Source organism: Arthrobacter sp. PGP41, from assembly GCF_002953935.1.
In the GTDB taxonomy this organism is placed as follows: Bacteria; Actinomycetota; Actinomycetes; order Actinomycetales; family Micrococcaceae; genus Arthrobacter.
Window position 1 is genome coordinate 1,304,842 of the sequence record NZ_CP026514.1, and the last position, 115,343, is coordinate 1,420,184.

The following is a 115,343-nucleotide window of genomic DNA, read 5'->3' on the forward strand; positions in this document are numbered from 1 at the left end:
GCACCCCGGCCTTTGGAGCCGTGGAGTATAGGTTCGAATCCTATGGGCGGAACTGCTGTGCGAGGAGCGTTCAGTAGGATGACATACGGTGCCGCCCGCAATGTGGCCGGACACCGTAAGCGCCAGCGTAAACAAGCAAGGAGAGCCCGTACGTGATCCCCGAGAATACCGGCCCGGCCGCAGTAATCGTCCTGGCGGCAGGCGCCGGTACGCGGATGAAATCGCGTACCCCCAAGATCCTGCATGAGATCGGCGGCAGGTCCATGGTGGGCCACGCACTGCTGGCTGCCCGCAGCGTCAAGCCCAGGCAGCTGGCCATCGTGGTCCGTCACGAACGTGACCTGGTGGCACGCCACGTCGAGGAATTGGATCCTGCTGCCCTGATCGTGGACCAGGACGACATCCCCGGCACGGGCCGTGCAGTGGAAGTAGCCCTCCAGGCCCTGGACGCAGAAGAGGACCTTACCGGCACAGTGGTGGTGACCTACGGCGACGTGCCGCTGTTGTCCGGACAACTGCTGGCCGAGCTTGTGGCCACGCACGAGCGTGAAGCCAATGCCGTAACCGTGCTGACCGCCGATCTTGACGATGCCACCGGATACGGGCGGATCCTTCGCGGCGAGGACGGCACGGTGACCGGCATCCGCGAACACAAGGACGCGTCGGACGCCGAACGCCTGATCCGTGAGGTCAACTCCGGCATCTACGCCTTTGACGCAGCCGTCCTTCGGGACGCACTCGCCCACGTCACCACCGATAACTCGCAGGGCGAAAAATACCTCACTGATGTGCTCGGACTCGCGCGGAAGGCAGGCGGCCGCGTTGCCGCCGTCGTCACCGCTGACCGCTGGCAGGTGGAAGGGGCCAATGACCGCGTTCAGCTCTCCGCACTGGGCGCAGAACTGAACCGCCGCATCGTGGAGGCCTGGATGCGCGCCGGCGTCACCGTAGTGGACCCCGCCACCACCTGGATCGACTCGTCCGTAACCCTTGACGAGGACGTCCGGATCCTTCCCAACACCCAGCTCCACGGCGACACCACCGTAGCGCGGGACGCCGTCGTCGGCCCCGACACCACCCTGACGGATGTCACCATCGGCGAGGGCGCAAAGGTAACCCGCACCCACGGTTCAGGCGCCGTCATCGGTGCGGGCGCCGCCGTCGGCCCCTTCACCTACCTTCGTCCGGGAACTGTCCTGGGGGACACCGGCAAGATCGGCGCGTTCTACGAAACCAAGAACGTGACTATCGGGCGCGGTTCCAAGCTGTCACACCTCGGTTATGCCGGGGACGCCGAAATCGGCGAGGACACCAACATCGGGTGCGGAAACATCACGGCAAACTACGACGGCGAAAAGAAGCACCGCACGGTCATCGGCTCGGGCGTCCGGACAGGTTCCAACACTGTGTTCGTTGCCCCGGTCACCGTGGGGGACGGCGCCTACAGCGGCGCAGGCGCCGTGATCCGAAAAGACGTGCCGGCGGGAGCGCTTGCAGTGACTGTTGCCGCCCAACGCAATGCCGAGGGATGGGTCGCGGCCAACCGCCCGGGAACCCGCTCCGCTGAACTGGCCCGGGCGGCCACCACAGATTCCTCAAGTACCCCGGCATCTACAGAAGAGGGCAAGTAACCATGAGCGAAATTACGGCGCGCGGCGAGAAGAAACTGGTGCTCGCAACCGGCCGGGCCCATCCGGAGCTGGCCAAGGAGATCGCCAAGGAGCTCGGTACCGACCTGCTGCCGGTGGATGCCTATGACTTCGCCAACGGTGAGATCTATGTCCGTGCCGGTGAAAGCGTCCGCGGCACGGATGCTTTTGTCATCCAGGCCCACCCCGCGCCGCTGAACAACTGGCTGATGGAACAGCTGATCATGATCGATTCGCTGAAGCGTGCCTCTGCCAAGCGCATCACGGTGGTGTCCCCGTTCTACCCTTACGCCCGCCAGGACAAGAAGGGCCGGGGCAGGGAGCCCATCTCCGCCCGCCTTGTGGCGGACCTGTACAAGACCGCCGGCGCGGACCGCATCATGAGCGTGGACCTGCACACCTCGCAGATCCAGGGCTTCTTCGACGGCCCGGTGGACCACCTCATGGCCATCCCGCTGCTCGCTGACTACATCCGCACCCGGGTGGCCGCCGAAAACGTTACCGTCGTTTCCCCGGACACCGGACGCGTCAGGGTCGCGGAGCAGTGGGCCGAGCGCCTGGGCGGCGCGCCGCTCGCCTTTGTGCACAAGAGCCGCGACCTTACTGTGCCGAACCAGGCCGTGTCCAAGACCGTGGTGGGCCAGATCGAGGGGCGCACCTGCGTCCTGATCGACGACATGATCGACACCGGCGGAACCATCTCCGGCGCCGTGCAGGTGCTGAAGAACGCCGGCGCCAAGGATGTCATCATCGCGGCCACCCACGCGGTCTTCTCCGATCCCGCCGCCCAGCGCCTCTCCGAGTCCGGCGCCCGGGAAGTGGTTGTCACCAACACCCTGCCGCTCACGGCATCCCAGCGGTTCCCCCAGCTGACGGTGCTTTCCATCGCCCCGCTGATCGCGCGCGCGGTCCGTGAAGTGTTCGACGACGGTTCAGTCACCAGCCTTTTCGACGGCAACGCCTGAGGGCGCCGCCTGCACCGGCGCCGGTCCCGTTTTCAATAAACGGGCCCGGCGCTGGTAAGCTGTACAGCGATACCTTGGCGAGGGAGAGCACCGGTAACCGCATGTGCGGGAAGCCGTTGCAGGTCTCCGTTATCGACTGGGTCTGAATCTCCCTTCTAGGAAGGGCCGGCTCCGGCCGCCCGGCGTTGAAGGTCGCAACAGACCTCCGCCCTTGCTGAACACCGTTTAGGATTCAAGGAGATTTCCATGTCTGAGCAGAAGCTCGCAGCAGAACTGCGCACCGAATTCGGCAAGGGCTACGCCCGCCGCGCCCGGATGGCCAACCTCATCCCCGCCGTCATCTACGGTCACGGCGCAGAGCCCATCCACGTCACGCTTCCGGCCAAGGCCACCACCCTGGCAGTCCGCACGCCCAACGCACTGCTGTCCTTGGACATCAACGGCGAAGGCCACCTGGCCCTGGTGAAGGACGTCCAGCGCGACCCCATCAAGCAGATCATCGAGCACATCGACCTCCTCACCGTCCGCAAGGGCGAAAAGGTCACGGTTGACGTTCCCGTGCACGTTGCCGGCGAAACCGCCCCCGGCACCGTGCACAACCTGGAACTGACCGTGGTGTCCCTCGAGGCCGAGGCCACCCACCTGCCCGAGGCCGTTGAGGTGAGCATCGAAGGCCGTGGCGCCGGCGAGCACATCCACGCTTCCGATCTGGTCCTGCCCAAGGGCTCGGTCCTGCTGACCGACCCCGAGGCGCTCGTGGTGAACATCTCCGAGGCCATTGAGGTTGCAGAGGAAACCGGCGAAGAGGGCGAAGCTGCCTCCGAGGCCGCTCCCGCGGCCACCGAGGAAGCCGCAGCCGAGTAATCAGCCGCACTCCCTGCCAATGGCCGGACTCCTGCGGGGTCCGGCCATTGGCATGTCTGCCGCCCGCCGCCGCACCAGGCCCGGCGGGCCCCCACCCTAGGATTGATCCATGACTGATAGTTGGCTGATTGTCGGCCTCGGAAACCCCGGAGCCCAGTACCAGGGCAACCGGCACAACGTCGGCCAGATGGTCCTTGACGAGCTTGCAAGCCGGATAGGTGCCGGCTTCAAAAGCCACAAGGCCCGCGCCCAGGTTCTGGAAGGCCGCCTCGGCATCGGGGGCCCCCGCGTCGTGCTGGCAAAACCGATGAGTTACATGAACGTCTCCGGCGGGCCCGTTGCGGCGCTGGCGAACTTTTACGGCATCGCACCGGACCATGTAGTGGCGGTCCACGACGAGATCGACATTCCCTTTAATACGGTCAAGCTCAAGATCGGCGGGGGAGAAGGCGGCCACAACGGGCTGCGGGACATCTCCAGGGCCTTGGCCACCAAGGACTACTTCCGCGTCAGGGTGGGGGTAGGCAGGCCGCCGGGACGCATGGAGACCGCCGATTACGTGCTCCGCGACTTCAGCTCGGCCGAGCTAAGGGAACTGCCCTTCCTCCTGGACGATGCAGCTGACGCTGTGGAAGCGCTGCTGCGTGACGGCCTCACAGCGGCGCAGCAGAAGTTCCATCCAGCGAAGTCCGAGCGACAGTAACCAATCACTCCAGCCACTTAGTTACTCCAGCAACTTGAATGCTCCAATAACTTTGAAACTTAAGTGCCTTTGGCTCTGTCTCCTTGTCTCTGGTGCGGGGTAGTCTTCTACCTATGCGGGGGAGCGATGGGGCTACATCCCGCTATCGCGGGATGTAGGGGAAAGTTCATGTCAATCGAGCCACTTAGCTGGGGACGTGGGTCAACACCTCACCACGCCGGGCTGAACACAGACACCTCCGAGAGGCGGGAGGGTCAGCTTTGGTCTGCCCCCGCACGCGGCGCCAACCTTGAGTCAGTCCGCACCGCCCTGACCAGCGCAGACTCCCTTGGGGTAGTGATCACCGGCGGCCGCGGCGTGGGAAAGTCCTCCTTGGCGCGCGCTGCCGTGATGGACCTCGGCCCCGACATCTGGTCACTCCAGCTCCGCAGCGGACCTGCAGGCTCCACCACGCCCTATGGTTGCCTTTCTTTCCTCCTGGCCAGGCTTCCGCAGGCGTACATGGGCTCGCCCACGGCAATCCTCCGCGGCATTACTTCCCTGATCCGCAGTGACGCGGCAGGACGCCCCTGTGTCATCACCCTTGACACCTCCGCCAGCATTGACGACATGAGCGCCGGAGTGCTGCTCAACGTCCTGCTGACCGGCACCGCCAGAATCATCGCAGTAGCCCCGAAAATCAGCGATCTTCCTGCCGATTTCCACTGGCTGCTCACGGACCACCGGCTGACCGAAGTCCGGCTGAACAACCTCAACGAACTGCAGACCCGCCAGGTCCTGTTGTCCCTGTTGGGGCACCGCGTCTCGGCATCCCTGGTCAGCACCTATCACCACATGGTGGGCGGCAACCCGCTGCTCCTGAAGGCGCTCGTCACCGAACAGCAGCTGTCCGGAAACCTTGTGCTCTCCGATTCAGTCTGGACCCTGCGGGACAAAGTGGTGCTCGACGGCGCGGCCAGCCTTGACGACATCGTCCGGTCCAGATGGTCCAGGGAAACGCCCGAAACCCGGGAAGTCATCGAGATGCTTTCCTGCGCCCGCAGGGTTGAGCTGTCCAGGCTGACGGCCATCTACCGTGCCGAAGTGGTGGCCGACATGGAAGACGGCGGCCTGCTCGAGATCGACCAGTCCGACCATCGCTGGGTTTCGTTGCGCGAAAAGTACATCGGTGACGTGGTGCGCACCTGGCTGAGCATTGCCCGGCGCAGGGAACTGCGCAGCGTGCTCCTGGCCGGTGCGGAACCTGATCCTGCCGCCATGACCGTCGAGGAGCTGATGGCTTTCGCGGCGTGGACGCATGAATGCGAGGCGGACCTGAGTCCCGCCCTGGCGCTGGCGGCGGCGGAAGCGGCAGTCCAGCTCTTCGATCCGCGGTTTGCGCTGACCTACGCCGAAATGCTTCAGCGGACGGACCGGGAGTGGACAGCCGGCCAGCGGCAGAAAGCCGCCGCGTATCTTCAGCTGGACATGCCGGTCCAGGCCATGGCCGCACTTGACGACATTTCGCAGCCGGAACTTGAAAGCCTTGATGTCGGGGAATATGCGGATGTCATAGCCGCCAAATCCCAGGTAATGATGTGGCTCCCGGAGGCGGCAGGCAAGGTGCCGGATCTGCTCAGTGAAGCCCGGCAGAGGCTGGAGCGGGCCCCGAACTTTACTGCGTGGCCCGAGCCTGCGGCCGCGGCGGCGAACCGGGTGGCCTTGAGCGGGTTCGAGTATCGCGCCTTCGTGGGTGATTACGCTGCCATCATCCCGGACCTTGAAAGGGCTGCGGACCCTGCCCTGAACCCGGATACCGGCTACCGCATGAATGCGGCCATCCTGCTGATGACCGCATTGGCCATGACCGGCCGCGAGATGGATGCGCTCGGCCTCATGCGCCAGCTGGGCGGCCAACTCAGCGATGCCTCCCATATTGTCGGCCTGCGGGAACGGTACACCCGGGAGGCCTACCTTGTGCTGCTGACGGCCGGGCAGTGGCGGCGGTGCATCGACCTCCTGGGTCCGCAGGCGGCCACGGAGGAGCCGCACAGCCTTCCCTTCCGCAGTGCCGCTACCGAACTGGCGGCCGGCATCGCCTACGTCTATTCGGGGCGCGGCATGGCTGCCCTCGACCCCCTGATCTCCGCCGCGGCCCAGCTGGAGCTGCAGCCGGTCCAGGCCGCCCTCCGCTGCGCGTACGCGGCCATTGCACTGGCCCACGCCCAAACCGGCAACGCAGCCCAGTCGCGCAAGTACCTGGCGAAACTGCAAAGGACGTCAGGAAAGTCCAGCTTCATCACCGACAGCATCGTTGAGTTCTGCTCGCTCGTGGCGGGCCGTTGGCTGGGCGATCCCGACGCCGTGACCGGCCTCAAGCGGTGCTCCCGGCAGGACCTCGAGGCCGGTCGCTTCACCTTGGCCGGGATCAACCTGCTCGCTGCGACCGTCAATGGCAGTGATGCCGACTTCCGCCTCCTGGAGGAGATTGCGGGCCACCGCCAGGGCCCGCTCGCCGAGGTTTCCCGCCTGATCGCTGTGGGAAGCAGGACAAAGGACGCCAGGACCCTCCTCGCCGGTGGCGAACTGGCCGCCACCCTCGAACTGGATGCCGTGGAGGCACGGTGCATGGCCCTGGCCGTGGATTTCGCACGCCAGGATGGCGATTCCCTGACCGCGCGGACCGCGCAGGCCCGGCTGGACATCCTCGCCGCGACCGTCTCGAACCTTCCCATCGTGCCCAGCAGCGGAAGCCCGTTGCTGACCAGCAGGGAACGCCAGATTGCCCGGCTGGCGGGCCGGGGTGCCTCCAACCGTGACATCGCCCTGGAGATGGGCGTGTCCGTCCGCACCGTGGAAGGCCACTTGTACCAGGTCTTCACGAAACTCGGCGTCACTTCCAGGGGTGATCTGACTGGACTCGTATAACGGCCACAAGCCTCCCACGGCGCACCGGCTCCTCACCGGACGGCGGGAGCCGCTTGAACGGATCTGCACCATTGTCCGGAACCATGCGAGCCAAGCGGTTTTTGTCATGGCAGGGCCGGGCATCGGAAAATCCTCCTTGACGGAGGGGATCGCGGAACGCCTGGGCAAGGACCTGAATGTCTTGCAGCTGCATGGCAGTTCTGCCCTTACAGCCGTGCCGTTCGGCGTCCTAACTCCCTACACCGGGGAGCTGACCGCCGAGGAGTCTGTTTCTCCGGTTGCCGTCCTGCGGTCCATGTGGAGCTATTTCGAAAGGCTGAAGGCAGGAAACGGGCTCCCTGTCCTGCTCCTCATTGATGACGCACACTACCTGGACGAGGCTTCGGCCGGCGTGGTGGCGGACCTGATCTCCGCAGGATGGGCAACAGTGGTTGCGGCTGCCAGGCCGCGGCCGGGCCTTCCCCAGCCATTGGACCAGCTCTGGTACGACGGCCTGGCCGAACGGGTGGACCTGCGTCCGCTTAACCGTGAACAGGTCGAGGAAATCCTGGACCACGTTCTTGACGGAACAGTTCCGGACGCCACTGTTGACGCCGTCTGGAGCGCCTCCGGGGGCAACCCCCGGATCCTGGACGCCCTGCTCCACGATGCTGCAGAGGCCGGGATACTGGCCAAGCGGAACGGAATCTGGGTCCTGCTGGGTTCTTTGCCGACGGATGGGGTCCGGCTCACCGCAGTTGTCACCAAGGATCATCTCCGGCGCCGGCCGGAGGAACAGGAAGCCCTGAAATTCATTGCGCTTGCCGGGCCGGTGGGCCGGAAAGTGATCGAAGACATTTGCGGGGCGCCCATAGTCCGCTCCCTGCTGGATCAGCAGATGGTGGTCGAAAATTCGGGTGTCCCCGCGGAACTGACCGTCTGGAACGGCCTGTTCGCGGAAGCCATCAGGAACACCATCTCGGTCTCCCGCAGCCTGCAGCTCCTGGAGAAGATCCGGGAATACAAGGACCCCGCCACATTGCGCGGCGAAGGCCGGCTGAGGTCCGTGGAGTGGTCCCTTGAATGCGGCCTGCGCGTGTCCGACGCCGAGATGCTGGACGCCGCACGCGAGGCACTGAACCGCTTCCGGAACCACAGCGCCCGCACCATCGCCGCCAAGGTGCATGACCCGGAGCTCATTCCCCTGGCCCACGCCATCCAGGCGCGCGCCCTGTACAACGAGGGCTCATACCCGGACGCCGCCGCGCTGCTTGACTCCTGCTGGTTCCAGTTGGCAGACCATCCCGAAGGTCCCTCCGTCCTGCTGCTGAGGGCTGCGGCCCATCAGGCAACAGGCCGTCCCGTGGCGGCCATGGCAGCAGAGACGGGGGAACAACACGCCGGGATGGCGGAGGCAACGGCGGGGCGGCTAAAGGAGCTCTTGCAGCTGCTCCAGCTCGGCGCGGAAATGGACGCATCGGCACTGCGCGGCCGCGTGGCGGACATCAGGAACCGCAGTTCCGCTGAAGAAGAAGCGCCGGTCAGGGCAGTCGGCGGGGCAGTGCTGGCACATGCCCTGGCTGCAGCCGGCAATGCCGCCGAAGGACTCGAGGCCTCGCTTTTGGCGGCCTCTGAACTGCGCGCGCTGGAAGGAGAGCTGTTTTTCTTTTCCGAGTTCGTCCTGGGGCGGCTGGTGGCAGATTACCTTGCCATGGGGGAGTGGGACTCCGCCGAGCGCGAGCTCGAAAGCTACGCCGCAGGGCACATGCCCTCGGCAGCGACCTTCAACGGCAGCCTGCAGGTGCTGCGCGGCTACTCCATGCTGCGGCAGGGCCGGATGGAACGGGCCTACCAGCTGCTGCTGCCGGCGGTGGAAGCGCTGCGGCTCAACGATCCGCTCCAGCTGTTCCGCTTCGGCTCGGCGCTGGGCTTCTATGTCGCAGCGCGGCTGGGAGACTCTGCCCAAGGTAAGCGGCTGGAACAGGACTACAAAGATGCTTTGGCGGGCGCTCCTGCCCATGACTTCCTTGCCCGCGCCTACGCTGCCGCCGCATCAGAGTACCTGTCCCGGGACGGTAAGGGGCTGGCTGCACTGCACACGCTGATGACCACCACTGAGGCCTCTGCAAGGGCGGGTACCCTGCTGGAACTGCTGGGACTCGGCTGGGACCTGGGGGACCCCTCCGTGATCCCCATGGTGCAGAGAGCGGCGCAGGGCGTGGAAGGCCGTTGGGCAGCCGCCCTGCTGAAACTGGCCACGGACTGGGAAGCCGCTGACGGGGATGCGTTGATGGATACCGCGGCCTCGCTGGAGGAATCAGGTTTCGTCAACCTCGCACGTGAGGCCTACGCCCGCGCCAGCACCGTGCTGGAGCAGTCAGGGGAGCGCCGCCGCTCCAGGCAGGCCGTGGCCCAGCGCGAAAAGTGTGACCACGAACTGGGCGAGCGGTTCCGGGAGGGCCGTTTCATTGCCGCCACCCCTGCCGTGCAGCTCACCCGCCGGGAGCAGGACATCGTGGAGCTTGCCGTGCAGGGCCTTACGGACCGCGAGATTGCCCAGCGGCTCATGGTGTCTGTCCGCACGGTCGAGGGACACCTGTACCGCACCTACGTGAAACTCGGTGTGCGCAGCCGGGATGAGCTCGACGCAGCGCTCCCCAAGTAGTCCTGGCAGCCGGTAACGGAAATACACCCACCCCCGCTGCGCCCAGGCGGCGCAGCCGCTTTTGCCTGCCTCCTTCCGCTTGATGGCTGTGGTGGGCACCCGCCGTCGCAAATCACCCTCCCGGGTATCTGCCGGGTGGTCCCGGTAGTACTGGGTCGCCGAATTCGAGTACTGCCTACTCGTGTACCTCCTGCCGCCGCAGTATTTACTTAAGGAAGCAAGGACGCGGCGGACACAAAGCCGCAGAGCATGCTGAAAGCAGTACAAGGCTCCTCAAGTTTCCGGTCCCCGTGACCGGGCCAAACGGGGCCGGCGACGTCAGAGTCTTCTGAGACCGAGACTCTCCCCCCAGCCGTCGCCGGCCCTCCGTTCCGCGGGCTGAAGCCCGGAGCGGCTGTGGCGGCTGCCCTTCCCGGGCGGCCGCCACAGCCGTGTTGTGGGACAATTGAGTGTCATCCGTTGGCATCTCAAGGAGTTAGTCTTGGCCGTAGTATCAACGCCAGCCACACTGGAACGCGCCTTGCCGGCCATGGACGACGCAGAGGTACTCCGCATCCGCAACGACTTTCCGGTCCTGAACCAGCTGGTCAACGGCAGGCCGCTCGTCTACCTCGACTCCGGCGCCACCTCACAGAACCCGCTGAGCGTCATTGAATCCGAACAGGAATTCTACGAACAGCGCAATGCAGCCGTGCACCGGGGTGCCCACCACCTTGCCGTCGAAGCCACCGAGGCCTTCGAGGATGCCAGGCAAACCGTCGCGGACTTCATCGGCGCTGATTACGCGGAGACCGTCTGGACGTCAAACGCCACTGAGGGCCTCAACCTGCTCAGCTACGCGTTGTCCAACGCAGGGTTGTGGACGGCGCAGGGCCGGGGCGACGCCAGGCTCAAGGAGCTCGCCCTCAATCCGGGTGATGAAATCGTTGTCACCGAAATGGAGCACCACGCCAACCTGATCCCGTGGCAGGAACTTGCTTTCCGGACCGGCGCAACCCTGCGCTACATCCCCATCGACGACTCCGGCCACCTCCGCATGGAAGCAGCCGCGGAGATCATCGGCGCCCGGACCCGGGTGCTTGCGTTCACCCACGCGTCGAACGTCCTGGGCACCATCAACCCTGTCGCCGACCTTGTGGCCCTCGCCCGGCGGGCCGGCGCCCTGGCGGTCCTGGACGCCTGCCAGTCCGCGCCGCACCTGGCCCTGGACGTCAAGGACCTTGACGTCGACTTCGCCGTGTTCTCCGGCCATAAAATGCTGGCCCCCACCGGAATCGGGGTGCTGTACGGGAAGCAGGAGCTGCTTGATGTCCTGCCGCCCTTCCTGACCGGCGGCTCCATGATCACCACTGTCACCATGGAACGCGCCGAGTATCTGCCGGCACCACAGCGCTTCGAAGCCGGAACGCAGCGGATTTCCCAGGCCGTGGCGCTGGCGGCTGCAGCCAACTACCTGACCGAAACGGGGCTGGACCGGATCCACCAGTGGGAAGCCGGGCTCGGCCAGCGCATGGTCACCGGGCTGGAGTCCCTTCCCGGAATCCGGGTCCTGGGTCCCGCCGCGGGCCAGGAACGCATCGGACTGGCTGCCTTCGACGTCGAGGGGGTCCATGCCCATGACGTCGGGCAGTTCCTGGATTCGCGGGGGATCGCCGTGCGCGTCGGCCACCACTGTGCGCAGCCCCTGCACCGCAGGCTGGGCCTTACTGCCACTACCAGGGCCAGCGCCTACCTGTACAACACGACGGACGACGTCGACCAATTCCTGGACGCCGTAGCCGGCGTGCGGGCCTATTTCCGCGCATAGCGGCGAAGACCGAAGGACGCCATGAGCCTTGACCAGCTGTACCAGCAAATCATCCTGGACCATTCGAAGGCCCGGCACGGCAGCGGACTGGCGGGGACAGCGGCCCCCGAGGGCGCTTCCACGGGCCAGTCCCACCAGCTCAACCCGGTGTGCGGGGACGAGGTCACCCTGAGGCTCGCTGTCGCTGGCGGAAAAGTGGCCCAGGTTTCGTGGGACGGGGCGGGTTGTTCCATCTCCATGGCCTCCGCGTCCGTGCTCAGCGAACTGGCAGAGGGAATGACCGTGGCCGAGTTGCACGAAGTAATCGACAGCTTCCGGGAGGTCCTGCGCTCCCGGGGGAAGGTCCCGGCGGATCCGGCGCTGCTCGGCGATGCGGCGGCGTTTGAGGGTGTGGCCCGCTATGCGGCGCGGGTCAAGTGCGCCATGATTTCCTGGGTTGCGGCGGAGGATGCGCTAAATCAGGCCGCCTGACCCGGGTCCTTCCGGCACAGGTTCCCGCCTAATACGGAGAAGGCCCTCGTCCCAGCGGGACGAGGGCCTTCCTTTTGCAGTCCGTTAGCCGGCCAGCGCCATGATGCCGATAACGGCAGTGGCCGCGCCAAGCACCATGGAGACGCCCACCAGCACCACATGGACGGTGAGGAACTTTGTGGCCTTGCCGGCGGAGTCCCTGGCGCGCGGATCCTTCATGACCCGGCGCAGGAACTGGGGCCAGACCACAAGGGACCATACTCCAGCAATGATCAGGACCAGTGAAGCGAAGACGGGCAGCTCCATGAACTAGTGGCTTTCCAGCCAGGCCTGCGCCTGCTTGGCCTGGAGGTTCAGGGCCTTGGATACCATCGGCTCCGCCGCATCAGCGATCTTTCCGCCGAGGAACGGAACGGACGACTTCACGGCACCCTCAAGCTCCACACGGGTTCCGCCGGCGTCTGCCACCAGCCGCTGAACGGCGGTGACGTCCACGGGGGCGCCGGCAATCTTCAGCGAGATGTTGCTCTGGCGTGAGCCGTCCGCGGCGGGAGCGTCCCAGTTCTCCACCTGGGTGACCTTGAGGTGCTCGCCCACGAATTTCCGGGCAATCTCGGGGAGGCGGGTGGTGGGAAGGGTCCGCACGGACGTGGCGCTGAATGCTCCGGCGACGTCTCCGTCCACGGTGAATGACTCCAGCGAGCCGCCCACCAGCTGGCTGACGTGGCGCTGGAAATCCTCGTTCACCAGCACAGCTGCGACGCTGTCGACGGAGTGGGGAAGGGTGGTGGTTGCACTCAAGGCCATGGGTCCTCCTGGGACGTGGGGTCGGATTAGGCTCCAAACATCCTACGGTGTCCTTGCCGTACGCTCCGCATCCGCGATCTCCCGTGCGGCGCTGGTGATGTTCCTGGCCATGGCGGGAAAGATCAGGCTGTGGAACGGAAGGACGGCCAGCCAGTACAGCCGGCCGCTGAGTCCTTTAGGAAAGAAGACAGCCCGCTGCCGGTAGCGGCTGCCGTTCCCGTCGGGCTCCACGGAGAGTTCCAGCCAGGCGCGGCCCGGGGCGCGCATTTCCGCGCGGAGCCGCAGCAGCCTGCCGCGGTCAATCCGTTCAACACGCCACCAGTCCACCACCTCGCCGGCCGCAAGCGTGTGGGGATGCCGCCTGCCGCGGAGGAGCCCGGCGCCCCCGGTCAGCTTGTCCAGCCAGCCGCGCACCTGCCATGCCAGCGGCAGGGAGTACCAGCCGTTCCGGCCGCCGATCCCCTCTATGACCGTCCACACCTTCGCGGGCTCCACGTCGCCGTGGAACGTCCGCTCATCGATGTACACCTTGTGGCCGGCCCACTCGGGGTCGCTGGGCAGGGGATCGGACGCAGCGCCGGCGTTTGCCCAGGTGGTTTCCACCTGTCCGTCACGTTCCTTGCCGAGCGCCAGGGCGACGGCGGTGCGATAGCCGGTCAGGCCGCCGTCGGGCTGCGGGATGTACTGGTCGATGTCGTGCTCGTCGGAGACGGCATCGTGCTGCAGGGACTGGACCAGCGGCATGGCCATGGACAAGGGGATGGGCGTGGTGAGGGCAACCCACATGCCGGCCAGCTTGGGCGCCGGGATCGGCAGTGCCAGCACCGGGCGGTAGGGCAGGCCGGCCTCGGCGGCGTACTCCTGCATCATCCCGGCGTAGGTGAGGACCTGCCGGCAGCCGACGTCGAACGCACGGTTGAGCGGGCCGGCCAGCGAGGCGGCGGCGACCAGGTAGTAGAGGACATCGCGCACGGCGATGGCCTCGATCCGGTTCCGGACCCAGCTGGGCGCCGGCATCAAGGGGAGGGTTTCGGCGAGGTGGCGGATCATCTCGAAGGACGCCGATCCGGAGCCGATGACCACCCCTGCCTGGAGCACGATGGCGTCCACGGGGCTGTCGAGGAACACCTTGCCCACTGCCTCCCTGGACCGCATGTGGGTGGACAGCTCCACGCCTGCGGGATGGAGCCCGCCCAGGTAGACAATCCTGCCAACGCCGGCCGCGGCTGCGGCGTCCGCGGCCGTGCGTGCCATCGCCTGCTCTTTCGCTTCAAAGCCGGCACCTGCTGCCATCGAGTGGACCAGGTAATACAGGACGTCGACGCCGGCCAGCGCCTGGCGGAGGGCGTCGCCGTCGTCGAGGCTGCTTTCCACGACCTCCACCCGGTCCCGCCACGGCACCCCGGCGATCTTGTCCGGTGAGCGCACCAGGACCTTTACCGTATGGCCGGCCTCGAGGAGCTTGGGCACCAGCCGGCCGCCGATATAGCCGGTAGCCCCGGTAACCAGGACCGTCCTGGAGGCGCGGGCGGTGTTGCTGGGATCGGTCATGCTGACTCCTTAGTGTCCACAGGCCATTCGGAGCGGCCTGCCGATTGGACGGCCCGTTCTTTGGGGCCGTTGTGCCAATGGGCCCCGCCCTGCCAGCCTATCCCCGGGCCGGCTCCCATTGTCGCTGCTGCGCGGTAGGCTGGGTTTACCCGGGATTCGAAGAGAATTTCGGGTTTTCGCGTTGCCTGCCTTCCGTTGCACACCACAGGAGCTTTCTGCCATGAGCCTTCCAGGCCCGTCCAACGCCGGCCACTCCAGCACAGGCCCGTCGCTGGACGGACTGCGCCGCGCCCTCGCCGCGGACCAGACCTTCGCACGCGTCCGCGCCGAGGCCGCCCGCGGGTTCGAGGTCCGGGGCCAGGACTACCAGATCAGCGCACCCGCCGGGCTTCGCCCGCTGCTTCTTGCCGAGATGGCGGACGGCGTGGCAGCCGCCGCAGGTGAAGGGCACGACGACGGCAGGCCGGGCGTCGTTCTTGCCGTCACCGCAACAGGCCGCGAGGCCGAGGACCTGACGGCGGCGCTGCGGGCGTACCTTCCCGCGGACTGCATAGCCGAATTCCCCAGCTGGGAAACCCTCCCGCACGAACGCCTCTCGCCGCGTTCGGACACCGTAGGCCGCCGCCTCTCCGTCCTGCGCCGCCTGGCGCATCCGGAAACCTCCGCGTCGGGTCCGCTGCGGGTGGTGGTGGCACCCGTCCGCGCCGTGGTCCAGCCGGTGGTGGCCGGCCTGGGCGAGCTGGTCCCGGTCACACTGAAAGTGGGCCAGGAGAAACCCTTCACCGAGGTGGTGCGGAGCCTCGCGGACGCCGCCTACGCCCGGGTGGACATGGTGACGCACCGCGGGGAGTTCGCCGTCCGCGGCGGCATTATCGACGTTTTCCCGCCCACCGAGGACCACCCCATCCGCGTCGAGTTCTTCGGCGACGAAGTGGACCAGATGCGCTGGTTCGCGGTAGCAGACCAGCGCTCGCTGTCCTCGCCCGGCCTGCACCACCCCACCGAACTGCATGCCCCGCCGTGCCGGGAGATCCTCATCACCCCGTCCGTAATGTCCCGGGCAGCAACCCTCAAGGCGCAGCTCCCGGCAGCCGCCGACATGCTGGAAAAGATCGCCGGCGGCATCACCGTGGAGGGCATGGAATCCCTGGCACCCGTGCTGGTGGACTCCATGGTCCCGTTCGTGGAGCAGCTGCCAGCAGGCTCCATTTCGGTCATCATTGAACCAGAGAAGGTCCGCACCCGGGCCCACGACCTCGCCGCCACCAACGAGGAATTCCTCGAGGCCGCCTGGTCCACCGCCTCGGACGGCGGGACGGCGCCGCTGGATCTCAGCTCGCAGGCAAGCGCCGCACTCCACTCCGCCAGCTTCCGTTCCCTCACGGAAACGCGCACTTCATCACTGGACCACGGGGTGTCCTGGTGGTCCATCACGTCGCTGGCGCAGGACGAGGAACTTCTCCCGGACATCGACGTCCTGAACCTGCATGCCCGGGAACCCCGCGGCTACCAGGGCGATGTGGCCGAGATGATGGACTTCATCGGCTCACATGTCCGCGACCAGTGGCGGATCGTTGTCGCCACCGAAGGCCCCGGACCTGCCCAGCGCCTGGCGGAGCTGTTCCACGAGAACGACATCCCCTGCGCCCGGGTGGACAGCCTGGACCACGAGCCCCAGGCGGGCATCATCGAGGTGACCACTGCCGCCGTCGGACGCGGTTTTGTCCTGGACGGGCTCAAGCTGGGCCTTCTCACGGAAGCCGACCTGCTGGGCAGGACCTCCGCCGGGTCCACCAAGGACATGCGACGGATGCCGTCCAAGCGGCGCAACGCCGTGGACCCGCTGCAGCTCGTGGCCGGGGACCATGTGGTCCACGAGCAGCACGGCATCGGCAAGTTCGTGGAGCTGATCCAAAGGAAGGTTGCCGGCGGCGGTGACGGGGTGCGCGAGTACCTGGTCCTCGAGTACGCGCCGTCCAAGCGCGGCGCGCCGGGGGACAGGCTCTTCGTTCCCACGGACCAGCTGGACCAGGTGACGCGCTACGTGGGCGGCGACACCCCGGTCCTGAGCAAGATGGGCGGCGCTGACTGGGCCAGCACCAAGTCCAAGGCCCGGAAAGCCGTCAAGGAGATCGCCGGCGAGCTGATCCGGCTGTACTCGGCCCGGATGGCGTCCCGCGGGCATGCCTTCGGCCCGGACACTCCTTGGCAGCGCGAGCTTGAGGAAGCCTTCCCCTACGTGGAGACGCCGGACCAGCTCACCACCATCAACGAGGTGAAGGCGGACATGGAGCGCGAGATCCCCATGGACCGGCTGGTTTCCGGGGACGTGGGCTACGGAAAGACCGAGATCGCCGTGCGCGCCGTGTTCAAGGCGGTGCAGGACGGCAAGCAGGTGGCCGTGCTGGTGCCCACCACGCTGCTGGCCCAGCAGCACTACGAGACGTTTACCGAGCGGTTCTCCGGATTCCCCTTGCGGGTCAAGGCACTGTCGCGGTTCCAGGGGACAAAGGAAACCAAGGAGACCGTGGAGGGCGTCAAGAGCGGCTCGGTGGACGTCGTCATCGGCACGCACCGGTTGCTGTCCAAGGACTTTGCCTTCAAGGACCTGGGCCTGGTGATCGTGGACGAGGAACAGCGCTTCGGCGTGGAGCACAAGGAAGCGCTCAAGAAGATGCGCACCAATGTGGACGTGCTGGCCATGAGCGCAACTCCTATCCCGCGCACCCTGGAGATGTCCCTGACGGGGATCCGCGAGACGTCCACCCTTGCCACCCCGCCGGAGGAACGGCACCCGGTCCTGACCTACGTGGGTCCCTACACGGACAAGCAGACCTCCGCGGCCATCCGCCGGGAGCTGATGCGCGAGGGCCAGGTCTTCTTCGTCCACAACCGGGTGTCCACCATCGAACGGACGGCAGCCAAGATCCGCGAGCTGGTTCCGGAGGCGCGCGTGGAGGTGGCGCACGGCAAGATGTCCGAAAGCCGCCTCGAGCAGATCATCGTGGACTTCTGGGAGAAGCGCTTTGACGTCCTGGTGTGCACCACCATCATCGAAACCGGGCTGGATATCTCCAACGCCAACACCCTGATCGTGGACGGCGCGGACAAGTACGGCCTGTCCCAGCTCCACCAGCTCCGCGGCCGCGTGGGCCGCGGCCGGGAACGCGCCTACGCCTATTTCCTCTACCCGTCCGAGAAGCCTTTGGGTGAGGTGGCGCTGGAACGGCTCAAGGCCGTGGCCACCCACAACGAGCTCGGTGCCGGCATGCAACTCGCCATGAAGGACCTGGAAATCCGCGGCGCCGGAAACCTGCTTGGCGGCGAGCAGTCCGGGCACATCCAGGGCGTGGGCTTCGACCTGTACATCCGCCTGGTGGGCGAGGCCGTGGCTGACTTCCGCGGCGAGGCCGAGGAGAAGGCCGCCGAGATGAAGATTGAACTGCCGGTCAACGCCCACCTCCCGCACGACTACGTGCCAGGGGAGCGGCTCCGCCTGGAGGCGTACCGCAAGCTGGCGGCAGCCCTCACGAATGAGGCGATCGACGAAGTCCTCGCCGAACTTGTTGACAGGTACGGCGAGCCGCCGCTGCCGGCCCGGAACCTGGTGGCCGTGGCCCGCTTCCGGGTGGGCGCCCGCGAGGCGGGGCTGTCCGATGTTGCCCTCCAGGGCAATTTCATCAAGTTCTCCCCGGCCGCCCTTCCCGAATCCAAGGTCATGCGCCTGAACCGGATGTACCCGGGATCCCAGTCCAAGCCCGCTCTTGATGCCGTGCTGATCCCCAAGCCCAAGACCGCAAGGATCGGGGGCAGGGACCTGCAGGATGCGGAAATCCTGGAATGGGCCAACGGCGTGATCCGGAACATCTTCACGGACCAACCGGTCTCTGTCTCGCCGACCGGGAGTTAGCACTTGATGGGAGGACACCACGCCGCGTCGGGAGCCGCGGCGTGGGTGGCTATTGCCTCGACGGGGCCGTACACGCTTGGCTGGTACCCGCTGGACGCCACGGGCATCCTGATCGGCGGGATGGCGACGGCGGGAACCGCCCTGGTGTGCGACTGGGACCACCGGCACAGCACGGTAGCGAATTCCCTGCCGCCGCTGTCCAATGTGATCGCCGTCGGGATTGAAAACGCCAGCGGCGGGCACCGCCAGGGCACGCACTCCGTCCTCGGGGCGGCCTTCTTTGTCCTTCTCGCCACCCTTGCAGGGCAATTCCAGCTGCAGACGGACTGGGGACTGCTGTCCGTCGGGGCGGGGCTGCTGTGCATGTTCATGATCAACATTGCGGCCAAGGCACTGAAGCTTTTTCCGAAGGCGGGCTTCATCAGCAACTGGATCTTCGCGCTGACCATGGCGGGCCTGGTCACCTGGTTCGCCCCGGACCAGTGGACCTGGCTCCCGGTTTCGATGCTGACCGGCGTTGTGGTCCATATCGTGGGTGACCTGGTCACCACGGGAGGCGTGCCGCTGCTGTGGCCGCTGGTGGTCAGGCCGCCCAAACCCCTGCGGCGGGTGCCGCTGCTGCGCCAGGTCTGGCGGCCCAACGGTGCGTTGTCCCTCCCGCTGCTGGGCCGGGCGGGGTCAAAACGCGAGTGGCTTGTCTTGATCCCGGTGAGCGCCTACGCCATGGTGGGGATGTGCATGGCCGGCTGGTCCATAGCGCACAGCCACTGGGGCCGCGCGGCGGACACAGCGCTGGCGTGGGCCCGGCTGTGGCTGTAGGGACCCGAGCGTAGCGGCGGGCAAATAACGAAACCCCCGGACGGTGTGAACTGTCCAGGGGTTCGTGGTGGGGTGGGCTAGTGCTCGCCGGCGGAGTCGGAACGTCCCAGGACGGTCTGCGGAATCCAGAAGGCCAGGGCGAACAGCAAGATGCAGACAGCCATCGGCCAGGGGTTGTCCAGCGTGAGGAAGGAAAGCGAGTACACGGCACCAAAGAACAGCGCGATCATGACCACAAAAAGGAGGACGCTGGTTCCCAGCTTGTTTTCGTTCTGCGGGGTCTGCAGCGTACCCTGCTGTGCCTCGCGGCCGGAATCCGTGCCGTCGTTGGACGCCATAATCTTGCTGGACATTCGTTCCTCCTCGGCCCCGCGGGGCTCAATCTGTGGCGGCGTCCGGTTGCCGTCAGTAGCCGGATGAACCCTGTTCACCCTTGACGATGGCAATTCCGGAGCTGGCACCAATACGTGTTGCACCTGCTGCAATCATAGCCTGCGCGTCTGCAAGGGACCGCACCCCGCCGGAGGCCTTGACCCCCAGGCCGGGCCCCACAGTCCTGCGCATCAGTGCGATGTCCTCCACCGTTGCGCCGCCGCCATTGAACCCCGTTGAGGTCTTCACGAAGTCTGCGCCTGCCTCCACTGCTGCTTGGCAGGCGAGGACTTTCTGGCTGTCGGTGAGGAGCGCGGTTTCGATGATGACTTTCAGGATGGCCCCGCTGGCGTGCACGGCATCCGCCACCGAGGCGATGTCCTCGACAAGCGCCCCTTTGTCCCCGGCCCTGGCGGCTGCGATGTTGATGACCATGTCCACTTCGTCCGCCCCGTCCAGCACCGCTCCGCGGGCTTCGAAGGTCTTGACGTCGGTGGGGGTGGCGCCCAGCGGGAACCCTGCCACCGAGCAGGTCAGGACGCCGGATCCCTTGAGGGCCTTCTTCACGGTCTTGACCCAGATGGGGTTGACGCATACGGACTTGAAGTTGTACTCGGCTGCTTCCGCGCAGACCTTGAGGACGTCAGCCTCGCTGGCCTCCGGCTTCAGCAGCGTGTGGTCGATGAAGGACGCTATGCTGCCGGAGCCTGCGGCGCCAGTGGCTGCAGCCTGAACGGAAGGGGTGGCTTCGTTGCTCATGATGGTCCTCTCCAAGGGCCTGTGGGCCGGGCGTTGTAACGCCCGCGACTCGTTTCGGAACCATCTTGCCACAGCCGGACCAACGGCAACGCGGGGTCACTTTCCGCCCGGTACGGGGTGATTATCGGGCCGGGAGTGACCCCGCGTTGCTGTTCAGGCGGCGGCCTGCAGCGGAACTGGAGCGGAGGCAGCCGTCAGCAGCTGGGTGGCACAGGCGCCCGCAGCGGAAGCGGCGGCCACCAGCAGGCCCAGCCGGACGCCGTCGAACGCTGCGGCATCTCCGAGGGCCCAGATGCCCGGCACGGACGTCCGGAAGTCATGGCTGATCACGATCCCTCCGGAGGCCGCCGTCTCCAGGCCCGCGCTGGCGGCGAGGTCGTCCCGGGATTCACGTTCCTCGGCCAGGACCACCAGGTCGCCGTACATGCTGCTGCCGTCCTCGAAAACCACGCCGGAGGCTGCAAAGCCCGAGGTTGATGGGGCAGGGATCACGGAGACCGGCCGGGCCGTGGTGCGGATGGGCCGCACGCCGCGGGCCCGGAGGACCGCCTCCGCCTGGCCGGCCGCGGCGCCGGTGCCCACCAGGATTCCCAGCGGACGCCGGCCCAGCTCCCTGGCCACCTGGCTCACGGCCTCGCCGACGCGGGCGGCGTCGTCGATGGTGGAGTAGCTCAGGCACTGGCCCGCTCCCTCGACGGGGCTGGCCACGGGCGCCGAGCCAGTGGCGATGACCAGCTGGTCGTAGGCGAATTCCATGCCGTCCGCCGTGGCCACCGTGCGGTTCACGGCGTCGATGTGGCTGGCCGGCTGTCCGAACCGCACGGAAACCTGGGGCAGCATCGCCAGCTCCAGCAGTTCCGCCGGGGTGTCGTCCCGGTTGCTCAGGACTGTGATGGTGCCGGTGAAGCGGGCCCGGTCAAGCTGGCTGACCAGTGCCCGGGCAGCCGGCCCTGCGCCGGCGATGACGATGCGGGTGGCGGGCGCGGTGGTGGTGGAGGGTGCCGGAGCGGACATGTGCTGGCCCTTTCGCTGGCGGCCGGGAACGGCCGTAACTTCGTGATGGAACCAGCGTAGGCCCGCGCCTTTTCCGGGGTGTTTCCCCGCAGTTGCTGTTTATCAGGGCTGTGTTCGCCAGTATTTACCGGCCGGTAACAGAACCCGTGACCTGCCTCTCATCCATGCGTGCGGCTGACACATTAGGGCCCGGCTCCGGCCCGGCTAGACGCGGATCCGGTAGCCGCGCTTTACCACGGTCTCCACCAGCCGCCCGTCAGGCAGGGACGAACGGAGCCGGCTCACCGTCATGTCCAGCGCATGGACGGAACCGCGCAGTTCCAGCAGGTCGGACAGCGATTCACGGGACAGGACGGCGCCGCCCGCCCCGAGCAAGGCCCGCAGGAGCAGCAGGGGAGCGGGCGCCAGTTCCACGACCTGGCCGTTGATGCGGAGGCTTCGGCCGCGCAGCTCGATGTTGCCTGACCGGGTGTCGAGGCGGCGCACGTGGTTCAGGGCAAGGTGTTCGCACACCAGGCGGATAAGGGCGCCCATCCGGAAGCGCTCCGGGATCAGCGGGGTTACTCCGGCATCCAGCAGCGGCTGCGCGGTGACCGGACCCACCACGGCCGTGGTGACGTTTGTCTTCAGGCTCTCGATCAGCTGCTTGTACACGCCCATCTCGTGGGCGGTGCTCCACAGGGCATCGACGGCGGGCGCGCTGGTGAAGGTGAGGACATCCAGGTTTCCGCTGCACGCAGCCTCAATGAGCCGCGGAAGCCGGTCCTCGCCGTCGGGCTTTACCCAGCGGTACGGCGTGACTGTCAGGACTGTGGCGCCGGACATCCGCAGGCGCTCCAGCTGCCGAACGTCCGTGTAGCCGTGCAGCTGCACGGCGACCGTCTTGCCCCGGACGCCCTCGTTGAGCAGCATGTCCACCAATGTTGCGGTGGTTTCGTCACTGCTGATTCCGACGTCGGCAAGGCCGGCCGCGCGCACGGCGCCGCGGGCTTTGGGTCCACGGACGAACATCCGGCAGGCGCCAAGGGTGTCCAGCAGCTGCTCGCCGATCCCGAAGGAATCCGCTGCCTCGCACCAGCGGCGCATGCCGTAGGCGGTGGTGGCGATGCAGAGGTCCGGCCTGGCGGCGATGATGGCCTTGGTGTCCTCGATGAGGCGCATGTCCTCCTGCACGGGGGCGATCTTCAGCGCGGGGGCGTGCAGCACGTCGGCGCCGCGGCGCTCCAGGGCCTCAATGAGGTCGCTGGAGCGGCGATCCGAGGTCACGCCGATGCGGAAGCCCTCCAGGGGCGACTCGGCGGTGTCCGGTGCTTCGCCAGCCCTTTGTTCGACCTGCGGTGCTTCGGCCGGTGCAAGTGCAGTCATGGGGGTCAATCCTTTCATGAACCCAGCAGCGAGGCCGCCAGCCTGTCCAGGTCGGCGGCGGCCTCGGCATGCCCGCGGTTGGCCTCAGCCACCCGAACCACCTCGCCGATGACCAGCACGGCAGGGTTGCTGCATCCGGCAGCGGCCGAGGTGATCGTGCCAAGGTCCGCGATGGTGGTGCGCTGGCCGGGGCGGTAGCCGCGTTCGACGACGGCCATGGGCATGTCAGCGCGCATCCCCGCCCTGCGCAGTCCAGCGGCCAGCTGGTGAAGGGTTCCGATGCCCATCAGCACCACGATGGTCCCGCCCAGCCCGGCCAGGTGCTTGTGCTCCTTTTCGGTCAGCGGCGCGTGGCCGGAGACCACGGTGAACATGTGGCTGACTTCGCGGTGGGTCACCGGGATCCCGGCGGCGGCCGGGACGGAGATCGCGCTGGTGACCCCGGAGATGACGCGGACCTTGACGCCGGCGGCGACGCAGGCGGCAACTTCCTCGCCGCCGCGGCCGAACACGTAGGGGTCCCCGCCCTTGAGGCGGACCACGTTGTTGCCGGCCAGGGCACTTTCCACCATGAGCTTCTCGATGTCCCCCTGGCTCACCTTGTGGTGGCCGGGCTTCTTCCCGACGTCCACAAGTTCGGCCGAGGTCATGGACGGCAGCTCCTGGTACGGGGCCAGCCGGTCATAAAAGACGACGTCGGCATCACGCAGGGCCTTGATCGCAGCGACCGTGAGGAGTTCGGTGGTTCCGGGTCCGCCGCCCACCAGCGTGACATGGCCAGCTGGGCCGGCTGCCGGTTCGGCTGCCACCGGAATGCCGGTGGTGCGGCACCGCTCCAGCAGGGCCTCCCAGCCGGGCTGTCCGTCGTCGACTGCCGCCACCAGGAAGGGGCGTTCGGGCAGCGGACCGTCATGGCTTGCCCCTTGGGGGGTGCTGAGGCGGTAGACGACGGCGCCTGCCGCTTCGTAGCGGCGGACGGCCTGGCGGGCAGCGTAGTCGGAGCCGGTGACCAGGACTTCCCGGCCGGTCAGATCAATGCTGAGCTGCATGCCTATACCTCGTTCTCGTTGCTGGGCCGGACGGGGATGGAGGCCCCGATCAGGACTGGCTGCTGGGCGGCTGCCGCCTTTTCCTCCGCGGTTGCGGGGCGCATCTGGCCGCGTTCGTCCGGGACGAAGGTGATGGAGTCGTCCTTCTGGTCGGGGGCGTTGACGAAGGAGCGGAACCGGCGCAGGCGCTCGGGGTCCTTGAGGGTGTCTGCCCATTCGTCAACGTAGGTGTCCACGTGCTTGGCCATGGCGGCTTCCAGGTCCGCGGCGATGCCCAGGGTGTCCTTGACCACCACGTCTTCAACGTGCTTGATGCCGCCGTCGAGCTCTTCCTGCCAGCGCGCCGTGCGCTGCAGGCGGTCCGCGGTGCGGATGTAGTACATGAAGTAGCGGTCGATGTACTTGATCAGGGTCTCGTCGTCCAGGTCCTTGGCCAGCAGCTGGGCGTGGGCCGGAGTGGCGCCGCCGTTGCCGCCGACGTACAGGTTCCAGCCGTCCGCGGTGGCGATCACGCCGACGTCCTTGCCCCGCGCTTCGGCGCATTCGCGGGCACAGCCGGAGACGCCCATCTTGAGCTTGTGCGGGCTGCGGAGGCCGCGGTAGCGGAGTTCGAGCTGGATGGCCATGGCCACCGAGTCCTGGACGCCGAACCGGCACCAGGTGGATCCGACGCAGGACTTCACCGTACGCAGGCTCTTCCCGTACGCCTGGCCGGATTCGAAGCCGGCGTCCACGAGTTCCTTCCAGATCTCCGGCAGCTGCTCGAGCCGGGCGCCGAACATGTCGATCCGCTGGCCGCCGGTGATCTTGGTGTACAGGTTGTACTTCTCGGCTACGGCAGCGATGACACCGAGCTTCTTGGGGGTGATTTCGCCGCCGGCGATGCGGGGGACCACCGAGTAGGTGCCGTCCTTCTGCATGTTGGCCAGGGCGCGGTCGTTGGTGTCCTGCAGGGTGCCGCGGCCGGCGTCCAGGACATAGGCACTGTTCTGGCTGGCCAGGATGTTGGCGATGGTGGGCTTGCAGATGTCGCAGCCGGCGCCGGTACCGTACTTGGCCATGATCTCTTCGAAGGAGGTCAGCCCCAGGACGCGGATGGCGTCGAACAGTTCCTGGCGGGACAGTTCGATGTGCTCGCAGAGTGCTTTGGAAACCTCGACGCCGGACTTGGTCAGTTCGGTTTCCAGGAGTTTCTTCAGCATCGGCACGCAGGAACCGCACTGGGTTCCGGCGCGGGTGCAGCCCTTCAGCTCACCCAGTTCCTGGACGGGGGCGTTGCCCTCGCAGGCGCCGCAGCCGTTGATGGCGTCGCGGATGCTTCCGGCGGTGACGTTGTTGCAGGAACACAGGGTGGCGTCGTCGGGCAGTTCGGTTTCTGGAGCGTCGCCGCCGCCGGCGGCGCTGAGGAAGGCGCCCGGCTCGGCGGGAAGCTCGCGGCCCAGCAGCGGCCGCAGGCTCATGTACGGTGTGGCGTCGCCGACGAAGATGCCGCCCAGCAGGGTCTTGGCGTCGTCGGTGGTGACGATCTTCTGGTACACGCCGCGGGCCGGGTCGGCATAAACGATTTCAAGGGCGTGCTCGGTCTTGGCGAACGCGTCACCGAAGCTGGCCACGTCCACGCCGGAGAGCTTGAGCTTGGTGGCGGTGTCGAAGCCCGGGAACGTGGCGTCCCCGCCGTGCAGGCGGTCGGCCACAATCTCCGCCATGGTGTTTGCGGGGGCAACCAGGCCCAGGCACATGCCGCCGTAATTGGCCACTTCACCGATGGCCCAGATGCCCGGCACTTCGGTTTCGCAGTAGTCGTTGATGACCACGCCGCCGCGGGGACCCAGGCTGAACACCTGTTCCTCGCCCTCGGCGGCGCGGAAGAGTTCGTCGCGGGGCCGGACGCCGATGGCCACAATGACCATGTCCGCGTCGATGATGCGGCCGTCAGCCATGAGGACACCGGTGACCTGGCCGTCGTCGTCCGAAAGCACCTCGGACGGGAACACGCCGCCGTGGACCTCGAAGCCCTTGGCCTTGATGAGCCGCCCCATTGCCTGCCCCGCGCCTTCGTCCAGCTGGGTGGCCATCAGCCACTGGGAGCCGTCGATGACGATCGGGTTGGCGCCGAGCTGCTCGGTGCCGGCTGCCGATTCGAGTCCCAGGAGCCCGCCGCCGATGGTGACGGCGTTGACCTTGCGGCCCAGCTTCTCCTTCAGCCCGGCGATGGCCTCGTTGATGGCCCATACGTCTTCGAGCGTGCGGTAGACGTGCGTGTGCTCGGCGCCGGGGATGGGCAGGCGTGCGGCGTTCGAGCCGGTGGCCACCACCAGTTCGTCATACTCGAAGACGTTGCCGGCAGCGGTTTCCACGCTCTTGGCTTCGGCGTTGATCTTGACGACACGCTCGCCGGTCTTGAGCTCCAGGGAAGGATGCTCCCACATGGACGCGGTCCCCAGCGTCAGGTCGACATCTTTGTCTGTGAGCGCCTTGGACAGGGCCACCCGGTCGTAGGGGAGATGGGCTTCCTCAGTGAGGACAGTGACATGCCAGCCATCGAGGCCACGGGCATGCATTGCGTCCGCAAAACGGTGGGCCGCGGGGCCGCCGCCGGCGACGACGATGCGGCGCGGAGTCTCTGTGCTTGAAGTCTGTTCGGTCACTGATGGGCCTTTCGCATGGGCCGCAGGCAGTTTTCCTGCAGCCTTCTCTGACGAGCTGTCCATTCAGAATAGGGAGGCGCAGTTTCGCTTCAGTTTCCCGATTGTTTCGTCAACTTAACTTCTGCATCACGAACGCATTTCCGGCCGCGTGAGGTGTCTTTTACGTTGTGGACACATTCACTGCATCCCTTTGAAACACCGCGGGCCTAGCGTGGATCACGGCCGCAGAGGTGGCCATTGAGAAGGATTACACGCACAGGGAGAGGAGCCGGACATGACGGCAACACTGGAACTCGGGGGACTGGAAGCCGGCATGGATGAGGCTGTCTCCGGCATCGCCGGCTGGCACGCCGTCTGCCGGCTGGACGACTTGGAGGTTGCCTGGGGCGAAGCCGCCCTGATCGCGGGACGCCAGGTTGCACTCTTCCGTACCGGCGCCAACGAGGTTTTCGCGGTGGCCCATGAGGACCCTGCAACGGGCGCCCATGTCATGGCACGCGGAATCCTGGGCTCACGAGGCGAGCGTCCCACCATCGCTTCGCCGCTGCACAAAGAGGTTTACGACCTTGAAACCGGTGAATGCTTCAGCACCCCTGGCCTGAGCCTTGCCACGTTCCCGACCCGGATCGCAGGCGGAGTCGTGGAGATCGAGCTGTAGCAGGGGCTAGAGGCCCAGGGCTTCGCTGACGTCGCGGAGCACCTCGTCCAGCGCCGCCCGCGCCGCCTGCCGGGCGGCGGGCAGTTCGGCCGCGGAGCCCACGTGGTGGATAACCTCGAGGTAACACTTGAGCTTGGGCTCGGTGCCGCTGGGCCGGATGATCACCCTGGTGAGGTCCCGGGTCACGTACAGCAGGCCGTCAGTGGACGGAAGCCCGTCGCTGCCCTCGGCCAGATCGGCATAAACCTCAACTGCGGATGACCCGAACGTTTCCGGCGGGGAAACCCTCAGCCGGTTCATCATGGCGTCCAGCAGCCCCAGGTCCGCAACCCTGATGCTGAGCTGGTCGCTGGCGTGCAGGCCGTGCTGCAGGTAGAGCTCGTCCAGGGTGTCAAAGACGGATTTGCCGTCAGCCTTGGCGGCCGCGGCAAGTTCGGCAATCAGGAGGGCAGCCGAGATGCCGTCCTTGTCCCGCACCAGGTCCGGCGCCACGCAGTATCCCAGCGCTTCCTCGTAGCCGTACACCAGCCCGGGAACCCGGGAAATCCACTTGAACCCGGTGAGGGTCTCCTGGTGCGCGTATCCGGCTGCCGCAGCGATGCGGGCCAGCAGCCTGGAGGACACGATCGAATTCGCGAACACTCCCTTGGCGCCCTCGTCCGCGCCGCCGTCGTCCTTCCCCCGTCCTGCGGCCAGCCGGGCGGCTATGTGCGCGCCAAGCAGCGCGCCCACTTCGTCCCCGCGGAGCATCCGCCAGGCCCCGGTGTCCGGATCCTTGGCCGCAACGGCGGCCCGGTCGGCGTCCGGATCATTGGCGATCACGATGTCCGCGGCCTGCCGCTCAGCGGCCTCCAGCGCCAGGTCAAGGGCCCCGGGTTCTTCCGGATTCGGAAAGCTGACAGTGGGAAAGTCCGGGTCCGGCTCGGCCTGTTCGGCCACCAGCGTGATGTCCCTGAAACCTGCCGCGTTCAGAACGGCCAGTGCGGTCCCGCCGCCCACGCCGTGCAGGGGGGTCAGGACAATGCGCAGGTCGCGGGCCGGGAAGTGGTCCGGCAGGGCAAGCCCGGCGGTTGCCCGTTCGTAGTCCGACGCAATGGAGCTGTCCAGGACGGTCCAGCCGGCAGGGGCCAGGGTGATGGATTCCAGCGCCCCCACGGCGTTGATCCGGGCTGCGATCTCAGCATCGTAGGGGGCCACGATCTGGGCGCCGTTGCCGCTGTCCGCCACGGCGTGGCGGCCCAGGTACACCTTGTAGCCGTTGTCCTGCGGAGGGTTGTGGCTGGCAGTCACCATGACCCCGCCGTCGCACTCCAGCGCCCGGACCGCGTAGGCCAGCAGCGGAGTGGGCAGCGCCGCGGGCATCAGGAAGGTCTCGATTCCGGCGGCCGTGAAAATGGCTGCGGTTTCTTCCGCGAAGATGTCGGAGTTGTACCGGGCGTCATAGCCGACGACGGCGCGCGGCCGCGTGCCCGGCGAGGCGTCGGCTACCGCCGAGAGCAGGAAGTCCGCGAGGCCGGCAGCGGCCCGCCGCACCACCACCCGGTTCATCCGGTTCGGGCCCGGACCGAGGGCGGCCCGGAGCCCCGCCGTTCCGAACTCCAGTGTGCCGCGGAAGCTGTCCGCCAGCTCCTGGCGTGCGGCGGGAACGCCGTTGTCGACGAGCTGGACGAGTTCCAGGAGGGAAGCCGATGTGGCGGGATCCGGGTCTTGGGCAGCCCATTCGCGGGCTTCATTGAGCAGGCGGAAATCGGCATCGGAAGACGTCATGGGCATAACGCTATCGTCATTGGCCGCCGAAGCTGTGCCGCCTCCCTCGGAAAGCGGAAATTCACTGCAGCGCTGTCCCGCGTCAGAGCCGGGCGATGATTTCGGCAAGCAGCCTGGAAATCCGCGGCCCCGCCGCCTGTCCGGACTCGATGACTTCCTGGTGGCTCAGGGGCCGGGGGCTGATGCCGGCGGCAAGGTTGGTGACCAGCGAGATGCCGAACACTTCCATCCCTGCGTGCCGCCCTGCGATAGCCTCCAGCGCCGTCGACATGCCCACCAGGTCCGCGCCGATGCGCTTTGCGTACTGCACCTCGGCCGGCGTCTCGTAGTGCGGGCCGGGGAACTGCGCATACACGCCCTCCTCAAGGGAGGCGTCGACCTCGCGGGCCAGGCCCCGGATGCGCGCCGAGTAAAGGTCCGTGAGGTCCACGAAGGTGGCGCCTTCCAGCGGGGAGGCGGCGGTGAGATTGATGTGGTCGCTGATCAGCACAGGGGTTCCCGGGGTCCAGTTTTCCTGGAGGCCGCCGCAGCCGTTGGTGAGCACCAGGGTCTTGCAGCCGGCCGCCGCGGCCGCGCGGATGCCGTGCACTACCGCGCGCACGCCCTTGCCCTCGTAGTAGTGCGTCCTTGCGCCCAGGACCAGGGCCCTCTTGCCGCCCTTGGTCAGCACCGAGCGGATGGTGCCCACGTGGCCTTCCACCGCGGGCGCATGGAAGCCGGGAACCTCTTCCGCGGACAGGGTCGCGGTGGTCTCGCCGATCAGGTCGGCCGCCTCAGCCCAACCGGAGCCGAGCACCAGGGCGACGTCGTGGCTGTCCACGCCTGTTTCCTCGGCGATGTAGTCGGCGGCGGCATGTGCGGCCGCGAAGGGATCGGTGTTCAGGAAGTCAGTTGTACTCACTGGTACAAGCTATCCTGCCGCCTGCGCTGGCGCCCACCCTGGCCGCCTGTCCTGGCCGCCTGCCCCGCTGCCGGTTTCTGAGAGACCGTTTTCTTTGGCGGTGCGGGGCAGTTGCAGGGAGAATGGTTGATTGTGACTACGCATCCAGATTTCAGTTCGCCCCGGATCGCAATCCTCGGAGGTGGTCCAGGGGGGTACGAAGCCGCCATGGTGGCCGCCTCGCTGGGGGCGCAGGTCACCATCATCGAGCGGGCCGGGCTGGGCGGATCAGCCGTGCTGACCGACGTCGTCCCGTCCAAGACCCTGATCGCCACCGCGGACCTCATGACGCGCGTCGGCGAGGCGGGCGAGCTGGGAGTGAAATTCGACGTCGACGGCGGCGACTTTGTCCCGGTGATGCGCGCCGACCTCAAGCACATCAACGACCGCCTGCTCAACCTGGCGCGCAGCCAGTCCAAGGACATCCATGACGGGCTGGAGCACCAGGGAGTTCGGATCCTTGCAGGGTCCGGCCGCCTGGTGGACGACCACACCATCGAGGTCCTCACGGCGGAGGGCACCGAAACAGTTGAAGCGGACACCATCCTGCTCGCCGTGGGTGCCCATCCGCGCGAGCTTGCCACGGCCAGGCCGGACGGCGAGCGGATCCTCAACTGGACTCAGATCTACGACCTCGATGAACTGCCCGAGGAACTGATTGTGGTGGGTTCCGGTGTCACCGGCGCCGAATTCGCCTCCGCGTACAACGGCCTGGGGTCCAAGGTGACGCTGATTTCCAGCCGTGACCGCGTGCTTCCCGGGTCCGATGTGGATGCTGCAGTGGTGCTGGAGGAAGTGTTCGAGCGCCGCGGCGTCCGCGTCCTGTCCCGTTCCCGGGCCGAGAGCGTGGAACGGACGGACGACGGCGTGCTGGTCACCCTCAGCGACGGGTCCAAGGTCACCGGCAGCCACTGCCTGCTGTGCCTGGGCTCCATCCCCAACACGGCCGGAATCGGCCTCGAGGAGGCCGGAGTGGCGCTCAGCGAGAGCGGCCATATTAAGGTCGACGGCGTTTCGCGCACCTCCGCGCCCAACATCTACGCCGCGGGCGACTGCACCGGCGTGCTCCCGCTGGCCTCCGTGGCGGCGATGCAGGGACGCATTGCGGTGGCCCACTTCATGGGCGACACCGTTACCCCGCTCAAGCTGCACCAGGTGGCGTCCAACATCTTCACCTCGCCGGAAATTGCCAATGTCGGGGTTTCCGAGGCCGAGATCGACTCCGGCAAATACCAGGGCGACATCATCAAGCTCTCGCTGCGCAGCAACGCCCGCGCCAAGATGCGCAACCACCGGGACGGCTTCGTGAAAATCTTCGCCCGCAAGGGCTCGGGCACCGTCATTGGCGGTGTGGTGGTGGGACCGAACGCGTCCGAATTGATCTTCCCGATCTCCATCGCGGTGAAGCAGAAGCTGCACGTCGACGACGTCGCCAGCACCTTTACCGTCTACCCTTCCTTGAGCGGATCGATCTCGGAGGCGGCGCGGCGCCTGCACGTGCATATGTAAGGGCCCGTTTGTACGGGCAGAAAGTCGCCTGCGGGGTTGCGCTGGAATCCGCGCAGCCCTGCTGTTCTACGAGGTAAAACTGCTATCTTCAAGACACCAGGCTGGTACTGACTTATCGGGGTGTCCTGCTTGGGCCGGGCTCCGGGGAGTGTATCCCGTGGTAGCCGGTTTCCGGGGCCCTTGACCGTACGCCCATATTCGGCAGTAATGAATCAACGGTACGAAAGGTTAGGTACAAGCGATGACAACAGCACTAATGAGGCCGCGCCGCGGCAAGATCATTGGCGGCGTCTGCGCAGCCCTGGCGGCCCGCTTTGGACTCCCGAAATTCCTGGTCCGGCTGGGCTTCGTCATCTTTGGGCTTGTCGGGGTAGGCGAACTTGCGTACATCGTGCTGTGGATCATCATTCCCAAGGAGCCGGCGTAACCACAGATGGTGGCCGGGGCGGCAGACCCCTCCCGGGGCGTCTGGAGAGCCTCAACCACCAGGCCCGGGTTCAGGCGGCCGGAACCGCCTGGAAGTGTTTTTCTATGAGCCCCTTGATGTCCTCGTGGCAGCCGCCGCAGCCGGTGCCGGCACGGGTTGCCTTGGACACCTCTGCCACCGTGGAGCAGCCTTCCTCAACTGCGCCCTGGATGGCCGTTCCGCTGACGCCCGCGCACCGGCATACGGTGCCGGCCGGATCGGCGGGACCCGTACCGGGCAGCTGGTCCGGGCCGTCAAGGCGCAGCAGCAGGGACCTGTCAGCCGGCAATTCGGCGCTTCGTTCGAACAGCCCCACAAGCTCGGCGGCGGTGCGTGGCATTCCTACAGCCACGAGGCCTTCAAGAACGCCGCCGCGGGTGGTCATCTTCACGTAGCGGCCGTGTTCCGGATCCGCCCACTGGGCAACCTGGAGGCGCGGGCGCCCGTTCACCGCGCCGGCGGACAGTGCTTCCTCATCCCACGGCTCGGCAGAGTTGTCCCCCGCCACGGCCATGTTCATGCCGCGTGCCTTCAGGACAATGACGCCCGCCTGCTCCGCAGGCAGTTCCGCCAGAACTTCGGCTTCCTCCGGCGTGCCAGCGGCCAGGAGGGTCAGGTATTCGGCCAGCCACTCGGCCTGCCGCCAGCCCGGCCCCACCAGGCCCGACGGTCCTTTGGCGTTGCGGCAGGATGCGCAGCCCGGGTCCGGGCAGCGCACCTCTGCGCAGTCGCCGATGGCGAAGATGTGCGGCTCGTGGTGGGCGCGGAGCTTGTGGTCCACCAGGATTCCTGCGGACGTGGAGAGCCCGCAGCCCTCGGCCAGCTCCGTGCGGGGACGGACACCGCAGGACAGCACCAGGAGGTCGCCGTCGATCGCCGACCCGTCATCCAGCAGCAAAGCGGAGAAACCGCCGTCGGGCGCGTTGTGCTCCACGCCGGTGGAGCGGGCGTTGCCGGCCATCCGGACGCCGCAGCGGCGTAGGCTGGCAGCCAGGACGGCGCCGCCGCCGCGGTCGATGTTGCGTCCCAGCGGGTGCGGCCCGTTGTGGACCACGGTGACGGTGGCGCCTTCTTCGGCCGCGGCCAAGGCAGTCTCCAGGCCCAGGACGCCGCCGCCCAGGACAACCACGCGCTTGCCGCCCGCAACGGCCTGGCGCAGCACGTCGGCATCACGCAGGTCGCGCAGCGCGGTGACGCCTGCCGGAAGGACCGGGCGGGTGGGATCCGGGTTGATGCCGGTGAGGTTGGGAATGACCGGGCGCGAGCCGGTGGCAAAGACCAGGCGGTCGTAGTGGACTGACGCGCCGTCGGACAGGATGACCTGTTGCCGGGCCCGGTCCACCCTGCGGACGCGGAGGCCGAGGCGGACGTCCACACCGTCGCCGGCCAGGGCCTCGGCGTCGGCGAGTGCCAGGGCCTCGGCGGTGGTCCGTCCCACGCCGAGGTCGGCGACGAGCACGCGGTTGTAGGCTGCTTCAGCTTCCTCGCCCACCACCGTCAGGGCCGCCCGGCCGCTGCGGACCACGGGCAGGAGTTCGTCCACCAGCCGGGCCGCCACCGGACCGAATCCCACAATGACAATTTGCTCGCTCATGAGGCCTCCGTCGTTTGAAGCACGTTGGTGGAGAGGGGAACGGCCACGGGCCGGACCCACACGGTGTTGAACTTGAATTCGGGCATCCCGGAGATGGGGTCCGTGGCTGCCTCGGTCAGGCGGTTGGCGCTCTCCAGTTCGGGGAAGTGGAAGGGCAGGAAGACGGTCTCGGGACGGATGGCGTTGCTGAGCCGGGCCCGGCACACCACCTCGCCGCGCTCATTGGCCACCGACACGGGCGTGCCCTCGGTGATGCCCATGGATGCTGCGGCTGCCGGATGGATCTGCACCTCTGCCTCCGGCTGCGCTGCCAGCAGCTCCGGCACCCGCCGGGTCTGCGTGCCGGACTGGTAGTGCTCCAGGAGGCGGCCCGTGATCAGGGTCATGGTCTTGGCGGTTGCGTCCCCTGCAGGGGGCGCAGCAGGAGTACGACGGCGGCGCGGCGTTACCGGGACCATCACGGCTTTGCCGTCAGCGTGCGCGAATGCGTCCTGGAACAGGCGCGGCGTCCCGGTGCTGCCGGCGGGGTAGGGCCAGTAGGCGGCTTCCCCGCGGTCCAGCATGGCGTAGTCGATGCCCGAGTAGTCGGCCAGCCCGCCGGCGGAGGCCAGGCGGAGTTCCTCGAAGACGGTTTCGGGGTCTTCGCTGTAGGTGGACGGTGCGTCCAGCGCCTCGGCCAGCCGCGCCATGATCCAGAGTTCGCTGCGGGCACCAGGCGGGGGAGCAAGGGCGCGGCGGCGGCGCAGCACCCGCCCTTCGAGGTTGGTCAGGGTGCCTTCCTCTTCCGCCCACTGGAGCACCGGGAGGATGAGGTCCGCCTCGGCTGCGGTCTCGGACATAAAGAAATCGCAGACCATCAGGAAGTCCAGGCTGCGGAGCCCCTGGATCACCGCGTTCGCGTCGGGGGAAGCCACTGCGATATTGGAGGCATGGACGAAAAGGCAACGGACGCCGTCGGGCTTTCCCAGTGACTGAAGCAGCTGGACGGCGGGCAGGCCGGGGCCGGGAATCAGCTCCTCGGGAACGCCCCATACGCCGGCTACGTGGGCGCGGGCGGCTGGGTCGGTGATCTTGCGGTAGCCGGGGAGCTGGTCCGCCTTCTGGCCATGTTCGCGGCCGCCCTGGCCGTTGCCCTGGCCGGTGAGGGTGCCGTAGCCGCTGCGGGCGGAACCGGGAAGGCCCAGCAGGAGGCTCAGGTTGATGGCCGCCGTTGCGGTATCGGTGCCGTCCACGTGCTGTTCCACGCCGCGGCCGGTGAGGATGTAGCTGCCGCCCTGGCGGGCTCCGGCGGCGAGACGGCGGGCAGTTTCCCGAATGAGTTCGGCCGGGACGCCGGTGAGGGACTGGACGCGTTCGGGCCAGAAGGAATTGACGCTGCGGGCTACGGCACTGTAGCCGGAGGTGCGTTCCCCGACGTAGGAAGTGTCCACCAGGTTCTCGTGGATGACCACGTGGGAGATGCCCAGGAGGAGGGCCAGGTCGGTGCCCGGCAGGGGCTGCAGGTGGAGGCCTCCGCCGTCGGCCGTGAAGGCAGCCGTGGCGGAGCGGCGGGGATCGACCACGATCAGCCCGCCGGCGTCGCGCGTTCCCTTGAGGTGCTGCACAAAGGGAGGCATGGTCTCGGCAACATTCGAGCCCAGCATCAAAATGGTGCTGGCACTGTCCAGGGCTTCCAGCGGGAACGGCAGGCCGCGGTCAACACCGAAGGCCCGCATCCCGGCGGCCGCGGCGGAGGACATGCAGAAGCGGCCGTTGTAATCGATCCTCGACGTGCCCAGGGCAAGCCGGGCGAACTTGCCGAGCATGTAGGCCTTTTCGTTGGTCAGGCCGCCGCCGCCGAAAACGCCGACGGCGTCAGCTCCGTAGCGTGCGCGGGCATCCTTTACCGCGGCGACCGCAACGTCCAGGGCGTGCTCCCAGCTGATCGGACGGTGGACGCCGTCGGGACCCTTCAGCAGCGGCTCGGTGATCCGCCCGGCGTGGTTCAGGAGGCTGGGGGAAGTCCAGCCCTTGCGGCAGAGGCCACCGCGGTTGGTGGGGAAATCCCGGCCCTGGACTGTGAGCGGCACGTGGGTGGGCACCTTGGGCGTCGCTTCAATAACCGGCCGTTCCGCTGCGGGTGGTGCGGACACGGGGACTGGCCCCGGCTGGGAAGCCGGGGCCAGGCCCGTTGGAGACGTGAGCGTCATTGCGCACTGCAGGGCGCAGTAAGGGCAGTGCGTGTCGGCGCTTGTGGTCATGTTAGACGTGTCCCATCGCGTTCCGGTTGGCGTTGCGGATGTAGCAGGCCCAGCAGACAACCAGCATCAGGACATACGTTCCGACGAAGCCGTAGAAAGCGGGTGTGTAGGAGCCGCTGGCGGAGTTCGACGCGTTGAGCACCTGGGGGATCACGAAACCGCCATAGGCGCCGATGGCTGAGATGAGGCCAAGGGCCGAGGAAGCCAGGCGCTGGGTGGCTACGGAGCTGGCGCCGTTCCGTGCTGCCCGGCTGGAGGTGGCGAAGATGACCGGGATCATCCGGTAAGTGGCGCCGTTTCCGAAGCCGCTGGCGGTGAAGAGCATCAGGAAGAGGGCGAGGAAGAGCCAGAAACTCTTCAGCGGCAGGGTCCAGATCATGGTCAGGGTGATCACGGCCATGGAAGCGAATGCCGCGATGGTCATGCGGGCGCCGCCCATCCGGTCAGCCATCCGTCCGCCGTAGGGCCGGGCCAGGGAACCCACCAGGGGGCCGAGGAAGGCGAGGGACAGTGCCACGGTCCCCACTCCGATGGAGGAGAAAGCCGGGAAGTAGTCCTTGATGAGCTTGGGGAAGACACCGGCGAATCCGATGAACGAACCGAAGGTGCCGATGTACAGCAGTGCCATGATCCACAGGTGCGGTTCCTTCAGCGCTGCGATCGAACCGGCTACGTCACCCTTGGCGCTGGTGAGGTTGTCCATGTATTTGAAGGCGCCGAACGCGGCGATCAGGATGAAGGGGACCCACATCCACCCGGCCATGGGCAGGTTGACGCTGCCGACGGCGAGCATTGTGATCACAATGGGGACGGCGAGCTGTGCCACGGCGGCACCCATGTTGCCGCCCGCAGCGTTCAGGCCCAGGGCCCAGCCCTTTTCACGGGCCGGGTAGAAGAAGGTGATGTTGGCCATGGAGCTGGCAAAGTTGCCGCCGCCGAAGCCCGCCAGGGCTGCCACGAGGAGCATGACGCCGAAGGGGGTTTCCGGGTTGGCCACGCAGAGCCCGAGGCCGATGGCGGGGATCAGGAGCAGCAGGGCGGACACGATGGTCCAGTTGCGGCCGCCGAAGCGGGGAACCATGAAGGTGTAGGGGATGCGGAGGGTTGCGCCCACCAGGCTGGGCATGGAGATGAGCCAGAAAATCTCGGAGGTGGAGAAGTTGAAGCCGACGGCGGGCAGTTGGACCACCACGATGGACCAGAGCTGCCATACGACGAAGCCGAGGAACTCGGCGAAGATGGACCAGTTGAGGTTGCGGCGGGCAATGGTGCGGCCGGCGGTTTCCCACTGCTCCTTGTTCTCGGCATCCCAGTTGGCGATCCAGCGGCCGGGGCGGAATTCAAGGGCGGGGGAGTCTGTGGTGCGGGTGGTGCCGGGCTGTGCGCTGGCGGCTGCGGAACCTTGTACGTCGAGATCAAGGGAATTGCCGGTGCCGGCATCAGCGGTGCGATCAACAGTCACGGTGTACCTCCTTCGGGGGATGTTGTTCCTCCAAGGTAAAGAAGCCGCGTTTCACGGACCGACGATGTTTGTTAACGCGCTGTGACATTTGCCTATCGGCACGTTTGGGCGGGCGTGAGGAGGCGTGAGGGGCAAATGTGAGACAACCCGGATTGTCCGCATGTTGGACGTTTCGTCCATCAAATGGAACCCGGGAACTAATATTGAGCCCTAGTTAAACGCACGAGGGCTGCCGGGCTGACCATGTCCGGCAGGTCTCTCCTGAAAGGGTCTCCATATGTCATCAACCGGTATCTCAACGGAGCCCGGTTCGCTAAAACCGGTCAACTCCAAGGGCAAGGTGATTTTTGCCAGCCTCATTGGAACCACGATTGAGTTTTACGACTTCTACATCTACGCGACGGCATCCGTGCTGGTCTTCCCCAAGCTGTTCTTCCCGAACGCCACGGATATCAACGCGCTCCTGAGCTCCTTCGCCATCTTCGGGGTGGCGTTCATCGCACGCCCTGTCGGCTCAGTGCTTTTTGGCCACTTCGGTGACAAATTCGGGCGCAAGGGGACCCTGGTGGCTTCCCTGCTCACCATGGGCATCGCGACCTTCCTTATCGGCCTGCTTCCCACCGCGTCACTGCCCGGCTGGGCCATCCTGGCGCCCCTCATGCTGGTGGTGCTCCGCTTCGCCCAGGGCCTGGCCCTCGGCGGCGAATGGTCGGGCGCTGCCCTGCTGGCCACCGAGAATGCGCCCAAGGGCAAGCGGGCCGTGTACGGAACGTTCCCGCAGCTGGGCGCTCCCATCGGCTTCATCCTGGCCAACCTGCTCTTCATCTGGCTCAACTTCGCCCTGCCCCCGGAGGCGTTCCTCGCCTGGGGCTGGCGGGTTCCGTTCCTGCTCAGTGCGATCCTGGTCATCGTTGGCCTCTACGTCCGGCTGAAGCTCGTTGAAAGCCTTTCGTTCCAGAAGGTCCTGAACGAGGACAAGGTGGCCAAGGTTCCGTTCTTCGCCACTTTCAAGAGCCACTGGCGTCCGGTCCTCGCCGGCACCTTCATCATGTTTGCCACGTACGTGCTGTTCTATGTCATGACATCCTTCACGCTGACTTACGGCACGAAGCCTGCCACGGTTGAGGCTGCCAAGGCGGCCGCGGAGAAGGCCGGCAAGCCGATGTCTGCGGCCGAAGTGGCCAACTTCGTCCCCGGCCTCGGCATTCCACGGGGCGACTTCCTCTGGATGCTGATCCTCGGCGTTGTGTTCTTCGGCATCTTCACCCTCGTCTCGGGTCCGCTGGCCGAAAAGTGGGGCCGCCGGAAGTTCCTGCTCGGCGTGACCGCCGGAATCTTCGTGTTCGGAATTTTCTGGTTCACCATGTTCGGGCCCGGTACGGCGGCCGCGATCGTCGGCCTGATCGTCGGCTTCACGCTCATGGGCCTGACCTTCGGTCCCATGGCAGCCATCCTCCCGGAACTCTTCCCGGCCAACGTCCGGTACACCGGTTCCGCTGTCGCCTACAACCTTTCCAGTGTCATTGGTGCGGCGCCGGCGTCGTTCATCGCCATTGCCCTGTGGCAGGCGGCCGGGGGAAGCACCTGGCTGGTTGGCCTGTACATGGCGGCCGCGGCGGTGCTCACCTTCATCGCGTTGTGGATGACGCGCGAGACGAAGAACACCGACTACGAGAACAACGTGGCCTAGCAGCACGCCCACTGCGTTCCAGCCCGGTCCGGGGCTGCGGTGCCCGGCATGTTCCCCTCACCAGGGGAATGTGCCGGGCACTTTCGTGTCCGGGGGAGGAGCGCGTGCCAGGGAATGGGCTAACCCAGGCAAGGTACCAGCCCGGGGAAGGTACGACGGCGGCGCGTCAGTCCGTCCGTAAGGTCACCGGGCGTAGCGCGCCACGAAGTTCCGCAGGATTTTCATGGGTTCGGTGGCAGTGAACTGCCGGGCGCTCTCCATCAGCTCTTCGGCGGACTCCGGCGGGAAATATCCCGCGTGCCGGTAAATGTCGATCCGGGTGCACAGGCCTTCGGCATCCAGCTCCGGATGGAACTGTGTGGCATAGAGGTTTTCCCGGATCCGGAACATGTGCACCGGGCAGGCCGCGGAGCGGGCCAGCAGGACGGCATGCGGCGGCAGGGCGGTGCACGCTTCCTTATGGCCGGTGAAAGCCGTGAACGTCGGGGAGAGCCCCGCCAGCAACGGGTCCTCAAGCCCGGCCTCCGTCAGCTCGATCTCCACCCCGCCCAGCGGCTCGCCGTAGGTCCTGTCGATCACGGCCCCCTGGTGCCGCCCCAGCGTGCCCACTCCGTAGCAGGCCCCCAGGAACGGGAAGTCGCGTGCCACCAACTCGTCCAGGAGCCCTGAAAGCTCGCGCTCCACCCGGTGCTGGACGGATGATTTCATTTCCGGGGGATCGCTCGAGGTAAAGGGGCTGCCGCCAACAATCACCCCCGAGTAGCTGGAAAGGTCCAGGCGCGGCAGCGGCGCAGCCTCCAGGCGTACCCTCCGCAGCTCCCGCGGCTCCAGTCCGCCGTAGCGAAGGTAGGCGGCGTACTCGTCCTCGGCGGCGGCATCCTCCGCCCGCGAGGCCAGGAGCAGGAAAGGCAACATCTGCTAAGTGTGCCGGTGGGGACACCGGCCTGTCAGCAAGGCGTCCTCAGCTGGCGGGCTGGGTAAGGGAGCGGCGCGACTGCGGCCGCGCGGCGGGATCCGCGTGCCGGTGCACGAGCTTCCAGTAGCCTTCCTCGCGCCGGAAGATGCTGGTGACCCGGAGTGCGAATTCCTCCGCGGCGGCGGCACCGTCCAGGCGTGCCCGGAAATGTTCGGTCTCCACGAGGTAGGCGGTGTCCCGGGCGGTGTAGGAGGAGATGGTGTCGAATCCGAGCATCTGCCCGTCCTGGAACTGCCGGGCAGCCTGGTCCAGCCGGGCCTCAACCTGCGCCCAGCCGCGGGCTATGCCGCCGAACGGGTTGGCCAGGGTGACGTCGTCGAGCCGCGAATAGAGTTCCTTGATGGGGCCGGGGTTGCCCTGCGTGATTTCGGGGACGGCAAGGTGGTAGCGGTCCACTTCTTCCTGGAAGCTGGGTGCGAGCATGGGTGCCTCCGGCGCTTAGTCTTCGATGATGGCAATGACAGCGCCGGCAGACACTGTTTCGCCGGATGAGGCTTGGAGCCCGATGATGGTTCCGGAACGGTGCGCAGTCAGCGGCTGCTCCATCTTCATCGCCTCGAGGACCACCACCAGGTCTCCCTCGGTCACAACGTCGCCGTTCGCGACGGCGACCTTCACGATGGTGCCCTGCATGGGGGAGGTGAGGGCGTTGCCGGTGGCGGCAGCCGGGCCGCCGGAGCGTGAACGCTTCTTCGATTTGGCGGGCTTGGCTGCGGTTGCCGCCCCTCCCGTTCCCGGGGAACCGAGGGAGGCGGGCAGGACCACCTCGAGCCGCTTGCCGCCCACTTCCACCACCACGCGCTGGCGCTCTTCGGCGCCGCCGGTGTCAGCAGCGCCGTCGGGCGTCCAGGCCGGAAGATTGTTGACGAACTCTGTCTCGATCCAGCGGGTGTGGACCTTGAACGGTCCCTCGGCCGGGGCGAATGCGGGATCGGAAACCACCGCGAGGTCGAACGGGATGACGGTGGGAATGCCCTCCACCACCATTTCCTCCAGGGCGCGGCGGGCCCGCTGCAGGGCCTGGGGCCGGCTGGCTCCCGTCACGATCAGCTTGGAGAGCATGGAGTCGAAGTTGCCGCTGATCTCGTCACCCTGTTCGATGCCCGAGTCAACGCGGACTCCGGGCCCGGTGGGATTCTTCAGCACGCGCACGGTGCCGGGAGCCGGCATGAAGTTCCGGCCCGGGTCCTCACCCGTGATGCGGAACTCGATGGAGTGGCCGCGCACCTCGGGGTCGCCGTAGCCGAGCTCTTCGCCACGGGCCAGCCGGAACTGCTCGCGCACCAGGTCGATGCCGGTGACTTCCTCGGAAACGCAGTGCTCCACCTGCAGGCGGGTGTTGACTTCCAGGAAGGAGATGGTGCCGTCCTGCCCCACGAGGAATTCACAGGTGCCGGCGCCCAGGTAGCCTGCCTCCTTGAGGATGGCCTTGGAAGATTCGTAGAGGCGCCGGTTCTGGTCCTCGGTCAGGAACGGGGCGGGGGCTTCCTCCACCAGTTTCTGGTTGCGGCGCTGCAGTGAGCAGTCGCGGGTGGAGACCACCACAACGTTGCCGTGGGCGTCCGCCAGGCACTGGGTTTCCACGTGCCGGGGGGCGTCCAGGAAGCGCTCGATGAAGCATTCGCCGCGGCCGAAGGCGGCGGTGGCTTCGCGGACGGCCGATTCGTACAGTTCGGGGATCTCGTCCCTGGTCCGGGCCACCTTGATGCCGCGGCCGCCGCCACCGAAGGCGGCCTTGATGGCCACCGGCAGGCCGTACTGGTCCACGAAGTCGAGGATCTCCTCGGCCGACTGAACGGGGCCTGCGGTGCCGGGAACCTGGGGGGCGCCCACTTTTTCTGCGATGTGCCGGGCCTGGACCTTGTCGCCGAGGGCAGAGATGGCTTCCGGGGAAGGGCCGATCCACGTAATGCCGGCGTCGATCACTCGCGCAGCGAACTGGGCGTTTTCGGCAAGGAAGCCGTAGCCCGGGTGGATGGCGTCGGCACCGGACTGGAGGGCGGCGTCGATGATTTTGTCCATCACCAGGTAGGACTCGGCAGCGGTGTTCCCGCCTAAGGCATAGGCCTCGTCAGCGAGGCGGACGTGCAGGGCGTCACGGTCCGGGTCCGCGTAGACCGCCACGGACGCGATGCCCTCGTCACGTGCGGCGCGAATGATGCGGACGGCAATTTCACCGCGGTTGGCGATCAGCACCTTCGTGAGGGTCGACTGCGTGGTTCCTGCGGATTGCTCCAAATTTGCTGACAAGGCGTCTCCTTCTTTCCTTCAGGGAGCCTAGCGCGGTTTTGAGGGTTCCGCCGATATTACTTGCGGAATCCGCGTGTAAACGCTCCAGCCTTTGTAGGGAAGCTACAAGACGCTACGAAATGCGGCGCTTTTTCCGCCCCGGCCGGGGCTCCGGTCAGGCGGGCCAGAGGTCGGTGATGCGCACGTTCGCCGAGGCCAGCAGGTCCCGGAGGGTGGAGACGGAAAGCCCGACGACGGTGTGCGGGTCGCCGTCGACCTTCCGGATGAACGCCCCGCCCAGGCCGTCGATGGTGAAGGACCCGGCGCAGTGCAGCGGCTCGCCGGTGGCGATGTAGGCATCGATCTCGGCCGGTTCCATCTCCAGGAAGGAGACCGCGGCGGAGGCAACCGTCCCCAAAGTGGCGCCCGAACCCTGTTCCCCGCCGTCGTCGTCCGGCTCGGTGTCCCGGCAGTCCACCAGCCAGTGGCCCGTGTGCAGGACCCCCGTATTGCCGCTCATCCGCAGCATGCGCTCACGGGCCACGGCGGCGGTATACGGCTTGCCGTGCGCCTCGCCGTCAAACTCGAAGACGGAATCGCAGCCCAGGACCAGGGCCCCTTCTGCTTCCGGGAGGGCCGCCACGGCTTCGGCCTTCGCCCGGGCAAGGAGCAGTGCGGTGTCATGGGGGTCGGTAACGCCGTACCGGGCCTGGACGGCGTCCTCGTCCACGTCTGAGACCAGGACGGTGTGGCGGATGCCGGCCTCGGCCAGGAGCTTGGTGCGGGCGGGGGACTGGGAGGCGAGAATCAGGCGGGGCACAGTTCCAGCCTAGTGGACCAGTTCTCCGGCCGCCCGTGCGGCCTCGGGCCGGCTGAGCTTGGCGCCCTCCACATCCACATCCGGCAGGATCCGGTCCAGCCAGCGGGGGAGCCACCAGGACTTTTCGCCCAGCAGGTACATCACGGCCGGAACGATGGTCATGCGCACCACGAAGGCGTCCAGGAGCACGCCGAACGCCATCGCGAAGCCCAGCGGCCGGACCATGGTGAGGTGGCTGAAGATGAAGCCGGCGAACACGCTGACCATGATGATCGCGGCGGCGGCCACCACGGCGGCCGCGTGGCGGAAGCCCACCCGGACCGCTTCCTTGGCGGTGGAACCGTGCATGTAGGCCTCGCGCATCCCGGAGGCGATGAACACCTGGTAGTCCATGGCCAGGCCGAACAGCACGCCGATCAGGATGATGGGCAGGAAGCTCAGCACGGCGCCGGGGTTGGCGACGTCGAACACCCCGCCGAGCCAGCCCCACTGGTAGACGGCCACCACCGCACCGAAGGCAGCGGCCAGGGACAGCAGGAACCCGCCGGTTGCCAGCAGCGGCACAACGATGGAGCGGAACACCAGCAGGAGCAGGACCAGGGAAAGCCCGACGACGATTGCCAGGTAGGGCGGCAGGGCGTCACCCAGCTTGGTGGAGACGTCGATGTTGCCGGCGGTCTGGCCGGTCAGGCCCATCGCCACCCCGTGCTCGGCCTGGATGTCGTCATTGAGGCCGCGGAGTTCGGAGACGACCCGGACGGTGCTGGCGCTCGCCGGGCCTTCCCCGGGGATGACCTGGAATACCGCGGTGCGTCGGTCCTCGCTGAGCGCCACGGGCACGGCGGCCACCACGTTGTCCACGGCACGGAGCTTGTCGGCGACGTCGTATTGCAGGGTCTGTGCCTGGGCTTCATCCAGGTTTGCCGGGAACTCGCCCACGGCGACGATGGGGCCGGTGACGCCTTCTCCGAAGCTCCGCGCGGTCAGGTCGTAGGCCTGGTAGGCCTCGGAGTCCACCGGCTCCGAGCCGCCGTCGGGCAGTGCAAGCTGCAGCTGGGTGGCCGGCAGCGCGAGGGTGCCAAGGAGGAGCACCCCCGCCAGGAGCGCCAGGATCGGGTGCCGGGTGACCACGCCGCCCCAGCCGTGCGTGCTGCGTTCCCGGTCCTTGGCCTCATCGGCTGCTTCATGGCCGGGTTCGGCGTTGTGGGCAGCGGCTTTGGCCCAGGCCCGCCGGGAGATGATGCGGCGTCCGATCAAGGACAGCATGGCCGGAGTAAGGGTGATGGCCACCAGCACGGCCACGGCCACGGTGCCGGCCGCAGCCAGGCCCATCACGGCGAGGAACGGCAGCCCGGGCACCACCAGGGCGGCAAGGGCGATGATCACGGTCAGGCCGGCGAAGACCACCGCATTGCCGGACGTGCCGGTTGCCCGGGCCACGGACTCCTCCGGATCCATGCCGGCGAGCAGCTGGGTCCGGTGCCGGTTCACGATGAACAGGGAATAGTCGATGCCCACCGCCAGGCCCAGCATGAGGGCCAGCATGGGTGAAATGGAGCTCATGTCGAACAGTCCGGACAGGGCGAACGTGATGCCGACCCCGATGCCGACACCCACGATGGCCATCAGCAGCGGCAGCCCGGCGGCAACCAGGGTGCCCAGCATGAGGATCAGGACCAGGGCCGCGACGGCGATGCCAATGACCTCGGCGGCGCCGAAGAGTTCCGAGATGTCCTCGGTGATCTCCTTGCTGGCATAGGCGGTCACGCCGGCAGCGGACGTTTCGTGGGCGATGTCCTGGACCTGCTGGCGGACCTCCGGGCTGAGGCCGTTGATGGAGGTGTTGAACTGCACCTGCGCCACTGCGGCGCGGCCGTCCTCCGACACGAAGCGGATGGCGGACGCTGCCTCTGCCTGGCGCTTGCCAAGGCTGAGCTTTGCCTTGCCCGCCTCCAGTTCCCGGGTGCCGGCTTCGAGCCGGGCCTGTCCCTCGGCAAGGACTGCCCTTTGCTGGCCGAGCCGGGCCTCGATCAGGGCGGCCGGGGCGCCCGCGGCGGCCAGCTGCTGTTCCGCTGTGGCGAGCTGCCCCTGCCCGGCTTCAAGCTGGGCACGGGAGGCGTCCAGCTGCGCCTGGCCTGCGGCCAGCTGCTGTTCGCCGTCCGTGATGGCCTGGCCGGCCCGGTCCACCTGGGCCTGGGTGGCAAAGGGGTCCACGGTGCCGCGGACACCCTGCACGGTCTTGAGCTTCTCCAGGGCCTCCGAGACGGCCGCGCGGCTCCCGGCGGTGAAACCGCCGTCGGGCGATTCAAAGACGATGGTGGCGGTGCCTCCGGACGCCGAGGGAAGCTCTTCCTTCAGCTTGTCCGCGATGCGCTGCGTCTCAGTGCCCGGAATCTGGAAGTTGTTGGACAGTGTGCCGTGGAAGGCTGCGGCTGAACCGCCCACGGCCACCAGGGCGGCAAGCCAGAGCGAGATGACCAGCCAGCGCCGGCGGTAGGAGAATTTGCCCAGGCGGTACAGGAACAGTGCCATGCGAGGAAGCCGATCTGATCAGGAGGAACGGGTGGCGGAAGAGGATGGGGCAGGTGCACGGCCTGTGGTGAAGCCTGAGCCGAGCAGTGCCATGGCGTCGATCAGCAGTTGCCGCAGCTCGGCCAGGGATGCCGGCGAGAGGTCCGCGCCGCGGCGGGCAAACCAGACCTCCATTGCCGCCTTGCCGCACGAGATGACGGAACCGGCCAAGGCGCGGAGGTAGAGCTCGTTTTCGGCGCCCGGCGTGGCGGCAGCCCGGCTGCGGGCCACGGCGGTGATCTGTTCCCGGCAGTGGTCCCAGGCTTCCAGTTCGGAGTGGGACATAAGTGTGCTCTGCTGGGTCAGGGTGAAGAGTTCTGCCAGCGGGGCCACTGTCATGGGGTCCGCCAGCGCCATCAGTGCCTCCTGCGCCGACTGCAGGATGGGCTCCTCCGCGGGCCGGAGTTTGAACTGCTGTATCGCGTTGTCCAGGAAGCCATGGGTGATGGAGGCCAGTGCGGCGTCGGTGCTGCCGAAGTAGTTGAAGAACGTCCGGCGTGAAATCCCGGCGGCGTCTGCGATGTCCTCAACCGTGAAGTTTCCAGGGCCCTTGCTTCGCAGGAGGCCCAGCGCGGCGGCGGTGATGGCCTGGCGGGTGGCTGCTTTGTTGAGCTCGCGGCGCGAAGGTGCGGCCGGTGGCGGGACGGAGGTTCCCTGTTGGGCAGATGCGGCAGGAAGGGTCACCCGTTTACACTATGTGCAACTTTGCACTCTGCGCAAGTTATTTTCACAGGAGAATGAAAGGTTCCGAACAGGCCCCGCATTACCTGCTGCCCAATTCTGGAAGTGTCCCGAAAGGGACAAATCATCAGCAGCCGTCACCAGGCGGCGGATCCAGGAGACACGTAATGTCACGCACAAAGAAAATGACCCTTGGCCTGTCAGCTACGGCGCTGGCCCTTGCTGCCGGTATCGGCGTTGCCGGCGTCGCCTCAGCCACCACTACACCCGCTCCCATACCCGGTGCCGGCTCCAGTGCGTCCCCGGACGGGAACACCGGCACCGCGCCCGGCGGAGGTATGGGCAAGCACGGCCGGGGCGGCGAGCGGGGCGCAGCCCAGGCATCCGCGCTCGCCGGGAAGCTGGGTGTCGACGAAGCCGAGGTGGCCGAAGCGCTCCAGGCCTGCCGCGAAGCCAACAAGCCTCCCACGCCGCCTGCGGAGGGGGAGAGGCCGGACCCCGCCGCCCGCGACGCCGCCCTTGCGAAGTCACTGGCGGAGTCGTTGGGCATCGAGGAGGCCAAGGTCACTGCTGCACTGGAGGAGCTCCGCGCGGAGAAGCAGGCTGCGAAGGCTGCGGCCTTCAAGGCGAGGTTGGACCAGGCGGTCACGGACGGAAAGCTGACGCAGGCCGAGGCCGACGCTGTGACCAAGGCGGTGGCGAACGGCATTATCGGCGGCGGCGGTCACTGACGCGGTCATGACGCCGATTCGGCCAGCCGCCTAAAACAGTAGAAGTTCCCGGGAAGGTCTCCCGGGAACTTCTACTGTTTTGTTGCAGTGGGTGAGCAGAGGTTCCTAGGCCTTCGCATCCGCCAGTTCACGCGATGCGGTGTCCGTAGAGGTTCCGTCGGACGGGGCATCGGTATCAGTGCCGGCAACGGAATCATCCACGAAGGGTGTGCCGTTGCGGGGAGCGTTGTACAGCTGCTCGTCGAGGATGCCCTGGCGCTTGGCCACGATGGTGGGGACCAGTGCCTGGCCGGCCACGTTCACTGCGGTGCGGCCCATGTCCAGGATGGGATCGATGGCCAGGAGGAGCCCGACGCCGGCCAGCGGCAGCCCCAGCGTTGACAACGTCAGCGTGAGCATCACCACGGCGCCGGTGGTTCCCGCGGTGGCAGCAGAACCGAGGACGGATACCAGGGCGATCAGCAGGTACTGGCTGAAGTCCAGCTGGATGCCGAAGAACTGGGCCACGAAAATTGCGGAGATGGCGGGGTAGATGGCGGCGCAGCCGTCCATCTTGGTGGTGGCGCCCAGCGGAACGGCGAAGGAGGCGTAAGCGCGGGGAACGCCCAGGCTTCGTTCGGTGACGCGCTGGGTCAGGGGCAGGGTTCCCACGGAGGAGCGGGAGACGAAGGCCAGCTGGACGGCAGGCCACACGCCCGAGAAGTACTGCTTGACGGAGAGGCCGTGGGTGCGGACCAGGATGGGGTAGACCGCGAAGATCACCAGGGCAAGGCCCACGTAGATGGCGAAGGTGAACTTGCCGAGGGACCCGATGGTGTCCCAACCGTAGACAGCCACCGCGTTGCCGATCAGGCCCACGGTGCCCAGGGGTGCGATGCGGATGATCCACCAGAGCACCTTTTGGATGACGGCCAATGCGGAGGCGTTCAGGGCCAGGAACGGTTCGGCAGCCTTCCCCACCTTCAGCGCCGCAACACCGACGGCGATGGCAATCACCAGGATCTGGAGCACGTTGAAGCTGACCGAGGTGGTGACGGCGCCGGACTCGGCAACGGTGGAGCTGGCGCCCAGTCCCAGGAAGTTCTTGGGGAACAGGCCAACCAGGAAGGCCCACCAGTCACCGGACTTGCCGGAGTACTTGGCTTCCTGGGTGATGCCGGTGTTGGCGCCGGGCTGCAGGAGGACACCCAGCCCGATGCCGATCAGTACGGCGATCAGCGACGTAATGGCGAACCACAACAGGGTGTTCCAGGCCAGCTTCGCGGCATTGGACACCTGGCGAAGGTTGGAAATGGAGCTGACCACCGCGGTGAAGATCAGGGGTACGACTGCGGTCTGCAGCAGTGACACATAGCTGGAGCCGATGGTCTGCAGCGTGGCGCCGAGGCCGTTCGGGGCTGCCTTGGTGCTGCCGGTGTACTTGGCCAGCAGGCCGAGGCCCAGCCCCACGATGAGGGCGGCGATGATCTGGACGCCGAACGAGCCGGCCCACTTGGGCAGCTGGAAGCCGGTCTTCCCGGCGGGGGAGGGGGTGCTTGTCTGAGTGCTCACCCGAACACGCTAAAGCCAGCGCGAATACCACGGCGAACGAACATTGAGAAATATTACGCGGCCCAAGATTCTGCCGGAGCCGATATTCCCCGAGAAATCAAGGTTGCACAGCGGCCATGTTACTTATTCCCGCCCGGAGTGTGCTTAACATCTCGCGCGATACAGCAAAAGGCCCGACGTGGGTGCCTTCCGGCAGCTTGCGTCAAAGCGACGAAGGAGCAGCAAGCAGAGGAAGGCACCCTCGTCGGGCGGGAGGGACTGCGGAGCCAGAGCTAGGAAAGCAGCGCACGCCTCAGGGTGTCCAGTCCTACGGAGCCGATGTTCAAAGCCCTTGTGTGGAACTCTTTGAGGTCGAACCCGGGCCGGGCTTCGAGTTCGGCGCGGATCTGCTCCCACAGGCGCTGGCCAACTTTGTAGGAGGGCGCCTGGCCGGGCCAGCCCAGGTAGCGGGTGAACTCGAACTTCAGCTGGCCTTCGCTGATGGGCAGGTTCGCCTTCAGGAACTCATACCCTTTGTCCGGGGTCCAGGGGCCGGAGCCCCAGCGTTCCGGCATCTCCAGTTCGAGGTGGACGCCGATGTCGAACACCACGCGGGCGGCCCGCATCCGCTGCATGTCCAGCATGCCCATGTGGTCGCCGGGATCGCTCAAGTATCCGAGTTCCTGCATCAGCTTCTCGGCATACAGGGCCCAGCCTTCGCCGTGGCCCGAGGTCCAGCAGACATTGCGCCGCCACTTGTTCAGCAGCTCGCGGCGGTAGGTGGCGGTGGCCACCTGGAGGTGGTGGCCCGGGACGCCCTCGTGGTAGACCGTGGTGGTCTCGGCCCAGGTGGTGAACGTGTCCTCACCGGCGGGGACGGACCACCACATGCGGCCCGGGCGGCTGAAGTCATCGGACGGGCCGGTGTAGTAGATGCCGCCCTCGTCGGTGGGGGCGATGAGGCATTCCAGCTTCTTCATGACGTCGGGGATGTCGAAGTGGACGCCGGCGAGCCCGGCCACGGCTTTGTCGGAGAGTTCCTGCATCCACTGCCGCAGCGCGTCCTTTCCCTTCAGCTGGCGGGCGGGATCGTTGTTCAGGATCTCCTTGGCCTCGGCGATGGTGGCGCCGCCCTTGATGGTGTGGGCCACCTGTTCCTGCTGGGCGATGAGCCGGTCCAGCTCCTCCACGCCCCATGCGTAGGTCTCTTCGAGGTCCACGGTGGCACCGAGGAAGGACCGGGAGGCGAGGGCGTAACGCGCCCGGCCCACGGCATCCTTTTCGGGTGCTGCCGGCAGCAGCTCTGCGCGGAGGAAGTCCGCCAGCCCGGCGTAGGCTGCCCGGGCGGCGGCCGCACCGGCGTCGAGCTCTTCCCGGATGGCTGCGGGCAGCGGCCCGGCGGCAGTGGCCGCCCCGGCCGCCAGCTTCGCGAAGAAGCCATCCTCCGCGGCGTACTTCGTCACCTGCTCAATGACGACCTTCACCTGGCGCGCGGCGGCCACCCGGCCGGCGTCCTTCGCCTGCCGCAGGGATTCGGTGTACCCGGCAATTGCGCCGGGGACGTTGGACGCGCGGCCGGCAATGTGCCGCCAGTCCTGCTCCGTCTCCGTGGGCATGAGGTCGAAGATCGCCCGGATGTCCTGGGCAGGGGAGGCAATGTTGTTCAGGTCGGCGTAATCCCATCCCGAGGCGTGGATCAGCAGCTGCAGCCCCAGCCGCTCCCGCATGGCGTCCAGGGTGACCGCGTCAACGTCGTCCTCCGGCTCGAGGCCTTCGAGGTCAACCAGGGCCTTCCGGGCAGCCTCCGCGAATTCGGCGATGCCTGCCGGGGAGAAGTCCTGGTATTCGGTTTCGTGTCCGGCAAGGCCAAGGGTGGTGGCGAAGGATGGATTGAGCCTTATGAGCGTCTCGGTGTAGTCATCTGCGACGGCGTCAATCCGGGTGTGCGGGCGGGCGGCAGGAGAAGTGTCTGTAGTCACACTCCGAGACTAGCGCCTCCGAATGTGGGAGCCGGCGGGGAGGATCAGCCGCGGCTGCGTTTCCATGCTCCGGGGCCGGGGGTGGGCTCCAGCCTCAGCTGCTGGCGGCGGACCCAGTGCCGCACCGGCGGCTTCTCGGTCTCAGCCTGTTCCGCGCCGCCCAGGGAAAGTACGACGGCGGTCAGCGCCGCCAGTTCCTCGGCGGTGGGCTGCCCTTTGACGACAGACAGCAGGGGCTCAGCAGGTGCCTGGGTTTCGCCAGCCTCGGCCGCCGGCTTTTCCGCGTTCACAGCGGGATGTTCCCATGCTTCTTGGCGGGGAGGCTGGCGCGCTTGTCACGCAGGGCGCGCAGGCCCTTGATGATCTGCAGCCGGGTCTCGGACGGGGCGATGACGGCGTCAACGTAGCCGAGCTCCGCTGCCTGGTAGGGGTTGAGGAGCTCTTCCTCGTACTGCCGGATGACCTCGGCGCGCCGTGCTTCGACGTCGCCGCCGGCCTCCGCAACGGCCGCAAGATCGCGGCGGTACAGGATGTTGACGGCACCCTGTGCACCCATTACGCCGATCTGGGCGGTGGGCCAGGCCAGGTTGAGGTCGGCGCCGAGCTTCTTGGAGCCCATTACGATGTAGGCGCCGCCGTAGGCCTTCCGGGTGATGACGGTGAGCTTGGGAACGGTCGCCTCCGCGTAGGCATACAGGAGCTTGGCGCCGCGGCGGATGATGCCCTGGAACTCCTGGTCCTTGCCGGGCAGGAAGCCGGGAACGTCCACCAGGGTAATGATGGGGATGTTGAACGCGTCGCAGTGGCGGACGAACCGGGCAGCCTTTTCCGAGGCGGCGATGTCCAGGGTGCCGGCGAACTGCAGGGGCTGGTTGGCGACGATGCCCACCGTATGGCCCTCCACCCGGCCGTACCCGATCATCACGTTCGGCGCGTAGAGGGCCTGCATCTCCAGGAAGTGGCCGTCATCCACGATCTGCTCAACCACGGCACGCATGTCATAGGGCTGGTTGGCGGAATCGGGGACCAGCGCGTCCAGGGCGAGGTCGTCGTCGTCGAGCTCCAGTTCCTGCGTGTGCTCCAGGACGGGTGCCTCTGAGAGGTTGTTGGACGGCAGGAAGTCCAGCAGTTCGCGGACGAACTCGATCGCGTCCGCTTCGTCCGAGGCAAGGTAGGTGGAGGTTCCTGTGGTGGCATTGTGCTGCCGGGCTCCGCCGAGGGTTTCCATGTCAACGTCCTCCCCGGTGACGGTCTTAATGACGTCCGGTCCGGTGATGAACATGTGGGAGGTCTTGTCCACCATCACCACGTAGTCGGTGAGGGCAGGGGAGTAGGCGGCGCCGCCTGCCGACGGGCCCATGATGAGCGAAATTTGGGGGACCACGCCGGACGCGTGGACGTTGTTGCGGAAGATGTCCGCGAACATGGCCAGCGAGGCAACGCCCTCCTGGATTCGTGCTCCGCCGCCGTCCAGGATGCCCACAACGGGGCAGCCGTTGCGCAGCGCAAACTCCTGCACCTTGACGATCTTTTCGCCGTTGACCTGGCTCAGGGACCCGCCGTAGACCGAGAAGTCCTGGCTGTACACGGCCACCAGGCGACCGTCCACGGTGCCGTATCCGGAAACCAGTCCATCGCCGAGCGGCTTCTTCTTCTCCATGCCGAACGCGGTGGAGCGGTGGACGGCCAGGGCGTCGAATTCGACGAAGGAGTCCTCGTCGAGGAGGAGGGCGATGCGCTCCCGGGCGGTGTTCTTGCCGCGGGCATGCTGTTTCTCGATTGCCTCAGGGCCGGAGGGCTGTTCGGCACGCGCCTGGCGGTCGCGGAAATCGGCGATCTTTCCCGCTGTCGTTGTCAGATCGTGGCTCATCAAGTATCTCCGGCTCTGTAGCAGATTGATTCTGTGGTGCTGTGAATGCTGGCGGGCTGTGGCGCTGCAGTTAAGTAGCTTCCACACAAAAGGCGAACCCTGCTGGCAAGTCTAGTGACGCTTCCGGCGGCTGCGGCTGTAGGGAACCTACAATTTTCTGCGCCGTCGTCAGCAGCAGCGCCATGTTACTTGCCGGTAACTTAGTTGGGTTACAGTGGTGCCATGACTTCGAGCAACGACGCTTCGCATGCCCTCGGCGGACCCTACCAGGCTGCCGGTTCACTCCAGGGAAGGACCATCCTCATCTCCGGCGGGAGCAGGGGGATCGGCCTGGCAATCGCCCTGCGCGCGGCGCAGGACGGCGCCAATATCGTGCTGATGGCCAAGACCGGGGAGCCGCACCCGAAACTGTCCGGGACTGTCCATACGGCTGCCCAGGAACTGGTGGAGGCGGGCGGACAGGCGCTCCCGCTGGTGGGTGATGTCCGGAGGGACGACGACGTGGCCGCGGCCGTGGCGGCGGCAATGGAACGGTTCGGGGGCATTGACGCCGTCATCAACAACGCTTCCGCCATCGACCTTTCCCGGACCGATGACGTGGACATGAAAAAGTACGACCTCATGCAGGACATCAACGTCCGCGGGACGTTCCTGATGTCCAAGCTGGCGCTCCCGGCGCTCCGGGCCTCGGACCAGGGCCACATCCTTACGCTCTCGCCGCCGCTGAACCTCGATCCCCGGTGGGCCGGGAAGCACCTGGCCTACACCATGGCAAAGTACGGGATGAGCCTCACAACCCTCGGCCTTGCCGAGGAGCTGAAGGCGGACGGCATCCGGGTGAATTCGCTGTGGCCGCGCACCCTTATAGACACTGCGGCCATCAGGAACATGCCGCACGGGGAAAAGATCGTCCAGGCCGCCCGTGGCGCGGAAATCATGGCGGATGCGGCCCACGCCGTGCTTACGGGCTGCAACCTCACGGCCGGCGGCCGGCCAAGCGGCAATTTCTACACGGATGAAGAGGTGCTCGCGGCCGCGGGGGTCACCGACTTCCGCCCGTACAGCCTTGGCGCTCCCGAAGACCAGCTGGTGCCGGACATTTTCCTTTAGCCTCCGCCGTGATCCTTCCGGGTTCCTGCGGGCCGGCACGCCGGGCTGCCAGGACTAAGCGGTGTCGGTAGAGTTTAGCTATGGATGACGCACATGCCCCCGGCACGCCACTGGACCGGAGGGCCCTCGCGGACCAGCACTTTCTGTCCGCGGCCGGCATCCCGCGGCTTGAGGTTGTTAACTCCACCGGGTCCACCAACGCCGACCTCCTCCGCTCCGTCACCGTGGAACCTTCGGCCTGGCCGGACATGTCAGTGCTGACCGCGGAGTACCAGACGGCAGCCCGCGGGCGCCTGGACAGGCGCTGGGAAGCGCCGCCCCTGAGCTCAGTTTCCGTTTCCGTTGTCCTGCGGCCGGCCAACGCCGAAGGAAGGCCGCTTCCCACCCAGAGCTATTCCTGGCTGTCCCTCATCGGCGCCCTGGCGCTGCGGGAAACCCTCCTGGAAACGGCCGGCCTGCCCGCCGAGTTGAAATGGCCCAACGACGTCCTGGTGCGCGGCAAGAAGATCGCGGGAATCCTGGCCCAGATGGGTCCCATGGTGGACGGCTCCGTGCCCCCGGTCATCCTGGGAACCGGCCTGAACGTCACCCTCCAGGCGGCCGAACTCCCGGTTCCCACCGCCACGTCAGTGGTGCTGGAATCACCGCGCTCAGCGGACCGGACGGAGCTGCTGAAGAGCTACCTTTTGCACTTCGCCGTGCTCTACCGCGGCTTTTGCAACGCCGACGGCGACCCGGCGGCAGGCCTGGCCGGCGGACCGTCGCTGCACAAGCGCGTGGAAGGCGTCATGACCACCCTGGGCAAACAGGTACGGGCGCAGCTGCCGGGCGACCACGAAATCATCGGCCACGCGTCCCGCCTCGACGAGTACGGATCGCTGCTGGTGGTGGACCGCGAGTCCAAGGAGCACGTGGTAACGGCCGGGGATGTTGTGCACTTGCGTCCGTGGAATTCCCCGGACGCATCCGGCCAGGGCGGTTATGCGTAAAGACCTCGTTCCGGGCGAGCAGGTGATCGTCACCACCCGCCCGCAGCCGAGGAAGCTGGCCGGGGCAGCTGCGGCCTTCATACTCTCACCGGCGCTTGCCGCGTTCGCTTCCGCCTGGGCCACCCGCGGGGAAGCGGCCAGGCTCATCCCCGCGCTGACTCCCCGGTGGACGCCGTGGCTGGTGGCAGGGTTCGCCTTGGCGGTGGCCGGGGTCTGGCTGGGATATTGCCTGCCCCGGCTGCTGCGGTGGCAGGGCACCAGGTACACGCTCACCAGCCGGCGGCTCGTTGCCCGGTCCGGTCTCCTGCGGCGGCGTGACCAGCAGGTGAACCTGGCCTCGGTGCGCAATCTGACTGTCCACGAATCCGTACTTCAGCGCCTGTTGCGCTCCGGGAATATATCCTTGGAAACCGGGTACCAAGGCGTGGTGACATTCCAGGACGTGCCGGAGGTTGCCAGGTTCCGGGACTTCATCCTGGATGCCATCGAGGAATTGCCCGACGAACGTGACGGCCAGGCCGGCGGAGCAATGGACGATCCTGCCGGAGCTTTGCCATGGGAATTGAGAGAAGGTGGACGGGATGAACGATGAGGACCAGCAGGAGCGCGTGGACTCCATCACACCCCCGCCCGCGATGGATTCCCACCCGGCCACAGGCGCGATGTCTGCCGAACGGCTCGCCATGAAGGCTTTGGAGGCCCGGCTGCTGGGCGGCGAACGCAAGCTCCGGCGCCGTGAAGTCGCCGCCGGCGCCGGGCTGTCCCTGCTGTCCGCGCGCAAACTGTGGCGTGCCCTCGGTTTCCCCAACTTCGGCGACGAGGACGTGGCGTTCACTGAGCGCGACCAGGCCGCGCTTTCCACCGTGGTGGACCTGGTCCGCTCGGGGAAGCTGACCGAGGAGGCCGCCATCTCCGTCACCCGCTCCATCGGGCAGATGACGGACCGGATGGTGGTCTGGCAGATCGAAGCCCTGGTGGAGGACATGGTCCACGAGCAGGGCGTTACGGACGCCGTCGCCCGCAAACGCCTGGTCAACGAGCTGCCGGCGCTGGTGGACGCCCTGGAAGAAATGCTGGTCTACTCCTGGCGGCGCCAGCTTAACGCAGGCGTCCAGCGGCTCGCTGTCCGGGCGGAAGCGGGCCTGCAGGCGAGCGAAGAGGGCCGGGAAGGCGACGAGGACGACGCCCCGCTGCCGCTGGCGCGAGCCGTAGGCTTCGCGGACCTTGTTTCGTACACCAGCCTGTCCCGCCGCATGAATGAAAAAACTCTGGCCCGGCTGGTCCAGCGCTTCGAAAACAAGTGTGCCGAGATCATCTCCGTGGGCGGCGGCCGCCTGGTGAAGACCGTGGGCGACGAAGTCCTCTACATCGCCGAAACCCCGGCCGCCGGTGCCGAGATCTCCCTGGCTCTTGCCCAGGCCTTCACGGAGGACGAGATCCTTCCCGAAGCGCGGGTGGCCATGGTGTGGGGAAGGATCCTGTCCCGGCTCGGCGACATCTACGGTCCCACCGTGAACCTCGCCGCCCGCCTCACCACCCTTGCGGATCCCGGCACGGTGCTGGTGGACTCGATGACCGCCTCGGCACTGGAACACGACGAACGGTTCGTGCTGGAGCCGCAGCCTCCCGAAAACGTCCGCGGATTCGGCGAAATCCGCCCCGTGCGGCTTAGCCGCGGCCTCGGCAAAGGCTTGGTGCTGGACTAAGGCGCACGCCGCGCGCGAGCGGGACCGGTGCGGAAAACCAGTTTATCCAGTTGTTGGTCTATCGCGGTAGAGTTGGTGCGTCGGCAACGCTGAACCGCCGGTGTGGATAGGGCTCCCCATCGCGGCAGGAAGTGCCGATCGGTAAGCTTGCCACCGGTGCCTCGCCGGGGCCGGACGCCCGAGCCGGCCCGGGGCATCGCCAATGTCAGGTCTCTGCTGCTCCCACCGGGGGCGGCGAAAAATAAAGGTCCGGGGATTGCACCCCGGGCCGGACAGTTGCCTTTTGGCAGCGGTAATTCAGGGGATAGTAACGCTGTGACAACTCTGCTGGGGAAGCTTGGGCTGAAAAGGCGCCACAAGAAACTCGTCACGGGCACCGCCTTCGGTGCCGCCGTCGTTGTCCTGGTCACCGGTGCCGTGCTGTATCCGGGGTTCAAGACCACCGAGGTGGAGCTGAACGACGGCGGCGTGTGGGTGGTCTCGAAGTCCAAGAATGCGGTGGGCCGGCTCAACTACCCCTCCCGCGTCCTTGATGGGGCCGTGACCCCCGCTTCCACCACGTTCGACATCCTGCAGGACGCCGGTGACGTCTTCGTCGATGATGAGACAGGCTCAACACTGAACCAGGTTTCGCCGGCGAACATGCGGCTGGGCGGAGACAAGCAGCTGCCGGGATCGGCGGACGTCAGCTTCGGCTCGGAAGTCATCTCCGTGACGGACGCGGCATCGGGCAAGGTATGGGCGGTGTCGCCGTCCACGGTCAACGGTTTTGACGAGGAAGCCTCAGAACCCGTGTTGGTCGGTTCGGAGGGCATTGTCTCGGCGGTCGGCGATGATGACCGGATCTACTCGGCGGACCCTGAATCCGGCGCCGTGACGGTAACGGCCGTTGACGCCAACGGCGAGGTGACAGCATCGGAATCCGAAACCTGGGCCGAGCTGAAAGGTTCGGGCGATCTCCAGATCACGGTGGTGGGGGACGAGCCGGTGCTTCTGGATCCGGCGGCCGGGAAGTTGTTCCTGCCCGGCGGAAAGCGGCTCCAGCTGGAAAACGCGCGGGAGGCGAAGCTGCAGCAGGGCGGCCCCGCCAGCGGTTTCGTGGCCATCGCCACCCGGAAGGCGTTGCTGAAGCAGCCCCTGGACGGATCCACGGCGAAGACGGTGGCATTCGACGGCGAGGGCGTGCCGGCTGCCCCCGTCCAGTTGGGCGGGTGCGTACACGCGGCGTGGTCCGGGGCGAACAAGTATGTGCGCGACTGCGCCAATGACGGCGATGACAAGAATGTTGACGTGCCCAGGGCGAGCGCCTCGCCGTCGTATGTCTTCCGGGTGAACCGGGACCTCGTGGTCCTGAATGACGTCAATTCCGGCAACGTGTGGCTGGTGAACCAGAACATGCAGCTGGTCAACAACTGGGACGATGTCATCCCGCCGAAGAACGAGTCCGACGAGCAGGACCAGGAATCCGCGGACAACAACACCATCAACGTCCTGCCGGACCGCACCAAGCCCAACCGTCCGCCGGAAACCAAGCCCGACGCCGTCGGCGTGCGCCCAGGCCGCACCACCATCCTTAGCGTCCTGGACAACGATTCGGACCCCGACGGCGATGTCCTCACGGCCGCCGTCGGGAATTCCGGACCCCAGGCCGGCAGCCTTGAGAACATCTACGGCGGCACGGCCTTCCAGATCTCCGTTCCGGCCGGCGCGAAACCCGGGACGGAAACATTCAGCTACAGCGCCTCAGACGGCCGCGGCCTTTCCGCCACCGGGCAGGTCACCCTCAGCGTGATGGCCCCCGAAGAGAACAAGCCGCCCCGGTTCAAGCGCGGCGACAACACCACCATGCTCGTGGAACAGGGCAAAGCCGTCAGCCAGAACATCCTTACCGACTGGATCGACCCCGACGGCGACGACCTGGTGCTCCTTGACGCGAAAGCGGACAACGACCAGGACCAGGTCAAGGTCCGCCGCGACGGCCTGCTGACCTTCCAGGACTCCGGCGCCACCGCCGGCAGGAAGAACGTGGAGGTGACCATCTGGGACGGCAGGGCCACCGTCACCGGAAAAGTGGTGGTCAACGTCCAGCCGCCGGGAGCCCTTGCACCGGTGGTCAACGCCGACCACGTCACGGCCGTGGTGGGACAGGACCTGGTCATCTCGCCGCTGAAGAACGACGTCGATCCGAACGGGGGCGCCCTCCGCCTGGCCCAGGTGGAAGCCAACGGCCCGGCCGAGCTGGGCCCCGTGACCGACGGCGGCACCTTTACGTTCCGCAGCACCACCCCCGGCCCGGTCTACCTCACCTACATCGCCAGCAACGGGCCGCAGAGCAGCCAGGGGCTGATCCGCGTCGACGTCGAATCCGGAGATGAAACGGGCAACCCCGTCGCCGTCCATGATGTCGCGCTCATGCCCACCGGCGGAAGCGTGCTGGTGGACCCGCTGGCCAACGATTCCGACCCCTCCGGCGGAGTCCTGGTGCTGCAGTCCGTGAAGCTGCCGGAAAACTCAACCGCGTCGGTGAGCGTCATCAACCACAGCGTCCTTCGGATCACCGACATCCTCGGAACCAAAGACCCGTTCCTCTTCGAATACACCATGTCCAACGGCAAGAAGTCGGCCACCGGCAGCGTGTCGGTGGTGCCCGTGCCGGCGCCGGCCGTGGTGGAGGCACCCCAGCCAAAACCGGACGAGGTAAACGTCCGGGTCAACGACGTCGTCACCATCCCCGTGCTCGGGAACGACACCCACCCGCAGGGCCAGGAGCTCACCGTGGACCCGGTCTTGCCGCAAGGGGTTGATCCCCTCGACGGGAAGAGCTTCGTTTCGGAGAACACCCTCCGGTTCATTGCCGGTCCGGCACCCAAGACCGTCCGCGCCATCTACAACGCCGTGGATCCCCAGGGACAAAAAAGCGCCGCCGCCGTGACCATCCACATCCTTCCCCTGGAGGGCGCGGAGAACTCACGCCCGCAGCCGCGCAACCTCACGGCCCGCGTGGTGGCCGCCGGAACGGTCCGGATTCCAGTGCCGCTGGACGGCATCGATCCGGACGGTGACTCCGTCCAGCTGACCGGCATCGACAGTACACCGGCCATGGGCACAGCTGCGGTCGGCAGCAACTTCATCGACTTCACCGCTGCCGGTGACGGCGCTGGAACCGATACCTTCCGCTACAAGGTGGTGGACCGGCAGGGCGCCGTCAACACCGGCACTGTCACCGTGGGCATCGCGCCGCGCGGCGAGGTCAACCAGGAGCCCACTCCCGTGGACGACGAGGTAAGGGTCCGCCCCGGCCGCCAGATCGCCGTCGACGCCACCGGCAACGACACAGATCCCGACGGCGACCTCATTCGTATCCTCACCGACGGCATTGATGCCGACGCCGCGCTGCAGGCCACCGTGAGCAAAACGAGCGGCCGAATCATCCTGCTGGCGCCCGGAGAAGCCGGGACCGTCAACGTGCGCTACACCATCGCCGATGACCGGGACGCATCCGCCCAAGGGACCATCCGCGTGGTGGTGGACAACGAGGTTCCCCTCAAGGCGCCCATCGCCCGTGACGACAGGGTGACGTCGGCCCAGACCATGGGGAAAGCCGCCGTGGACGTCCCTGTCCTGAAGAACGACGAGGACCCGGACGGCGTAGGGGAAAACCTCAAGATCAGCACAGAAGCCACCACAGCCCGGCCCGGGGCGGACGGCAACATGATCGTGGACCTGACTGAGCAGTCCCAGCTCATCCCCTACACCGTGGAGGATGTGGACGGCCAGAAGTCCACGGCGGTGATCTGGGTACCGGGCCTCGGGCAGCAGGTGCCCACCCTTGCCAAGGACGAAGTGCTTGAGGTAGTTGCCGGCCAGTCCGTGGATGTTGACCTGGATGAGTGGGTCAAGGTCCGGGAAGGCCGCTCGCCGCGGCTCACCCAGACGGACCGCATCAAGCTCATCGGCGCAGACGGCAGCGATCCCGTGACCGGCGACGGCACAGGACTCAAGTACACCGCGGGCGCAGACTATGTGGGACCAGGTTCCCTTACCTTCGAGGTGACCGACGGGACCGGCCCTGACGATCCGGCCGGCCTGAAGTCCACCCTGAGCATCCGCACCAAGGTGCTGCCTGATCCGAACAGGAACAACCCTCCGGAACTGCTGGGCGCAAACCTTGACGTGCCCAAGGGCGACTCCGCCAGCACCGACCTGGGCAAGCTGACAGCGGACCCTGACCGGGACGACGTCGAAAAGATGAAATACGAGTTGGTGGGAGGATCTCCCGCCGGTTTCAACGCCGGCATCGACGGCAGGACCCTGAAGGTTTCCGCGGCCGACTCAAGCGGGGCCGGGACGACGGCCGCCGTCCAGGTCAAAGCCAGGGATCCCCGCGGGCTCGAAGCCACGGCCACCTACCAGCTGAAGGTGACGGCTTCCAACCGGCCGAAGCCCGTGGCGAACGACGACGTGCAGGACGACGTTGCCGCCGGCAAACCCGTAACGGTGAACGTGCTCGCCAACGATGCCAACCCGTTCCCGGAGACCGCACTCAAAATCATTGCGGCCGCTGCGGAAACCGGCAGCGGCAACGTGGACGTGAACGGCGATTCCATCACAGTCACCCCTGCGCCGGGATTCACCGGCACCATGGTGGTGTCCTACACGGTGGCCGACAAGACCGGCGATGAGTCCCGCACTGCCACGGCCCGCGTCCGGCTGACAGTCAAGGACAAACCCCAGACCCCCACCACCCCGCAGGCGCAGAGCGTGGGGGACCAGACGGCACTCCTGACCTGGACGGCGCCAGCGGACCGCGGTTCAGCAATCACTAAGTACACCGTGTACGGGGAGGCAGGGTTCCGGCAGGACTGCCCGGCCAACACCTGCACCCTCAACGGGCTGGTCAACAACACCAAGTACCATTTCCAGGTCACGGCCACGAACGAGTTCGGCGAGTCCGACCGCTCGCCTGCGTCGGCCGAGGTGCGGCCTGACGTTAAGCCCGATACCCCCCTGGCGCCGTCGCTGAAGTTCGGCGATAGGGAGCTGTCCGTCAACTGGGCCGCTCCGGCAAGCAAGGGCTCACCGGTGAAGTCCTACGACCTGGAGATCTCACCTCCTCCCGCCGGGCAGAACGCCCAGATCCAAAACCTGACTGGCGTCAGCTATGTCTGGAAGGGCCTGCAGAACGGCGTCTCCTACAAAGTCCGGGTCCTGGCGCGCAATGATGCCAAGGAACCCTCCGAGTGGAGCCCTTATTCAGCAGCCATGGTTCCGGCGGGTGTTCCGGCCACTCCGGCCGCACCGTCTGCGGCGCAGGCCGGTTCGGTGGGTTCGCAAAGCCAGCTGAAGGTGAGCTGGGCTGCGCCGAACAATAATGGCGACTCCATCTCGGCGTACACCCTGACCACCCTCCGCGGCGGTGCCGTGGTGTCCAGCCAGCAAGTGGCCGGTACCTCGCAGAACGTCACGGTGGACAACTCCGAAACCAACTACACCTTCACGGTGTCTGCCACCAACAAGGCGGGCACCAGCGGGACAAGTGCCCAATCAGCGGCCATCCGTGCTGCCGGCAAGCCGGGCATGGTGGGAACTCCGACGGCGGCATTGGTGGACACAGGAGGAAATGGCGGAAAGATCGATGTGCGCTTCCCTGTGCTGACGGCAGCCCAGCGCAATGGTTCGACCGCCGAAGAAATCACCTACAAATACAGCCTGACGTCCGGCGGCGGCAGCGGCAATATTGCTGCCGGTGGCGGAACAGTTCCCGCAGCCAACGGCACCCCGACCGCTGTTGTGGTCTGGGCAGTATCGTCCCGCAGCTCCACCGCCGGGGACGCCAGCACCCCCTCCAACTCGGTCAACCCCTATGGGCTGGCCTTTGCCCCGAACGTCACAGGCAGCAACAGCAGCGGAGTGGGGGACAGGACGGTGTCCTGGACGTGGAACCAGCCGGACGGCAACGGCCGGGCGGTCACCGGTTACCAATACAGCCTGGACGGAGGCGCCTGGCAGGACACGCAGGAGCGGCGCTTCTCCCGGACCGTGGGCTACAGCGAAACCCATACTCTTCGGGTCCGCGCCATCAGCGGGGGCCAGCCCGGCCGGATCGGCAGTGATTCATCCCGCAGCGGTGCGGAGCCGCCGCCTCCCGTACCCACCTCCTGGACCATCACGGCAACACCGGTCCGCAGCTGCACCGAACCCGGGTACGGCGTTGACAGCTTCAGGGCCGGCAATCCCTCCAGCTGCGTCAGCCCCGGCAAATGGCTGCCGGAAAACACGCCGTCCAACTCGGACTTCTATGTGGTCTGGTACAAGACGTCCGCGAACCCTTCCGGCATTTGGTACCACCTGACCAGCGGCCCCGCCGCCGGGAACTACGTCCGCCACGACACCACCAACAGGGACGGACAGGGCCCGCCGCCGGGCATGCCGCAACGCTAGCCGGCCCGGCGCAACCTACCGATCAAGATTAAGGAACAACACGTGACCATGACCACCGAGCAGGCCGCCTGGTTTGCAGACACCTTCGAGAAACTCGTTGCCAACGTGGGGCAGGCCGTCCTGGGCAAAGAACACGTCATCCGGCTCACCTTCACGGCCATGCTGGCCGAGGGCCACGTGCTGTTCGAGGACGCACCCGGCACCGGCAAGACCTCGCTGGCCCGCGCCCTGGCCGCTACGGTGCAGGGGTCCAACAACCGCATCCAGTTCACCCCGGACCTGCTGCCCTCGGACGTCACGGGTGTGACCATCTACGACCAGAAGACCCAGAAGTTCGAGTTCCACAAGGGCCCGATCTTCAACAACATCGTCCTGGCGGACGAAATCAACCGTGCTTCGCCGAAGACCCAGTCGGCTCTGCTCGAGGTCATGGAGGAATCCAGGGTCACGGTTGACGGCGTCACGTACGAGGCCGGGCGCCCGTTCATGGTGATGGCCACGCAGAACCCCATCGAGCAGGCAGGCACCTACCGCCTGCCGGAGGCACAGCTGGACCGCTTCCTGATCAAGACCTCCATCGGCTACCCGGACCACGCCTCCACTGTCCGGCTGCTGGGCGGCTCCAACCTGAAGGACCGGTCCCAGGACCTCTCCGCGGTCATCACCACCCAGGCTGTGGCCGACATGGCGGACCTCGCCGCCACGGTGCACGTGGACACCGCCGTCCTCGAGTACATCTCGCGGCTCTGCGAGGAGACCCGCAACGCCCCCGAAACCCGGCTGGGCGTCTCGGTCCGCGGGGCCTTGGCCATGGTCCGTGCGGCAAAGGTCTGGGCGGCGGGGCAGGGGCGGAACTTCGTACTTCCGGATGACATCAAGGAACTTGCCCCGGTGGCATGGACCCACCGCTTCGTCATGGATCCTGAGGCAGAGTTCTCCGGAGCCACGGCGGAAGCCGTGCTGACGCGGATCCTGGCGGAGGTCGCGGCCCCCCAGCAGCGCACCAACGCCTGACGGTCCCGGCACGGACCCCACCACTTCCACGCAACAACGAAGGCATACATATGTCCACCGGCACCCCGTTGACCCGGCTCGCGGAGCGTCTCAAGCAACCCTTCCACAGGGACGGCCGGCCTATGCAGCTGCACCCGTCGGCAGTCTGGGCCGAGGCGCGGAACACGGCGGCCATGGCGCTGGCGCCAGCCTGGCGGAACGTCCAAACTGCATGGCTAAAGTACGCCTGGCCCGTGCTGTCCGTGGTCAGCGTCCTGGGCTGGTGCGTCCTGGCTGCCTCCATCCTGCTCTGGTCAACAGGTCAGGCGTTCGGCTGGCAGGAGGCCAAGGCGGCGGCGATCGCGGCGTTCGTGATGTTCCTGATCGCCATCGCCTTTGTCCTGGGCCGATCTTCCTACGGAGTGCTCCTGGACCTCGCCCGCACCCGGGTGGCCGTCGGGGACAGCGCCGTGGGCAGCATCGCCGTGTCCAACACCTCTGCCCGGCCCCTGCTGCCGGCAGCACTGGAACTTCCGGTGGGCAACGTCACGGCTGTGTTCCACCTGCCCCGCATGAAGCCGCAGCAGGTTCACGAGGACCTCTTCACCATTCCCACCGCGCGCCGTGCCGTGATCGTCGTCGGACCTGTCCGGTCAGTCCGGGCGGACCCGCTGCACCTGCTGCGCCGGCAGGTCCTGTGGACCGAGCCGGAAGACCTGTTCGTCCATCCGCGCACGGTGGCCCTGGCCGGTTCGGCGGCCGGCTTTATCCGCGACCTGGAAGGAATGCCTACCACGGACCTGTCCAGCGCGGACGTGTCCTTCCATGCGCTCCGCGACTACGTGCCGGGGGATGACCGCCGGCACATCCACTGGAAAACCACCGCGCGGACCAACAAGCTCATGGTGCGCCAGTTCGAGGAAACACGCCGGGCCCACCTGGCCATCTCGCTGTCCATCAACACCGACGAATACGCCTCCGAAGCGGAATTCGAAATGGCCATCTCGGTAGCCGCATCGATCGGCCGGCAGGCCATCCGTGAGCAGCGTGAGCTGGACGTCCTTACCCAGAAAGGCCCGCTGCGCTGTGAAACCGGGCGGAACATGCTCGATGACATGACCAGGATTGCGGGATCGCCCATGCGGCGGACCGCCGTCGACCTCGCCAGGACCCTGGCGGACACCGTCCCCAACGCCTCCGTGGTCTTCTTCGTCGTGGGCAGCAACGTGACTGCCACCCAGCTGCGCTCCGCGGCCGCGTCCGTGCCGCCCGGCGTCCGCAGCCTCGCGGTGCGGGTGGAAGCCGGCGCCTCGCCCGGCCGCGCGAACATCGCTGACCTTACCGTGCTGACGCTCGGCGACCTTAACGACCTTGCCATTGTGCTGAGAAAGGCCGCAGCATGACCTCCACGGAAGGCCTCCGCCCGCGCAGCACGCGCCCCCGCAGCAAACCATTAGGCACCAACCGCGGTGCGTCCGGCGGCGGCCGTAACCAAGCGGCCTCCGCTTTCGCCGACGGCCAGCCGGCCTGGCACTTCCTGCTCGACGCCGCCGCGCTGACGGTCCTGCTGGGGCTTGGCCTGCTTGGCTTTGGCCTCAGCTTCGGCGGCGACCGGTACTACCTCGTCTCCGGCTTCGGCGGCATCCTCCTGGGCCTGGCCATCGGCGCACTCAACGCGCACCTGCGGCTCGGACTGCTCATCACCACGGCAGTTGCCCTCGGCGCCTACCTGGTCCTCGGAACGCTGCTGGCGGTGCCCGACGCCGCAATCGCAGGTTTTGTCCCCACCCTTGACTCGCTCCGGACCCTCCTCCTGGGGGTGGTGTTTGCCTGGAAGGACATGCTGACGGTTGGTGTTCCCGTGGGCACTGCAGGCGGCGTGCTGATTGTTCCCTTCCTGAGTTCCCTGGTGACCGCCCTGGTGGCCGGTGTCCTGACATGGCGCCTTCGAAGCCCTTACTTTCCGCTCCTGCCGGTCCTGGTCCTGTTCGTCACCGGCATCGCCTTCAGCACCAACGCCGCCTTCCTCACCCTCGAACGCGGCATCGGCCTGACGGTCCTGGGCATCGCCTGGGCCACGTTCCGCCGGGACGCCCTCAGGAAGAACTCCACGCGAAAGGTCTCCGTCAACAGGCCGCAGACGGATACCGCCACCGCGCAGCGGGCGAAGGTCCGGAGGCTGGGAATGGCAGCCGGCGTCATCGCCTTGAGTGTGGCCGTCACAGCACTCTCCGCCCCCCTGGTAACGGCAGGCAACGACCGGAAGGTCCTCCGGAACGTGGTGGTCCCGCCGTTCGACCCCAAGGACTACATCACGCCGCTGGCCAGTTTCCGCACCTTTGTCAAAGACATGAAGGACGACACCCTCTTTGTGGTCCGGGGCCTGCCCCGTGACGGCCGGGTCCGGCTGGGGGCCCTGGATGCCTTCAATGGAACCAACTACACGATGGACCCCAACGGCTCGGGCAACTTCAACAGAGTGGGGGACACCGAGTCGATCAACACCCTGGCGGATACCTCCGGGGTTGTTCCCACCAAGGACTACGCCATCAGTATCACGGTTGAGGACTACCAGGGATTCTTCGTGCCGGGGGGCCGTAAAACCACGGGACTGAGCTTTGATGACAGCGCGTCTGCCGCGGCGTCCGGCCTCTACTTCAATTCCGGAACGGATACCGCCGTCACCACCAACGGGCTGTCCCGCGGCGATTCCTACAAGGTGCAGGTTTCGGATCCCGTGAAGCTGGAACACGGGCAGCTGGCGCAGTACGACTTCGCGAAACTATCCCTGCCCGACGCCACGGAAGTGCCCCCGGTAGTGGGGTCGCAGGCCAACGACCTCTCCGCTGACGCCCCCACCGCCATCGACCGGGTCCGGCAGATCGAGGCCCATTTCCAGAAGACCGGGGCGTTCAGCAACGGGCTGGTCAGCGAAGGCCAGCTGCCCAGCGTGTCCGGCCATGGTTCTGCCCGGATCAGGAACCTCCTGACGGCCAAGCAGATGCTGGGCGACGACGAGCAGTACGCGGTGGCCATGTCCCTCATGCTCCGCCACCTGGGAATCCCGTCCCGCGTGGTGATGGGCTTCTACCCTGAACCCACCAGTCCGGAAAACGGGGCAGGCGAAGTCAAGATCACCGGCAAGGACGTGCACGCCTGGGTGGAAGTGGCCTTTGAACGGGCGGGCTGGGTGAGCTTCGATCCGACGCCGCCCAAGGACAACATTCCCATCCCGCCGGACCCCGAGAACAAGTCCAAGCCCAAGCCGCAGGTGCTGCAGCCGCCGCCCCCGCCGCAGGAACCGGCGGACCTTCCGCCGGACTCGTCCCCCGATGCACTGGATGCGGACCAGAAGAAGAACAACCCGTGGCTCTTCTGGGGTGCCCTGCTGGGCGCGCTGGGCATCGCCCTGATCCCGCTGTCCGTCCTCGCGCTCCCGCTGCTGCTGATCGTCCTGCTGAAATCACGACGGCGGAAGTCGCGGTTCAGCGAAGGCCATCCTGCGCAGCGCGTAGGTGGCGGCTGGAGCGAGGTGGTCAGCCTCGCCACGGACATGGGGGCCGCCGTCGATACCCGGGCCACCCGCCGCGAAAGCGCTGCGGTCCTGGCCGAGGCGTTTCCGGCTGCGGGCGGCACCACCACGATGCTGGCCCGCCGCGCGGACGCGTCCATCTTCGGCGCCGGCCAGCCCAGCGAGGACGACGTGCGGGAATACTGGACCATCGTGGACAGCTCGCTGAAGGAGATGACCTCTACGGCAGGTTTCTGGCAGCGGCAGCAGGCAAGGTTCTCCCCGCGGTCGCTGCTCGCTGACGCACGCAGTGCCTTGGCCCGCCGCAGCCCGCTGGCACAAAGGGGTCGGCTGGCTTTGCCGGCCCTGTCGGCCCTCAAGCCGGCCGCACGCCGTCGTACCCGCCCGGAAGGGGAGGGCTCCGCAGCGCCTGCACCGGAAGCTAAAGCGGTGGAGGCAACGCCGGCCCAGGCAACGCCGGCGCAGGCGCCGCCAGCGCCGGAACCGCCAAGGCAAGGACCTCCTGCGCCGTGACCGCCGAATTCCAGGCGTGCCCCCGCTGCCAGCGGTCCATCCGGGCGGGGGCGGCCTTCTGCACTTCCTGCGGAGCCCCCCTGCCCAACAGGGCGGCGCGCAGCAACCGCAACCTGCACACCGGCGGCCATGCCGGCAGTGAACCGCCGCCCGGAGCTGTGACTGCCCACCGTGCGGCGATTCCCGGTACTATCCCGGTAGTACAAAGCCCCCCGGCGCCTCACGCCGCGGGGTTCGCAAACGCAGGCACCGGGCGGGGGAGCGCCGGCGGTTTCACCGCGCAGTCGGGGGCCGTCCCAGGGGGAGGAACGGGAATGGCAGTGAACCTTCAGCTTGTTCCGGCCGCGGCCGGCAAGCGGCTTGGCGCTGCCGTCATTGACTGGCTGCCGCCGCTGGCAGTGCTGGTGCTGACGCTCACCATCGGCTTTGCCGGGATCACCCGCACCCGCAACGGGCAGTACATCACCTATGACACGGCTTCCCTGGTGCTGTTCGGCGGGATCGGGCTGGGCCTGACGCTGGTGTACCTGTTCGTGGTCATGGGGATTGAAGCGAGGACAGGCAAAACACCCGGAAACCTGCTCATGGGCATCCGCAGCGCGGACAACGACGGCTACGCGCCGGGAGCCGGCGCCGTCTTCCTCCGCGGCCTCATCACCGGTGCCGGCGTCCTGTTGGCTCTGCTGGCGGCGGTCCTGGTGGTGGTGTTCAAATGGTTCGCCCCGGCGCTGTTCATCCTTGCGCCCCTATTCCTTGCAGGCGCCGCCTGGGCCGTACTGGTGGTGGTGTCCAACCTCTGGGACAAGAACAGCGGCCTGCGCGGCTGGCACGACAAACCAGCCAAGGCCCTCGTTTTCGATGTGAAGGCAGGCCGCGATCCCATCACCACCGGAGGCATCCAGGGGCCGTACAGCTTCGCGCCGCTGGACCTGCCGCCCGTGCAGCAGGTGCTATCCCCGGTGGCGGGCGTCCCCGCGGCGTCCCCGCCCGTGCAGACCGCTGCCCCCCGCGTCCTGACGCCGCCCTCGCAGACGTCGCCGTCGCAGACCATGCCGTACACGGCGCCCGGGTCCTTCGCGCCGCCGTCCCCCACACCGGCGCCCACACCGGCGCCCACACCGGCGCCCACACCGGCGTCTCCGCCTGCCGCCGCGCCTGCCGCCGCCAGTGAAACCGCCGGCGGCTCCGTGCCGGTGCAGGGCGGGCACGTGGACGACGACGTCGAACGCACGCAGGTGCGTCCGCGGGGAGGCGGGCCTGTGCCCGTCGCCGTCCTCCGGATCCGCCTGGACGACGGGCGCGACTTCCAGTTGGACCGCAGTGTCCTGGTGGGCCGCAATCCCGTGGGCCAGGCCGGTGAACAGCATGCCCAGCTCCTGGCCGTCGACGATCCCGGCCGTTCCATCTCGAAAACCCACCTCCACCTGCTGACTGACGGCGCGGGGATCTGGGTGACGGACAGGAACTCCACGAATGGCAGCGCCGTGACCACGCCGAACGGCGCCAGGACGCCGCTTGCGCCGGGTGTCCCAACTTTTGTTACGCCCGGATCCAGTGTCCACTTCGGAGACCGGACCTTTTACCTAGGACAGGCATGAACCAGCAGCCCGCCAGCGTTCCCTCAACCATCCAGCCGGGCCTCAGCCTGAGCTACGGCTACGGCACCGACCGGGGACTCCGCCGGGAGCTGAACGAAGATTCCTATCTTGCTTCCGATCCTGTGTTTGCCGTGGCGGACGGGATGGGCGGCCATGAAGCAGGTGAAGTTGCCAGCGGCATGTGCGTTAGGGCCCTGGCAGGGATTCCGCAGCTCGCCACAGCGGAGCGCACTGTTACGGCCGCTGTCCTCCAGCAGTACCTGCTCCGGGCGGACTCTTCCATCCGGGAGGCTACGGGTGCAAGGGCAGGGACCACCCTGGCCGGCGCAGTGGTGGTGGAACAAATGGGCCTGCCTTACTGGCTGGTCATGAACATCGGCGATTCCCGGACGTACCGCCTCAGCCAGGGGCGGTTTGAGCAGATCAGCGTGGACCATTCCGAGGTGCAGGAACTTGTGGACGCGGGCGAGATCACCTCAGAGCAGGCCGCCGTCCATCCGCGCCGCCACGTTGTCACCCGCGCCCTGGGCACCGGAGACGAGACCGAGGCCGACTACTGGCTGCTCCCCGTGGAGGAAGGCGACCGTGTCCTGGTCTGCTCGGACGGCCTTACCGGCGAAGTGGCGGACGAGGATATCCTCCGCATCCTCAGCACGGTGGGCCACCCGCAGGACGCCGCCGACGCCCTGATCCAGGCTGCCCTCCGGAACGGCGGCAGCGACAACATCACGGTGATAGTGGTTGATGCCCGGAACGTCCTGAACGACGCCGGCGCCGCCACCACCGCGCCGCGGCACGATCCGGACGCAGAAGAGGCAGACACGCTGCCCCGCTCCCGTGGGAGCCAGGCGGCAACGCAGCCCTTGCCCCAGCAGGACACCGGAGCTTCTACGCCCGAAAGCGGGGAGCCGCACGATGACCGGCACTAGCTACGTCCCGGGCACCTGGCTGGGCATCGTCCGCTCGCGTACCGCGGTCCTCCTTGGCCCGGACACTCCGCAGGCCACGGCGGGTGCAGTATGGGAACTCCTGGGAAGCAAGCCGGCAGTCCACGAAGTACTCCATGCCATCACCAGCAGCTCGGGCGGCTCACTCACCCGGATCCCGCCATTCGGCATCCTCGATTTCTCCGGTCCCTTGCGGGTGTTCCTCCGCGGCGACCTCGACCTCGCCGTGGAACTCCCGGACGGCCGGGTGGAACTGGACGGGCGGGATGTCACCACCTGGAACGAGCGCCGGTTTGCCGTGCCCGGAGCCTGCCGGATCAGCAGCCCGGCCGCCGGTACCGGCGACCGGCAGGAGCTGCCGCTGGGGGAAGGTGTGGTCCTGCTGCAGTCGTTGGCCCTCGGGCTGGGCCCTGCCCGGCCCGAACTGGCGCCGGCGCCGGCGGCTGCAGCGGTGGCTGCAGTGGCGGTCGATTCCGCAGGCGTAGAGGACCGGCGCGGGGCCGCGCCGGGCACGGACGAGCCGCGCGAGATAACAATCGTCCCGGAGCCGGAGCCGGAGCCGGAGCCGGAGCCGGAGCCGGAGCCGGAGTCGGAAGCCTCGGCGGAGACTGTTCTCGACGTGCCCGGGGATGATGCGCACGCCGATGCGTACATCGATGCGCATGTCGATGAGGGCGACGTCCACCCGGCAGGGCCCCGGGTGGGGCCGGGCGCAGGCACAGAGCCGCCTGCCCACGCCGAAACAGCCGAATACCGGCCGGCAGAAGCGGCAACGGCGGCGAGCGACCAGACCAGCTCCTACGACCACCTGTGGGAACGGACGGTCATCCGGAGCATCGAGGACGCCGCAGTGCGCGAGGAGGCGGAGGTTGCCGACGCCGGGACCTCCGCCGACGCTGCAGGCGCCGCGGGTTCCGACGGCCCTCCGGAAGCGGAGGGACGCATCGCGTCCCCGGTCCCCGAGCGTGGCGGAAATGCGGAGGCGGCAGTGACGGAGGCCCAGTCCGCCGTCGAACGCGCGCCCGGGGCGGCGCCTGCCGTGGAACCTGCGCCGGCCGTGCACCCGGCGGGAGTGCAACCGCCCGCCAAGGTGCTCATCGATTCCGTGCCGTGGAAGAAGGCCACCGGTGCTGGCGGCACCAGCGGCGGCACCGCCACAGCCGCCGCTGCCGGGGCCGATGCCGCGGCAGAGCCTCTACCCGTCCCGGCCATTGTCCCCGCGACTCCGTCCGGAAATGCGGCCCTCCACAACAACCAGGCCTTCCACAACGGCCAAGCTTTCGACAACGACCATGACGGACAGACGGTCATGAAAAGCAGCATCGGGGCTTCGCCGGCGCAGCCCGCCCCGGCAGGGGTTGCAGACCCCCAGGCCGGGCCGACCGTCCTGGCCCGGGTCTGCAGCCAAGGCCACGCGAATCCCCCCACCCGCGTGCAGTGCGCTGCCTGCGGGGCAGGGCTTCATCCGGATGCGGTACAGGTACCCCGCCCCCGGCTGGGACGGGTACGCCTGTCCACCGGGGAGCTGCTGGACCTTGACCAGTCATTGGTCATCGGCAGGCAGCCCTCCGTGTCCCGGGTCCAGGGCGGCGTCATGCCCAGGCTGGTCCAGGTGCCAAGCCTGGAAGGCGACATTTCCCGGTCCCACGTGGAAGTTCGGCTGGAGGGATGGCACGTCATGCTGTGCGACCTCAAGGCCACGAACGGAACCGTCCTGGTGCGTGAAGGCCAGCCACCCCGCCGCCTGGCGCAGAACGAGATAGCCATCCTGCTGGACGGGGACATTGCTGAACTGGGCGACAATATCTCGTTGCGTTTTGAGGAGATTCCTTGAGTTCCAAACGGCCTGTAGCGCCGCCGCCCCGCATCCAGGGGTTCACGTACATCAGCCTGCTCGGTTCCGGCGGTTTTTCCGACGTCTACCTGTATGAACAGGACAGGCCGCGCCGCAAGGTGGCCGTCAAGGTCCTGCTCTCGGACCTGAAGACGGAGGGTGCCCGCCGCCGCTTCGAGTCCGAGGCCAACCTCATGGCGCAGCTGTCCTCGCACCCGTACATCGTCACCATCTTTGAAGCGGAGGTGACCGACGACGGGCACTCGTACCTGGCCATGGAGTACTGCTCCCGGCCAAGCCTGGATGTGCGGTACCGCCGGCAGCGGTTCAGCGTGGATGAAGTCCTGGCCGTCGGCATCCAGGTGGCGTCCGCCGTCGAGACTGCCCACCGCGCCGGCATCGCCCACCGCGACATCAAGCCTGCCAACATCCTGGTCACCGACTACAACCGCCCTGCCCTCACCGACTTCGGCATCTCCGGCACCCTCGCCGGTGACGGCGACGATGACTCGGGCATGTCCATCCCGTGGTCCCCGCCGGAACAGTTCACCGATGGTGCCGTGGACGGGGTGATGGTGGATGTGTGGGCCCTCGGAGCCACGCTCTACACCCTGCTGGCCGGCCGCTCGCCGTTCGTCATGCCGGGTGCGGACAACTCACAGCGTGAGCTGATCAACCGGATCAGCAATACGCCGCTGCCGCGGCTGGGCCGCGCGGACGTTCCCGAGTCCCTGGAACAGGCCCTTTCGACGGCGATGGCCAAGGCGCCGCAGTCCCGCTATTCCTCAGCGCACGCCTTCGCCCTGGCCCTGCAACGCATCCAGGCGGAGCTTAACCTCTCCGTCACGCCCTTTGAGGTGCTTGAGGAGCCGCAGCACGAGGACAGCCGGCCGGATGACGGCTTCGAAGAAACGCGGGTCCGGAGCATCGCCGCGATCGATCCCGAGCAGACGGGCAGCGCGCCCACCTTCCCCGCCCGCACGTGGCCGCAGGCCGCCGGCGGGCAGGCAGCTGGCGGGTCAGCTGCCGCAGCGGACGCCCCGCCGTCGCGGTTTGCGCAGCCCGCGCCCGCCCCGACCAGCAGCCCCGCTACTCCTGCACCGGCGCCGCAGCCGCAGGAGTGGGCACACGCCACCGTCCTGCGCGGTGCCGCCGCGCCGGCACGCCCCGGCGAGCGCGCACAGGGCGGCAACCGTGATGAGGGTGCTGACGCCGCGGACACTACCGTCCACCGGCCGGCAAGTCGGGACGAGCCGGCAGACATGCCGCGGCCCGCTGCCGACCACGGAAAACGCAATCTATGGCTGGCGATCTCGGGCGGCACCCTGCTGGCCCTTGCCGCCGTGGTGGGCCTGGTGGTGGCAAACGCTGCACCGCAGACACCGAAGGCAGTGGAAACCCTGCAGGCCGGCAGGCCGCCGGCCGACGCGCTGGACAACGGGACGGTGCCCGACGTGGAAGGCCTCACCGGAATGGTGTCCGGCGACGGCAACGCCTCCTTCACGTGGCTGAACCCGCAGCCCAAGGAGGGTGACACCTACAAATGGCGGGTGTACAGCATCGGAGGCGGCGGCGAATACCAGTCCATCGCACAGCCGCCGGTCCGCGTCACGGCAAACCCGTCCGGCCAGACCTGCATCCAGGTGATGATCGTGCGCTCGGACGGAGCCTTCTCGCCGCTGGAAGAGGGCTCGATCGCCTGCGCCGGCGCATGACCGCGGCGAGCCCTGCAACCAGCTCCCAAAACAACTCAGTTCTGCCCAACGAGGAGGCACGGAAAATGGGGGATCTAGCAATAGATTTCTGTGGCGAATGGTACGAGCCATCGGACGAGGACGTCTTCAATATCGGCCGCGAAGGCGACCTTGAAGTTGACGACAATCCTTACCTGCACCGTCAGTTCCTGCAGGTGGCCCGCTATGACGGGATCTGGTGGCTCAGCAACGTGGGCAGCATGCTCTCGGCCACGGTGGCCGACGCCACCGGCGGGATGCAGGCCTGGCTGTCGCCCGGAGCCCGGATCCCGCTGGTCTTCAGCCACACGAACATCATCTTCACGGCCGGGCCCACCACCTACGAGTTTGCCGTGCACCTCAAGACCCCCTCCTTCCGGCAGGAAGCGCGCGAGGGCGACAGCAACGGCGACACCACCATCGGCCCGGTGGTGTTCACCGATTCCCAGAAGGCCCTCATCGTGGCGCTCGCAGAACCCATGCTTCGGCGGGAAGGGACCGGCTTCAGCGCCATCCCCTCGTCGGCGGCTGCCGCGAAGACACTGGGATGGGCGCTGACCCGTTTCAACCGGAAGCTCGACAATGTGTGCGACAAGCTCGACCGCGTAGGCGTGGCCGGGTTGCGGGGCGGCGGCGGCAAACTTGCCACCAACCGCCGCGCCCGGCTTGTGGAGCACGCGGTCACCTCGCACCTGGTGACCCCGGATGACCTGCACCTGCTGGAGAAGATGAGGGGCGTGGACGAGGGATGAGGATCCGACTGACCCTCCGCCGGGACCCTGCCGAAACGAAGGACCTGGCCGTCACCGTGGACGGCCTGGCCACCGTGGCCGATACCGCCGCCGTGCTCTGGGCCGCGGATCCGGGGCGGAAGGGCACCCCGGTGCCGGACAACCTCTCCCTGCGCATCGAAGAGGCGTTCGTCGGCGCCGGTTTGAGCGGGACCATGCTTACACGGACGGACAACCTCCTCGAGTCCGGCCTCCGGCCGGGCTCCGTGGTTTCCCTGGCCCGGGTGAGCGCGCAGTTCGACGTGCCGGGTGGCAGCCGCGGTCCCGCGGCTGCCACCCTCCGCGTCCTTTCAGGGCCCGACGCCGGCCGCGAGTTCTCCCTGCCCGTCGGCACCAGTTACATCGGCAGGGACCGGGACGTGGACATCCGCCTCTCGGACCCCCTGACGTCCAAGCGCCACGCCCGCATCACAGTGGGTGAGGGCGTGGAAATAGTGGACACCAATTCCGCCAACGGGCTGCTGATGGACGGGTTCCCCGTCACCCGCGCCACCCTGAACTCCTCGGACGCGGTCACGCTGGGGGACACCACCGTGACCGTGGTGCCGCTGGGGCACAACCAGGCGGCAGCACCGACGTCGCCCCTGGTGAACTTCAACCGGTCACCGCGTGTGGTTCCCCGTTTCGAGGAACCCAAACGCGTCCTCCCGGCCGGACCCAAGCGCCCCGAGGACCACCCGTTCCCATACATCATGATGATCGCCCCGCTGCTGATGGGTGCGGTGATCTTCGCGGTGACCGGCAACGCGCTCTCGGTGCTGTTCATGATGATGATGCCGCTCTTCATAGTGGGCCACTACGTGGACCAGAAGATGCGGAGCAGGGCCCAGCAGAAGGAACAGCTCAAGCACTTCCGGGCCGCCATGGCCGCCTTCCGGAAGGACCTCACGGAACTGCAGCAGGTTGAACGTGCCGTCCGGCTGCAGGAAGCGCCTTCGGTGAGCGACACCGTGGATGCCATCTACAAGCTCGGTCCGCTGCTGTGGACGCACCGTCCGGAGCACACCGGCTTCCTGGGCCTTCGGTTCGGCCTGGGCACGTCACCTTCGCGGGTTCTGTTGGAGGAACCGCCAAGCAACGACACCGAGGCGCAGTACGCGCAGGAGATCCAGGACTGCCTGAAGCAGTTCCGCGACATCGAGGGTGTTCCCGTCGTCTCCCAGCTGCGCACCGCCGGGTCCCTGGGCGTTGCCGGTGCCCGCGGCCTGGTGGACGACGTCGCCCGGGGCATGGTGCTGCAGCTTGCGGGCCTCCACTCGCCCGCGGAAGTTGTCCTCGCGGCCATCACATCCGCGCAGTCCCGGGAACGCTGGAACTGGCTGCAATGGCTGCCGCACGTGGGTTCGGGGCACAGCCCCCTTACCGGCGACCACCTGGCTGCCGGTTCGGCCGGCGGCTCCTCGCTGCTGGCCCGGCTCGAGGACCTGCTCGACGCAAGGGAAGCCGCTGCCAAACGCCCAGGCCCGGACCTCCGTCCCGGGCTGGACCCGGCCAAACACGATGTGGACCAACCTGTCCTGCCGGCGGTCCTGGTGATCGTGGAAGACGACGCACCGGTGGACCGCGGCAGGCTCACCCGCCTTGCGGAACGGGGACCGGACTCCGGTGTCCATGTGGTCTGGGTGGCCACCGACATCCAGTCGCTTCCCGCCGCCTGCCGGGACTTCATGGTGGTAGACGGCGAACACGGCACCACCACAGGGCAGGTCCGCCTGGGCAGGCACACATACCCCGTCAGCTGCGAAAGCGTCGACGCGGAACTGGCCGCCCAGCTTGCCCGGATGCTTGCCCCAATCATGGATGTGGGCAAGCCCGTGAACGACGATTCAGACCTTCCGCGGGCCGTCTCCTACGCCACGCTGATCGGCAAGGACTTCCTGGACAACCCGCAGGCCGTGGCCGAGCGCTGGACGGAAAACAACTCCGTGCACGCCAGCGCCGTGGCCAACCGGAAGGACAGCGGCACCCTCCGCGCTTTGGTTGGTTCCAAAGGCATTGAACCCCTGTACCTGGACCTGAAAAACGAGGGCCCGCACGCCCTGGTGGGCGGCACCACGGGTGCCGGCAAGTCCGAATTCCTGCAGTCCTGGGTGATGGGCATGGCTGCCGCCTACAGCCCGGACCGGGTCAGTTTCCTGTTCGTGGACTACAAGGGCGGGGCCGCGTTCGCGGACTGCATCAACCTGCCCCACACCGTGGGCCTGGTCACCGACCTTTCGCCGCACCTGGTCCGGCGCGCCCTCACCTCACTGCGTGCCGAACTCCACAACCGTGAGCACCTGCTGAACCGGAAGAAGGCCAAGGACCTGCTGGCCCTGCAACGGGAAGCAGACCCGGACGCGCCGCCCTACCTGGTGATCGTCGTCGATGAATTCGCCGCGCTGGCCAACGATGTACCCGAATTCGTTGACGGAGTGGTGGATGTTGCAGCCCGGGGGCGGTCGCTGGGCCTGCACCTCATCCTGGCCACCCAGCGCCCGGCCGGCGTTATCAAGGACAGCCTCCGCGCCAATACCAACCTCAGGGTTGCCCTGCGGATGGCCGATGAGGACGACGCCACGGACATCCTCGGCGTCCCCGATGCCGCCTACTTCGATCCGGCCATCCCCGGCCGCGGTGCGGCCAAGACCGGCCCGGGACGGATCCAGGGCTTCCAGACCGGCTACGCCGGCGGCTGGACCACGGAGAAACCGCAGCGGCCCCGGATCGACGTCGTTGAAATGGCCTTCGGTTCCGGCCCCGCCTGGGAGGCGCCGGCTCCGGAGAAACCGGAAGCGGCCGGGCCCGCCGGCCCCAACGACATCGCCAGGATGACGTCCACCATCGTCCGGGCAGCGGACGCCCTGTCCATCAACGCCCCCCGCAAGCCGTGGCTGGACGAACTCGCCAAGACCTACGACTTCTCCAGGCTTCCCAACCCCCGCACCGACGAACAGCTGCTCCTCGGCGTGGCCGACGATCCCGCCCGCCAGGCGCAGCCCACCGTGTTCTACGAGCCGGACAAGGACGGCAACATGGCCATCTACGGCACTGGCGGTTCGGGAAAGTCGGCCGCGCTGCGCGGCATCGCCATTGCCGCCGCAGTGACGCCCCGCGGCGGGCCGGTCCACGTGTACGGGATCGACTGCGGCTCCTCCGGGCTGAGCATGCTGGCGGAACTTCCGCACGTGGGCGAGGTCATCAACGGCGACGACGTTGAACGGGTCGGGCGGCTGCTGCGCCTGTTGAGGGACGTCGCCGAGCAGCGGTCGGCCCGCTTTGCCGAGGTCCGCGCGTCCACCATTGTCGAGTACCGCAAGCTGGCCGGCAGGCCTGACGAAAAGCGCATCTTTGTGCTGGTGGACGGCATGTCCGCGTTCCGGGAAGCCTACGAACACAGCAGGCTGTCCGCGCTGTGGGACATCTTCCTGCAGTTGGCGACGGACGGACGCGCTATTGGCATCCACCTTGTGGTTACCGGAGACCGGCCCAACGCCGTGCCCGCCTCTTTGCTCGCTTCCATCCAGCGCCGCCTGGTGCTCCGCCTCTCCTCCGAGGACGACTACATGTCCATGGACGTGCCCCGGGACGTCCTCACCGCTGCCTCGCCGCCCGGCCGTGGACTCCTGGACGGGCTGGAAGTCCAGCTGGCAGTCCTTGGCGGTAACTCCAACCTGGCGCTGCAGGCACGTGAGGTGCACAAACTCAGTGAAGCCATGCGCCGCCAGGGGCTGGATGCCGCACCGGGCATTGAAACGCTTCCGGACCAGGTGGACCTGGATGTCCTGCCGTCCGGCAGCACCGGACTTCCGATCATTGGCGTCGACGACGAAACCCTGCGGCCGGCGGAGATCATGGCGCGGGGCCCGCTGCTCCTCGCGGGCCCGCCAGGAGCGGGCCGCACCGTGGCGCTGGTGACGCTTGCCTACGCCCTGCGGCGGTCCAACCCGGACACCGAGCTGATCTACCTCGGAGCACGGCGCTCCGCCGTCGCCTCCCTGCCCATCTGGAACCGCTCCGTGGTGGGAGCGGACGATCTCGCGGAGGTTGTGGAGGACCTGGTTGAACATTCCTCCGGAAACCCCGGCTCCCTGGCTTTCTTCATTGAGGGCCTGACCGAGTTCACGGATACGCTGGCCGAATCGGGCGTGGCGCAGCTGGTGACTGCGTCCATCAAGGCCGACCAGTGGGTGGTGGGGGAGTCCGAAACCTCCACCTGGTCCTCGGCCTGGTCCCTCGCGCAGCCTTTCAAATCGGGCCGGCGCGGACTGCTGCTGAACCCCGGGGACATCGAAGGCGACAGCCTGCTCAACACCTCCTTGGGCCGGATCAGCCCGGACTTCATCCCGGGCCGCGGCTACGTGGTGGGACGCGGCAAGGCACGGAAAATCCAGGTGGCGCTGCCCCCGGAAAACAGGGACTGACGATCGTGCCAGGCGGGGGCCGCAGATCCCTGTGAATTGCGGCTGATTTGCGGCCCCTGGCGAGGGTGTAGAAGACTACCGGGGACACCAGAAAGCCGCAGCGGGGGGACTGCGCGCGTCGAAAGGTAGCAAATGTTCCCGTCCCTACCAGGATTCCGCGCTGCCTCGGCGACGGCATCGGCCGCTGTCCTGGCCAGCACCCTGTGTCTCCTCCCGGCCAGCCCGGCGACCGCCGAGTCCCCGGAACCCGAACCGGCGTCCACAACGTCCCCTGGCCTGTGCCTCGTGTTCTGCGGGCAAGATCCCGCAGACAATCCGAATCCCGCGGAGCCCACCCGGACCCAGAAACCCAAGGAACCCGAAGGCCCGCCGGTTTCACCGGCCGATCCCGCGCCGGCCCCTCCGGAGCAGCCCGCTCCTTCGGTCGCGCCACCTGCCGAACCTGATCCCTTGCAGGCAGCCCCGTCGGCGGAAGCCGAAGATTCAGCCACCCCTTCGGCCACGGCAACGGGACTCACGGCTTCCCCACCGCCCACCGGCGCATCAAGCGGGCGGGACTGGAATACGCCCGTCACCAAGTCCGCCAAGGCCACGCGGGTTGCGGCAGTCGCGCCCGACGGGGACTCCGGTGGCGGCCCCGCCCTCCTGCCAGTCATTGCCGGCATCCTGCTGCTGGGCGCCGCCGCCGCATCCTTCGCATGGTGGGGCAGGAACCGCCTCCGGGCGCACTGACCGGGGACCCGCTCACCTGCCTTGATGGCAAGATAGGTCTGTGAGTACAGGACCAGGCCCCGCTGAACAGACCGCCACCCGCACCACGGAACCCGTCGAGCCGAACGCCATCCCCAGCGAATCGGTCCGCGGGGAATACGAAAACCTCGTGGACCTCGTCCGGAAATACCGCTTTGCCTATTACCAGGAAGACGCCCCGCTGGTCTCCGATGCGGAATTCGACGAGCTCTTCCGCCGGCTGGAGGAGATCGAGGCGCTCCACCCCGAACTCGTGGCCAACGATTCGCCCACCCAGGAGGTGGGCGGGGAAGTTTCGGCCGCCTTCGCAGCAGTGGAGCACCTCCAGCGGATGTACAGCCTCGAGGACGTCTTTTCCCTCGAGGAGCTGGAGGCTTGGCTTACCAGAGCGTCAGCAAGTATCGAGAAACTGGGCAACGGGTCGCAGAAGCCGGCCTGGCTGACCGAACTGAAGATTGACGGCCTGGCGGTCAACCTCCTGTACCGCGACGGGAAACTGGTGCGTGCTGCCACCCGCGGCGATGGGACCACCGGCGAGGACATCACGCACAACGTCCTGACCATCAAGGAAATCCCGCAGGAGCTCCGCGGCGGGAGCTTTCCGGCAGAAATGGAAGTCCGGGGCGAGGTATTTATCCCCTCCAAGGAATTCGCCGAGTTCAACGAGGCGCTGATCGAAGCGGGCAAGGCGCCCCTGGCCAACCCCCGCAACGCCGCTGCAGGCTCGCTCCGGCAGAAGGACCCGGCAGAAACAGCCAAGCGCCCGCTGAAGATGTTCGTCCACGGCATCGGTGCACGCGAGGGCCTCAAGGCCCGCAGCCAGTCCGAAACCTATGACCTGTTGAAGGACTGGGGCCTGCCCGTCAGCCCCTACTCCGAGGTGCTGGGGAGCCTGGACGAGGTCCTGGAATTCATCAGGCGCTACGGGGACAAACGCCACAAGCTGCTGCATGAGATCGACGGCATCGTCATCAAGGTCGACGACTTCGCCACCCAGCGGGCCCTCGGCTACACCACCCGGGTGCCGCGGTGGGCCGTCGCCTACAAGTATCCGCCGGAGGAAGTGCACACCAAGCTGCTGGACATCCAGGTCAACGTGGGGCGCACCGGCCGCGTGACGCCCTTTGGCCTCATGGAGCCCGTCAAAGTGGCGGGCTCAACGGTGGAGATGGCCACCCTCCACAACCAGGACGTGGTCAAGGCCAAAGGCGTGAAGATCGGCGACATCGTGATCCTGCGCAAGGCCGGCGACGTCATCCCGGAGATCGTGGGCCCCGTCCTTGCCCTCCGCGACCAGCAGGACCCGCCGGTACGCGACTTCGTGATGCCCACCGAATGCCCCTCCTGCGGCACACCGCTGGCTCCGGCCAAGGAGGGCGATGTGGACATCCGCTGCCCCAACGCCAAATCGTGCCCGTCGCAGCTAAGGGAGCGGGTTTTCCACCTGGCCGGCCGCGGAGCCTTCGACATCGAGGCCCTCGGCTGGGAGGCTGCCATTGCACTGACCCAGCCGGCCGAACCCGAAGTTCCGCCGCTCACCTCGGAAGCTGCGCTCTTCGACCTCACCCCCGAGGACCTGGCCGGAGTCCGGATCCGGCGCGAGAAGCGGTCCAAGGGCGTCCCCACCGGCGATTACGAACTGGTGCCCTATTTCTACAGCAAGGGCACGGCCAAAACCCCCTCCAAGCCCACGGCCACCACCGAGAAACTGTTCAAGGAACTGGAGAAGGCCAAAACCCAACCGCTGTGGAGGGTGCTGGTGGCCCTGTCCATCCGGCACGTGGGACCGCGGGCCTCGCGCGCCTTGGCGACGGCGTTCGGCAGCATGGATGCCATCCGCCAGGCGTCAGAGGAAGACCTGGCACACGTTGACGGCGTGGGCCCCACCATTGCCGCAGCGCTGAAGGAATGGTTCGCGGAGGACTGGCACCAGGAGATTGTTGACCGCTGGGCGGCCGCCGGCGTCCGGATGGAGGACGAACGCGACGAGTCCATGCCGCGGACCCTGGAAGGACTGACCGTGGTGGTGACCGGTTCCCTGCCGAACTTCAGCCGCGACGAGGCCAAGGAAGCCATCCTGGTCAGGGGAGGCAAGGCCGCGGGTTCGGTGTCCAGGAACACCAGCTACCTGGTGGCCGGGGAAAGCGCCGGCACCAAGCTGGACAAGGCCGAGCAGCTGGGCATCCCCGTGCTGGACGAGGACGGCTTCCGCCGGCTCCTGGCCGGCGGCCCGGCCGCCCTGGAAGAAAGCGGTGAATCATGACCAACCCCACGGAACTGCTGGAGATCGCCAAGGCTGCAGCGGCGGCGGGCGCCCAGGTCCTGGCAGGCAGGAACGCCGAGGAACTCCAGGCCAGCAACAAGGGGGACGCCGGCGATTGGGTCACCTCGTTCGACGTTGCCGCCGAGCATGCGGTCCGGGACGTCATCTCGGCCGCGCGGCCGGACGACAGCATCACCGGTGAGGAACACGGAACCACCCGGCCGGAAGCACCCACCGGCTACCGCTGGTCCATCGACCCGCTGGACGGAACCACCAACTTCATCCGCAACATCGTCTACTACGCCACCTCCGTGGCTGTGGCCGATGCCGACGGCGCCTGGCTGGCCGGCGTCGTCAACGCCCCGGCGCTGGGCCGCATCTATTACGCCGCCCGGGGCCACGGCGCCTGGCTTGAGGAAGGCGGCAGGGTTACCCGGCTGGACGGGCCCGTCCCCGGCAGGAAGGGGCAGATCCTGGCCACGGGCTTCAGTTACGATCCCGCCGTCCGCGCCGAGCAGGCCGCCTTCCTCGCCGAACTGCTGGACGGTTTCGCGGATGTCAGGCGGCTGGGTTCCGCTGCCCTGGACCTGTGCCTCGTTGCGGACGGCACCCACGATGCCTACGGTGAGCGCGGCCTCAACGAGCACGACTTCTCCGCGGGTGCACTGATCGCGGAAGAGGCCGGCTGCTGGGTCCGGCGGCCCCGACTGGCCAGTCCGCTGGAGGGCGGACCCGCCGACGGGGAGCGCCTGGACGCCTGGACCTGCGCCGGCGGGCTGGAGCTCTCCGGCAAGTTTCCGCTCTGACTGATAGTTCGGTCACGGAGAGGGGATTTTCGCGGGGTGCTACCGGCGGGTACCACTAGCATTGACGGGTGCAGCACCACATAACCGTCCGTCCCGCCGTGGCAACGGATTACGACGCCGTTGCCCGCATCACGCGTGATTCCTACCTCGCGGCGGGCTACTTCGAGGACGCCGACCACCCTTATATGCGCACAATCCAGGACGTTGCGCTGAGGGCCGCGAACGCCACCATCTGGGTGGCCGAGCGGGACGGCAAGGTGGTTGGTTCGGTGACACTGGCGCGAGCCGGGGAACCGTACGCGGATATCGCCCTTGATGACGAGCTGGAGTTCCGGATGCTGGTGGTGGACCCGGCCGTGCAGCGCACCGGCGCAGGCAAGGCCATGGTGGAAGCCATCCTCGAATACGCCAGGCAACTGGACGGTATCCGGGCCGTCGCGCTTACCACCGGGCAAACCTGGGAAAGCGCCCACGGCCTTTACCGCAAGACTGGCTTTACCCGTGTGCCCGAGCGCGATTGGCTGGTTCCCGGAACTGACATAAAACTGCTGGTTTACCGGCTGGACCTGTAGCAGCCCTACAGTGGTGCCGACCCAATCCAGTATTGAAAGGCCCACCATGCGCAAAACCTTCGGCACCGGCTCCGTCTGGGAACAGACCCTCGGCTACTCCCGCGCCGTCCAGGTGGACAACACCCTCTACATCTCGGCCACCGCGGCCAGCGGCGAGGACGGGATCGTGGGGGAGGACTTCTACACCCAGACCCAGTACATCCTGCAGAAACTCGGCAAGGTCCTGGCTGACGCCGGCTTCAGCTTCGAGGACGTCGTCCAGTCCAAGCTGTACCTGACGGACATCAGCAAGTGGGAGGAAGCCGGCCGTGCCCACGGCGAGGTGTTCGGCGAGATCCGCCCCACGCTGTCCCTGGTGCACGTCCTCCCGTTCCTGGACCCCAGGATGCTCGTGGAAATCGAGCTCGTTGCCCACAGGAGCGCAAGCTAGCCCAGGACCACCCGGCTCAGGCCCTCGGGGGCAGGCCGTAGCGGTGCTCCGGCCTGCCCGTCGTCCCGTACCTCAGCTGGATGTCCACGGCGCCGTCGTCCGCCAAGGCGGACAGGTACCGCTGGGCCGTGGCGCGCGAAACGCCCACCCGGCCGGCCACCTCGGCCGCCGAGTACTGTTCCCCGGGCACCAGCGATTCCAGCACCGCGGCCTCCGTGGCCGAACGCGGTTTTGGCGACGCCGTGACGTCGCCCGGGATCAGGGCGCGTTTGGCGCGCTCCACCGCGTCCTGGTCCAGCGCCCCGGGTTGCCCCAGCAGGCGCCGGTACCGGGCGTAGGAGCGCAGCTGCCGGGACAGGGCCTCCGACGTGAACGGTTTCAGCAGGTAGCCCAAGGCTCCGCGGCGGAAAGCCGTCCGGACGGAGGCGGCATCGGAGGCCGCGCTCAGCACGATGGTGTCCACGTCCAGCTGCTGGAGGAGGTCCAGGCCCGAGGCGTCCGGCAGGTAGACGTCCAGCAGCACCAGGTCCGGCCGCAGGCTGTGGATGGACTGCAGGGCCAGCGACACAGTGCCCACCGGCGCCAGTGCCAGGAACCCGGCCACGGAATCCACGTAGGCCGCGTGCAGCTTGGCCACATGGAAGTCGTCGTCAACGATCAGCACCCGAAAGTCTTCAGGCATTGGTGTCCTTTCCGGTTTGCCCCGTGGTGTTCCGGCCGGCCCGTGCTGCCGTGGTCCGCGGAAGTGTGGCCATGAAGACTGCGCCGGGCCCGCCCTTGGTGCCCGGATCCAGCACCTTGACGTCGCCGCCGCGGCGCCTCGCCAGCTGGCGTGCCAACGCCAGGCCAAAACCCTGGCCGCCGCCGCGGCCGCTGTGGGGTCCGGGTCCGGACGCCGTGCTGAACCCTTCGGCGAAGAAGGCCTCCCGGTCCGTTCCCACCGCCAGCCCGTCACCTGAATCGGCGACGACGATGTGCAGGGTGCCGCCGTCGTCGTCCGGCTCGTCCAGCACCTCCAGCTCAACCCAGCGGTCCTCCGAAGCGCCGGCCACCGCAGCGTTGACCGCGTTGTCGATCAGGTTGCCCAGCACGGTGGTGACGTCCTGGGGCTCGGCCACCTGCCCGCGGACCAGGGTCTCCGGACCGATCCGCAGCGCCACGCCCCGCTCGTCCGCCTCCACGCCCTTGGCCCCCACGAACGCCTGCAGGTAGGGGTCCTGGAGCAGCTCCGCCTGGTCTACCGGGAACTTCAGCGGGCCGGTGGCCGCCAGCCGGCCGAGGTACTCCCGGGCCTGTTGGTGCTGGCCGATGCTCATGAAGCCGGCAATGGTGTGCAGCTGGTTGGCGAACTCGTGGCGCTGGGCCCGCAACGCCGTGGACATGGTTCCCACGGCGTCCAGCTGCCTGGTGAGCTGCTGCAGTTCCGTGCGGTCCCGGAGCATCACCACCCAGCCCAGGTCCTCCCGCCGGTGCAGGGCCTTGCGGGCATTGGCCACCAGCACCCGTCCCCCCGCCACGAGCTCAAGTGCCTCCGGGCCGCCGGAACCGGGCCGGGTCAGCGATTTCAGCTGGTCCGGAACCGGCGCCTCCTCCCAGCGGCTTCCGGCCAGGTCCGGCAACCCCAGCAGCCGCTGCGCAGCGGAGTTGAACACGCTGATCCGGCCGTCGGCCGAAACGCCGATCACGCCGTCGTCAACGCCTTCGAGCACGGCCACCTGGTCGTGGACCAGCGTGCTGATCTCCTCCGGTTCCAGCCCCAGCGTGAGCCGCTGCAGCCGGCGGCGCAGCAGGAACGAACCCAGCACGCCGGCGAGCAGCGCGCCGGCCGCCGTGACGGCCACCGGGCCGATGTCGCGGGCCAGGCTCTGTCCCACGGTTTCCATGGAGTACCCCACGCTGACTTCGCCCACCACGGTGGTGCCGTCCGGAGCGTAGACGGGAACCTTCGCCCCCGCGGAGGGGCCCAGCGTTCCGGTGTTCCGGGTGGTGACCTCCCGGCCTGCCAGGGCCTCGGACGGATCGGTGCTGACTTTTTCGCCGAGCCGCTCCGGGTCCGGGTGGGCCAGCCTGAGGCCGGTCTCATCGGTGATCACCACGAACAGGGCGCCGGTCCGGGCCCGCGCGGCTTCGGCTGCCTCCATGAGGGGACCCGCGGCCAGTTCCGCGGCCGGGGGAGTACCCGGCTGTTGGCTGATTGCCAGCACGTCCGCCCGCACTGAGGCGTCCGAGGCTAACGTCCTGGCCAGGGTCAGGGCCCGGTTTTCCGCCTCGCTGCCCGCGCGGTCATAGGTCAGCCAGGCGTGGACGGCTGCGCTGAACAGGACAACCAGGAGCACCACGGACAGTTGCAGCAGGAGGGTCTGGGTGGAGAACCGCAGCGGCGGCCGGGGCGCAGGGCGCTGCATGATCCTCCTTGAATCGAGCGGGCGGCACAGTGCCGACCCGCTGCAGGTGGCCGGACCGCAGTGAACACAAACCGACGTGAGCACAATGAGCAAAATGCTCCCAATAAGCAGTATGCCAATCAATTGAGCCAAAGGCACTGCCGTGACGGCGGCCACCCTACAGTCTGTAGCACGCGTCACACCGCTGTGCCGCTGTTCACAAGAAGGAGCCGGCCGTGCTGGTATTACTTGGATTCGCCATGATCGCGGTATTCATGGTGCTGATCATGACGAAGAAGTTGACGCCGGTGCTGGCGTTGATCATCGTCCCCACTGTTTTTGGCCTTTTTGCCGGTGCCGGCCTGGGCATCGGCGACATGGTGATGGACTCCATGAAGTCCATGACCTCCACCGCAGCCCTGCTCATGTTCGCCATCATCTACTTCGGGCTGATGATCGACGTCGGGCTCTTCGATCCGCTGGTCCGCTTCATCCTCCGCAAGTTGGGCAATGACCCCGCCAAGGTTGTCCTGGGAACCGCCATCCTCGCCGCAGCTGTATCCCTTGACGGCGACGGCTCCACCACCTTCATCCTCACCACCGCAGCCATGCTGCCGATCTACCTGCGGCTGAAGATGAGCCCCGTGGTCCTCACCTGCGTGGCGGGCCTGGCCAACGGCACCATGAACATCGTGCCGTGGGGCGGCCCCACCGCCCGCGCCGCCAGCGCCCTGAAGATCGACGTCAATGACGTCTTCGTCCCCATGATCCCGTCCCTCCTCGGGGGCGTCGCCGTGGTCATGGCCTTCGCCTGGGTCCTGGGACTGCAGGAACGCAACCGCCTCCGCGCCACGGCGCCGGAAATCTGGTCTGTCCCTGAAACCGCCGAAGGGTTCGACGGCGGCACGCAGCCTTCCGGTGGGGCCAGTGGTTCGGGAACCGCCCGCGGACGCAAGGAGACCAACCCCGGCGGAGCAGCCCCGGCCGGTGTGTCCCCGGAGGGGTCCTCCGTTGCCGTCCTGGACCGCACCGAAACTCCCCAGGACGCACAGCGCTCGCAGGACGTACAGGATGCCGGGCTGGCTGACACGGCCCTGGACCCCAACCGCTCCACGCTCCGGCCCAAACTGTTCGGGTTCAACCTGGCCCTCACGGTGGCCGTGATGGGCATGCTCATCGCCGATCTCGTGCCCCTGCCCTACGTCTTCATGGTGGGATCGGCCATCGCCCTGCTGGTGAACTTCCCCCGCGTCAAGGACCAGGCCACGCAGATCGTGGCCCACGCGCCGTCGATCGTTGCCGTGGTCAGCATGGTCATGGCCGCAGCCGTGCTCACCGGTGTCCTGACCGGTACCGGCATGGTGGAAGCGATGTCCGCCTGGCTTGTACAGATCATCCCGTCCAGCATGGGCCCGCTGATGGCCGTGATCACCGGCATCCTCAGCATCCCCATGACGTTCTTCATGAGCAACGACGCCTTCTACTTCGGCGTCCTGCCCGTGCTCAGCGAGACCGCAGGCCACTACGGAATCACCGCCGCCGAAATGGCCCGGGCCTCCATCACCGGCCAGCCGTTCCACATGCAGAGCCCGCTGGTTCCCGCCATCCTGCTCCTGGTATCGCTGGCGAAGGTGGACCTCGGCGACCACCACAAGAAAGTCCTGTGGCGCAGCGCCGTAGTGTCCCTGGTCATGCTGGGAATTGGCATGCTGACTGGAGCCATTGGAATCGGTTAGTCTGTAGCTGCCGTGCTGCCGCCATTCGTGGCGGGACCCGGCAAGAAGGTGCCCGTCTGACGCCCGCTGGGGGTCGTCAGACGGGCATCATCGTTTCCCCACTAGAATGGATCGGAAATCAATTCAAACTTTGCAGGGGAGATCCATGGCTGCGATCAACCGTGACGACGTCGCGCACCTCGCGCGGCTCGCTCACATTGAGATGAGTGACCAAGAGCTGGACAGGATGGCCGGCGAACTCGCCGTCATTGTTGATTCGGTCAAATCCGTCAGTCAGGCCGCCGGCGACGACGTCCCGGCCACTTCACACCCCATTCCGCTGAGCAATGTGTTCCGCGAAGACGTTGTGGGCCACACCTTCACGGCGGAACAGGCACTCTCCGGGGCGCCCGACTCCGAAGACAACCGTTTCAAGGTCCCGGCAATCCTGGATGAGGCATAAACCCATGACTGACACGAACAAACTCATCCGCCTCTCCGCCGCCGAGCTGGCCGAAAAGCTCGCCGCCGGCGAGGTCACCTCCGTCGAGGCCACCCAGGCGTACCTGGACCGGATCGCGGAGGTGGACGGCGGTGAACGCGGCGTCAACGCGTTCCTGCACGTCAATGCAGAGGAAGCGCTCGCCGTCGCCGCCGAGGTGGACGCCATCCGCGCCGCCGGCGGTGCGGAGGCCGAAGCGTTGCATGTCCTCGCGGGCGTGCCCATCGCCGTGAAGGACCTCATCGTCACCATCGGCCAGCCCACCACCGCGGGATCCAAGATCCTCGAAGGCTGGCACAGCCCGTACGACGCCACCGTCGTCGAACGCCTGCGGGCCGCGAAGATGCCCATCCTGGGCAAGACCAACCTGGACGAGTTCGCCATGGGCTCCTCCACCGAGCATTCCGCGTACGGCCCCACCCGCAACCCCTGGGACCTGGACCGCATTCCCGGCGGGTCCGGCGGCGGGTCCGCGGCCGCCGTCGCCGCCTTTGAGGCGCCCCTCGCCCTCGGCACCGACACCGGCGGATCCATCCGCCAGCCCGGCGCCGTCACCGGCACCGTGGGCGTGAAGCCCACGTACGGCAGCGTTTCCCGTTACGGGGCCATCGCCATGGCGTCCTCGCTGGACCAGATCGGGCCGGTTTCCCGGACCGTCCTTGACTCCGCGCTCCTGCACCAGGTCATCGGCGGGCACGATCCCCGCGACTCCACCTCGCTGCCGGACCCGCTTGCCGACCTCGTCGCCGCTGCCAAGACCGGCAACGTTGAGGGCCTGCGGATCGGCATCATCAAGGAGCTGCACGGCGAGGGCTACCAGGCCGGCGTCGAGAACCGCTTCAACGACGCCCTGGAACTCCTCAAGGAGGCCGGCGCGCAGATCGTTGAGGTTTCGTGCCCCAACTTCCAGTACGCCCTGGGCGCCTACTACCTGATCATGCCCTCCGAGGCGTCCTCCAACCTCGCCAAGTTCGACGGCGTCCGGTACGGCCTGCGCGTCCTCCCCGAAGAGGGCCCCATGACCATCGAACGCGTCATGGGTGCCACCCGCGCCGCCGGTTTCGGCGATGAGGTGAAGCGCCGCATCATCCTGGGCACCTACGCCCTGTCCGCCGGCTACTACGACGCCTACTACGGCTCGGCGCAGAAGGTCCGGACCCTGGTACAGCGCGACTTCGACGCCGCGTTCACCGTGGCGGACGTCCTGATTTCTCCTACGGCCCCCACCACGGCCTTCCGCCTCGGCGAGAAGCTGGACGATCCCCTGGCCATGTACCTCAATGACGTCGCCACCATCCCGGCCAACCTCGCCGGCGTTCCCGGGCTCTCCCTGCCGGGCGGCCTGGCGGACGAGGACGGGCTGCCCGTGGGCATCCAGCTGCTGGCCCCTGCCCGCGAGGACGCCCGCCTGTACCGCGTGGGCGCCGTCCTGGAGTCGCTGCTGGAGGCCAAGTGGGGCGGCCCGCTGCTGGCCCAGGCCCCGGCGCTGGCCGCCTCGGCGGTTGGGCCCGTTGAAACCCTTGTTGGAAGCCAGGAGGCAAAATAATGAACACTGAAGCAATCCTGAGCTTTGAAGAGGCCATGGAGAAGTACGATCCCGTCCTGGGGTTCGAGGTCCACGTTGAGCTCAACACCAAGACCAAGATGTTCTCCTCCGCCCCGAACGTCTTCGGCGACGAGCCCAACACCAATGTCAACGAGGTGGACCTTGGCATGCCGGGCGTCCTGCCTGTGGTGAACAAGACGGCGGTGGAGTCCTCCATCAAGATCGGCCTGGCGCTCAATTGCAAGATTGCCGAGAGCTGCCGGTTTGCCCGGAAGAACTACTTCTACCCGGACACCCCCAAGAACTTCCAGACGTCCCAGTACGACGAGCCCATCGCATACGACGGCTACCTGGACATCGAGCTCTCCGACGGCACCGTGTTCCGCGTGGAAATCGAGCGCGCGCACATGGAGGAGGACGCCGGGAAGTTGACCCACATGGGCGGGGCCACCGGCCGCATCCACGGGGCCGATTTCTCCCTGGTTGACTACAACCGCGCCGGCGTTCCGCTGGTGGAGATCGTCACGAAGCCCATCGAGGGGGCAGGCTCCCGCGCCCCGGAGCTGGCCAAGGCCTACGTTGCCGCCGTCCGCGAGATCGTCAAGAACCTGGGCGTGTCCGACGCGAAGATGGAACGCGGCAACGTGCGCTGCGACGCCAACGTGTCGCTGCGCCCGCATGGCCGGGAAAGGTTCGGCATCCGGTCCGAAACCAAGAACGTGAACTCGCTGCGCGCCGTCGAACACGCCGTCCGCTACGAGATCCAGCGCCACGCCGCCGTCCTGGACGCCGGCAACCCCGTGGTGCAGGAAACCCGCCACTGGCACGAGGACACCCGCACCACCACCTCGGGCCGGCCCAAGTCCGATGCCGACGACTACCGCTACTTCCCGGAACCGGACCTGGTTCCCGTGGTGGCTTCCCGCGAATGGGTTGAGGAACTCCGGGCCACCCTGCCCGAGCCGCCGGCCGCCCGCCGCAAGCGCCTCCAGGCAGACTGGGGCTACTCGGACCTCGAATTCCGCGACGTGGTCAACGCCGGCGTCATGGACGAGATCGAAGAAACCATCGCCGCCGGAGCCTCGGCCTCCGTGGCCCGCAAGTGGTGGATGGGCGAGATCGTGGGCCGCGCCAAGAACGCTGACGTGGACCCGGGCCAGCTCGGCGTCCAGCCCGCCACCATCGTGGAGCTCGCCCGCATGGTGGAGGCAGGCCAGATCAACAACAAGATGGCTTCCGAGGTGCTGGACGGCGTCCTCGCCGGCGAAGGCACGCCGGCGGAGATCGTGGAGGAGCGCGGCCTGGCCGTTGTTTCCGACGACGGGCCCCTGCTGGAAGCCATCGACGCCGCCCTGGCCGCGCAGCCCGACGTCGCGGACAAGATCCGCGGCGGCAAGGTCCAGGCTATCGGCGCGATCGTGGGCGGGGTCATGAAGGCTACCCGCGGCCAGGCCGACGCCGCGCGCGTCCGCGAGCTGATCCTGGAGAAGCTGGGCGTCACCGTCTAGCCCTCCCACCCCAACCGGGTAGCGCCAAGTGTCGTTATGGGCTCCCATAACGACACTTGGCGCTACCCGGTTTTTGTATTAAGTACTCAGGTGCGTGCGCCGCGAAAGTACTTATGTTCACTGGCCGGCCGCGGTCCTACACTGAACCGCAGGACACCGCTTCGAGGAACAAGCAGGCCGGTGTTGTGGGAGATGCTGTGTGGGAGGAATGGACATGTCCGTCAGGGATGCATTGAAGATCCGCAAGGCCCTGCTCGCCGGAGCCGTGGCCCTGACCCTGACGGGGGCCGGGGTCGCCTTTGCCTGGGCCGCCGACTCGCCGCAGCCCTCCCCGTCGCAGTCGGCGCCGGGGCAGGAGAACCGGCCGGCCAAACCGGACAAGACCCAGCGGCCGCAGCACCTGCACAGCGAGGGCGTGGTTAAGAAAGCGGACGGCACCTTCCAGACCGTCCTCGAGCAGCGCGGCACGGTGGAGTCAGTCAGTGACACCTCGATCACCGTCAAGAGCGAGGACGGCTACTCGCAGACCTACGCTGTCAACGCGGAGACGAAGATCAAGCAGGTACCTGCCCCCGCCGCCAACGGCTCTTCGGCAACGCCCGACGGCGGCAAGCGGCTTAAGCCGACGGGCGGAACCATCGCGGACATCGCCGCCGGCGACACGGTCCGGATTTCCGGCGTCAGGAATGGGGACCAGGCCACGGCCGGGCGGATTGTTGAAGGGGCCGGTGACGGTCCGGGACTCGGGCTGGGCCGGGGCCACGAAAAAGGCCACGGTAAACGCCATGCAAAGTAGGTAGCAGCAAGTGTCGTTTTGACCCCTCAAAACGACACTTAGCGCTACCTAGTTGGGTCAGCCCCGTTCCACCAGCCCGGCCATGATCTTCTGCAGCGCCTCGGAGACGATCGTGACCGAACGGCGCTTCAGGTTCTCCGGCCGGGCCAAAAGGTCGATCCGGCGCCGGGTGCTGATGCCAGCCAGCGGCCGCAGCACGATGTCCGGGTTGAGCACCGGGCCGGCGGTGTACCTCGGGAGCAGGCCCACCACTCCGCCGGCAGCAACCAGGGCCGCCACCGTGGAGTAGTCGTTGATCCGGTGGACGATGTTCGGCTCACGGCTGGAAACCGCGGCGACGGCGGACAGCACGTCGGCGGGAGAGTAACCGGTGTGGCTGGTCACCCAGGCCTCGCCGCCGACGTCGTCCGCCGTCACCGCAGCCTTGGCCGCGAGGGGATGCCCGGCCGGCAAGGCCACATCCAGCGGTTCGTGCGCCAGTGGTATCACGGTGACGCGCTCTGCCGGCCACCGCGGGCTGTGGTCCATCCTGTGGGCGAGCACCAGGTCATAGCGTGCGGTCAGGGCGGGAAAGTCCTGCTGGGCAACGTCCTCATCCGAGAGTTCTATGCGCGGCTGGCCCGGGGCGTCAAGGATCCGCGCCAACGGAGCGAACACCGCCTGGCCGGCACTGTGGAACCCGCACAGGGTCACCCGCCCGGCCGACGAGCCGTGATAGTTCCCGATGGCGCCCCGGGCGTCGGCCATGGCACTGACGACGGCTGCCCCGGCGTCGGCCAGCACCTGGCCTGCCTCGGTAAGGACCAGGTTGCGGCCGTCCTTGCGGGTGAGGGGAACGTCGATTTTCCGCTGCAGCAGCGCCAGTTGCTGGGAGACGGCGGACGGGGTGACCATGAGGGTATCGGCCACGGCCTTGACGCTTCCCAAGGCGCCGAGTTCCCGGAGGATTTCAAGCTGGTGGATTTCCATCCCGCCAGTCTACGCATTAGGCAAGCTACATCGTCGATTGAGAATTCCACTGTTGTGCTAAAGCTTTCCCCTCGCTGTAATGGGGAAGGCAGGACATGCCAGAGACAGACAAAGAGTGAGGAAGCCGATGAAGGCTTTGTACAAGGCCGGCCCACAGGCGGGCTTCGAACTGGTGGAGCGCCCCGAACCCGAGGCCGGCCCCGCGGACGTGAAGATCCGGGTCATGACCACCGGGATCTGCGGCACGGACCTGCACATCCAGTCCTGGGACTCCTGGGCGCAGGGGATCATTGAAGCTCCCCTCATCCCCGGCCATGAGTTTTACGGTGAAGTAGTGGAGACTGGCCAAGACGTCCGCGACGTCAAGGTGGGCGACCGGGTGTCCGGCGAAGGCCACGTTGTCTGCGGCATCTGCCGCAACTGCCGGGCCGGCAGGCGCCAGATGTGCATCCACACCGTGAGCGTAGGCGTGCAGCGGGACGGCGCTTTCGCGGAGTATGTGGTGATTCCCGAGACCAACGTCTGGGTCCACCACGACCCTTCGGTCACCCCGGAGCTCGGCGCCATCTTCGACCCCTTCGGCAACGCCACGCATACGGCGCTGAGCTTTCCCCTGGTGGGCGAGGACGTCCTCATTACCGGCGCCGGCCCCATCGGCCTGATGGCCATCGCCGTCGCCCGCCATGCCGGTGCCCGCAAGATCGCCATTACCGACGTGTCCCGCCCCCGGCTGGAGCTTGCCCGCCAGCTGGGCGCCGACCTTGCCATCGACGTTTCCACCACCCGCGTCCGCGACGCCCAGCGCAGCCTGGGAATGCGCGAGGGCTTTGACATCGGAATGGAAATGTCCGGCCACCCCGGCGCGCTGCCCGAGATGATCGACAACATGAACCACGGCGGCAGGATCGCCATGCTGGGGCTGCCCAGCCAGGACATCATCATCGACTGGAGCAAGGTGGTCACCCACATGCTCACGCTCAAAGGCATTTACGGCCGCGAAATGTATGAGACCTGGTACGCCATGAGCGCCATGCTCTCTTCCAACCCCGTACTGCACGCCGGAATTTCCGCCGTCGTTACTGACACCTTGCCTGCCGGCCAATGGGAAAAAGGCTTCGCCCTTGCCCGCAGCGGCACAGGTGGCAAAGTTGTCCTCGACTGGACCCAACTCTAAGGAACGCCATGTACACCTCGATCAAGGACCAGCTGCGCACAGAGCTGGAGGACATCCGCAGCGCGGGCCTCTTCAAGACAGAACGCAGCATCAGTTCCCCGCAGTCCAGCCACATCACCGCCGGGCAGATGGGGCAGCAGGGCGCGGACGTGCTGAACTTCTGCGCCAACAACTACCTTGGCCTGGCGGACCATCCGGACATCATCCGCGCGGCCAAGGACGCCATGGATGAACGCGGCTTCGGCATGGCAAGCGTGCGGTTCATCTGCGGCACCCAGGACCTGCACCTGGCCCTTGAATCCCGCGTCTCCCGGTTCCTGGGCACCGAGGACACCATCCTGTTCTCCAGCTGCTTCGACGCCAACGGCGGGGTGTTCGAGTCCCTGTTCGGGCCGGAGGATGCCATCATCTCCGATGCCCTGAACCACGCGTCCATCATCGACGGCATCCGCCTCTGCAAAGCGCAGCGCTACCGTTACGCGAACCAGGACATGGCGGACCTGGAGGCGAAGCTTGTGGAGGCTTCCACGCAGGACCAGCCCGCCCGCCGCAAGGTCATCGTCACGGACGGGGTCTTTTCCATGGACGGTTACCTTGCCCCGCTTGAAGCCATCTGCGACCTCGCCGAGAAGTACGACGCCATGGTGATGGTTGACGACTCGCACGCCGTAGGCTTCATGGGCGCCACCGGTGCCGGAACGCCCGAACACGCAGGAGTTTCGCACCGCGTTGACATCTACACCGGCACGTTCGGCAAGGCGCTGGGCGGAGCATCCGGGGGCTATGTGTCCGGCCGCGCCGAAGTGGTGGCAATGCTCCGGCAGAAGGCCCGCCCGTACCTCTTCTCCAATTCGCTGGCCCCCGCGATCGTCGCCGCCACCATCAAGGCGCTGGACCTGGTGGAGAACTCGGCGGACCTGCGGCGCACGCTCTTCGGAAACGCCGCCCTGTTCCGGCGCCGGATGACGGAGGAGGGCTTTGACCTCCTGCCCGGCGAGCATGCCATTGTTCCGGTCATGTTCGGCGACGCCGTGATGGCTGCCAAGGTCGCTGACCGGATGCTGCAGCATGGCGTCTTCGTCACCGCGTTCAGCTTTCCGGTGGTTCCGCGGGGTGCCGCCCGTATCCGGGTGCAGCTTTCAGCTGCGCATTCAGCGGACGACGTCGAAGCCTGCGTGCGTGCCTTCGTCGCCAGCCGGGCGGAAGTGGCAGGCTAAGACAGGAAAGGCCGGGCACCAACTCTGCGAGGATGGAGAAATGGCAGCACATTACGATGTCCTGATCGTGGGCGGCGGCATTGCCGGACTGTCCCTGGCGTCCGCGCTGGCGGACAGTTGCAGCGTGGCGCTGGTAGAGGCTGAGCAGGAGCTGGCGTACCACACTTCCTCCCGCTCGGCCCGCCAGTTCATCCCCAGCTACGGCCCGCCGGTTGTCCAGGAACTGACCGTGCGGACACTTGAGCTGATTGCCGCCCGGGATGCAGAGCTGCCCCGGCCAGTCCTTACGCCGCGCAGCTTCATGCTGATCGGCTCCGAGGAAGCAGTGGCAGCCGAAGCCAGCCGGCACATGCAGCCCATCACGCCCGCTGAAGCGCTGGAACTGTGCCCGGCGCTGGTCCCCGGCACATTCCAGGCGGCAGGACTGGACGCCGGGTCCTACGGATGCGATGCGCCACTGCTCCTGGAGGACCACCGGCAGCGCGCTGCGGCTGCCGGAGCGGACATCATCACTGGCGCCAGGGTGCACACCGCGCAGCGCCTTGGCTCCGGCTGGCAGGTGGGTGCCGGGACGGAGGGCTTCCAGGCGGGCGTCCTGGTCAACGCCGCCGGAGCGTGGGCGGACGAGCTCGCCGTCATCAGCGGTGTGGAGAAGCTGGGGCTGCAGCCGTACCGGCGCACCGCGGCGATTGCCGCCGTCGAACATCCCCTGCCTGAACGCTGTCCCATGGTGGCGGCAGCGGACAACACGTTCTATTTCCGCCGGGATGGGGACGACGTGCTGATCTCGCCATCTGAATCTGAACCGAGCGGGCCGGAGGACGCCCGTCCGCGGCCGGGGGACATCGAGCGGCTGGTGGGCAGGCTGAACCAGGTGACCACCCTCGGGATCAAGGACATCCGCCGGGCGTGGACAGGGTTGCGGACGGAAGCTGCCGACGGCGTCCCCGTGGCAGGGTTCGACGCCGAAGCGCCCGGCTTCTACTGGCTGGCCGGCCAGGGCGGCTACGGTTTCCAGACCTCTTCGGCCATAGCTGAGCTCGCGGCCGCCCAGATCCTGGCCGGCAAGGGCGGTGCGGCTGCCGCAGCCGGCACGGATGGTCCGGCATCCCGGACAGCGCAGGCCCTGGCGGCCACCCGCTGGTCCGTCCGGCGCTGAACAATGGCTGTATGAGTACGCTGATCACCAATATCGCCGAGCTGATGACGCAGGACCTGGAGCACCGGGTCCTGACGGACGCCGCAGTGGTGGTCGAAGGTGAGCGGATCTCCTGGATCGGTCCAGCAGCCGATGCCCCGGCCGCGGACGACGCCGTGGACGCCGGCGGCCGGGCCCTGCTTCCCGGCTGGGTGGATTCCCATACCCATCTGCTGTTTGCCGGTGATCGGACGGCAGAGTTCGAGGCGCGGATGGCGGGGGAGTCCTACTCGGCCGGCGGGATTGCGGTGACCATGAACGCCACCCGTGCCACCTCCGATTTCGACCTCACCCGCCTGGCCCTGGGCCGCGTGGCCGAGGCCGTCTCGCAGGGGACCACCTACCTTGAGACGAAGACCGGCTACGGCCTCGACGTGGAACACGAGGCCCGAAGTGCCCGCATAGCTTCCACCGTGGCGGACCAGGTGACGTATCTCGGGGCGCACCTGGTCCCTTCCGGGCAGGACCCGGATGCCTACACGGACCTCGTGTGCGGCCCCATGCTCACCGCCGTCCGGCCCTACGTGCAGTGGGCCGATGTTTTCTGCGAGGAAGGGGCTTTCACGGCCGGGCAGTCCCGCCGGGTCCTGCAGGCATGCCGTGATGCGGGGCTGGGGCTGCGGGTCCACGGGAACCAGCTCGGTGAAGGCCCGGGCGTGCAGCTCGCCGTTGAATTCGAAGCAGCCAGCGTGGACCACGTGAACTACCTCGCGGACAAGGATGTGGATGCGCTGGCCGGCACCTGGGGCGGCTGGGATGCCGGCAGCGGGACGGGGACGCGCGGAACCGTGGCAACCTGCCTGCCGGCGTGCGACCTCTCCACGCGCCAGCCACTTGCGCCCGCGCGGGAGCTGCTGGATGCCGGGGTCCAGGTGGCCCTCGCCTCCAACTGCAATCCAGGCACCTCCTACACAAGCTCGATGGCATTCTGTGTCACCACTGCGGTGCTGCAGATGCGGCTCAGCGTCCATGAAGCCGTCCGTGCCGCGACGTACGGCGGCGCCTTGGCCCTCCACAAGGACAAAGGCAACGACGCCGACGGCGAGCGTGCGGTGGGGTCGGTCGCCGTCGGACACCGCGCGGACCTGCACCTGCTGAACGCGCCCTCGGCCACCCATCTCGCCTACCGGCCTGGCATGCCCCTGACGTACGCTGTATGGCGGGCCGGCCGGCGGGAGCGGTAGCTCGTGGCCGATCAACTGACGTTAGTTGATCATTAGGGTTCTGTTATGATCAGAAAACGTCATCACAGCCCGGTGGCGGGAGCTTTTGGAGGCCTTGCATGACCCGCACCGACCGTCTGACGGCAATCCTTGACCTCCTGGCCAAGACCGGCCAGGTGGAGGTCGACGAGATCGTCAGTACGCTCAATGTCTCGCCTGCCACCGCAAGGCGGGACCTCGACAGTCTTGCCAAGCGGCGGCTGCTCACCAGGACCCGGGGCGGCGCCACCACGGGAGCCCTCGCCTATGACCTGCCGGGCCGGTACAACCGCGACGACCATGCCGAGGCCAAGGAACAGATCGCCCAGGCCGCTTCTGCCCTGATTGCCCCCGGGGCCGTGATCGGCCTCTGCGGCGGCACCACCAGCACCGCCCTGGCGCAGATCCTGGCCACCCGCGAGGACCTCAACGCGCCGTCCAACCAGCCCACCCTGACGGTGGTGACCAACGCCATCAACATCGCAGGGCAGCTGGCGGTCCGGCCCAACATCAAGGTGATGGTCACCGGGGGCATCCTCAACCCCCGCTCGTACGAACTGGTGGGGCCGTACACGGACATCATCATGCAGAAGGTGGTGCTGGACATTGCCTTTATCGGCGTCAACGGCATCGATCCCGAAGTGGGGCCAACCAACACGGGGGAGGGCGAAGCCTCGGTCAACGCCCTGCTCGCCAGCAGGGCGCGCGTCTCCTACGTGCTGGCTGACTCCTCCAAAGTAGGGGTGCGCGCCTTCGCCACCATGGACGGGTACAACTTCACCCGGCTGATCACCGACGCCGGGATTTCCGCCCGGGACAAGGCAGCGTTCGAGGCCAACGGCACCGAAGTGATCGTCGCCGGCAGCTGAGGCAAGGGGCTGTTCGGCTCCCGGCCATTCCGGCGCAGGCAGGACACTGACGGGTGCAGGACACTAAGCGGTAATCAGCCCGGATCCAGAAACTGAAGGCAAGATGGGAACATGCTGGTTCCCTCCCGCCGACGACTGCGGCTCGAAGTCTGGATTGTCCTGGGCCTGTCCTTGGGGCAGTCTGCGGTGTATTCGGTGGTGCAGCTCCTGGACAAGATGACCCGGGCGCCGCTGGCGGAAGGCACCTCCACACTCAACCGCTCCCAGAGCACGCGCGAATACTTTGACCTGACGTACCAGCTGCTGGATATATTCTTTGCGCTGGTGCCGGTGATGCTGGTGATCTACTTCCTCAGCGACCAACGACAGGCCGCATCGGGTGACGGCGCCAGCTCTGGTTCTGCTTTCCAGAAACTGGGCTTCAACTTCGCCCGCCCGGGCCGGGACCTGCTCCAAGGCCTGGGGTTGGCGGCACTGATCGGCATCCCGTCCCTTGGGCTCTACGCCGCCGGCAGGGCGCTGGGAATCACGACGGCCATTATTCCCAGCGCGCTGGACGCGTACTGGTGGACGGTGCCGGTGCTCATCCTGTCCGCGATGCGCCATGCGGTGGTGGAGGAAGTCATCGTGGTGGGGTACCTGTTGAACCGCTTTGCAAAGTTTGGCTGGAGCGTGCCGCTGTCCATAGTGGTGAGCTCGCTGCTGCGCGGCAGCTACCACCTGTACCAGGGGTTCGGGCCCTTCCTCGGGAATTTTGTGATGGGTGTGGTTTTCGCGTGGCTGTATACCCGGACACGGCGGGTGATGCCGCTTGTCATTGCCCATGCATTGCTGGATATCGTCGCTTTTGTAGGCTTCAGCCTCTTTGGCAAGGCCGTAGGACTGGGCTAGGCGCCCGGACAGCACACGGTAGGCATGCGGGGCGGGATGCGACGTGGACGGCATACAAGCAGGACGACATACGAGCAGGACGGCATACGAGCAGGACGACGGCGGCACGCGGTCAGGCGGGCGGGGCGTGCAGGAACCGTTCCATGGCTTCTTCTCCCGGGGACAGCCCTGCGTAGGCATAGTCCGGCGGTCTGCCGGTCACGGCTTCTGATTCGCTAGTCACGGACCCTGATTGTTGGGGCCAGCGTGGTGGTTCCCAGTCCTGGTGTTCGCTTTTGTAGTGCCGGCCGGTGGGTGAGGTCCAGCCGGGTGGTTCGTTTTTCGTTGCCGGCGTGGGTTTCCAGCCGCTGGTGTGCCGGAGCCTGTGGTGTTTCGGGCAGGGCTGTCCGAGGTTCGATACCCCGGTGGTGCCGCCTTTGTGCCAGGCGAGAAGGTGGTCGGCCTCGTTGTCCATGGAGTGGTTGCTGCAGCCCGGGAAGGGACACTTGCCGTCCCTTAGCCTGAGCCAGTTCCGCATCGCCTTGCTCACCCGGTAGCTGGTACGGCCGATTTCCAGCGGCGCCCCGTCCCGCGGGTCCACCAGCACCCGGTAGAAGGAGTTCGCACCGCCGGCGACGAGATCCCGGGCCATGGACGCCGGGATGGGGCCGTACCCGTCCAGCATGGCCGGTTCTCCGGTGAGGCCCAGCAGGGAGAACACGGGCACGGTGACCAGGACCTCGGCCCGGGGCGAGGCAGTCCCGCTGCCTCCGCTGGTGGTGCAGCTGGTGAGGAGCCCTGCGTTGAGGACCGCTTCGGTGAAGGTGTCGGCCCTTAGCTGGGTCAGGGTGCGGGCCTCGTCCGGTCCCTGCATCCCCCGGGAGATGGCGGTGAGCCGGTTCCAGACCGCGGACGCCTGGTCCGCGGGCAGGTAGGCGGAGAGCCAGGCCATGCCGTCCTGGTCGGGCCGGTATTCGACCCGCCGGTCAGCCATACCCCTGGCGTGGCGTTTTTCGATGGAGTCGGAGTGGTGGCGTTCCCGCCAGGTCCGGGCTTTGGCCCGGAACCGGTAGGCGGGCATCTCGCCGATCGGGGCGGCCGTGGCTGGTCTTGGTGTGTCCGGGTCCAGGAAGCGGGCTTCCAGGGCGGCTGCCCCGGCGGGGTCAAGGGTGGCGGCCTCGTCCACCATGACTGTGGCGTGCTGCCACGAGATTGTCCCGGCCTGCAGCGCCGAGAGTGTCAGCGGCAACTCCTTGGTCAGGGCGTGGGCTGCCGCCAGGAATGAACCCGCAGCCCGGGAACCGACGGCCAGGAGGCTGCCGATTTCCGCAGCGATGGCCACTTCCTGCGCTTGCACCGGCGCGTCCGGCGCTATGGCCCGGGCGGTGTCCGCATACTTCGCGGCAGCACGGGCCTTCAGGCCTGCGAACCGGGCCTCCGCCTCCCGGGAGCCGGCAAGGATGTCCAGGCACCCGTCAGCCAGCCCGGCCAAGGGATCAGCAGCCGAGAAAGGTTCCGAACCGCACCCATCCGCCTCCGCATTGAGCACGGCAAGAGCGGCATTGATGTCCTCAAACGCCTTCACCACCGCCGCTTTCCCCATACAGCCATCATGGCAACGGCCTACGACATTTAAGGGTCCGGGCGTCAGAGAGCCGGAAAAATGGATTCGGCCGCCATCGGCAGGTGACGCCTTTGTCACGTGCTGATGGCGGCCGAAGGCCAGGAGTGCGGGTCAGATGGTGACGGCTCCGTTGCCGGTCTCGAACGTTACTGAGAGGATCCCGGGGGTTCCGTGCGGCGCCACCCACTCTACGGCGACGTCCTCCAGCGGCTTTTCGACCGGTTCGCCCAGCCACTCCGTAACCCGGGCCGCGGAACCGGCAATGGTGAGGCAGCTCATCTTGACGTTGCTCTCGTAGGCGTTGGACGGGTGCAGGGACGGATCCCCCTCCCATTTGAGCATGTACGGAACCTGGGGGTCGGCAATCAGGCCCAGGATGCCGATCTGCTTCCAGACCAGTTCGCGGCCATCAGGGAACTTGCGGTTGCCGTTGACGGCGGAGCGGCCCAGCCGCTCCTCAAAGGGAGCCAGGTCGTCCACCTCGACGCACCAGCCCATCCAGCCGCCGCCCGCGGCAGACCGTGCACGCACAGCCTGCCCGAAAGGGGCCTTGTCGGAAGCGGGGTGGTCCAGGACCTCCACCACCTCAAGGTATTTGTGCCCCGCGAGCGGGATGATCATATTCCGGGTTCCGAACCGCGGGTGTACCCCGCCCTTCACTGCCTCAACGCCGAGGGCAGAGGAAATACGTTCGGTGGTGGCAGCCAGGCCATCGTGTTCACAGGCGTAAGAGACGTGATCCATGCGCATGCCAACATCTTGGCACTTTGTGATCGGCCTCTCAGCTTAGGCAACCCTAACTGGAGACTTCTGATCCCGGCGGTGCCTGCGGGCGGGGTGGGGTCGGAAGAAGCTCCAGCCGATTTATTTGTCGATGTAGTAGCCGGAGGTGTCGGCGATGAGGTGGACGGTGCCGCTGGAGTTGTTGGTAAGTGCGATGGTTCCGTCGGTGCCTACGGGGCTGATGACGAGGTTGGGGGTGGTTTGGCCGGGGGTGAAGTTCAGGTTGGAGGTCCCGGGGGCGGTTGTGCCGCCGGCGTGGACGGTGATGTTTCCGACGCTGGTTGGGGAAGTGACGGTGACGTTGACTGCGATGGCTGACACTCCGGTGGCCGGGATGCCGCCGCGTCCGGTTACGGGCACGCGGATTGTGGCGCCGGGGGCGACGGGGCCGGTGGTTCCTCCGGTACCGTTGCGGCTGTCTAGCTGCCTGAAAGGTACTTGGGACGAGAACGCTCCCGGATTTGAGGGTGTCCCGTCGATGTAGTAGCCGGAGGTGTCGGCGATGAGGTGGACGGTGCCGCTGGAGTTGTTGGTAAGTGCGATGGTTCCGTCGGTGCCTACGGGGCTGATGACGAGGTTGGGGGTGGTTTGGCCGGGGGTGAAGTTCAGGTTGGAGGTCCCGGGGGCGGTTGTGCCGCCGGCGTGGACGGTGATGTTTCCGACGCTGGTTGGGGAAGTGACGGTGACGTTGACTGCGATGGCTGACACTCCGGTGGCCGGGATGCCGCCGCGTCCGGTTACGGGCACGCGGATTGTGGCGCCGGGGGCGACGGGGCCGGTGGTTCCTCCGGTACCGTTGCGGCTGTCTAGCTGCCTGAAAGGTACTTGGGACGAGAACGCTCCCGGATTTGAGGGTGTCCCGTCGATGTAGTAGCCGGAGGTGTCGGCGATGAGGTGGACGGTGCCGCTGGAGTTGTTGGTCAGTGCGATGGTTCCGTCGGTGCCTACGGGGCTGATGACGAGGTTGGGGGTGGTTTGGCCGGGGGTGAAGTTCAGGTTGGAGGTCCCGGGGGCGGTTGTGCCGCCGGCGTGGACGGTGATGTTTCCGACGCTGGTTGGGGAAGTGACGGTGACGTTGACTGCGATGGCTGACACTCCGGTGGCCGGGATGCCGCCGCGTCCGGTTACGGGCACGCGGATTGTGGCGCCGGGGGCGACGGGGCCGGTGGTTCCTCCGGTACCGTTGCGGGTGTCTAGCTGCCTGAAAGGTGTCTGGGACGAGAAGCTGCCCGCACCGGACGTGATGTTGCTCTCGACCGCTGGTGCGATATGCAGCAAACGGTTTGGCGTTCCGAGACTGGTTCCAGCAATGCGACTCGTTGTAGCTGAGGCGATGACTGCCTCAGCCACTTGGGCAGGAGTCAGCCGTGGGTTTCCGGACAACAGAAGTGCTGCCGCGCCAGCCACATGCGGTGTAGCCATAGATGTTCCGCTAAGCGCAGCCGTGCTATTAGGGGAGGTGTGCCAAGCAGCTTTGATGCCCACCCCCGGAGCGTAGAGATCCACGCAGCTTCCATGGTTGGAGAATGGGGCGTGCCTGTCGGATGTATCGCTGGCTGCCACCGTTACCGCATCTGGCGTGCGGGCCGGGGATGCGGAGCAGGCATCGGTGGCTCTGTTCCCCGCAGCGACGACCGCGGAGACCCCGTCCTTAATGACAGCTTGGACCGCCGCGTCGAGCGTACTGCTGGCTGGCCCGCCGATGCTGAGGTTGACCACGGCGGGAGCTCCCTCCCGGTGCTGTCCTACAATCCACTCCAGGCCTGCGATTACGTCCGAGTAGAGGCCTGAGCCGTCGCAGGCGAGTGCCCGCACCGGAATGACGGTGGCCGATTTTGCGACACCATAGACATGGCCAGCGACGGTTCCTGCAACGTGCGTTCCGTGGCCGTTGCAGTCGCCTGATCCCAGTCCATCAGCCATTGCACTCCATCCTGCTGCAACCCGGCCGCCAAAGTCGACGTGTGAGGCAAGGACCCCGGTGTCCACTACGTAGACGCTGACACCCAGTCCGGTGGCAGGGGGCGTATACGTCCCGGAGAGGGGAAGTGCCTGCTGGTCGGCGCGGTCAAGTCCCCAGGGAGCGTCTAGCTGTGTCTCGGAGACTTTGATGATGTGGTCAGGTTCCACGGCCACAGCCCGTCCGGAACGCGCAACAGCGGCGGCCTGCCCTGGTGTCGCCCGGACAGCAGCCCCCTGGAATGCCGTTTCGAAGGTGCGGCTCACTTCGATTCCCTGGGCCCGCAGGGTCCGCGCCTCACCACGGACATCAGTTCCAGAAGCGAATCGGACGATGTAGCGCCCGCTGTCACTTTCGTGGGGGGCTGTCGGGGTCGCGGCTGCCACGGGCGGCGCCACGATCCCACCTGCCAGGCTGATGAGGCAAAGCGCGACAGACGAAAGGAATGCGTGGCGAGCCAGGAGAAAGGGCTGGGGCAATTGAATTTTGTTCCTTCTCTGAATAGAGAAACAGGCTAGTGAAGATTCCGAAGCTCAATCTATCGGAAGCGGAGGCGGCGGACGCCAAACCTCAAGAGATCCTGCGGGGACCTTGCGCAAATCTGAGGAAGGCAGTTGATTTTCTTGGTTTGACCCCGTGCGGAAGTCACACCCAGTCATACTCGTGACGTCGGTGCGAGCTGTTCCTACCCTGGGCTCAGGTCATGAGTGCCAGCGCCAAGCCCGGCTCGCTGGCCGGCAACCTCCATCCGCGGTGGGGTGCCCCGGGTGAGGACCTGGCTGTCCGGCAACGGCCGGGCGGCAAGCGCGGCCCGCGACGCTTCCAGCATGCCGGGCCCATGTCAAAGGAGCCTTAGTTGTCCAACGGATGGTCTTTTGAAACCCGCCAGATCCACGCAGGGCAGGAGCCGGACAGTGCCACCGGCGCCCGTGCGCTCCCTATCTACCAGACCACGTCCTTCGTGTTCCCCAGTGCGGAAAGCGCCGCCAACCGCTTTGCCCTTGCTGAACTGGCGCCGATCTACACCCGCATCGGCAATCCCACCCAGGACGCCGTGGAACAGCGGATCGCGAGCCTTGAAGGCGGGTTGGGAGCACTCCTGCTGAGTTCAGGACAGGCAGCTGAGACCTTTGCTGTCCTTAATATCGCCGAGGCGGGGGACCACATCGTTGCCAGCCCCAGCCTGTACGGCGGAACGTACAATCTTTTCGCCCACACCCTGAAGAAGTTCGGAATCTCCGTGACCTTCGTGGCGGACCCGGACAATCTGGACCAGTGGCGTGACGCGGTCCGGCCAAACACCAAGCTGTTCTTCGCCGAAGCGGTGTCCAATCCCCGCCAGGACGTCCTGGACATCGAGTGCGTGTCAGGCATCGCCCATGATGCCGGCGTGCCCCTGATCGTGGACAACACCCTGTCCACCCCGTACCTGATCCGGCCCCTGGAATGGGGAGCGGACATCGTGGTCCACTCGGCTACGAAGTACTTGGGCGGCCACGGGTCCGCAATCGCCGGCGTAATTGTGGACTCCGGCAAGTTCGACTTCGGCCAGGACCCTGCCAAATTCCCGGGATTCAACACCCCCGACCCCACGTACAACGGACTGGTGTATGCCCGGGACCTTGGCAAGGACGGGGCCCTGGGCGCCAACCTCTCCTACATCCTGAAGGCCCGCGTCCAGCTTCTCCGCGACCTGGGCTCGGCAGTGTCGCCCTTCAACGCCTTCCTGATCGCCCAGGGCCTGGAAACCTTGAGCCTTCGGGTGGAACGTCACGTTGCCAACGCCCTCGAAGTGGCGCGGTGGCTGGAAGGGCGTGACGACGTCGAGTCCGTCGCCTACGCCGGCCTGCCCTCCAGCCGGTGGTACGAGCGGGGCCGCAAGTACGGGCCCAGGGGCACCGGCGCGATTGTGTCGTTCAACCTCGCCGGCGGAGCCGAAGCCGGCAAACGATTCGTGGACGCGCTGGAACTGCACTCCCACGTGGCAAACATCGGCGACGTCCGCTCCCTGGTGATCCACCCGGCGTCGACCACCCACAGCCAGCTCTCTCCGGAGCAGCAGGTGGTGGCCGGGGTCACTCCGGGCCTGGTGCGGCTGTCGGTGGGGATCGAGCACATTGACGACATCCTGGCGGACCTGGAAGCCGGCTTCCGTGCTGCCAAGGAGGCAACCGGAGCCTAGCAGCACACGGCCGCCCAGCACGGCGGCAAGCCGGGGAAGTCACAACCAGTCACACTCTTGGCGGCAGGCAGGGGCTGTTTCGTACACTCGAACCAGGTCATGAGTGCCAGTGACAGCCCCGGCTTGCTGGCCGGCAACCCTCCTTCCGCGGTGGGGTGCCCCGGGTGAAGACCTGGCCTGCCGGTCATTCGACGGCGGGCAAGCGCGTAGAAGAGGTCTTGCCATGACGGTTACCGTCGCCCGTACTACCGTTCCCGAACATGGGATTGTCCGCTATGCCTCCATCGGGGGACTGCAGCTCGAGGCCGGCGGCTACCTGCCGGACGTCGTCCTCGCATACGAGACATGGGGAACCCTGAACGAGGACGGCAGCAACGCCATCCTGATCGAACACGCCCTGACCGGCAGCACCCACGTGACCCGCGGCGACACGGACGAAGAAGGCTGGTGGGAACAGCTGGCCGGCCCCGGCGCGCCAGTGGACACGGACAAGTTCTTCGTGGTGTCCATCAACATAGTGGGAGGCTGCTACGGGTCCACCGGTCCGTCCTCGCCCGCGCCGGACGGAACGCCCTGGGGTTCGCGCTTTCCACTCGTGACCCTGCGGGACAGCACGGTAGCGGAAGCCCGGTTGGCCGACCAGTTGGGGATCGGGAGCTGGTTTGCCGTGCTGGGCGGTTCCATGGGCGGGGCACGAGCCCTGGAATGGGCCATCACGTTCCCGGACCGCGTGCACCGCTGCGCGGTCATCTCCGTGGGGGCCGCCAGTACTGCCGAGCAGATTGCCTTCGCCCAGGCACAGACCCTCGCCATCCGCCAGGACGCGAATTTCAACGGCGGCGACTACTACGGCGGTCCTTTCCCGGAGGACGGGCTTGCCCTGGCGCGGCGGATCGCCCACATCACGTACCGTTCCCCGGGGGAGCTGGATGGACGGTTCGGCCGCGCGCCGCAGGCCCCCGAATCCCCGTTCCAGGGTGACCGGCTCGCTGCCCGCGGACGCTACCAGGTGGAGAGCTACCTGGACCACCAGGGCAACAAGCTGGTCCGGCGGTTCGATGCCAACAGCTACATCGCCATCACCGAGGCCCTCATGAGCCATGACGTGTCCCGGGGCCGCGGGCCGCTCGAGCAGGCCTTGGCCCGCTCCGGGGCGCGCTTCTTTGTGGCTGCCGTGGATTCAGACCGGCTCTACTTCCCGTCCCAATCCCGCGAGCTGGCGCGGGCACTCCCCGGGGACGTGGACGTCCACCTCATCGAGGCGCCCATCGGACACGACGGCTTCCTCACCGAAATCGGCCAGCTGGGCAGCCAGCTGCGGGAGCACCTTTCGGCATAACATCGCGCCCCGGCGCCGCGGAATGTGCATTATTGCAGACAGCCTCTGCATGATTCGCCGTTGAGCTCGGCGTCCAAGCGGTCCATACTCGTTGGGACCCGGCGGTTCGTGTCCAAAATCACACGCACCCGCCACAGCCTGTCCCAGTGGTGTCGAAGACGACGCCGAAGGAGTTCACTAATGAGCACGGAAAGCTCCGCCGCACGGCGGCCAGAGGAAACCGACGTCAAGGCCACAGGCCTGAGGAAAGTGGTCACGGCCTCCATGGCCGGCACCGTGGTTGAGTGGTATGAGTTCTTCCTCTATGCCTCGGCCGCCACGCTGGTGTTCGGCAAGATGTTCTTCCCCAATTCAGGGACGGAACTGGACGGCATCATCGCCGCCTTCGTCACCTATGCCGTAGGTTTCGTTGCCCGCCCCATCGGCGGCATCGTCTTCGGCCACTTCGGTGACAAGTTCGGCCGCAAGCAACTGCTGCAGCTGAGCATCATCCTGGTGGGCGTTGCCACCTTCCTCATGGGCTGCCTGCCCACCTTCGCCCAAATCGGTTACTGGGCCCCGGCCCTCCTGGTGTTCCTGCGCTTCGTGCAGGGCTTCGCCGTCGGCGGCGAATGGGGCGGCGCCGTGCTGCTGGTGGCCGAGCACAGCCCCAACAAGTCCCGCGGGTTCTGGTCCAGCTGGCCGCAGTCGGCGGTGCCCATGGGTAACCTCCTTGCAACCGGTGTGCTGTTCACCCTGTCCTCCACCCTGTCCCAGGAAGCCTTCCTCGGCTGGGGCTGGCGCGTGGCCTTCTGGCTCTCCGCAGTCATCGTGATCATCGGCTACTACATCCGCACCAAGGTCCAGGATGCGCCGATCTTCATCGAGGCACGCAAGGAAGTCACGGTTGAGCACAAGGGCTACGGCGTGGCCGAGGTCTTCCGCCGGTACCCGCGCGGCGTCTTCACCGCCATGGGCCTGCGCTTCGCGGAGAACATCCTGTACTACCTCGTGGTGACGTTCTCCATCACCTACCTGAAGGTCGTCGTCCAGACCGACACGTCCCGCATCCTGCTCCTGCTGCTGGTTGCCCACTTCATCCACTTCTGCGCTGTCCCGCTGGTGGGCAAGATGTCCGATTCGTTCGGCCGCCGTCCCGTCTACATGGCCGGTGCCATCCTCGCCGGAACCTGGGGCTTCTTCGCCTTCCCCATGATGGACACCGCCAACGAAATGATGATCCTGGCGGCCATCACCATCGGCCTGCTGTTCCACGCGCTCATGTACGCCGGCCAGCCGTCCATCATGGCGGAAATGTTCCCCACCCGGATGCGGTACTCGGGCGTTTCCCTCGGCTACCAGGTGACCTCGATCGTGGCCGGTTCGCTCGCGCCGATCATCGCCAGCTCCCTGCTGGGCAGCTTCAAGTCCTCCGTTCCGGTGGCGTTCTACCTGCTGGGCGCCTGCGTGGTAACAGGGCTTTCGGTCTTCTTCCTCAAGGAAACGCGCGGCATCTCCCTGCACGACGTCGACGCCGCCGATGCCAAGGGCACGGCAGACCTCCTGGCCGCCCAGAAGAAGTAGCAGCGGCAGGACAGAACAACACCCATGCACCGCAGCTGCCCGGACCCGCCCATCGCAGGTCCGGGCAGCCGCATGCCAGCCCCACATCACTTCGACGTCAGGACCCGCCATGCGAGCAGCAGTTCTTTACGCCACCGTCCCGTCCGGCACCAACTACACCGAGGCAAAGCCACTGGCGGTCCAGGAGCTTGAGCGCCCCGAACCCCGGGCCGGGGAGCTGGGGGTGACCATCACGTATTCGAGCCTCTGCCACTCCGATCTGTCTGTGGTGGACGGGTCCCGCGTCAGGCCGCTTCCCATGGCGCTGGGACATGAAGCGGTGGGACGGGTGGACGCCGTCGGCGAAGGCGTCACCGACGTCACCCCGGGAGACCACGTGGTCCTCGTGTTCGTCCCCAGCTGCGGCGGCTGCCGTGCCTGCCGGGCTGGCCGTCCCGCGCTGTGCCACCGTGCGGCGGAGGTCAACGGATCGGGGGACCTCCTGCATGGCGAGGCTCTGCTGCGGACGCCGGCGGGGGAGCGGATCAACCACCACCTGGGGGTGTCGGCCTTCGCCGACTACGCCGTGGTGGCCCGGGAATCCGTGGTGGCTATTGACGACGACGTCCCGGACACGGTTGCCGCAATGTTCGGTTGCGCCGTGCTCACCGGAATGGGGGCCGTGCTCAACACGGCGGCTGCCCAGCCCGGCCAGGCCGTGGCCGTTTTCGGGCTCGGCGCCGTGGGCCTTTCGGCCGTCATGGCCGCGGCGCTCGCGGGAGCATCCGCCGTGATTGCCATCGATCCTAACGAGGGCAAGCACGGGCTCGCCCTGAAGTGCGGCGCAACCGCCGTTGGAACCCCCGACGACGCCCCCCGGCTGATTGCCGAAGCCACCGGTGACGGCGTGGACATCGCCGTCGAAGCCGTGGGATCAGCCCGGGTCATCGCTGCGTGCCTGGAGCACGTGACGCGCGGCGGCGCCGTCGTCTCAGTGGGGCTGCCGCACCCCACCGCGGAACTGACTGTCCCCGCGCTCCAGTTCGCGGGGGCGGGGAAACGGTTGCTCGGTTCCTACATGGGTGATGCCGTGCCGGAGCGGGACATTCCGCTGTACCTGCAATATTGGCGCGAGGGCAGGCTTCCCGTTGAGCTCCTTCACACAGACACCCGGCCGCTTGACGAGATCAACGAAGGCCTCGACGCGCTCGCCGCGGGTCAGGTGGTCAGGCGGCTATTCCGGGCCTGAACAGGCCCAAGGCGCCCGGAGCCTATGCTGCCAGCAGGTCCTGGCGCTCCGCCACTTCCTCCTTGAGGGCGGTAATCACGGCCTGCACCCGGGCGGACCGCAGCGATTCCGGCCGGGCCACCGCCCAGATGGGCATCTGGCGTTCGAAGGCGTCGGGGAGCACCGGGACGAATTCAGGGTTCCGCGCCACCATGAAGTTGGGAAGCAGCCCGATGCCTCCGCCGCGGCGCACCGCCTCAACCTGGGCAAAGATACTCGTGGCCTGGAAGCTGGACTTCGGCGTCGGCAGCTGCGAGGACCGGTGGCCCAGTTCGGCAACCTGGAGGGCCGACTCGACGTAAGAGACGAAGCCATGCTGCCCCACGCCGTCGGGCGTTTCCGGCAGGCCGCGGGCGGCCGCGTAGGCGGGACTGGCGTAGAGCCTGAGGAAGTAGTTGGTCAGGAAGATGGTCTGCGCGTTGCTCACGTCGGTGCGGCCCACCACCACCTCCAGGTCCACGCCGGAACGGTTCTGGCTGACCTTGCGCGTGGCGCTGAGCATCTCCACATCCAGCTTCGGGTGCCGCTGCTGGAGCCGGACCAGCGCAGGCGTTACGAATTCGGCGCCAAAGCCGTCGGAGGTGCTGATGCGCACCATGCCGGACAGGGCGTCCCGGTCCTGGCCCGTGACGGCGGCCAGCGACCCCAGAGTTTCCTCAATAGTCTCCGCCGCAGCGACGGCCGACGCGCCGAGTTCCGTCAACTCCCAGCCATGCGGGCTGCGCTCCAGGGTCCGTCCGCCCAGCTGCTTGTCCAGGGCGAGGATCCGGCGCGAGATGGTGGTGTGCGTGGTGCCCAGCGTTTCAGCGACGGCGTTGAAACGCCCCAGCCGGGCCACGGTCAACAGAATCAGCAGGTCGTCCGGACTTGGAAGCCGCGCCACCGCATCCCTTTCATTCGTGTGCATCAGTGCACATACCATCTGTGATTTTTCCCCTTGATTGCACTGTAGCAGGGTGTGATGGTGGACACGGACCTCCCGGCCGCCCTCGGCCGGATGCACAGCAAAGGAGCTTATGCCATGGCAGTTGTCGGTTGGATCGGGTTGGGAAACATGGGCGGTTCCATGTCCGGGAACCTCGCGAAGGCGGGGCACGACGTACGGGGGTTTGACCTCAACCCTGCCGCGCTCGCCGCAGCGGAGGCCGGAGGGGTGAAGCCGGTAGGGAGCATCGCCGAGGCCGTGGCCGGAGCGGACGTCGTGTTCACCATGCTTCCGAAGGGCGAGCACGCCAAGGCCGTCTACCTGGGCGGGGATGGCGTGCTGGCGCATGCCGACGCCCGCACACTGCTGGTGGATTCCTCCACCATCGATATCGCCGCAGCGAAGGAACTGCACGACGCCGCCGCTGCCGCCGGCTTCCGCTTCGTGGACGCCCCCGTCTCGGGCGGGATGAGCGGCGCCAAGGCAGGGACACTGACATTCATGGTGGGCGGTGAACCGGGAGCCGTGGCCGACGCCACCACCTACATCGGACCGATGGCCGCCAACATCATCCCCACCGGCGGAGCCACCACCGGCCAGGCGGCCAAGATCTGCAACAACCTGATGCTCCTGATCAATCTGGCCTCCACCGCCGAGGGAGCCGTGCTGGCGGACCGGCTCGGCCTGGACAAGAAGGTGTTCTGGGACATCGCCTCCGTATCCTCCGGCGACAGCTGGGCCCTGCGCACCTGGTACCCCGTACCCGGCGTGGTCCCCACTGCCGCCTCCAACAACGATTTCGAACCGACGTTTACGGCCGAACTGGCGAACAAGGACATCGGCCTGGCCATCAGCGCTGCCGAGGACACCGGCACGCCGCTGGAAATCGGCAAGCACGTCCAGCAGCTCTACCAGCGCCTCATTGACGCAGGCGAGTCCGGCAAGGACTGCTCCATGATCATCAAGCTCGTTGACGGCTCGCTGGATTCAGAAAAGTAGAAGAGAGACATCATGCAGACCATTCCGCATTACATCAACGGCAACCGCATTGCCGACGCCGAACGCTTCGGCCCCGTCTTCAACCCCGCCACCGGGGAACAGGAGAAGCAGGTGGCCCTGGCTTCCGCGGCCCGGGTGGAGGAAGCCATTGCCGCTGCCAAGGCCGCGCTGCCGGCCTGGCGGGCAACGAGCCTGGCCAAGCGGACCAACATCTTCTTCCGCGTCCGCGAGATCCTCACCCAGCGGAAGCCCGAGCTGGCGGCCATCCTGACCAGCGAGCACGGCAAGGTACTCTCCGACGCTGAAGGGGAGATTTCCCGCGGCCTGGAGAACATCGAGTTCGCCACCGGGCTGTCCCACATGCTCAAGGGCGAACGCGCAGAGCAGGTGTCCAGCGGCGTGGACGTCCACTCCGTCAGGCAGCCTGTGGGAGTCGTTGCCTGCATCACCCCGTTCAATTTTCCGGCCATGGTGCCGCTCTGGATGATCGGCAGTGCCTTGGCCTGCGGCAATACCGTGCTCCTGAAGCCCAGCGAAAAGGATCCCTCCTCAGCCGTGTTCATCGCGGAGGTCTTCGCGGAGGCGGGCCTGCCTGCCGGTGTGCTGAACGTGGTCCAGGGCGATAAGGAGGCTGTGGACGTCCTGCTCGAGCACCCGGACGTCAAAGCCGTCAGCTTCGTGGGCTCAACGCCCATCGCGCAGTCGATCTACAAGCGCGCAGCGGACCACGGCAAGCGGGTCCAGGCCCTGGGCGGCGCCAAGAACCACATGGTGGTCCTGCCTGACGCGGACCTGGACATGGCAGCGGACGCGGCCATTTCGGCGGCCTACGGCTCCGCGGGTGAGCGCTGCATGGCGGTCAGCGTGCTCGTCGCCGTCGGCAATATCGCCGACGACCTCGTCGCGGCCATCAAAACCCGGATGGCCACCCTGAAGATCGGTCCGGGCACCGACCCTGCTTCGCAGATGGGCCCGCTGATCACCGCCGAACACCGCGCCAAAGTTGCTTCCTACGTGGCAGGTGCTGAAAACGAGGGCGCCACGGTGGTTGTTGACGGGCGCTCGCAGCAGTTCGATTCAAACGGGTTCTTCATCGGCGTCAGCCTGGTGGACCACGTGAAGCCGGGAATGAAGGTGTACGACGACGAAATCTTCGGCCCCGTCCTGTCCGTGGTCCGCGTGGACACCTACAGCGACGCCGTCCGCCTGGTCAACGACAACGAGTTCGGCAACGGGGTTGCCATCTTCACCCGCGACGGCGGCGCCGCCCGGCAGTTCGAGTTCGACGTCGAGGCGGGCATGGTGGGCGTCAACGTGCCCATCCCGGTACCGGTGGGCACCTTTTCCTTCGGCGGCTGGAAGAACTCGCTGTTCGGGGACACGCACATGTACGGGCCGGAGAGCATCCGGTTCTACACCAGGGGCAAGGTGGTCACCACGCGGTGGCCGGACCCTGCCACGTCCGTGATTGACCTGGGCTTCCCGCAGGTGGACTGAAACCAGCGGCATCCCGAAACAGCAACGCGGGGTCACTTCACGCCCGTCCGAGACCGGATATCGGGCATGAAGTGACCCCGCGTTGCTTTAGCGGGAAGGCTAGCCGTTCATGATTTCGCCGCGGCGGGTCATGTACTCCTCCACGGAAAGTTCCCCGTTGCTGTACTTCTCATCAAGTTCGGCAAGCTTGCGGGCGCGGTAGCCCTGCGGGGCCGACGGCGGCGGGGGAGTCGCCGGGGCCGCAGGCTGCTGCGGGGCTTCTGCGTGCGGGGCCGGCTGTACGGGCGGCAGGGGCTGGCCGTACGGCGGAAACTGCTGGTCCATCGGCGGGAGCGGCGCGGGCCGGTCAAGCTGGCGGAATCCGCCGCTGAAGTAGTCCTGCTGGGTGAAGCCGTCCCGGGGCTGCTTGCTCTGCGGGCCGTTGGAGCCGGGGAAGATTCCGCCGCCCGGGAACTGTTCGGGGTACCGTCCGGAGAAGCTTTGATCCTGGTTGCGGCGGGCCACGGACTTCCGGTACATCCGCATGGCCATCGGGATCAGGAATGACAAAATGATGATCCAGAAAAACAAGTTGCTCACGGTGCCGTGCCTCTCATGTGTGTCCTTCCAGCTTAGCCCCGTAGCGGACGCGGACGGCCGGGAGCGCGAGGAAAGCGGCGTACCGGTCCACGGCCTCCTGGACTGCGGCTGACAACACTGCCGCCGGCAATGGCGGTCCCGGAGAATCACCTGGACCAGGGAGCCGGATATCAAGCTCGCACCTGCGGGGAAGCAGCGTGTGCCGCCAGGACCCCACCATCCGCCCGTCCAGCAAAACCACGTGCATCGGTTGGCCTTGGAAGGGGAAGGCCGGGACGCCACCGCCCATATAGTGCCGGGTAGCGGAGTAGCCCATGATGTATTCGTCGTAGCACTGGATCAGGTCGATCCGTGGCCCGGCCTCCGCTGCAGTGCCGGCAGGGCGAACGGCGGCGTCTGCACGGTGGTAGTGCACGACGCCGTCAATCGCCGTTTCGGCGAGCGTTGCGGGCTGTGCCGCCAGGGTGAGTTTCAGGCCCTCCCGCACCTCCGTCATTGTCAAACCCGACCAGTCCGCGCAGTCCTTGACGGTGGCGGGACCACGGCTGGTGAAGTAGCGCCGGGCTAATTCAGCCAACGCTTCCGCGCGGGTGGGGCCCGGCTCCGGTCCGGCCGGAACCCGTTCGTCGAACAGCGCATACGTCTGCTTTAGGGCACCCCCGGCGCTGCGCACCGGCGTTCCGCTCACCAGGACGCCGCTGATTTCGGCGTGCATGACCAGGTAGGCGAGCTCCAGGCCCTTGGCCGCAAACCCGGCTTCCCGCAGTTTTTCGGCGAGGCCTTCGCGCGGAAGGTGGTTTCCGTCCTCGACTGCCCGGGCCAGGACCTGCGCGCTGCGGGCGGCCGTTGCCGCGTCAATGCCGGTGCGGCGGTAGGTCGGGGCATTGGCCTGCCCAAGCCGGGGCGCCGACAATGCAAGGAGCCACCGGAGGTCCTCCCGGTGGACAAAATGCCAGGTTGGCCGGAGGATGTGCGTGCGCAGTATCCGGCCGTCGGCCACGGCCTGCTCGATGTCCAAGGCGGTAACGGGTGGATTGGCGGTGCCTGACACGCGCTGCGCCAGGCTCCACCTCGCATAGGGAAACTCCTGCGCCTGAAGGGCCAGCAGGCTCCGCAGTGCGGCCTCCGGCGAGGGGGCGGCGGGTTCCCGGAGCATTTGGGCATGAAGCCGCAGCCGCACTGCCGCGTCCGGTTCCATGTCCATTGCCAGCTAATCCGCTGCCTGATGCCCTATCCCGGAAACCTGC

Annotated in this window: 84 protein-coding genes, 1 tRNA gene and 2 riboswitches (1 of these 87 running past the window's edge); of the genes, 52 read left to right on the plus strand and 33 right to left on the minus strand. The window is 67.1% G+C overall.

The genetic code is table 11. The features are described 5' to 3' along the window. The 9 genes from C3B78_RS05960 to sufU form a co-directional block, all read left to right on the plus strand. Nucleotides 1-52, plus strand: a tRNA-Gln gene (locus C3B78_RS05960); it begins 20 nt to the left of the window's first position. Nucleotides 53-152: 100 nt separating this feature from the next. Then, on the plus strand, nt 153-1,631 hold the full coding sequence (glmU, locus tag C3B78_RS05965; RefSeq protein ID WP_104997251.1) for a bifunctional UDP-N-acetylglucosamine diphosphorylase/glucosamine-1-phosphate N-acetyltransferase GlmU: 1,479 nt from the start codon (nt 153-155) through the stop codon (nt 1,629-1,631). A gap of 2 nt (nt 1,632-1,633) precedes the next feature. Then, complete coding sequence (locus tag C3B78_RS05970) at nt 1,634-2,614, plus strand: ribose-phosphate diphosphokinase (RefSeq protein ID WP_104997252.1); 981 nt, start codon at nt 1,634-1,636, stop codon at nt 2,612-2,614. Nucleotides 2,615-2,860: 246 nt separating this feature from the next. Continuing rightward, nucleotides 2,861-3,478: a 50S ribosomal protein L25/general stress protein Ctc gene (locus C3B78_RS05975; RefSeq protein ID WP_104997253.1), complete on the plus strand. Its 618-nt coding sequence runs from the start codon at nt 2,861-2,863 to the stop codon at nt 3,476-3,478. A gap of 109 nt (nt 3,479-3,587) precedes the next feature. Next, nucleotides 3,588-4,181 carry an aminoacyl-tRNA hydrolase gene (gene pth, locus C3B78_RS05980; protein ID WP_104997254.1) on the plus strand — a complete coding sequence of 198 codons (594 nt, stop codon included), beginning with the start codon at nt 3,588-3,590 and terminating at the stop codon, nt 4,179-4,181. A gap of 168 nt (nt 4,182-4,349) precedes the next feature. Further along, nucleotides 4,350-7,088 carry a helix-turn-helix transcriptional regulator gene (locus C3B78_RS05985; protein ID WP_104997255.1) on the plus strand — a complete coding sequence of 913 codons (2,739 nt, stop codon included), beginning with the start codon at nt 4,350-4,352 and terminating at the stop codon, nt 7,086-7,088. A 106-nt stretch (nt 7,089-7,194) separates the two neighbouring features. Then, entirely contained in the window at nt 7,195-9,732 is a 2,538-nt protein-coding gene (locus C3B78_RS05990; protein ID WP_104997256.1) for a helix-turn-helix domain-containing protein, read from the plus strand. Nucleotides 9,733-10,213: 481 nt separating this feature from the next. After that, nucleotides 10,214-11,539 carry a SufS family cysteine desulfurase gene (locus tag C3B78_RS05995; RefSeq protein WP_104997257.1) on the plus strand — a complete coding sequence of 442 codons (1,326 nt, stop codon included), beginning with the start codon at nt 10,214-10,216 and terminating at the stop codon, nt 11,537-11,539. Nucleotides 11,540-11,560: 21 nt separating this feature from the next. Next, complete coding sequence (gene sufU / locus C3B78_RS06000) at nt 11,561-12,010, plus strand: Fe-S cluster assembly sulfur transfer protein SufU (protein WP_104997258.1); 450 nt, start codon at nt 11,561-11,563, stop codon at nt 12,008-12,010. A gap of 84 nt (nt 12,011-12,094) precedes the next feature. Here sufU and C3B78_RS06005 read toward each other — a convergent pair whose 3' ends face one another. Genes C3B78_RS06005 through C3B78_RS06015 form a run of 3 tightly spaced genes read right to left on the minus strand, consistent with a single transcriptional unit; the run spans nt 12,095 to nt 14,368 of the window. Then, nucleotides 12,095-12,316 (minus strand): SCO4848 family membrane protein, encoded by a 222-nt coding sequence (locus C3B78_RS06005; protein ID WP_104997259.1) that lies wholly within the window; start codon nt 12,314-12,316, stop codon nt 12,095-12,097. Nucleotides 12,317-12,319: 3 nt separating this feature from the next. After that, nucleotides 12,320-12,817, minus strand: a complete 498-nt coding sequence (locus tag C3B78_RS06010; protein WP_104997260.1) for a DUF2505 domain-containing protein — start codon at nt 12,815-12,817, stop codon at nt 12,320-12,322. Nucleotides 12,818-12,859: 42 nt separating this feature from the next. After that, nucleotides 12,860-14,368, minus strand: a complete 1,509-nt coding sequence (locus C3B78_RS06015) for an SDR family oxidoreductase (RefSeq protein WP_104997261.1) — start codon at nt 14,366-14,368, stop codon at nt 12,860-12,862. Between the two features lie 220 nt (nt 14,369-14,588). Here C3B78_RS06015 and mfd point away from each other — a divergent pair, with 220 nt between their 5' ends. Next, entirely contained in the window at nt 14,589-18,278 is a 3,690-nt protein-coding gene (gene mfd, locus C3B78_RS06020; protein ID WP_104997262.1) for a transcription-repair coupling factor, read from the plus strand. A gap of 6 nt (nt 18,279-18,284) precedes the next feature. Then, on the plus strand, nt 18,285-19,097 hold the full coding sequence (locus tag C3B78_RS06025; RefSeq protein ID WP_104997263.1) for a metal-dependent hydrolase: 813 nt from the start codon (nt 18,285-18,287) through the stop codon (nt 19,095-19,097). Between the two features lie 77 nt (nt 19,098-19,174). On the opposite strand, the gene C3B78_RS06030 is transcribed toward C3B78_RS06025, so the two are convergent. The 6 genes from C3B78_RS06030 to nirB all read right to left on the minus strand — a co-directional run bounded on the left by C3B78_RS06030 (nt 19,175) and on the right by nirB (nt 26,304). Next, nucleotides 19,175-19,450 carry a hypothetical protein gene (locus C3B78_RS06030; protein WP_199775345.1) on the minus strand — a complete coding sequence of 92 codons (276 nt, stop codon included), beginning with the start codon at nt 19,448-19,450 and terminating at the stop codon, nt 19,175-19,177. Between the two features lie 52 nt (nt 19,451-19,502). After that, on the minus strand, nt 19,503-20,228 hold the full coding sequence (gene deoC / locus C3B78_RS06035; RefSeq protein ID WP_104997264.1) for a deoxyribose-phosphate aldolase: 726 nt from the start codon (nt 20,226-20,228) through the stop codon (nt 19,503-19,505). Between the two features lie 153 nt (nt 20,229-20,381). Next, complete coding sequence (locus tag C3B78_RS06040; protein WP_104997265.1) at nt 20,382-21,242, minus strand: FAD-dependent oxidoreductase; 861 nt, start codon at nt 21,240-21,242, stop codon at nt 20,382-20,384. A gap of 204 nt (nt 21,243-21,446) precedes the next feature. After that, the gene (locus C3B78_RS06045) at nt 21,447-22,607 is read right to left on the minus strand and encodes a uroporphyrinogen-III synthase (RefSeq protein WP_104997266.1); all 1,161 of its coding nucleotides are present in this window, start codon (nt 22,605-22,607) and stop codon (nt 21,447-21,449) included. A 14-nt stretch (nt 22,608-22,621) separates the two neighbouring features. Beyond that, the gene (gene cobA / locus C3B78_RS06050; RefSeq protein WP_104997267.1) at nt 22,622-23,656 is read right to left on the minus strand and encodes a uroporphyrinogen-III C-methyltransferase; all 1,035 of its coding nucleotides are present in this window, start codon (nt 23,654-23,656) and stop codon (nt 22,622-22,624) included. Between the two features lie 2 nt (nt 23,657-23,658). Continuing rightward, nucleotides 23,659-26,304: a nitrite reductase large subunit NirB gene (gene nirB, locus C3B78_RS06055; RefSeq protein ID WP_104997268.1), complete on the minus strand. Its 2,646-nt coding sequence runs from the start codon at nt 26,302-26,304 to the stop codon at nt 23,659-23,661. Between the two features lie 274 nt (nt 26,305-26,578). Here nirB and nirD point away from each other — a divergent pair, with 274 nt between their 5' ends. Further along, the gene (gene nirD, locus C3B78_RS06060) at nt 26,579-26,962 is read left to right on the plus strand and encodes a nitrite reductase small subunit NirD (RefSeq protein WP_104997269.1); all 384 of its coding nucleotides are present in this window, start codon (nt 26,579-26,581) and stop codon (nt 26,960-26,962) included. Between the two features lie 6 nt (nt 26,963-26,968). Here nirD and C3B78_RS06065 read toward each other — a convergent pair whose 3' ends face one another. Then, complete coding sequence (locus tag C3B78_RS06065) at nt 26,969-28,729, minus strand: phospho-sugar mutase (protein WP_199775346.1); 1,761 nt, start codon at nt 28,727-28,729, stop codon at nt 26,969-26,971. A gap of 82 nt (nt 28,730-28,811) precedes the next feature. Continuing rightward, entirely contained in the window at nt 28,812-29,630 is an 819-nt protein-coding gene (locus C3B78_RS06070; RefSeq protein WP_104997271.1) for a purine-nucleoside phosphorylase, read from the minus strand. 132 nt (nt 29,631-29,762) lie between these two features. Here C3B78_RS06070 and C3B78_RS06075 point away from each other — a divergent pair, with 132 nt between their 5' ends. Together C3B78_RS06075 and C3B78_RS06080 are read left to right on the plus strand one after the other, a co-directional pair. After that, nucleotides 29,763-31,178 (plus strand): NAD(P)H-quinone dehydrogenase, encoded by a 1,416-nt coding sequence (locus C3B78_RS06075; protein ID WP_104997272.1) that lies wholly within the window; start codon nt 29,763-29,765, stop codon nt 31,176-31,178. Between the two features lie 241 nt (nt 31,179-31,419). Further along, the gene (locus C3B78_RS06080) at nt 31,420-31,605 is read left to right on the plus strand and encodes a PspC domain-containing protein (protein ID WP_104997273.1); all 186 of its coding nucleotides are present in this window, start codon (nt 31,420-31,422) and stop codon (nt 31,603-31,605) included. A gap of 70 nt (nt 31,606-31,675) precedes the next feature. Here C3B78_RS06080 and C3B78_RS06085 read toward each other — a convergent pair whose 3' ends face one another. From C3B78_RS06085 to C3B78_RS06095, 3 genes are read right to left on the minus strand one after another with little or no spacing between them, the layout of a single operon-like run. Next, nucleotides 31,676-33,238 (minus strand): FAD-dependent oxidoreductase, encoded by a 1,563-nt coding sequence (locus tag C3B78_RS06085; protein ID WP_104997274.1) that lies wholly within the window; start codon nt 33,236-33,238, stop codon nt 31,676-31,678. Next, nucleotides 33,235-35,478, minus strand: a complete 2,244-nt coding sequence (locus C3B78_RS06090) for a molybdopterin oxidoreductase family protein (RefSeq protein WP_104997275.1) — start codon at nt 35,476-35,478, stop codon at nt 33,235-33,237. The genes C3B78_RS06085 and C3B78_RS06090 overlap by 4 nt, the downstream gene beginning before the upstream one ends. Before the next feature lies 1 nt (nt 35,479). After that, nucleotides 35,480-36,940 carry an MFS transporter gene (locus C3B78_RS06095; protein ID WP_104997276.1) on the minus strand — a complete coding sequence of 487 codons (1,461 nt, stop codon included), beginning with the start codon at nt 36,938-36,940 and terminating at the stop codon, nt 35,480-35,482. A 277-nt stretch (nt 36,941-37,217) separates the two neighbouring features. Between C3B78_RS06095 and C3B78_RS06100 the strand changes: the two genes are divergently transcribed. Next, a complete protein-coding gene (locus tag C3B78_RS06100) occupies nt 37,218-38,630 on the plus strand; it encodes an MFS transporter (RefSeq protein ID WP_104997277.1) in 1,413 nt (470 codons plus the stop codon). Nucleotides 38,631-38,813: 183 nt separating this feature from the next. On the opposite strand, the gene C3B78_RS06105 is transcribed toward C3B78_RS06100, so the two are convergent. The 6 genes from C3B78_RS06105 to C3B78_RS06130 form a co-directional block, all read right to left on the minus strand. Then, a complete protein-coding gene (locus C3B78_RS06105) occupies nt 38,814-39,545 on the minus strand; it encodes a glutamine amidotransferase (RefSeq protein WP_104997278.1) in 732 nt (243 codons plus the stop codon). Nucleotides 39,546-39,591: 46 nt separating this feature from the next. Next, nucleotides 39,592-40,029 carry a YybH family protein gene (locus C3B78_RS06110; RefSeq protein ID WP_104997279.1) on the minus strand — a complete coding sequence of 146 codons (438 nt, stop codon included), beginning with the start codon at nt 40,027-40,029 and terminating at the stop codon, nt 39,592-39,594. A 15-nt stretch (nt 40,030-40,044) separates the two neighbouring features. Beyond that, on the minus strand, nt 40,045-41,856 hold the full coding sequence (locus C3B78_RS06115) for an acetyl/propionyl/methylcrotonyl-CoA carboxylase subunit alpha (protein WP_104997280.1): 1,812 nt from the start codon (nt 41,854-41,856) through the stop codon (nt 40,045-40,047). 154 nt (nt 41,857-42,010) lie between these two features. After that, complete coding sequence (locus C3B78_RS06120; protein WP_104997281.1) at nt 42,011-42,655, minus strand: Maf family protein; 645 nt, start codon at nt 42,653-42,655, stop codon at nt 42,011-42,013. A gap of 9 nt (nt 42,656-42,664) precedes the next feature. Beyond that, entirely contained in the window at nt 42,665-45,187 is a 2,523-nt protein-coding gene (locus tag C3B78_RS06125; RefSeq protein WP_104997282.1) for an MMPL family transporter, read from the minus strand. A gap of 18 nt (nt 45,188-45,205) precedes the next feature. Then, nucleotides 45,206-45,910, minus strand: a complete 705-nt coding sequence (locus tag C3B78_RS06130) for a TetR/AcrR family transcriptional regulator (protein ID WP_104997283.1) — start codon at nt 45,908-45,910, stop codon at nt 45,206-45,208. A 164-nt stretch (nt 45,911-46,074) separates the two neighbouring features. Here C3B78_RS06130 and C3B78_RS06135 point away from each other — a divergent pair, with 164 nt between their 5' ends. Next, nucleotides 46,075-46,638, plus strand: a complete 564-nt coding sequence (locus C3B78_RS06135) for a hypothetical protein (RefSeq protein WP_104997284.1) — start codon at nt 46,075-46,077, stop codon at nt 46,636-46,638. 105 nt (nt 46,639-46,743) lie between these two features. Here C3B78_RS06135 and C3B78_RS06140 read toward each other — a convergent pair whose 3' ends face one another. From C3B78_RS06140 to C3B78_RS06155, 4 genes are all read right to left on the minus strand, one after another. Then, on the minus strand, nt 46,744-48,189 hold the full coding sequence (locus tag C3B78_RS06140) for a dicarboxylate/amino acid:cation symporter (RefSeq protein WP_104997285.1): 1,446 nt from the start codon (nt 48,187-48,189) through the stop codon (nt 46,744-46,746). Between the two features lie 272 nt (nt 48,190-48,461). After that, complete coding sequence (locus C3B78_RS06145; protein ID WP_104997286.1) at nt 48,462-50,147, minus strand: DUF885 domain-containing protein; 1,686 nt, start codon at nt 50,145-50,147, stop codon at nt 48,462-48,464. Nucleotides 50,148-50,191: 44 nt separating this feature from the next. Next, a complete protein-coding gene (locus C3B78_RS06150; RefSeq protein WP_199775347.1) occupies nt 50,192-50,437 on the minus strand; it encodes an acyl-CoA carboxylase subunit epsilon in 246 nt (81 codons plus the stop codon). After that, complete coding sequence (locus C3B78_RS06155; protein WP_104997287.1) at nt 50,434-52,017, minus strand: acyl-CoA carboxylase subunit beta; 1,584 nt, start codon at nt 52,015-52,017, stop codon at nt 50,434-50,436. The genes C3B78_RS06150 and C3B78_RS06155 overlap by 4 nt, the downstream gene beginning before the upstream one ends. 222 nt (nt 52,018-52,239) lie before the next feature. Here C3B78_RS06155 and C3B78_RS06160 point away from each other — a divergent pair, with 222 nt between their 5' ends. The 19 genes from C3B78_RS06160 (at nt 52,240) to C3B78_RS06250 (ending at nt 83,428) form a co-directional block, all read left to right on the plus strand. Then, on the plus strand, nt 52,240-53,127 hold the full coding sequence (locus C3B78_RS06160) for an SDR family oxidoreductase (protein ID WP_104997288.1): 888 nt from the start codon (nt 52,240-52,242) through the stop codon (nt 53,125-53,127). A gap of 80 nt (nt 53,128-53,207) precedes the next feature. Further along, nucleotides 53,208-54,116 (plus strand): biotin--[acetyl-CoA-carboxylase] ligase, encoded by a 909-nt coding sequence (locus tag C3B78_RS06165; RefSeq protein ID WP_104997289.1) that lies wholly within the window; start codon nt 53,208-53,210, stop codon nt 54,114-54,116. Next, complete coding sequence (locus tag C3B78_RS06170) at nt 54,109-54,708, plus strand: PH domain-containing protein (RefSeq protein WP_104997290.1); 600 nt, start codon at nt 54,109-54,111, stop codon at nt 54,706-54,708. The genes C3B78_RS06165 and C3B78_RS06170 overlap by 8 nt, the downstream gene beginning before the upstream one ends. Beyond that, a complete protein-coding gene (locus C3B78_RS06175) occupies nt 54,698-55,822 on the plus strand; it encodes an adenylate/guanylate cyclase domain-containing protein (protein ID WP_104997291.1) in 1,125 nt (374 codons plus the stop codon). Before C3B78_RS06170 ends, C3B78_RS06175 begins: the two co-directional genes overlap by 11 nt. A 315-nt stretch (nt 55,823-56,137) precedes the next feature. Further along, nucleotides 56,138-62,263, plus strand: coding sequence for an Ig-like domain-containing protein (locus tag C3B78_RS06180; RefSeq protein WP_104997292.1), 6,126 nt, complete (start codon nt 56,138-56,140; stop codon nt 62,261-62,263). A gap of 42 nt (nt 62,264-62,305) precedes the next feature. Further along, the gene (locus tag C3B78_RS06185) at nt 62,306-63,277 is read left to right on the plus strand and encodes an AAA family ATPase (protein WP_104997293.1); all 972 of its coding nucleotides are present in this window, start codon (nt 62,306-62,308) and stop codon (nt 63,275-63,277) included. Between the two features lie 50 nt (nt 63,278-63,327). After that, nucleotides 63,328-64,659, plus strand: coding sequence for a DUF58 domain-containing protein (locus C3B78_RS06190; RefSeq protein WP_104997294.1), 1,332 nt, complete (start codon nt 63,328-63,330; stop codon nt 64,657-64,659). Further along, nucleotides 64,656-67,301, plus strand: a complete 2,646-nt coding sequence (locus C3B78_RS06195; protein ID WP_104997295.1) for a transglutaminase family protein — start codon at nt 64,656-64,658, stop codon at nt 67,299-67,301. The genes C3B78_RS06190 and C3B78_RS06195 overlap by 4 nt, the downstream gene beginning before the upstream one ends. Continuing rightward, the gene (locus C3B78_RS06200) at nt 67,298-68,899 is read left to right on the plus strand and encodes an RDD family protein (protein ID WP_234005538.1); all 1,602 of its coding nucleotides are present in this window, start codon (nt 67,298-67,300) and stop codon (nt 68,897-68,899) included. Before C3B78_RS06195 ends, C3B78_RS06200 begins: the two co-directional genes overlap by 4 nt. Next, complete coding sequence (locus C3B78_RS06205) at nt 68,896-69,828, plus strand: PP2C family protein-serine/threonine phosphatase (RefSeq protein WP_104997297.1); 933 nt, start codon at nt 68,896-68,898, stop codon at nt 69,826-69,828. Before C3B78_RS06200 ends, C3B78_RS06205 begins: the two co-directional genes overlap by 4 nt. Then, complete coding sequence (locus tag C3B78_RS06210) at nt 69,815-71,680, plus strand: FHA domain-containing protein (RefSeq protein WP_104997298.1); 1,866 nt, start codon at nt 69,815-69,817, stop codon at nt 71,678-71,680. Before C3B78_RS06205 ends, C3B78_RS06210 begins: the two co-directional genes overlap by 14 nt. Further along, on the plus strand, nt 71,677-73,395 hold the full coding sequence (locus tag C3B78_RS06215; RefSeq protein WP_104997299.1) for a serine/threonine-protein kinase: 1,719 nt from the start codon (nt 71,677-71,679) through the stop codon (nt 73,393-73,395). Before C3B78_RS06210 ends, C3B78_RS06215 begins: the two co-directional genes overlap by 4 nt. Before the next feature lie 65 nt (nt 73,396-73,460). Beyond that, complete coding sequence (locus tag C3B78_RS06220) at nt 73,461-74,165, plus strand: hypothetical protein (RefSeq protein ID WP_104999665.1); 705 nt, start codon at nt 73,461-73,463, stop codon at nt 74,163-74,165. Continuing rightward, nucleotides 74,162-78,607 (plus strand): FtsK/SpoIIIE domain-containing protein, encoded by a 4,446-nt coding sequence (locus C3B78_RS06225; RefSeq protein ID WP_104997300.1) that lies wholly within the window; start codon nt 74,162-74,164, stop codon nt 78,605-78,607. The genes C3B78_RS06220 and C3B78_RS06225 overlap by 4 nt, the downstream gene beginning before the upstream one ends. A 450-nt stretch (nt 78,608-79,057) precedes the next feature. Next, on the plus strand, nt 79,058-79,339 hold the full coding sequence (locus C3B78_RS19635) for a hypothetical protein (RefSeq protein WP_158677196.1): 282 nt from the start codon (nt 79,058-79,060) through the stop codon (nt 79,337-79,339). A gap of 40 nt (nt 79,340-79,379) precedes the next feature. Further along, on the plus strand, nt 79,380-81,620 hold the full coding sequence (gene ligA / locus C3B78_RS06235; RefSeq protein ID WP_104997302.1) for an NAD-dependent DNA ligase LigA: 2,241 nt from the start codon (nt 79,380-79,382) through the stop codon (nt 81,618-81,620). Further along, on the plus strand, nt 81,617-82,426 hold the full coding sequence (locus tag C3B78_RS06240) for an inositol monophosphatase family protein (RefSeq protein ID WP_104997303.1): 810 nt from the start codon (nt 81,617-81,619) through the stop codon (nt 82,424-82,426). Before ligA ends, C3B78_RS06240 begins: the two co-directional genes overlap by 4 nt. Before the next feature lie 68 nt (nt 82,427-82,494). Continuing rightward, the gene (locus C3B78_RS06245) at nt 82,495-82,998 is read left to right on the plus strand and encodes a GNAT family N-acetyltransferase (protein WP_104997304.1); all 504 of its coding nucleotides are present in this window, start codon (nt 82,495-82,497) and stop codon (nt 82,996-82,998) included. 46 nt (nt 82,999-83,044) lie between these two features. After that, nucleotides 83,045-83,428, plus strand: a complete 384-nt coding sequence (locus tag C3B78_RS06250; RefSeq protein ID WP_104997305.1) for a RidA family protein — start codon at nt 83,045-83,047, stop codon at nt 83,426-83,428. 16 nt (nt 83,429-83,444) lie between these two features. Here C3B78_RS06250 and C3B78_RS06255 read toward each other — a convergent pair whose 3' ends face one another. Together C3B78_RS06255 and C3B78_RS06260 are read right to left on the minus strand one after the other, a co-directional pair. Beyond that, a complete protein-coding gene (locus tag C3B78_RS06255) occupies nt 83,445-84,110 on the minus strand; it encodes a response regulator (protein WP_104997306.1) in 666 nt (221 codons plus the stop codon). Next, nucleotides 84,103-85,833: a sensor histidine kinase gene (locus C3B78_RS06260; RefSeq protein ID WP_104997307.1), complete on the minus strand. Its 1,731-nt coding sequence runs from the start codon at nt 85,831-85,833 to the stop codon at nt 84,103-84,105. The genes C3B78_RS06255 and C3B78_RS06260 overlap by 8 nt, the downstream gene beginning before the upstream one ends. A gap of 215 nt (nt 85,834-86,048) precedes the next feature. Between C3B78_RS06260 and C3B78_RS06265 the strand changes: the two genes are divergently transcribed. The 5 genes from C3B78_RS06265 to C3B78_RS06285 all read left to right on the plus strand — a co-directional run bounded on the left by C3B78_RS06265 (nt 86,049) and on the right by C3B78_RS06285 (nt 91,879). Beyond that, a complete protein-coding gene (locus C3B78_RS06265; protein WP_104997308.1) occupies nt 86,049-87,548 on the plus strand; it encodes a CitMHS family transporter in 1,500 nt (499 codons plus the stop codon). 145 nt (nt 87,549-87,693) lie between these two features. After that, nucleotides 87,694-87,990, plus strand: a complete 297-nt coding sequence (gatC, locus tag C3B78_RS06270; protein ID WP_104997309.1) for an Asp-tRNA(Asn)/Glu-tRNA(Gln) amidotransferase subunit GatC — start codon at nt 87,694-87,696, stop codon at nt 87,988-87,990. 4 nt (nt 87,991-87,994) lie between these two features. Continuing rightward, on the plus strand, nt 87,995-89,575 hold the full coding sequence (gatA, locus tag C3B78_RS06275; protein ID WP_104997310.1) for an Asp-tRNA(Asn)/Glu-tRNA(Gln) amidotransferase subunit GatA: 1,581 nt from the start codon (nt 87,995-87,997) through the stop codon (nt 89,573-89,575). Continuing rightward, complete coding sequence (gene gatB, locus C3B78_RS06280) at nt 89,575-91,083, plus strand: Asp-tRNA(Asn)/Glu-tRNA(Gln) amidotransferase subunit GatB (RefSeq protein WP_104997311.1); 1,509 nt, start codon at nt 89,575-89,577, stop codon at nt 91,081-91,083. The genes gatA and gatB overlap by 1 nt, the downstream gene beginning before the upstream one ends. A 214-nt stretch (nt 91,084-91,297) precedes the next feature. Continuing rightward, nucleotides 91,298-91,879: a DUF5666 domain-containing protein gene (locus tag C3B78_RS06285; protein ID WP_104997312.1), complete on the plus strand. Its 582-nt coding sequence runs from the start codon at nt 91,298-91,300 to the stop codon at nt 91,877-91,879. A gap of 57 nt (nt 91,880-91,936) precedes the next feature. On the opposite strand, the gene C3B78_RS06290 is transcribed toward C3B78_RS06285, so the two are convergent. Next, nucleotides 91,937-92,848, minus strand: coding sequence for a LysR family transcriptional regulator (locus C3B78_RS06290; protein ID WP_104997313.1), 912 nt, complete (start codon nt 92,846-92,848; stop codon nt 91,937-91,939). Between the two features lie 127 nt (nt 92,849-92,975). Here C3B78_RS06290 and tdh point away from each other — a divergent pair, with 127 nt between their 5' ends. From tdh to C3B78_RS06320, 6 genes are all read left to right on the plus strand, one after another. Continuing rightward, on the plus strand, nt 92,976-94,022 hold the full coding sequence (tdh, locus tag C3B78_RS06295; RefSeq protein WP_104997314.1) for an L-threonine 3-dehydrogenase: 1,047 nt from the start codon (nt 92,976-92,978) through the stop codon (nt 94,020-94,022). 8 nt (nt 94,023-94,030) lie between these two features. Next, nucleotides 94,031-95,239 carry a glycine C-acetyltransferase gene (locus tag C3B78_RS06300; protein ID WP_104997315.1) on the plus strand — a complete coding sequence of 403 codons (1,209 nt, stop codon included), beginning with the start codon at nt 94,031-94,033 and terminating at the stop codon, nt 95,237-95,239. Between the two features lie 40 nt (nt 95,240-95,279). Continuing rightward, complete coding sequence (locus C3B78_RS06305) at nt 95,280-96,398, plus strand: NAD(P)/FAD-dependent oxidoreductase (protein ID WP_104997316.1); 1,119 nt, start codon at nt 95,280-95,282, stop codon at nt 96,396-96,398. Between the two features lie 11 nt (nt 96,399-96,409). After that, nucleotides 96,410-97,621, plus strand: a complete 1,212-nt coding sequence (gene hutI, locus C3B78_RS06310; RefSeq protein ID WP_104997317.1) for an imidazolonepropionase — start codon at nt 96,410-96,412, stop codon at nt 97,619-97,621. A gap of 98 nt (nt 97,622-97,719) precedes the next feature. After that, a complete protein-coding gene (locus C3B78_RS06315) occupies nt 97,720-98,508 on the plus strand; it encodes a DeoR/GlpR family DNA-binding transcription regulator (protein ID WP_104997318.1) in 789 nt (262 codons plus the stop codon). A gap of 111 nt (nt 98,509-98,619) precedes the next feature. Then, nucleotides 98,620-99,399 carry a CPBP family intramembrane glutamic endopeptidase gene (locus C3B78_RS06320; protein ID WP_104997319.1) on the plus strand — a complete coding sequence of 260 codons (780 nt, stop codon included), beginning with the start codon at nt 98,620-98,622 and terminating at the stop codon, nt 99,397-99,399. A 112-nt stretch (nt 99,400-99,511) separates the two neighbouring features. On the opposite strand, the gene C3B78_RS06325 is transcribed toward C3B78_RS06320, so the two are convergent. The 3 genes from C3B78_RS06325 to C3B78_RS19835 form a co-directional block, all read right to left on the minus strand. After that, on the minus strand, nt 99,512-100,981 hold the full coding sequence (locus tag C3B78_RS06325) for an HNH endonuclease signature motif containing protein (protein ID WP_104997320.1): 1,470 nt from the start codon (nt 100,979-100,981) through the stop codon (nt 99,512-99,514). Between the two features lie 132 nt (nt 100,982-101,113). Beyond that, on the minus strand, nt 101,114-101,752 hold the full coding sequence (locus C3B78_RS06330) for a VOC family protein (RefSeq protein WP_104997321.1): 639 nt from the start codon (nt 101,750-101,752) through the stop codon (nt 101,114-101,116). A gap of 114 nt (nt 101,753-101,866) precedes the next feature. After that, nucleotides 101,867-104,011 carry a S8 family peptidase gene (locus tag C3B78_RS19835; protein WP_234005539.1) on the minus strand — a complete coding sequence of 715 codons (2,145 nt, stop codon included), beginning with the start codon at nt 104,009-104,011 and terminating at the stop codon, nt 101,867-101,869. Nucleotides 104,012-104,444: 433 nt separating this feature from the next. Next, a riboswitch (SAM riboswitch) is annotated at nt 104,445-104,558 on the plus strand. 43 nt (nt 104,559-104,601) lie between these two features. On the opposite strand from C3B78_RS19835, the gene C3B78_RS06340 reads away from it, so the two are divergent. The 4 genes from C3B78_RS06340 to C3B78_RS06355 all read left to right on the plus strand — a co-directional run bounded on the left by C3B78_RS06340 (nt 104,602) and on the right by C3B78_RS06355 (nt 110,057). Beyond that, nucleotides 104,602-105,927, plus strand: a complete 1,326-nt coding sequence (locus C3B78_RS06340) for a bifunctional o-acetylhomoserine/o-acetylserine sulfhydrylase (RefSeq protein ID WP_104997322.1) — start codon at nt 104,602-104,604, stop codon at nt 105,925-105,927. 95 nt (nt 105,928-106,022) lie between these two features. Continuing rightward, nucleotides 106,023-106,138, plus strand: a riboswitch (SAM riboswitch). Nucleotides 106,139-106,150: 12 nt separating this feature from the next. Further along, the gene (metX, locus tag C3B78_RS06345) at nt 106,151-107,266 is read left to right on the plus strand and encodes a homoserine O-acetyltransferase MetX (RefSeq protein ID WP_104997323.1); all 1,116 of its coding nucleotides are present in this window, start codon (nt 106,151-106,153) and stop codon (nt 107,264-107,266) included. A 180-nt stretch (nt 107,267-107,446) separates the two neighbouring features. Further along, entirely contained in the window at nt 107,447-108,829 is a 1,383-nt protein-coding gene (locus tag C3B78_RS06350; protein ID WP_104997324.1) for an MFS transporter, read from the plus strand. A gap of 109 nt (nt 108,830-108,938) precedes the next feature. Beyond that, nucleotides 108,939-110,057 carry a zinc-dependent alcohol dehydrogenase family protein gene (locus C3B78_RS06355; protein WP_104997325.1) on the plus strand — a complete coding sequence of 373 codons (1,119 nt, stop codon included), beginning with the start codon at nt 108,939-108,941 and terminating at the stop codon, nt 110,055-110,057. Nucleotides 110,058-110,079: 22 nt separating this feature from the next. On the opposite strand, the gene C3B78_RS06360 is transcribed toward C3B78_RS06355, so the two are convergent. Next, complete coding sequence (locus C3B78_RS06360; RefSeq protein ID WP_199775348.1) at nt 110,080-111,003, minus strand: LysR family transcriptional regulator; 924 nt, start codon at nt 111,001-111,003, stop codon at nt 110,080-110,082. A 114-nt stretch (nt 111,004-111,117) separates the two neighbouring features. Here C3B78_RS06360 and mmsB point away from each other — a divergent pair, with 114 nt between their 5' ends. Together mmsB and C3B78_RS06370 are read left to right on the plus strand one after the other, a co-directional pair. Continuing rightward, on the plus strand, nt 111,118-112,020 hold the full coding sequence (gene mmsB, locus C3B78_RS06365) for a 3-hydroxyisobutyrate dehydrogenase (RefSeq protein WP_104999666.1): 903 nt from the start codon (nt 111,118-111,120) through the stop codon (nt 112,018-112,020). Between the two features lie 12 nt (nt 112,021-112,032). After that, nucleotides 112,033-113,517 (plus strand): CoA-acylating methylmalonate-semialdehyde dehydrogenase, encoded by a 1,485-nt coding sequence (locus tag C3B78_RS06370; protein ID WP_104997327.1) that lies wholly within the window; start codon nt 112,033-112,035, stop codon nt 113,515-113,517. A gap of 99 nt (nt 113,518-113,616) precedes the next feature. On the opposite strand, the gene C3B78_RS06375 is transcribed toward C3B78_RS06370, so the two are convergent. Further along, nucleotides 113,617-114,096, minus strand: a complete 480-nt coding sequence (locus tag C3B78_RS06375; RefSeq protein WP_104997328.1) for a hypothetical protein — start codon at nt 114,094-114,096, stop codon at nt 113,617-113,619. Between the two features lie 13 nt (nt 114,097-114,109). Next, a complete protein-coding gene (locus C3B78_RS06380) occupies nt 114,110-115,300 on the minus strand; it encodes a winged helix DNA-binding domain-containing protein (protein ID WP_311216895.1) in 1,191 nt (396 codons plus the stop codon). Between the last annotated feature and the right edge of the window lie 43 nt (nt 115,301-115,343).

What these genes read in the sequence shown, in the direction of transcription:
- C3B78_RS06330 (WP_104997321.1), bottom strand. Translation starts at nt 101,752, where the DNA reads ATGCGCATGGATCACGTCTCTTACGCCTGTGAACACGATGGCCTGGCT.
- C3B78_RS06080 (WP_104997273.1), top strand. Translation starts at nt 31,420, where the DNA reads ATGACAACAGCACTAATGAGGCCGCGCCGCGGCAAGATCATTGGCGGC.
- C3B78_RS06175 (WP_104997291.1), top strand. Translation starts at nt 54,698, where the DNA reads ATGAACGATGAGGACCAGCAGGAGCGCGTGGACTCCATCACACCCCCG.
- gatB (WP_104997311.1), top strand. Translation starts at nt 89,575, where the DNA reads ATGAACACTGAAGCAATCCTGAGCTTTGAAGAGGCCATGGAGAAGTAC.
- cobA (WP_104997267.1), bottom strand. Translation starts at nt 23,656, where the DNA reads ATGCAGCTCAGCATTGATCTGACCGGCCGGGAAGTCCTGGTCACCGGC.
- C3B78_RS06370 (WP_104997327.1), top strand. Translation starts at nt 112,033, where the DNA reads ATGCAGACCATTCCGCATTACATCAACGGCAACCGCATTGCCGACGCC.
- C3B78_RS06135 (WP_104997284.1), top strand. Translation starts at nt 46,075, where the DNA reads ATGTCACGCACAAAGAAAATGACCCTTGGCCTGTCAGCTACGGCGCTG.
- C3B78_RS06165 (WP_104997289.1), top strand. Translation starts at nt 53,208, where the DNA reads ATGGATGACGCACATGCCCCCGGCACGCCACTGGACCGGAGGGCCCTC.
- C3B78_RS05990 (WP_104997256.1), top strand. Translation starts at nt 7,195, where the DNA reads ATGGCAGGGCCGGGCATCGGAAAATCCTCCTTGACGGAGGGGATCGCG.
- C3B78_RS06350 (WP_104997324.1), top strand. Translation starts at nt 107,447, where the DNA reads ATGAGCACGGAAAGCTCCGCCGCACGGCGGCCAGAGGAAACCGACGTC.
- C3B78_RS06040 (WP_104997265.1), bottom strand. Translation starts at nt 21,242, where the DNA reads ATGTCCGCTCCGGCACCCTCCACCACCACCGCGCCCGCCACCCGCATC.
- C3B78_RS06285 (WP_104997312.1), top strand. Translation starts at nt 91,298, where the DNA reads ATGTCCGTCAGGGATGCATTGAAGATCCGCAAGGCCCTGCTCGCCGGA.
- C3B78_RS06190 (WP_104997294.1), top strand. Translation starts at nt 63,328, where the DNA reads ATGTCCACCGGCACCCCGTTGACCCGGCTCGCGGAGCGTCTCAAGCAA.
- C3B78_RS06025 (WP_104997263.1), top strand. Translation starts at nt 18,285, where the DNA reads ATGGGAGGACACCACGCCGCGTCGGGAGCCGCGGCGTGGGTGGCTATT.
- C3B78_RS06090 (WP_104997275.1), bottom strand. Translation starts at nt 35,478, where the DNA reads ATGACCACAAGCGCCGACACGCACTGCCCTTACTGCGCCCTGCAGTGC.
- gatA (WP_104997310.1), top strand. Translation starts at nt 87,995, where the DNA reads ATGACTGACACGAACAAACTCATCCGCCTCTCCGCCGCCGAGCTGGCC.
- C3B78_RS06325 (WP_104997320.1), bottom strand. Translation starts at nt 100,981, where the DNA reads ATGGGGAAAGCGGCGGTGGTGAAGGCGTTTGAGGACATCAATGCCGCT.
- C3B78_RS06380 (WP_311216895.1), bottom strand. Translation starts at nt 115,300, where the DNA reads ATGGACATGGAACCGGACGCGGCAGTGCGGCTGCGGCTTCATGCCCAA.
- C3B78_RS06010 (WP_104997260.1), bottom strand. Translation starts at nt 12,817, where the DNA reads ATGGCCTTGAGTGCAACCACCACCCTTCCCCACTCCGTCGACAGCGTC.
- C3B78_RS06105 (WP_104997278.1), bottom strand. Translation starts at nt 39,545, where the DNA reads ATGTTGCCTTTCCTGCTCCTGGCCTCGCGGGCGGAGGATGCCGCCGCC.
- C3B78_RS06305 (WP_104997316.1), top strand. Translation starts at nt 95,280, where the DNA reads ATGGCAGCACATTACGATGTCCTGATCGTGGGCGGCGGCATTGCCGGA.
- C3B78_RS06005 (WP_104997259.1), bottom strand. Translation starts at nt 12,316, where the DNA reads ATGGAGCTGCCCGTCTTCGCTTCACTGGTCCTGATCATTGCTGGAGTA.
- tdh (WP_104997314.1), top strand. Translation starts at nt 92,976, where the DNA reads ATGAAGGCTTTGTACAAGGCCGGCCCACAGGCGGGCTTCGAACTGGTG.
- C3B78_RS06300 (WP_104997315.1), top strand. Translation starts at nt 94,031, where the DNA reads ATGTACACCTCGATCAAGGACCAGCTGCGCACAGAGCTGGAGGACATC.
- C3B78_RS06065 (WP_199775346.1), bottom strand. Translation starts at nt 28,729, where the DNA reads ATGACGTCTTCCGATGCCGATTTCCGCCTGCTCAATGAAGCCCGCGAA.
- C3B78_RS06290 (WP_104997313.1), bottom strand. Translation starts at nt 92,848, where the DNA reads ATGGAAATCCACCAGCTTGAAATCCTCCGGGAACTCGGCGCCTTGGGA.
- C3B78_RS06160 (WP_104997288.1), top strand. Translation starts at nt 52,240, where the DNA reads ATGACTTCGAGCAACGACGCTTCGCATGCCCTCGGCGGACCCTACCAG.
- C3B78_RS06255 (WP_104997306.1), bottom strand. Translation starts at nt 84,110, where the DNA reads ATGCCTGAAGACTTTCGGGTGCTGATCGTTGACGACGACTTCCATGTG.
- C3B78_RS06225 (WP_104997300.1), top strand. Translation starts at nt 74,162, where the DNA reads ATGAGGATCCGACTGACCCTCCGCCGGGACCCTGCCGAAACGAAGGAC.
- deoC (WP_104997264.1), bottom strand. Translation starts at nt 20,228, where the DNA reads ATGAGCAACGAAGCCACCCCTTCCGTTCAGGCTGCAGCCACTGGCGCC.
- metX (WP_104997323.1), top strand. Translation starts at nt 106,151, where the DNA reads ATGACGGTTACCGTCGCCCGTACTACCGTTCCCGAACATGGGATTGTC.
- C3B78_RS06315 (WP_104997318.1), top strand. Translation starts at nt 97,720, where the DNA reads ATGACCCGCACCGACCGTCTGACGGCAATCCTTGACCTCCTGGCCAAG.
- C3B78_RS06220 (WP_104999665.1), top strand. Translation starts at nt 73,461, where the DNA reads ATGGGGGATCTAGCAATAGATTTCTGTGGCGAATGGTACGAGCCATCG.
- mfd (WP_104997262.1), top strand. Translation starts at nt 14,589, where the DNA reads ATGAGCCTTCCAGGCCCGTCCAACGCCGGCCACTCCAGCACAGGCCCG.
- C3B78_RS05970 (WP_104997252.1), top strand. Translation starts at nt 1,634, where the DNA reads ATGAGCGAAATTACGGCGCGCGGCGAGAAGAAACTGGTGCTCGCAACC.
- C3B78_RS06110 (WP_104997279.1), bottom strand. Translation starts at nt 40,029, where the DNA reads ATGCTCGCACCCAGCTTCCAGGAAGAAGTGGACCGCTACCACCTTGCC.
- C3B78_RS06155 (WP_104997287.1), bottom strand. Translation starts at nt 52,017, where the DNA reads ATGAGCCACGATCTGACAACGACAGCGGGAAAGATCGCCGATTTCCGC.
- hutI (WP_104997317.1), top strand. Translation starts at nt 96,410, where the DNA reads ATGAGTACGCTGATCACCAATATCGCCGAGCTGATGACGCAGGACCTG.
- sufU (WP_104997258.1), top strand. Translation starts at nt 11,561, where the DNA reads ATGAGCCTTGACCAGCTGTACCAGCAAATCATCCTGGACCATTCGAAG.
- C3B78_RS06320 (WP_104997319.1), top strand. Translation starts at nt 98,620, where the DNA reads ATGCTGGTTCCCTCCCGCCGACGACTGCGGCTCGAAGTCTGGATTGTC.
- C3B78_RS06015 (WP_104997261.1), bottom strand. Translation starts at nt 14,368, where the DNA reads ATGACCGATCCCAGCAACACCGCCCGCGCCTCCAGGACGGTCCTGGTT.
- C3B78_RS06210 (WP_104997298.1), top strand. Translation starts at nt 69,815, where the DNA reads ATGACCGGCACTAGCTACGTCCCGGGCACCTGGCTGGGCATCGTCCGC.
- C3B78_RS06205 (WP_104997297.1), top strand. Translation starts at nt 68,896, where the DNA reads ATGAACCAGCAGCCCGCCAGCGTTCCCTCAACCATCCAGCCGGGCCTC.
- C3B78_RS05975 (WP_104997253.1), top strand. Translation starts at nt 2,861, where the DNA reads ATGTCTGAGCAGAAGCTCGCAGCAGAACTGCGCACCGAATTCGGCAAG.
- C3B78_RS06045 (WP_104997266.1), bottom strand. Translation starts at nt 22,607, where the DNA reads ATGACTGCACTTGCACCGGCCGAAGCACCGCAGGTCGAACAAAGGGCT.
- pth (WP_104997254.1), top strand. Translation starts at nt 3,588, where the DNA reads ATGACTGATAGTTGGCTGATTGTCGGCCTCGGAAACCCCGGAGCCCAG.
- C3B78_RS06100 (WP_104997277.1), top strand. Translation starts at nt 37,218, where the DNA reads ATGTCATCAACCGGTATCTCAACGGAGCCCGGTTCGCTAAAACCGGTC.
- C3B78_RS06195 (WP_104997295.1), top strand. Translation starts at nt 64,656, where the DNA reads ATGACCTCCACGGAAGGCCTCCGCCCGCGCAGCACGCGCCCCCGCAGC.
- mmsB (WP_104999666.1), top strand. Translation starts at nt 111,118, where the DNA reads ATGGCAGTTGTCGGTTGGATCGGGTTGGGAAACATGGGCGGTTCCATG.
- C3B78_RS06360 (WP_199775348.1), bottom strand. Translation starts at nt 111,003, where the DNA reads ATGCACACGAATGAAAGGGATGCGGTGGCGCGGCTTCCAAGTCCGGAC.
- C3B78_RS06125 (WP_104997282.1), bottom strand. Translation starts at nt 45,187, where the DNA reads ATGGCACTGTTCCTGTACCGCCTGGGCAAATTCTCCTACCGCCGGCGC.
- C3B78_RS06170 (WP_104997290.1), top strand. Translation starts at nt 54,109, where the DNA reads ATGCGTAAAGACCTCGTTCCGGGCGAGCAGGTGATCGTCACCACCCGC.
- C3B78_RS06240 (WP_104997303.1), top strand. Translation starts at nt 81,617, where the DNA reads ATGACCAACCCCACGGAACTGCTGGAGATCGCCAAGGCTGCAGCGGCG.
- C3B78_RS06085 (WP_104997274.1), bottom strand. Translation starts at nt 33,238, where the DNA reads ATGAGCGAGCAAATTGTCATTGTGGGATTCGGTCCGGTGGCGGCCCGG.
- C3B78_RS05985 (WP_104997255.1), top strand. Translation starts at nt 4,350, where the DNA reads ATGTCAATCGAGCCACTTAGCTGGGGACGTGGGTCAACACCTCACCAC.
- C3B78_RS06030 (WP_199775345.1), bottom strand. Translation starts at nt 19,450, where the DNA reads ATGTCCAGCAAGATTATGGCGTCCAACGACGGCACGGATTCCGGCCGC.
- gatC (WP_104997309.1), top strand. Translation starts at nt 87,694, where the DNA reads ATGGCTGCGATCAACCGTGACGACGTCGCGCACCTCGCGCGGCTCGCT.
- nirD (WP_104997269.1), top strand. Translation starts at nt 26,579, where the DNA reads ATGACGGCAACACTGGAACTCGGGGGACTGGAAGCCGGCATGGATGAG.
- C3B78_RS06355 (WP_104997325.1), top strand. Translation starts at nt 108,939, where the DNA reads ATGCGAGCAGCAGTTCTTTACGCCACCGTCCCGTCCGGCACCAACTAC.
- C3B78_RS06260 (WP_104997307.1), bottom strand. Translation starts at nt 85,833, where the DNA reads ATGCAGCGCCCTGCGCCCCGGCCGCCGCTGCGGTTCTCCACCCAGACC.
- C3B78_RS06250 (WP_104997305.1), top strand. Translation starts at nt 83,045, where the DNA reads ATGCGCAAAACCTTCGGCACCGGCTCCGTCTGGGAACAGACCCTCGGC.